Genomic DNA, 115,343 nt, shown 5'->3' with positions numbered 1-115,343 from the left:
GCGGGTGGTGGTGGAAAACACCCAGGGCGATATTTTCGACCCTGAATATCTGGCCGTGCTCAAGCAGGTCAACGACGACCTGTTCCTCACCGAAGGCGTCGATCGCGCCTGGATGAAGTCGTTGTGGAGCCCGTCGGTACGCTGGACTGAAGTCACCGAGCAGGGTTTTCAGGGTGGCCCGGTAATGCCCGATGACTACAAGGGCTCGCCGTCGGACATTGAAAAGCTGCGCCAGAATATCAACCGTGCAGGCCTCGTCGGGAGTCTGGTGGCCAGCGACTTCAAATCGAGCATGCTGGTGGTGCCATTACTGGACGTTGCCTCGGCCACCGGCCATGGCATCAACTACTACCTATTCGCCCAGACCCTCGAGCAGCAACTGCGCGACAAGGTTGAGTTCGCCGGTGACAGCGCCGCACGCAAGGCCGGAAAAGAAGGCACCGGCAAGTACAAGGTGCATGTGATCGGTTTCGCCAAGTTGATCGGTGATCTGATCGACGGCCTGATCCAGGTGATGATGTTTTTCGGCCTGGCCGTGATCACCTCGTTCGTCATCATTTATCTGTACACCCGTTGCATCCGCAGCACGCTGCTGGTGATCTTCTGTTCGCTGACCGCAGTGGTCTGGCAACTGGGGATCGTCGCCTGGCTGGGCTATGCCATCGATCCGTACTCAGTGCTGGTGCCGTTCCTGATTTTCGCCATCGGTGTCTCCCACGCGGCGCAGAAGATGAACGGCATCATGCAGGACATCGCCCGGGGCACCCATAAGCTGGTCGCGGCACGCTACACCTTCCGCCGTTTGTTCATTGCCGGGGTCACCGCGTTACTGGCCGACGCGGTGGGTTTCGCGGTGCTGATGCTGATCGACATTCCGGTGATTCAGGACCTGGCCATTACCGCCAGTATCGGGGTGGCGGTGTTGATCTTCACCTCGCTGCTACTGATGCCGGTGGCGCTGTCCTACATCGGTGTCGGGCGCAAGGCCGCGGAGCGAGCGCTGAAGATCGACACCCGTGCCGACGAGAGCCGCGGCTTCGGCAAGCTGTGGGATTTTCTCGACCGCTTCACCACGCGCAAGTGGGCCACGGGCATCGTGCTCGGCGCCGTGTCGCTGGGCATCGCCGGCTTCATGGTCAGTCAGCACCTGCAAATCGGCGACCTCGACAGCGGCGCCCCGGAGCTGCGCGCCGACTCGCGCTATAACCGCGATAACGCCTACATCACCAGCCACTATGCGCTGTCCAGCGATCTGTTCGCGGTGATGATCAAGACCCCGCCTGAAGGTTGCCTGAATTATCAGACGCTGATTCTGGCCGACCGCCTGGCCTGGGAGTTGCAGCAATACCCCGGCGTGCAAGCGACGTCTTCGCTGGTCAACGCGGTCCGGCAGATCACCGCCGGTTCGTTCGAGGGCAACCCCAAGCTCAACAGCATCCAGCGCAACCAGAACGTGCTGAACTACGCGGCGCAGCAGGCCTCGGTCAATGCTCCGGAACTGTTCAACACCGATTGCTCGGTGATGCCGGTGATCGCTTTCCTCAAGGACCACAAGGCCCAAACGCTGGACGCGGTGGTCGCGATCGCCGACAAGTTCGCCCGCGAAAACAGCACCCCGGACCGCCAGTTCCTGCTGGCCGCCGGCACCGCCGGTATCGAAGCGGCGACCAATATCGTCGTGCGTGAGGCCAATCACACGATGCTGCTGTACGTGTACGCAGCAGTGACGCTGTTCTGCCTGATCACCTTCCGTAGCTGGCGTGCCACGCTGGTGGCGCTGCTGCCGCTGGTACTGACCTCGATTCTCTGTGAGGCGCTGATGGTCATCATGGGGATTGGCGTCAAGGTCGCGACGCTGCCGGTGATCGCGTTGGGGGTCGGGATCGGTGTCGACTACGCGCTGTATCTGCTCAGCGTGCAGTTGCATTACCAGCGCCAGGGCATGCCGTTGGCACAGGCCTACCGTAACGCCGTGTCCTTCACCGGCCGGGTGGTGGGACTGGTCGGTATCACGCTGGCGGCGGGGGTGGTGTGCTGGGCCTGGTCGCCGATCAAGTTCCAGGCCGACATGGGCATCCTGCTGACCTTCATGTTCATCTGGAACATGCTCGGTGCGTTGATCCTGATCCCGGCACTGTCCAGTTTCCTGCTGCGCAACATCGCCACCGTACCCGCAAGCACCAAGGAGCAAGCGGCGGAGCTTGTTGACGCAAATCATTAACCTTTTTGCACTTCCATTGACCAGGGCAGGTTGAATGCCCTGACATTGCCTGAGTATTTCAAATATGGCTGACTACAAAGCACCCCTGCGCGATATCCGGTTCGTCCTCAACGAAGTTTTCAACGTCTCTCGCCTGTGGGCGGCGATGCCGGCCCTGGCCGAGGTGGTGGATGAAGAAACCGCCAACGCAGTCCTCGAAGAAGCCGGCAAGATCAGTGCGGAACTGATCGCGCCGCTCAATCGCAGTGGCGACGAGCAAGGTTGTTCCTGGCACAACGGCGAAGTGTCCACCCCTGATGGTTTTGCCCAGGCCTATCGCGCCTTTGCCGAGGGCGGCTGGGGCGGCGTCGGTGGTGACCCGGCCTACGGAGGCATGGGCATGCCCAAGGTGATCGGCGCGCAGGTCGAGGAAATGGTCAACGGCGCCAATCTGTCTTTCGGCCTCTACCCGATGTTGACCGCCGGCGCTTGCCTGGCGATCAAGGCCCATGCCAGCGAAGAACTGAAGTCCGCCTTCCTGCCGAACATGTACGCCGGCACCTGGACTGGCTCGATGTGCCTGACCGAACCCCACGCGGGCACCGACCTGGGGATTATCCGCACCAAGGCCGAACCTCAGGCCGACGGCTCCTACAAAATCAGCGGGACCAAGATCTTCATCACCGGCGGCGAACAAGACCTGACCGAGAACATCATTCACCTGGTGCTGGCCAAACTGCCGGATGCCCCGGCGGGGCCGAAGGGCATTTCGCTGTTCCTGGTGCCGAAGTTCATGGTCAATGCCGATGGCAGCCTGGGCCAGCGAAACGCGCTGTCCTGTGGTTCGATCGAACACAAGATGGGGATCAAGGCGTCCGCCACCTGCGTGATGAACTTTGACGGTGCCACGGGCTGGATCGTCGATGCGCCGAACAGGGGCCTGGCGGCGATGTTCACCATGATGAACTACGAGCGCCTGGGCGTTGGCATTCAAGGCCTGGCCACGGGCGAGCGTTCGTACCAGAACGCCGTTGAATACGCCCGTGACCGGCTGCAAAGCCGTTCGCCGAGCGGCGCGCAGAGCAAAGACAAAGTGGCCGACCCGATCATCGTGCACCCGGACGTGCGGCGCATGCTGCTGACCATGAAAGCCGCGAACGAGGGCGGTCGTGCCTTCTCGACTTACGTGGCCATGCAACTGGACACCGCCAAGTTCAGCGAAGACGCCTCGACCCGCAAGCGCGCGGAAGACCTGGTGGCGTTGCTGACGCCGGTGGCCAAGGCGTTCCTCACTGATATGGGGCTGGAGACCACGATTCACGGCCAGCAGATTTTCGGCGGCCACGGCTACATCCGCGAATGGGGTCAGGAGCAACTGGTGCGTGACGTGCGCATCACCCAGATCTACGAAGGCACCAATGGCATTCAGGCGCTGGACCTGGTCGGACGCAAAGTGGTGGGCACCGGAGGTGAGTTGTACAAGCTGTTTGCCGACGAGATTCGCCATTTCACTGCCACCGCTTGTGCCGACCTCGCGGAGTTCACCAAGCCGCTCAACAGCGCCCTGGACAACCTCGACGAACTCACGGCGTGGCTGCTCGACCGTTCGAAAAACAACCCGAATGAAATCGGCGCGGCGTCGGTCGAGTACTTGCACGCCTTCGGCTACACCGCTTATGCCTACATGTGGGCACTGATGGCCAAGGCAGCCGTGGGCAAGGAAGCGCAGGACGACTTCTACGCCAGCAAGCTGGGCACGGCGCGGTTCTACTTCGCCCGCCTGCTGCCACGCGTTCATTCGCTGGCCGCGTCGGTCAAGGCCGGCAGCGAGTCGCTGTACTTGCTCAACGCCGATCAGTTCTGACCCCGTGAACCGGAGATGATCTCCAATCAACAGCATCAGGAAGACTTCACCGTGGTGAAAACAAAAATACTCGCGCCTGCGCCAGGCGCTTACAGCTACCCCTTGTTGATCAAGAGCCTGTTGCTCTCGGGCGCACGCTATGCGCCCGATCAGGAAATTGTCTACGCGGACAAGCTGCGCTACAGCTACCGGACGCTGAATGAACGCATCAAACGATTGGCTAACGCGCTCACCCAGGCGGGCGTCAAAGCTGGCGATACCGTGGCCTTGCTGGATTGGGACAGCCATCGGTATCTGGAGTGTTTTTTCGCCGTGCCGATGCTGGGGGCGGTGTTGCACACGGTGAATATCCGCCTGTCCGCGGAGCAGGTTCTCTACACCATGAACCACGCCGAAGATGATCTGGTGCTGGTGCATGACGATTTTCTGCCGCTGATGGAGCAGGTCCACGATCAGTTGACCACCGTCAAAGGCTACATTCAGCTCTCCGATCAGGACGCGCCGTCGACCGCGTTACCGGTGCTGGGGGAATACGAAAGCCTGTTGGCGCAGGCTGAAACGCACTTCGATTTCCCTGATTTCGATGAGCACTCGGTCGCCACGCTGTTCTACACCACGGGCACGACGGGCGACCCCAAGGGCGTGTACTTCTCCCATCGCCAGTTGGTCTTGCACACGCTCAATGCTGTCGGCACCCTGGGCGTCTATCAGGGCCTGCCATTGTTGCGTTCCGACGATGTCTACATGCCGATCACGCCGATGTTCCATGTGCATGCCTGGGGCGTGCCCTACGTCGCGACATTGATGGGGATCAAGCAGGTGTATCCGGGGCGTTATGAGCCCAACAGCCTGGTCAGGCTGTACCGCGAAGAGAAGGTCAGTTTTTCCCATTGCGTACCGACGATCCTGCAAATGATCCTGGGTTGCGACGAAGGGCAACGGACTGATTTCGACGGTTGGAAAATGCTCCTGGGCGGCAGCGCCTTGACCCATGGGCTTGCCGCCCAGGCGACCGCACGGGGCATGCGTGTGCACAGCGGCTACGGCATGTCGGAGACCTGTCCGCTGCTGTGCCTGACGCACCTGAGTGAGGCCGAACTGGAACTGCCGGCGTCCGATCAGGTGACTGCGCGTATCAAGACCGGCGTGGCGGTGCCGATGGTGGACTTGCGCATCATTGATGCCAGCGGCAACGAAGTGGTGCAGGACGGTGAGGCGCTGGGCGAGATCGTGGTGCGTGCACCCTGGTTGACCCAGGGTTACCTGAACGCACCCGAGCAAGGCGCGCAACTGTGGGAAAACGGCTGGATGCATACCGGTGATATCGGCTCCATCGACCCCATGGGCGTCGTGGAGATCAAGGACCGGATCAAAGACGTGATCAAGACGGGCGGGGAGTGGATCAGTTCGCTCGAGCTGGAGAGCCTGATCAGCGAACACCCTGCCGTCAGCTCGGTGGCAGTGGTGGGCGTGCCTGACCCGCAGTGGGGGGAACGACCGGTGGCGCTGGTCGTGTCAGAAGGCATCACGGCTGAAATGCTGGTGACCCATCTGCTTCAGTATGTCGAGAGTGGTCGCATCAACAAATGGGCGATCCCCCGGCAGATCAGGCTGGTGGCCGACATACCCAAGACCAGTGTCGGGAAAATCAACAAGCGGCTGATCCGTGAACAGGCATTGAGCCAATAGGCGACGATGCGCGTTTGTAGGAGCGAGCCTGCTCCGGGCGGCTCGCTCCTGCAGGTGGGGGCGTGGGTCATCCCAGATGTTCGGGTTTGACCGGGTCCCCCGACTGCATGTTCAGTTGCTTGCGTACATCTTCGAACATTTTGTCGTAGTAAGCGTGGCTCGAGCCGATCTGGCTGTAGATCTTTGGAATACCGTGTTTCTCTACAACTGTCGTGAAGTTGCTGGCGAAATTGTAGGCCTGGTCCTTCGGCAGATAGAAACTCTCTTCGAACGGCTTGTCGAAAATGGTGCCGTGCATCTTGAACAGCATCCCCTTGCCTTCCTTGGGGTCCTGAGTGACTTCGTAGTCGATGTATATGTTGTAGCTGACGTCATCGTTGTTCAACGCATGACGCTCGATGTGCATGTGACCGGGCTCGAACTTAGCCATTGTCATCTCTCCTTCAAATAGGCCTTGAAGCGGGGCAGGCCGCCAGCCTGCCCGCAGTATCGCGACTATCGATAGCTGATACCGGGTGTCGCCGTGCTCACGCGAGTACCGGCCTTGCCTTGGACGATCGCTTCGATGTCCGAAAGCGAGCCAATCACCGCGACCTTTCCAGTATGGCGGGCAAACTCGCAGGCTGCCTGCACCTTCGGCCCCATGGAGCCGGCGGCGAAGCCCAGGCGCTCCAGTTCGTCGGGGTGCGCCTGGGCGATGCCTTTCTGGGTCGGCTTGCCGTAATCGATATACGCCGCATTGACGTCGGTGGCTATGACCAGCAAATCGCTTTCCAGCTGTTCGGCCAGCAGCGCCGAGCACAGGTCTTTATCGATCACCGCTTCCACGCCCTGAAGCCTGCGGTGTTCATCGTACATCGTGGGAATACCGCCACCGCCGGCACAGATCACGATGCTGCCTTTTTCCAGCAGCCACTTGATCGGGCGGATCTCGAAGATGCGCTTCGGTTTGGGGCTGGCGACCACGCGGCGGAATTTGTCGCCGTCCGGGGCAATGGCCCAGCCTTTTTCGGCGGCGAGTTTTTCCGCTTCGGCCTTGGAGTACACCGGGCCGATGGGTTTGCTCGGCTTCTGGAACGCCGGGTCATTGGCGTCGACTTCGACCTGGGTCAGCAGCGTGGCGAAGGGCACTTCGAAGTCCAGCAGGTTGCCCAGTTCCTGTTCGATGATGTAGCCGATCATGCCTTCGGTTTCAGCGCCCAGCACGTCCAGCGGATAAGGCGACACCGACGTGTAGGCTGCCGCTTGCAGCGACAGCAGGCCGACCTGAGGGCCATTGCCGTGAGCGATGACCAGTTGGTTGCCGGGGTGGATCTTGGCGATCTGTTCGGTGGCGATCCGGATGTTGGCGCGCTGATTGTCAGCGGTCATCGGTTCACCCCGGCGAAGCAGGGCGTTACCGCCCAGAGCAACGACGATACGCATGGTGTATGTCCTTCAAAAAGAGAAGTAAGCGGGCGACCCGGTCTCCTGTGGGAGCTGGCTTGCCAGCGATGGGATCACTGCGGTCTATCAGATACACCGAGGTGCGGCCATCGCTGGCAAGCCAGCTCCCACAAGGAGCCGAGTAAGCTGTTACAAGTCAGCCAGTGTCGACACCAGAATCGCCTTGATGGTATGCATGCGATTTTCCGCTTGCTCGAAAGCGATGCAGGCCGGTGATTCGAACACGTCATCGGTCACTTCGATGCCGTTGGCCAGGTGCGGATACTGTTCGGCAATCTGCTTGCCGACCTTGGTGTCACTGTTGTGGAAGGCCGGCAGGCAATGCATGAACTTGGTGCGCGGGTTGCCGGTGGCTTTCATCAGCTCGGCGTTGACCTGATACGGCAGCAATTGCTTGATGCGTTCAGCCCAGGCTTCGACCGGCTCGCCCATGGACACCCACACGTCGGTGTGAATGAAGTCCACGCCTTTGACAGCCGCTTTCGGGTCCTCGGTCAGGGTGATGCGGGCACCGCTTTCTTCACCGTATTTCTTGCAGCGGGCCACCAGGTCGTCCGCCGGCCACAGGGCTTTCGGCGCGCAGATGCGTACGTCCATGCCGAGCTTGGCGCCCACCAGCAGCAGCGAGTTGCCCATGTTGTTACGCGCGTCGCCGAGGTAGGCGTAGCTGATTTCGTGAATCGGCTTGTCGGCGTGTTCGCGCATGGTCAGCACGTCGGCGATCATTTGCGTCGGGTGGTATTCGTCGGTCAGGCCGTTGAACACCGGAACGCCGGCAAACTTGGCCAGTTCTTCGACGATTTCCTGCTTGAAGCCCCGGTATTCGATGGCGTCGTACATGCGCCCGAGCACCCGGGCGGTGTCCTTCATGCTTTCCTTGTGGCCGATCTGCGAGGAGTTCGGATCGATGTAGGTGACATTCGCGCCCTGGTCATAAGCGGCAACTTCGAAGGCACAACGGGTGCGGGTCGAGGTTTTTTCGAAGATCAGCGCGATGTTGTTGCCTTTGAGGTGTTGCTGTTCGGTGCCAGTGTATTTGGCCCGCTTGAGGTCACGGGAAAGATCGAGCAGGTAGCGCAATTCGCGAGGGGTGTGGTGTTCCAGGCTCAGCAGATTGCGGTTATGGATGTTGAACGCCATTTTGGATCTCCTAAGGTGTCGGTTATCCCCTGGGTCCGTGCGTTGTAAGCACGGACCCAGGTTAATAGGTTAGTAATCGATCGGGTCGCGGATGATCGGGCAGGTCATGCAGTGACCGCCGCCACGGCCGCGGCCGAGTTCGCCGGCGCTGATGGTGATGACCTCGACCCCGGCCTTGCGCAGCAGGGTGTTGGTGTAGGTGTTGCGGTCGTAGCCGACGACCACGCCGGGTTCCATGGCGACCACGTTGTTACCGTCGTCCCACTGTTCGCGTTCGGCGGCGAAGCTGTTGCCGCCGGTTTCCACGACGCGCAGTGCTTTCAGATTGAGGGCCTTGGCCACGGTGTCGAGGAAGTTGGTTTCTTCGCGACGGATGTCGATGCCGCCTTGCTTGCTTTCGTCCGGGCGCAGGGTGAAGGCCACGATCTGGCTCACCACTTCCGGGAAGATGGTCACCAGGTCGCGGTCGCAGAAGCTGAACACCGTGTCCAGGTGCATCGCTGCGCGGGATTTCGGCATGCCGGCAACAATCACCTTCTCGACGGCTTTGTTCTTGAACAGGTTGAGCGCCAGTTGGCCGATCGCCTGACGGGATGAGCGTTCGCCCATGCCGATCAAGACCACGCCGTTGCCGATGGGCATGACGTCGCCGCCTTCAAGGGTGGAGCTGCCGTGTTCCTGGTCAGGATCGCCGTACCAGATCTGGAAGTCGGCGTTGGTGAACTCGGGATGGAATTTGTAGATGGCGGTCGTCAGCAGTGTTTCCTGGCGGCGCGCCGGCCAGTACATCGGGTTGAGCGTCACGCCACCGTAGATCCAGCAGGTGGTGTCGCGGGTGAATTGGGTGTTGGGCAGTGGCGGCAGAATGAAGCTGGAGTGGCCGAGGAAGTCGCGGAACATCTGGATGGTCTTGCCACCGAAGCTGTCCGGCAGGTCATCGGCAGATACGCCGCCAATCAGGAACTCGGCGATCTTGCGAGGTTCCAGGCTGCGCAGCCACGAGCTTGTTTCATTGATCAGGCCCAGGCCGACCGAATTGGCGGTGACCTTGCGTTCCAGAATCCAGTCCAGGGCTTCAGGAATGGCAACGATGTCGGTCAACAGGTTGTGCATTTCCAGCACATCAACGTTGCGCTCACGCATTTTGGTGACGAAATCGAAATGGTCGCGCTTGGCTTGAGCGACCCACAACACGTCGTCGAAAAGCAGTTCGTCACAGTTGTTCGGGGTCAGCCGCTGATGGGCCAGGCCGGGGGAGCAAACCATGACTTTGCGCAGTTTGCCGGCTTCGGAATGGACGCCGAACTTAACTTTTTCCGTGGTCATTACAGTGATCCTCCAGATGACAATTAATCAGGGGGTTACAGAGTCAGGAAGCCGTCATACAGCCCATAGGCCGCCACCAGGGCGCCCACGACGACGGCCGCGAAAATCAGCTTCTCGACGTTGGTGAAAACAGGTTTGTCGATTTCCATCTTGGCCTTGGCGAACAAAATGACGCCGGGCGCATAGAGCAGGGCGGACAGCAGCAGGTACTTGACGCCGCCGGCATAGATCAGCCAGATCGCGTAGACCAGGGCGATAGCACCGATGAACAGGTCTTTCTGGCGTTCGGGCGCGGCGCTTTCATAAGTCTCACCGCGTACCGCCAGCAAAAACGCATAAGCTGCCGACCACAGGTAAGGCACCAGAATCATTGAGGTCGCCAGGTAGATCAGCGACAGGTAAGTACTGGCCGAGAACAGGGTGATGATCAGGAACAGCTGCACCATGGCGTTGGTCAGCCACAGGGCGTTGACCGGTACATTCTTGCTGTTTTCCTTGCGCAGGAATGCCGGCATGGTGTGGTCCTTGGCCGCGGCAAACATGATCTCCGCGCACAGCAGTACCCATGACAGCAATGCCCCGAGCAGCGAGATGACCAGACCGACGCTGATCAGGACCGCGCCCCAATGACCCACCACATGCTCCAGCACGGCGGCCATCGACGGGTTCTGCAGCTTGGCCAGTTCCGGTTGGGTCATGACGCCCAGCGACAGTACGTTGACCAACACCAGGAACAGCAGCACGGTAATGAACCCGATCACGGTGGCTTTACCCACGTCGGTGCGTTTTTCCGCCCGCGCCGAGAAGATGCTCGCGCCTTCGATGCCAATGAACACCCATACGGTGACCAGCATCATTTTGCGCACCTGGTTCATCACGCTGCCCAGGTCCGGGTTTTTCAGGCCCCAGATGTCAGCGGTAAAGATGTCCAGCTTGAAGGCGAACAAGGTGATCAACATGAACAGCAACAGTGGCACGACCTTGGCGATCGTGGTGACCAGGTTGATGAATGCCGCTTCCTTGATCCCCTGCAACACGAGGAAATGCACGCCCCACAGCAGCACTGACGCGCCAATCACGGCGGCCACCGTATTGCCTTCGCCGAAGATCGGGAAGAAATAACCGAGGGTGCTGAACAGCAGAACGAAATAACCGACGTTGCCCAGCCAGGCACTGATCCAGTATCCCCAGGCGGAAGAGAAACCCATGTAGTCGCCAAAACCGGCTTTGGCGTAAGCGTAAACACCACCGTCCAGGTCAGGCTTGCGGTTGGCCAGCGTCTGGAAGACGAAGGCCAGGGTCAACATGCCCACGGCGGTAATTGCCCAACCAATCAGAATGGCGCCGACGTCTGCACTGACAGCCATGTTTTGTGGCAGGGAAAATATTCCGCCGCCAATCATCGAACCGACGACCAAGGCCACCAGTGCGCCAAGTTTCAGTTTTCCGGGGGATTCAGACATTGCATGACTCCAATGCAGGAGAAGAGAGACAACAGATTAGTTCTGTTAGCAATTCAATCATCTGATTTAGATCAGTACATGGGCACATTCCATTGCGATTTGAACGACTTATATTCGATCCGGGAACATGGCTACTTCTCCGGAAATGCCTTATCCAGAGGCCTCGGAAAGAACAAACGGCAATACTGCGTATTGCTTCGAGTTTTTACGCTAGTTCGTTTCTGTGTTTCTGCAAATTTTTGACACCCGATTTCAGTAACGCTATGAATTAACGGTTTCGTTCAGCCCAAGTGTTCTTAGCACGGCACCGATATACTGATCGGCTATAACTAACAGGCGCCTTGTTCGGCGTTATTTAATAAACGTCATTGCGCTGAAGCCATTTAGTTAATGCCAGGCAAGTGACGGTTTCATGGCTGTGATAAAACCCGGCCGCATCGGGAAATAAATGGAGACCCAGGAATGTCGCAACCCACGCAAAAGCTTCGACTGAGTGCATTGATCGCCCTGGTGGTGGGCTCGATGATTGGTGGTGGCATCTTTTCACTGCCTCAGAACATGGCAGAGCGCGCCGATGCCGGTGCGGTGCTGATCGGCTGGGCGATTACCGCCGTGGGCATGCTGACCCTGGCCTTCGTGTTCCAGACCCTTGCCAATCGCAAACCGGAGCTCAATTCCGGGGTGTATGCCTACGCCAAGGCCGGGTTCGGCGACTACATGGGGTTTTCCTCGGCCTGGGGTTACTGGATCAGTGCCTGGCTGGGCAACGTCGGTTATTTCGTGTTGTTGTTCAGCACCCTCGGTTATTTCTTTCCGGTATTTGGCCAGGGTAATACACCGATCGCTATTGGCTGCGCCTCGGTATTGCTTTGGGCAGTGCACTTTCTGGTATTGCGCGGGATCAAGGAGGCCGCATTCATCAATCAGTTGACCACTGTGGCCAAGATCGTTCCGCTGATCATGTTTATCGTGATTGCCGCAGTGGCCTTCAAGGCCGAGATCTTCACCCGGGACATCTGGGGGCAGAGCAATCCGGACTTTGGCGGCGTGATGGACCAAGTGCGCAACATGATGCTGGTCACCGTGTTCGTGTTCATCGGCATTGAAGGCGCCAGCATCTATTCGGCCAGGGCGGAGAAGCGCACCGATGTCGGGCGCGCGACGGTCATTGGCTTCCTCGGCGTGCTGGCCTTGCTGGTGTTGGTGAACGTGCTGTCGCTCGGGATCATGAGCCAGCCGGAACTGGCGACGTTGCAGAACCCGTCGCTGGCGGCGGTGCTGGAGCGCATCGTCGGCCCCTGGGGAGCCTTGTTGATCAGCGTCGGCCTGGCGATTTCGTTGCTCGGGGCCTTGTTGTCGTGGGCGTTGCTGTGCGCCGAGATCCTTTTCGCCACCGCAAAGGACAAGACCATGCCGGCGTTCCTGACCCGGGAGAACGCCAACCACGTGCCGGTCAACGCGTTGTGGCTGACCAATTCAATGATCCAGATTTTCTTGCTGATCACGCTGTTTTCCGCAGGGACCTACACCAGCCTGATCTACCTCGCGTCGTCGATGATCCTGGTGCCGTACCTATGGTCGGCGGCCTATGCGGTGCTGTTGAGCGGGCGCGGCGAAACCTATGAACATGCCTCGGCGGAGCGGACCAAGGATCTGTTGATCGGCGGCATTGCGCTGAGTTATGCGGTGTGGCTGCTGTATGCCGGAGGTGTGAAATACCTGCTGCTGTCGGCGTTGCTGTATGCGCCTGGGGTGATCTTGTTCGCCAAGGCCAAGCACGAGCAGGGAGAGCCTTTGTTCAGCCATTTCGAGAAAGGCATTTTTGCCTGTGTCATCACCGCTGCCGGCCTGGCGGGATATGGGTTGTACAACGGCTTTTTGTCGCTGTGAGGCGCTGAATCTTCAAAGTTCCCCGTCTTCGGCGCCGGGATAAACCCCGTGTAGCAGGCGATAGCGGTCGTGCCGTACCTGGGCGATGCGGTCGAGGACCTGACGCTCGGGGAATCCCAACATGATCAGGGCATGCGACGCCAGCATCAGGCTGGACTCGAGTAACTCGGGCACCACTTCGCTGGCGCCGGCCGCCTTCAACTCGGGACACTGGCTGTCGTCCCGCGTACGCACCAGGATCGGCACGTCCGGATTGATGCGACGCGCCTCCTTCAGCACCTGCAGGGCAACCTCGGTTTTGTCCACGGCGATGACCACCAGGCTGGCGCGCTCCAGGCCAACGGCGACCAGCAGTTCGCCACGATGGGAATCGCCGTAATGCACGTCGCTTTCAGCGACGGCGGCTTCACGTACCCGGACCGGGTCATTGTCCAGTGCGATGTAGGGCTGTTGCGCCTTGCGCATTATTCGCCCGATCGATTGCCCCACACGACCGTAACCACAAATCACCACATGGCCCTGCACGCCGGCGTTGAGCGCGCTGATTTCCTCCAGCTTCGCTTCTTCATTGGGCTTGCGGTGCAGATGTGTGGCAATCCAGGGGGCGGCGCGCAGTAACGACGGGGTGGCCACCATTGAGCAGAAGGTCGCCGCCAGCAACAGGCTGCCGAGGTTGGCAGGCATCAGGTCGTTTCGCTGCATCTGCGCCATCAATGCAAAGCAGAACTCGCCGCCCTGGGCCAGGGCCAGGCCGCTGCGCCACGCGGTTTCCCCGTCGCTGCCGCGCCATTTGACCAATAGCGCGACCACGCTGCCCTTGATCAGCAACAGCGCCAGCGTCAGCCCGAGGATCAGCAGGCCGTGACTGGCGAACAGGCGCAAGTCGATCAGCATGCCGATGCTGATGAAAAACACGCCGAGCAGTATGTCGCGGAACGGCCGCAGATCGGCCTCGATCTGGTGCCGGTAGTGGCTTTCCCCCAGCAACATGCCGGCGAGAAATGCGCCCAGGGCAGGGGAGAGCCCGATCAGGTGGGTCAGCCCGGCCGTCAGCAGGACGATGACCAGGGCCAGCAAGACGAACAGCTCAGCCGAGCGAGCCGCCGCGACCTCATGGAACAGGCGCGGCAATACCCAGCGACTGGCCAGGGACAGCCCGATAAACAACAACACGGTTTTACCCAGGGTCAATGGCAGCGCCCAATACCAGGCTTGATCGCTGTTACCGGCGAAGACCGGCACCAGGGTCAGCAACAACACCGCGACCACGTCCTGGAACAACAGAACGCCGATGGCATTCTGGCCGTGGCTGCTGAAAATCTCGCCGAGGCTGGTCAACTCCTTGCTGACAATGGCGGTGGAAGACAGTGCCAGCCCGCCACCCAGTAACAACGCTGGCGTCGTCGCCACGCCTGCAAGCATCAGTAACGCGCCCAGTACCGCCCCCGACACCAGTACTTGCAGGCTGCCCAGGCCAAAGACAACCTGGCGCAGGGCAATCATTTTCGACAGGGAAAATTCCAGCCCGAGCGAAAACAGCAAAAACACCACGCCCAGTTCGGCGAGAAGCGGCAGCGCTTCACTTTCATCCACCCAGCCAAACGCCCTGGGGCCGACGATCAGGCCCACAAAGAGATAACCCAGCACCGGTGGCAATCGCAGGCGATAGAACAGGGAAATGACGACCAGGGAGGAGGTGAGGATGATGATCAGACTGACAAACATAGAGACTCCGTGATGGTGCAAGGTGCGGCCATGAATGCCGCGCCAGTGAGGCTCAAGGCGAATGGTGGATGTCAGGTTTGATCCTGATTCTTCAAGCCGGCCGTGGCGAATAACGTCAAGCCAGGGTGCTGTTACCGGGGGAGTGTAGCCCGAGCAAAAAAACCGACCGGGTTTGCTCGCACCAATGCGGCAGCAATATCGATTCAAACTACACTCACAGGGGGCTGGAATCGGACTGTCGCAAGACCGGCGCCAGCGCAGGCCCGCGAACCTGAGTCACAGGGCATCCAAAGGCGAGAAACCTGCCAAGGTTGGGAGCATGCAAAGCACCGCAGAACATAAGCCCTCGCGTGTGCTCGATCCCGTCGAGCGTGTCACGGAGGTGATCTTCGGCTTGCTCATGGCGATGACTTTCACTGGAACGATCAGTGTGGTCACCGCAGATCAGGAGGCCGAACGCGTGATGATGATCGCCGCGCTCGGCTGCAACCTGGCCTGGGGACTCGCGGACGCGGTGATGTATCTGCTGCGAACACTGATTGAACATACCCGCAGCCGCACGCTATTGAAAAAGGTGTGCAGCGGGGTGGATGCGGCCACCGGACAGTCGCTCATTGCCAATGCATTACCACCACGCCTGGCGACAGCGGCCGGTGCCGATGGCCTGGAATTGTTGCGTCAGCGCCTGGCCGAAACCGCCACCATGCCCGCGCCGCCGCGACTTGGCCTGAATGACTTCAAGGGGGCACTCGGTGTGTTCCTGCTGGTGGTGCTCTCGACATTTCCGCTGGTGATCCCGTTTCTGTTACTCGAACAGACAAGACTTGCGGTACGCGTGTCCAACCTCGTCGGACTGGCCGTGCTCTTCGCGGGGGGCTGGATTCTGGCGCGTTACGCAGGCGCCAGACCATGGCAGGGGGCGATTGCGCTGACAATCACCGGCGCCTTGCTGATCAGCGCAATCATTGCGCTCGGAGGATAAGCATCCAGGCATTTCCAATTCCCTCCAGCGCCACTGCCGGGGTGAACTTTTGTAAGTCAGTGACTGAAAATCGTGAGGTCTTGAACATGGCAAAGGATAAAAAAGGCAGCTCAAAAAGCGCTTCCGCTGAAGGCGCGAAGCTGACAAACAAAGCGTATCTGGCGCAATTGCGCCTGCTGCATGTCGAGCTGGTCAAGCTGCAGGAGTGGGTCAGGGTAAAGGGCATCAAGGTCTGTATTGTCTTCGAGGGGCGCGACGGTGCCGGCAAGGGCGGGACGATCAAGGCACTGACCGAGCGCGTCAACCCGCGGGTCTTTCGGGTGGTGGCCCTGCCAGCCCCGACCGACCGTGAAAAGAGCCAGATGTATGTGCAGCGCTACCTGCCGCACCTGCCGGCGGCTGGTGAAGTGGTGATCTTCGATCGCAGTTGGTACAACCGCGCGGGCGTTGAGCGGGTGATGGGATTCTGCAGTGAAGAACAGGCGGAAAAATTCCTGCTAACGGCCCCCCTTGTAGAACGCGCCATCGTCAACTCCGGGGTTATCCTGCTCAAGTACTGGCTGGAGGTCAGCCCGCAGGAGCAGACCCGTCGACTCGAGGCGCGGATCAAGGACGGGCGCAAAATCTGGAAACTGTCACCGATGGACCTCAAGTCCTATGGCCACTGGTACGACTATTCACGGGCACGAGATGCGATGTTCAAAGCCACCGACACCGAGCATGCGCCTTGGCTGGTCGCGAACTCGAACGACAAGCGCCGGGCCCGCCTTAACATCATCACCGACCTGCTCAGCCGGATACCGTACAAAGAGATCCCGCGCAAGAAGGTGACCTTGCCCAAACGGCAGAAGCCTGGCGGCTATCGCAAGCCGGATTATCCGTTCCGGCAGATCCCGGAAAAATTCTGACCGGTACGTCCACGCGAACCTGCGCCATCGCCAGAGGGCTGAAGTCCCATGAGTCAATCGGATACGACGCCACCCGGGCCGGGGCGGATCGCGCGCAGGGAAACAGGCGCCGACCAACCCGGCTGGAGCCGCTGGCTGCCGGGCCTGCGGATGCTGCGCAGCTACAAGGCTGCCTGGCTGCAGCACGATATCGTCGCCGGCCTGGTGCTCACCACCATGCTAGTGCCGGTCGGCATCGCTTATGCGGTGGCCTCAGGTGTCCCCGGTATCTACGGCCTCTATGCGACCATCGTGCCGCTACTCGCCTATGCGTTGTTCGGGCCCAGCCGGATTCTGGTACTGGGGCCTGATTCTTCGCTGGCGGCGGTGATACTTGCGGTGGTCCTGCCATTGTCCGGCGGCGACCCGCAGCGCGCGATCGCCCTGGCGGGCATGATGGCGATCGTCTCGGGGACGGTGTGTATCCTGGCCGGTATCGCGCGCCTGGGCTTCGTCACGGAACTGCTGTCCAAACCGATCCGCTATGGCTACATGAACGGGATCGCGTTGACGGTATTGATCAGCCAGTTACCGAAGTTTTTCGGTTTCTCGATCAACAGCGAAGGTCCCCTGAGAAATCTGTGGGCCATTGCAATGGCGGTGGTCGATGGCAAGACCAATTGGGTCACGTTCGCCATCGGCGCGGCGACCCTGTTGGTGATCCTGCTGCTCAAGGACAAAAAACGTGTGCCGGGGATTTTGATCGCGGTGGCAGGCGCCACGGTGGCCGTGGGAGTGCTGGACCTGGCGTCGCATAACGTAGCGATCCTTGGTTCACTGCCACAAGGCCTGCCTGCGTTCGCCATCCCGTGGATCACCACTGAGGATATCGTTCCGGTGATCATTGGCGGTTGTGCCGTCGCCCTCGTGTCGTTCGCCGACACCAGTGTGCTTTCCCGGGTGTATGCGGCGCGCACCCGTTCCTATGTCGATCCGAACCAGGAGATGGTAGGGCTCGGCGTCGCCAATCTGGCGGGTGGGTTGTTTCAAGGCTTCCCGATCAGCAGCAGTTCATCACGCACACCCGTGGCCGAAGCGGCGGGGGCCAGGACCCAACTGGCCGGCGTCGTCGGTGCACTGGCGGTCGCCGTGCTGCTGATGGTAGCGCCGGACCTGCTGCACAACCTGCCGACCAGTGCCTTGGCCGCTGTCGTGATCGCGTCGGCGATCGGCCTGATCGAAGTCACTGACCTGCTGCGAATCTATCGTATCCAGCGTTGGGAGTTCTGGCTCTCCATCGTCTGCACGATAGGCGTGGCCGTGTTTGGCGCGATCGAGGGTATCGGCCTGGCGATCGTCATTGCGGTCATTGAGTTTCTGTGGGATGCCTGGCGCCCGTACTCCGCCATTCTGGGGCGTGCCGATGGCGTGCACGGTTTTCACGACATCAAACGTTACCCCAACGCGCGCATGCTGCCCGGACTGGTGTTGTTCCGCTGGGACGCACCGTTGTTTTTCGCCAACGCCGAACTGTTCAGTGACCGGGTGCTGGACGCCGTGGCCGCGTCCCCCACGCCCGTGCGCTGGCTGGTCGTGGCAGCGGAGCCGGTGACCAGCGTCGACGTGACCTCCGCCGACATGCTCGCCGAGCTGCACGAAACCTTGCACGAGGCCGGTATCAAATTGTGCGTGGCGGAAATGAAGGACCCGGTCAAGGACAAGCTCAAGCGATTCGGGCTTATGCCGCGGTTCGGCGAATCGGCGTTCTATCCGACGGTGGGCTCTGCCGTGAGCGGCTACCTCAATAACCATCCGCAAGAACGAAAGCCGGGGCTGGACGAGGATTACGAATAAGCGGTGAAGGGGCAACCCGGCGACTACTGGCCAGGTTTGTCCTTGCCGACGACCGTCAGCTTGTCAGCCTCGCTTACCCAACCACCGCCAGTCGCTTTGTACAGATCGATCATGTTGGTGAACACCGAGCCACGGGTGCGGGTGTAATTCAATTCGGCGTCGAACAGGCTGCGCTCGGCGTCCAGCACCTCGATGTAGCTGGTGTAACCGTTGTCGTAGCGCAACCGTGCGTAATGGGCGTAAGTGCTCAGTGCCTCGACCTGCCTGGCCTGGTAATCCATCTGTTCTCTGGATTTACTCGACGCGACCAAGGCATTTTCCACGTCCCTGAACGCCGATTGAATCGCCTGCTGGTAAGTCAGCAGCGCTTGTTTCTGGAAGGCTTCGGCTTGTTGCACCTGCCCGGCGATACCGCCGGCCGTGAAGATCGGCATGCTCGCCGCCACACCATAGGACCAGGTGGAAGCGGGCCCGGTGAACAGGTTCGACAGTTGGGTGCTGGCGGAGCCCAACAGCCCGGTCAGGGAGATTGTCGGGAAGTACTGGGCCTTGGCGGCGCCGATCTGGGCATTGGCCGAGATCAGATTCAGCTCGGCCTGACGCAAATCAGGTCGACGCTCGAGCAGGTCCGACGGCAAGCCGGCTGGCACCGTTGGCAGATTCAGTTGGGCCAGGTCACGGCCGCGGATGATCGGCCCCGGGTTGCGCCCAAGCAGCACGGCCAGGGCGTTTTCCTGTTGCGCGACCAAGGGTTCGAATTGCGCAACCGACGCCTGGGTGCGCTCGAATTCGGATTGATTCTGCGCCAGTTCCATTTCGGATATGGTGCCGGCACCGTAGCGCAGTTTGAATATTTCATTGGATTCACCGCGCGCCTTGGCCGTCGTGCGGGCGATTTCCAGCTCCCGGTCGAGATCGCGCAGGGTCACGTAACTCGACGCTACCGAGGCGACCAGACTCAATATCACGCTTCGACGGCCTTCTTCCGAGGCCAGCAAATCGGCACGGGCGGATTCGTCCAGGCGGCGCAAACGGCCCCAGATATCCAGTTCCCAGTTCACGCTGAGAATGGCCTGGTAGTTGTTGAACACCGGATCCACCGATGGATCCAGCGGTACCGGACCGGTGTCTCGCTGCGAACGGGACCGCTGCCCCTGGGCACCCAGCCCGACTTGCGGGAACAACAGGGAGCGGGTCTGGCCGTAACGGCCCTGGAACTCTTCGACCCGCGCGGCGGCAATCTTGATGTCCTTGTTTTCGAGCAGCGCCGTGCGGATCAGGTCATTGAGGACAGGGTCCTGGAACTGCTCCCACCACAGCGTGTTCGACAGATTCTTTGCTTCTTTGTCCGCGTAACGGTAGGCCGCGGGGGTGTCGATATTCGGGTGCTGGTAGTCAGGCCCTACCATGCAACCCGCCAGGCCCAGGCACAACAACAGTGGGAAAGGAGGCTTACGCATCTCAATCCCCCTCATGTCGGTTTTGTGCCGCGCCGTCGGGAATCGTCGGAGCCTGCGTCAGTGCCGGCGGCTTGGCAGCCTTTTGGGCGTTGTCCTTTTCCCCGAACATTCGCTCTATCAGGTAATAGAACATGGGGATGAAGAAGATCGCGATCACCGTCGCCGCCAGCATGCCGCCAATCACCCCGGTACCAATGGAGTGGCGGCTGTTCTCCGAGGCACCGACGGCGATGGCCAGCGGAACGCAGCCGAGGATGAACGCCAGGGACGTCATCACGATAGGGCGCAGACGTTCTTTTGCGGCGGTCATCGCGGCGTCGTAGGCCGACATGCCGGTTTCCCGGTTCAGTACCGCAAACTCGAAAATCAGGATGGCGTTTTTGGCGGCCAGCGCCACCAGCATGGTCAAGCCGATCTGGAAGTAGACGTCGTTGCTCAAGCCCCTAAGCAGGACGGCGAGCAGGGCGCCGAACAAGGCAAAGGGTACGGCCAGCAGCACACCCACGGGCAGCGACCACTTTTCGTACTGCGCCGCGAGGATCAGGAACACCATCACCAGGCCGAAGATGAACACCTGGGAGGAGGCACCGCCGCTCTTTTTCTCCTCGAATGCCTCGCCGCTCAAGGCCAGCGCATAGTCATTGGTCATGATTTCCGCGCTGATTTCTTCCAGGGCCTTGAGTGCCTGGCCGGAGCTATAGCCCGGTGCGGGGTTCGCCGTGAGTTTGACCGCCGGGAAGTTGTTGAAACGGGTCAGCAGGTCGGGGCCGGTGACGTAGCGGGTGGTCAGCAAGGCCTTGAGCGGCACCATGTCGAGGTTTTTGCTGCGCACGAAGATCTCCTGCAGGTCCTCGGCCTTTAAGCGATACTCCGGTTCGGCCTGCAAAATCACCTGCCACAGGCGACTGAACTTGTTGAATTGCGAGATGTAGAGCGAGCCGAACATGGTCTGCATCGCGCTGTAGACATCTTCGACCGGCACGCCCAGGGATTCCGCTTTCTCCCGATCGACGTCGACCATCAATTGACGGGAAAACACATTGAAGGTGGAGGTGATGACACCCAGCTCAGGACGTGTCTTGGCCTTCGCCACCAGATTGGCGACCAGTTCCGCCAGTTGACCGACACTGCCGTCGCCCTTGCTTTGCACCCAGACCTCCATGCCGCCGGTGGTACCCAGGCCGGGAATGGACGGTGGGTTGACCGGCAAAATGATCCCGCCCTGAACCGTGGAAAACGCCCGCGCGGCTTTCTGAATCACCGCCGAGGCGCTTTGTGCCTTGATGGTTTCGGAGTCTTTGTAACGCCCCTCGAAATCCTTGAAGCCGACGAAAAATGCACCGGCATTGTTCTTGTTCTGGCCGTCGAGCAGGCTGTAGCCGTTCACAATCGCAACACCTTCGACGGCCTCGTCGTTCATGAAGAAATCACTGGCTACTTTGCCCACTTCTCCGGTGCGATCCAGGCTGGCGGCGTCGGGCATGATCACCGCGCCGAGCAAGTAGCCCTGGTCTTCCGGTGGCAGGAACGCGCTGGGGATACGCTGAGCCATCAACAGGATCAGCACGACCATGCCGGCAAAGAGCAGCAACGCCAGCACGAAGCGCTTGATCATGAAGGCCACCGAGCGTGAATAGCCCTCGGTCATGCGCTCGAAATTGCGTTCGAACCAGCGGAAAAAGGCGTTCTTGTCACCGTGCTGCGGCTTGAGCAGCAGGGCGGCCAGGGCAGGGGACAGGGTCAGGGCGACCAGGCCGGAAATCACCACGGAAATGGCGATGGTGATCGCGAACTGTTTATAGAGCTGACCGGTGATACCGCCCATGAACGCCACCGGAATGAACACCGCGCACAGCACCAGCACAATAGCCACCACCGGGCCTGCCACTTCATCCATCGCCCGTTTTGCCGCGTCCTTGGGCGTCATCTTGTGCACATGCATGTTGCGTTCGACGTTTTCGATCACCACGATCGCGTCGTCCACCACGATACCGATGGCCAGCACCATGCCGAACAATGTCAGCATGTTCACCGAAAATCCGAGGGCGGACATGCCGATGAAGGTGCCGACAATCGACACTGGCACCGCGATTACCGGAATCAGCGTCGCTCGCAGGCTCTGGAGGAAGATGTAGACCACGATGACCACCAGCACCAAGGCTTCGAAGAAGGTGTGGATCACCTCGGAAATCGAAGCACGGGTAAAGGCCGTGGTGTCCATCACGATCTTGTACTCGATGCCCTCGGGAAACGTGGCCTTCATGTCCGACAGGGTCTTGGTCACCGCCGCGGAAACGTCGAGGGCGTTCGCGCCGGGTTGCTGGTACACGGAGATCAATGTCGCTGGCCGGCCCTGATAGGTGCTGCGCAGGGAATAGTCCTTTTGCCCGAGTTCGGCGCGCCCGACGTCCTTGAGTCGAACGATGGCAGCGCCGTTGTTACTGGCGCGCAGGATGATGTTCTCGAACTCCGATGGCTCGGTCAGGCGTCCCTTGGTGGTCACGGCAAACGACTGCTCCACGGGTTGCCCCGTTGGCGACTGACCGACCCGGCCCACGGCGAACTGCTGGTTCTGATTGGCCACGGCTTTCTGCACATCGGCGGCGGTGATGCCCAACTGGGCCATGCGGTCGGGCTTGAGCCAGATCCGCATGGCGTAGTCCGGCGTACCGAAGATACTGGCCTGGTTCGCCCCCGGAATGCGCTTGATCGCATCGAGGATATAGAGGTTGGCGTAGTTGGCGACGTAGGTGCTGTCGTAGCGGTCGCCGGGGGAATACACCGCAAGCACCATCATGAACGCCGAGGATTTTTTCTGTACCTGGATGCCCTGGCTCTGCACGGCGGAGGGCAGTTGCGGCAAGGCCAGGTTGACCCGGTTCTGCACGTCGACCTGGGCCAGCGACGGATCGGTGCCGATTTCGAAGAACACGTTGAGGGTCATGTTGCCCGTCGCGGAGCTCGACGAGTTCATATAGATCATGTTGTCGGCGCCGTTGACCTGTTGCTCGATGGGCGCGGCGACGTTATTGGCCACGACCTGCGCATCGGCACCGGGGTAGGTCGCCGCCACCGTAATCTGTGGCGGCGTGATGTCCGGGTACTGCGCAACGGGCAGCTTGAGCATGGCCACTGCACCGGCCAGGGTGATGATGATGGAGATCACCGAGGCGAAGATGGGCCGATCGATGCAATAGTGGGAAATGCTCATTGGCTTTTCCCGCCATTGGCTTTTGCCGCTTGCCCATCGGCTGCGCCTGTTGACGCGGCACCAGGTGCATCGACTATGTTCAATGGTCCGCCCGGCGTGACCCTGATCGCGCCATCGACCACGATGCGCTCGCCAGCCCGCAGGCCCTTGTTGATGAACCAGTTGTCCCCTTGCCAATCGCCCACTTCAACCACCCGTTGCTCGGGTTTGCCTTCGGCATTGAGGACCCATACGAAGTGACTCTTGGCACCTTCGAGCACGGCCTTTTGCGGCACGAGAATGGCGTTGGGTCTTGAGGCGCCTTTGGCCAGGGCCCGCACAAACTGACCGGGACGGAGCAGGCCATTGGGGTTGGCGAACACGGCGCGAACCAGGAAGGTGCCGGTGCCCTGGCTGTAGGCAGGCGCCAGAAAATTCAACTTGCCCGTGTTGGGGAACAAGGTGCCGTCCGCCAGGACCACTTCAACGGTAAATTCACTGCGCGGCGGGAAAATGAGATGGCCGGCGGCGATTTCGTCGCGGTACTTCAGGGTTTCGTTTTCCGAGAGGCTGAAGTTGACGTACATCGGGTCCATCTGTGACACCGACGTCAGCAACCCCGACTCGCCTGGCGTCACATAACTGCCTTCCTGCTTCTTTGCATAGCTGGAAAGTCCGGTGAGGGGAGAGGTGATGGTGGTGTAGCTGAGGTTCAACTGCTCGGTGCGCACAGTACCCTCTGCGGCCAATACGGCGGCACGGGTCTCACGCTCGTTGCCGACGGCATTGTCCAGGTCCATCTTGCTGACCGCATTCTGCGCCGCCAGTGGCTTGACCCGGGCCAGGGTAGCCTTGGCCACTTCCCAGCGGGCCTGCTGCTGGGCCAGTTGACCCTGGGCCGACACCAGCGCGGCTTCAAAGGGTTTACGGTCCATCTGGAACAGCGTCTGCCCGGCTTTCACCAGATCGCCTTCGGTGTACAGTCGTTTGTCCAGAAAGCCGGCCACGCGGGCACGGATTTCCACCTCGCGGGAACTCTGGGTCTGGGCGACAAATTCAAAAGTCACCGGCGTGTCGCGAGCGGTGACCGTCATGACTGTCACTTCAGGCGGCTTGCGCGCCGGGGAATCCGGTTCTTTGCCGCAGCCGCCCAACAGGACGAAAATCCCCAGCAAACTGGCAACTGGCAGGCCGAAACCGCTGGAAAATTTCACGCCGCCCATGCCGATGCTCCCTCAAGGTCGATGAAGCAAGCGTAGCTAGCATTGCTTTGGATACCAGTGATCCAAAGCAATTCTGGTTCAAAAAAATACCGACCGTGCAGCGGTGACGATTGGCTTTGATCGGGAGGGGGGCGCAAAAGGTCGAGTCTGGCCATTTCCGGCGTCGAGCCAAGTGTTTCATTGTTAATGCAATTCGCTTGTGCCTGATAGTGATCGGGACGCATTGACACTCATGACCCCGGCTTGCCCTTGGCAGTGGCGAGCATTCAGGAGTCGAAATCTGACAAACCCAGCTCCCCTCGGGCACCGACAATCAGGTGCATTGCTGCCACCTTTGACGCGGCGTGGAGATCGACATGGTTATCAAAGCCCTTGGCCAACGGGAGCGTGGAACATGCTGCCATTGACCGAATCCGAGCGGCTCCGGACGCCAGTGCTGCAGATAGGTTTCTGGTTGGTGGAAGCCTTTGACTTTTATGCCCTGGCCAATGCACTGGAGCCACTGCGGCTGGCCAATCAGATAGCAGGGCGCCGTGTCTGCCAGTGGCAGATCCTTAGCCTGGAGGGTCAGCAGTTGCATGCCAGTAACGGCATCGCAACCGCCACTGCGCGACTGGATCAAGCGCTGCCGCTGGATGTGTTAATCCTCTGTGGCGGCGATGACTTGCCTCTTCGGACGGATCATCCGGCCCTGTGCACTCGGCTGCGCCACTGGGCAGCACAACCGATAGGCCTGGGAGCCTTGGGCAATGCCGGATGGCTGCTGGCGAAGATTGGCGCCCTTGATGGGTTCCGTTGCAGCCTGCCCGAGCCAGACCCTTCAATGAAGATGGCGGCCTATAGCGAGTTGACTCCGGTAGCCGCGCCGTTTTGTGTCGATCGCCAACGGTTGACCTGCGTCGGTCCGCAGGCCGTCCAGGGGTTGATGCACGAAGTGATCGGCCGGACCCACGGTCGTGGCCTGATCCTGCGAATGGAAAAATACGCAGCACGCCAGTCCCGGCCGCTGCTGCCCATGCATGAGGCCCCGGCAAAACTTCAGGCAACACTGGCATTGATGAACGAGCACTTGTGCCGAACGCTGGGGATCGATGAACTGGCCGAGACCATGGGCGTTTCCCGCAGACACCTTGAACGGCTGTTCAAAAGCAGCCTGGGCTGTTCGCCGTCCAGGCACTACCTGGATTTGCGCCTGCAACGGGCGCGACAGTTATTGCGCGACGGTGAACAGACCCTGGCGACTGTCGTTGGGGCGTGCGGATTCGTTTCGCTGCAACATTTCATTCGTTGCTATCGCCAGTACTTCGGCGCACACCCTCGCGAGCACATGGGCATGAACCTGCCTGCAAAGGCCCAGGGTGCTCCGGCCTCCTTGCGCATGGCACCGGTCCGGTCGCGAGCCCCTTCGTTGTCCCACTGACACACAAGCCTTTTGCCAATGCCTCCGCCAAGCGCCTGTATCGCGCTTGCCGGGGGCATTTTGCGTTCTGTCGCCGTGGTCTTCAGGTGTGCCGTCGCAAACAGCGGATATGGTCAATTACAGGTCGGATTCGCACAAAAAACCACACTTTGCATCTGTTCGAATGATCTTCAGCGGCCCGCCAGATTGGCGCCTTCTGTAGCTCAAACAATGACAAGGATAAATGACATGCAAATGCCGAAAACCATCCAGATCAAGAACGGCGAAAAAACCACCCCGACGTTCTCCGCTCAGGAATATGCCAACCGCCAGGCCAAATTGCGGGCTTATCTGGCGCAGAACAACATCGACGCAGCCGTCTTCACGTCCTACCACAACATCAACTACTACAGTGATTTCCTCTATTGCTCGTTCGGTCGCTCATACGCGCTGGTGGTGACCCAGGACAGCGCCGTGACCATCAGCGCCAACATCGACGGCGGTCAGCCATGGCGCCGCACCGTCGGCACGGAAAACATCGTCTACACCGACTGGCAGCGCGACAACTTCTTCGTCGCGATCCAGCAGGCCTTACCGAAGGCCGGACGCATCGGCATTGAGTTCGACCATCTGAACCTGCTCAATCGCGACAAACTCGCCAGCCGCTATCCGCAGGCCGAACTGGTGGACGTTGCCGCCCCCTGCATGCGCATGCGCATGATCAAGTCCGCCGAGGAACACGCGATCATCCGTCAGGGAGCCCGTGTAGCGGACATCGGTGGTGCTGCCATCGTCGAAGCCTTGCGTGATCAGGTTCCGGAATACGAAGTGGCCCTGCACGCCACTCAGGCCATGGTGCGCGAAATCGCCCGTACCTTCCCCGAGTCCGAACTGATGGACACCTGGACCTGGTTCCAGTCCGGCATCAACACCGACGGCGCGCATAACCCGGTCACCTCGCGCAAGGTCAACAAGGGCGACATTCTCAGCCTCAACTGTTTCCCGATGATCGCCGGTTACTACACGGCCCTGGAACGCACCTTGTTCCTGGACCACTGCTCTGACGAGCACTTGCGCCTGTGGGAAGTCAACGTCAAGGTGCACGAGGCCGGTCTCAAACTGATCAAGCCGGGCATGCGCTGCTGCGACATCGCGTTGCAGTTGAACGAGATCTTCCTGGAACACGATCTGCTGCAATACCGCACCTTCGGCTATGGTCACTCCTTCGGGACCCTGAGCCACTACTACGGTCGCGAAGCAGGGCTGGAATTGCGCGAAGACATCGACACCGTTCTGGAGCCGGGGATGGTGGTTTCGATCGAACCGATGATCATGCTGCCCGAAGGCCTTCCGGGTGCGGGCGGTTATCGTGAACACGACATACTGATCGTCAACGAGGAGGGCGGGGAAAACATCACCAAGTTCCCGTATGGCCCGGAACACAACATCATCAAAAAGTAAGACCTTGCGCCGCACAGTGATCCTGTGCGGCGTTTGATTTTGATGTGCGGCCAAACAGCTTTCCGGCGACCGAGTCAAACCGAAAAAAAACGCATGCGCACCCAGAGCGCGCAGCATCCACTGACCCTTAACCCTGCCAAGTACAACAATAGAGGGTATATGTCATGTTCTTAGTCCCGACTTCTCATTACGATCAACTCACCGCCAGCATTGGAGGTGGCCAATGAGTACCCAAAGCGCAAGCCTGACGCCGACCCTGGCCCAGAAATTAGAACAGACCGCCGAGCGCAAGGCCCTGCGCCGCGCTGCCAGTGCCAGTTTCATGGGTAATTTCGTCGAATGGTTCGACTACGCGGCCTACGGCTATCTCGCCACGGTCATCGCCCTGACGTTCTTTCCGCAAACCGACAAGGCCACCGCGTTGCTGGCGACGTTCGCGGTGTTCGCGCTGTCGTTTATCGTCCGCCCGCTGGGGGGACTGGTCTGGGGCCACTTCGGTGACAGGTACGGGCGGCGCAGTGCGTTGTCCTGGTCGATCCTGATCATGTCTGTCTCGACCTTCTGCATCGGCATTCTGCCGACCTACAACCATATCGGCCTGTGGGCACCGGCATTGTTGTTGCTGATTCGCTTGTTCCAGGGCTTCTCCGCGTCGGGTGAATACGCCGGAGCCTCGGCCTTTCTCGCCGAATATGCCCCTGAGGGCAAACGCGGTTTGTACACCAGCATCGTCCCGGCCAGTACGGCGGCCGGCTTGCTGTTCGGCGCGGTGTTTGTGGCCGGCTTGCATTCATGGATGAGTGTCGAGGACCTGCACAGCTGGGGCTGGCGCTTACCCTTCCTGCTGGCCGCGCCATTCGGCCTGGTGGGGCGCTATATCCGCATGAGCCTGCAGGACACGCCCAAGTTCCTTGAGATGGAGAAACGCCTGGAGGCGAAGGAGTGCGCAACCCCGGCGCCGATTCGCGAATTGCTGACGGTGCATCGACGCAGCGTGATCATCGGGATCGGCGTGACCTGCCTGAATGCTGTGGCGTTCTACCTGTTGCTCAGCTACATGCCGACCTACCTGTCCACCGAAATGGGCATGACCGAGAGTGATTCGTTCCTGGCGTCGACGGTGTCGCTGGCCACCTACATCGGCCTGATTTTCCTGATGGGCAAGCTGTCGGACCGGTTCGGGCGCAAGACCATGTTGCTGACGGCTTCGGTGTTGTTCCTGCTGCTGACATTTCCGCTGTTCGGGATGCTCGAGAATCAACCGCTGATCGTGATTCTGATGATCCAGATTGCGTTCGGCGCGATCCTGGCCATGAATGACGGTACCTTGCCGTGCTTCCTCGCCGAGATATTCCCCACCCGCGTACGCTTCAGCGGATTTGCCTTCAGCTTCAACATCGCCAACGCGGTGTTCGGTGGCACCGCGCCGTTTATCGCCACCTGGCTGATTCAACTGACCGGCAACAAAATGGCCCCGGCCTGGTACCTGCTGGCGGCAGCGGCGGTGGCCTTGATTGCCATGCTGGCGAGTCGGGAAACGGCGCATAAGGCGTTGCAGGACTGACCTGCACTCGGCGAACGCTTGGACGCCATCGCCAGCCAGCTCGCTCCCACAGGGGATCTTCAGTGGATGTCGAATCGATGTTCACAAAGATCAAATGCGGGAGCGAGCTTGCTCGCGAAGAGCCCAGTCCCACCCACATCACTCTTTAGCGTCCGCGCGGTTTCGCGAGCAATTGCATCGTTTGCCGCACTAATGTGCGGCAGCGACTTGTTTACGCTCACCAATGGGCGATACACCGAAGAAACGGCTGTAGCACTTGGAGAAGTGCGCCGGGGAAACGAAGCCGCAGGCGAGGGCAATGTCACGAACCTGCGATTCGCTGCGAAGCAGTAATTGGCGTGCCCGTGAAAGGCGCAGTTCCAGGTAGTACTGACTCGGTGTGCGTTGCAGATGCTTGTGGAACAGACGCTCCAGTTGGCGGACCGATACCTCGTTCAACCGCGCCAGTTCCTCCAGGCCTACCGGCTCCTCAAGGTTGGCCTCCATGATCGCCACCATCTGGCTGAGCTTGGGCTGCGAAGTGCCCAGCTTTTGCCGCAATGGAACACGCTGTTGCTCCTGAGCCCCTCGTACCCGATCGCACAACAGCAACTCGGCCGCATGGGCCGCGATTTCACGACCACCCGGTTCGCGGGCAATCAATTGCAGGGTCATGTCCATGGACGCCACGCCACCGGAACAGGTGTAGCGATCACGGTCGAGCTCGAACAGCTGGTTGGAAATAATGATCCCCGGGAAACGCTCCTTCAGGGCTTCGATGTCTTCCCAGTGAATCGTGCAGCGATAGCCCTTGAGTAAATCGGCGCGAGCCAGCAAGTGGCTGCCGGTGCAAATCCCGCCCAGCGGCACCTGATCGTGCGCCAGTTTGCGCAACCAGTTGATGAGCGGTCGGCTGCTGTGATTGGAGACGATCGGGTTTGATCCGACCACGAACAGCATGTCGAGCCTGGGCGCATCGGCGATGGTGTAGTCAGGCAGGATGCGCATGCCGTTGCTGGCCGTCACCGGGTCCAGACTGGCGGCGATGATGACCGTGCGGAACATCGTCTGACGCGCTGCCAGATTGGCCATGCGCAGGGTTTCCACGGCCGAGGCGAAGCCGATGGTGGTGAAGTTGGGGATGACCAGAAAGCCGACGGTTTTCACCGGCCGTTGTTCATTCGTCGAACGTCCTGCAGGGGGCCTGGCCGCCTGGAGTTTCGCCATCATTACCGCTCCTCAACTGCATCAATGGCGCGCCCTGCGACAGGGCCACGTCATCTCGTTTTTGTTTTTGTCAGCCCGGTGTACGGGGTACTGGATATTACACCGGGTGGCCGTTCAATAGGCCATCACAGGATGAACAGGCCGCATTCGTGTGGAGCGTTTAACAGTGTCGTTGCAAGCAGCCCATCGACCGCTCAAGGTCGCACACACTGATGGACCTTGAGCAAGCCGAGTGGATCAGGCGCGAACATTTGGCCGAGGCGCGGCGATATCGGCCGACAATGATCTAGCCGGTGTCACCCCTTGGTCAGATCAACCAGCGGCGTCTGCCGCACCTCAGTCTCGCGCCCCCCCTGAATCTCGCTCACCTGCTTCAAGGCCTTATCCACGGCCGCCTTATCCGCCAACAAGCTGTAGCTGATGCGGAACTGCTTGTGTTCCTTCGGCCCAATGGTCGGTACCAGGTTCAGTGGTCGCTGATAACGGCGGTTGTAGGAAAAACTTGTCCCCGGCTCCAGCCCCGTGACATAGCCCTGGCCCTGGGTATCGGTGTTTTTCCACAGAGAAAACACGGGCAGTGTCTGAGTGTTGAAACCGACCGAAACACCCAGGCTGCCGGCCTTGTTATGCAACACGGTCAACGTATCGCCCTTGGCATCGGCATACGGCACCACGTTGTAAACCGTTTCGTCGTAGTCCTTGGTCGGTGCGCGGTAGGTTTGCCAGTCGGGCAGATCGCCCTTGGCCTTGTCGTTGAACGGTGACACCTGTTTCACCGGCGCGGCGAAACGAGCGCCTTGCTCCAGGAACGGGGTGCTGAAGTTACTGTGATACAGCGCCTGGTATTCCTTCGGATAGTCACCGTTATTGGTCAGGGTGTCGTTGAGGGCGAACACTACGCTGCCGGGTTCGGTGACCAGTTCGGTCGCAACAGAGAAGTCGGCCTTCTTGAACGCCTGCTCTTTCAATTCGCCGCGCAGGGTGATGGCGTACGGTGGTTTTTCATCGATGTGCAGGGTGACGGTGTTCGCAGGAATGTTGGCGGCCCGACCGTGCAGGGTCAGCAGTTCGCCGTTGTCGACGCCGGGGTGGCCTACCCATTCGTATCCGCAGCGGGTGACCAGCTCATTGAAACCTTCCAGCCAGCCCAGACCGCCACGGCCATTGAGTTCGATAAAAGCCGGATTGACCACTTCCTTGACCGGCGAATCCCAGCCCATGCGCACATTGCCGACCGAGGCGTGCAAGACGTTCATTCCACGAGTCGGCACGACCGAGAGTTTCATCGTGCCGTTATCGATGTCGACGATGCTGACGCCTTCCTGCCGACCGCCGTGCAAGGTGCGCAGGGCGACACTGAAGGGTTTGTCGGTTTTTACGCCGAGTTGCTGGCTGGTGATCTGCCAGTCCTGGGCGGCTTTGTCGGTGTCTAGAAGGACGTAATCCCAGGCCATGGCGTGGGACGCAGCGGACAGTGCGCTGAGGGCAACAAAGAGTTTGAGCGGGGTCATGACAGCAGCCTTTCTTGGAGTTGTGCCATTTTTATAGACTTGATGAATCGTTTCAGCAAGCTGAAAAAGCGAAAAACCTCCCGCACATTCCAAGAAATATTCGGGACAAATCGGAAAATCGAGTCGACGGAATCGCGATCAGGCCGCTGAGGCGCCGGGTACTTTCACGCCACGGGTCGTGACAGGCTTACACCTGGCTTCTGCCAGGCATGTCGATCCCGTGCTGATGCACCCGCCGATACAGGGTTGCCCGTGAGATACCCAATGCCTTGGCAGCGGCGGTGGGTTTCCAGCGGTGGCGCACCAAGGCGTCGAGCAGGGCCTGACGTTCCGGGCTCGCACAGCCATCGATGGTTGGTCCATCAAGTCGGTGATCTTGCAACTGCTCGGGCAAATGGCTGACCTGAATCAGGTTTGAATCGCACACTGCGCAGGCATAACGCAGCACATGCCGTAACTGACGTACGTTACCTGGCCAGCGGTAGCCAAGCAGGCATTCCAGAGCCGCACCTCCCAGTTGCATCGGTTCCGCGCAAAGCGTCGATTCCTCATCGAGAATCCGGTTGATCAGCGCCAACCGGTCACTACGCTCGCGCAACGGCGGTAACTGGAAGCGCGCACCATTCAAACGAAAGTAGAGGTCTTCCCGAAACTCACCCGAGGCGACCAGTCCTTCCAGGTCGCGGTGGCTCGCGCAGACGACCTGAAGGTCGATCGCTCTGCTGCGTGAAGCTCCCAGAGGCGCCACTTCACCCTCTGCAAGAACCCGCAGCAGCCGTGTTTGCAAGGGCAGGGGCATGTCGCCGATTTCATCGAGAAACAGAGTGCCGCCATCGGCCTGTTCCAGCAGGCCTTGCATGCCCTTGCTCGAGGCACCTGTGAAGGCACCGGCGACATAGCCAAATAATTCGCTTTCGATCAGGTTCTCGGGGATCGCCGCGCAGTTCAACGCAACGAACGGCCGCTCGCGGCGCTGGCTGGCTTGGTGCAACTGACGGGCGAAGACTTCCTTGCCGGAGCCGGTCTCGCCCTGGATCAGCACCGGCAGGTTGCGGTCTTTAACCCGCACGGCAAGACGCAGGCTTTCTTCCAGTCGCGGGTCGAGTTCGGCGGGTGTCAGTGCCAGTCGTGAAGCGTTGCGCTTCACCCGCCGTGGCATGTTAAGACGACCGTGCACTTGCGTGTGGCCATCCTGGCTGTGCAACAGGCACAGCGACTCGTCTCTGATCCGATGCAGCAACTGCTGATCGAACACTTGGCCAATGTGTTCCGGCAGTTGACCAAAACTGTGCAACAGCCATTGCCGCGCAGCAGGGTTCAATGCCTGCAGGCAGCCGTCGTCGTCCCAGGCGAGCAAGTAATCGGGTTGGCTGTCGACGTAGCCTGGGCTGCTGTGGGCTCGCAGCACCCAGTAGCCCTGGGCGCTGCTCATGAAAAATGCCTGTTCGATTTCACGCGCGCTCTGCACCACCATCTGCCGGATCAGGTGTTGGGAGCGGCGGTCGTCGGGTGAGCGCACCGCCGACACATCGAGCACCCCGAGCAGTTCCCCCTTGGGGTCGAAGACCGGCGCGGCCGAGCAGGTGAGTCCGATGAAGGCGGCGCGAAAATGATCGCGTTTGTGGACGGTGACCGGCGTTCGCGCAGTCAGTACCGCCGCCACGCCACACGTACCTTCCTCACCCTCCGACCAGCACGTGCCGAGGTAAAGACCGGCCTTGCGGCAGTCATTGCGGATGGAGGATTCGACGCGGTAATCGATGGTCTGGCCCTGAGCGTCGGTGAGCAGGACGCAGTAGTCGGCATCGCGGACCCGACCGTGGAGGCGGGCGACTTCTTCACTGGCGATGCGCAAGAACAACTCGGAGCGCTCGCGGCATTCCTGCAGCACGTTCTGCGAGAGGATCCGTGGTCCTTGTAGCGAGCCGGGATCCAGGTGGTGTTGCTCCATGGAGCGGCGCCAGGAGTCGAGAATCAGGTCCGACACAGGCAGCTGCGGCAAATGTCCGGCATTTTTCAAAACACGGCTGACGCAATCCACATGCGCCTTTGAGTGTGCGGAAAGCATTAAGGCCTCCGGTTCCATCTTCTTTTAGTTGTGCGGCTATTAAGCGCCGTTCATGGGTCACAGACAAGTGTCGAGGCAACCGGGGCCGGCGGTGAGACGCGACGTCTCAGCGTCTCGCCGCCACCTCGTGCAGTCTGACATGACGCGTCTCATTCGGAATTGATTCGGGCCACTCATGGGTGACCACCGGAACGCTCTACGGCGGGCTTTTTCAGGCGTTTTTGCAGACCTGGCACCGGCCTTGCTCTAGCTCTGGCAACCAGCCCGACTGGCCACCCAATAATAAAAAGAGGTGCCCGATGTCCTGCCGAAACCCTTTCCTTGATCTGCCGATGGTGGCGTCATGAGTCGTGCGCCGCTGACCGTAGGCATCATTGCCAACCCGGCCTCCGGCCGCGACGTGCGGCGACTGACCGCCAACGCCGGGTTGTTTTCCAGCACCGACAAGGTCTCGGTGATCCAGCGCTTGCTGGCGGCCTTTGGCGCCACGGGTGTCGAACGGGTGCTGATGCCCACGGACATGACCGGGATTGCCGCCGCCGTGCTGAAAAACAGCCACGGCCGCCAGGCGCGCAGCAGCCACTGGCCGGCCCTGGAGTTCCTCGACCTGACCCTGCGCCAAAGCGTCGAGGACACCCGCCTCGCGGCACGCTGGATGGCTGAACGCGGTGTTGCGCTGATTGCAGTGCTGGGCGGTGACGGCACTCACAAGGCGGTGGCCGCTGAAGTGGGCGACATTCCGCTGCTGACGCTGTCCACCGGCACCAATAACGCCTTCCCGGAATTACGTGAAGCCACCAGCGCCGGGTTGGCCGGCGGGCTGTTTGTCAGTGGGCGGATCCCGCCCGAGATCGCCTTGCGCCGCAACAAACGCTTGCTTGTGCGCGAACCGAGTCGTGGCCTGTGCGAGATGGCCCTGGTGGACGTGGCGGTGTCCTCGCTGCCCTTTGTCGGCGCACGGGCCATCAGTCGCGGGGCCGATCTGGCCGAGGTCTTTGTGACCTTCGCCGAACCTCAGTCCATTGGCATCTCGGCCCTTTGCGGCTTGTGGTTTCCCGTGTCACGTCAGGCGCCTGGGGGAGCCTGGATGCGACTCGATGCACGATCGCCCGAAGCGCTGTTGGTGCCTCTGGCTCCAGGCCTGCTGCAAGGCTGCGGTGTACTCGCGGCCGGAAGCCTTGAACCCGGGGTCGCCCATCGTCTGTGCCTGGCCAGCGGAACCCTCGCTCTGGATGGCGAGCGCGAGATCGAATTCAACGCCCATGACCGGCCCACGGTCACTCTCGATGCCGGCGGTCCGCTGAGCATCGATGTCAATGCGACCCTGGCCCATGCCGCGCAACAGCGACTACTGGCCATCGGTAGCGAGCACCCGCAACACCCTCTGAACCTTGAATCACAAGACACCCTGGAGAATAAAAATGTCGACACAGCTGACCGCTGATCAATTGCTGCATGCCTATCAGGTGATGCGCACCATCCGCGTCTTTGAAGAGCGCCTGCACGTGGAATTTGCCACCGGTGAGATTCCCGGTTTTGTCCATCTGTATGCCGGCGAAGAGGCCTCGGCCGCCGGGGTCATGGCCCACTTGGGGGATGACGATTGCATTGCCTCCAACCACCGTGGTCACGGCCATTGCATCGCCAAAGGCGTCGATGTGTACGGGATGATGGCCGAGATCTACGGCAAGAAAACCGGGGTCTGCCAAGGCAAAGGCGGCTCCATGCACATCGCCGATTTCGAGAAGGGCATGCTCGGTGCCAATGGCATTGTGGGGGCCGGTGCGCCGCTGGTCGTGGGCGCGGCGCTGGCTGCGAAACTCAAGGGCACTGACAGTGTTGCGGTGGTGTTCTTTGGCGACGGTGGTTCCAACGAAGGGGCGGTGTTCGAAGCGATGAACATGGCCTCGGTGTGGAATCTGCCGTGCCTGTTCATTGCCGAGAACAACGGTTACGCCGAAGCCACGGCCTCCAACTGGTCGGTGGCCTGCGATCACATCGCCGACCGCGCAGCCGGTTTCGGCATGCCCGGCGTCACGGTGGACGGTTTCGACTTCTTCGCCGTTCACGAAGCCGCCGGTGCCGCCGTGGAACGGGCCAGGGCCGGGGAGGGGCCGTCGCTGATCGAGGTCAAACTGACTCGCTATTACGGTCACTTTGAGGGCGATGCCCAGACCTATCGGGCGCCGGACGAGGTCAAGCATTTCCGCGAGCACAACGATTGTTTGATGCAGTTCCGTGATCGCGTCATCCGCGCCGGGCGGGTGCAGGCCAGCCAGTTGGACCAGATCGACAGCGAGGTGGACCTGCTGATCGAGAACGCCGTGCGTAAGGCCAAGTCCGACCCCAAGCCGAGCGCGGCCGACCTGCTTTCCGACGTCTACGTTTCCTATCCCTGAACGCCCCCATAACAAGAATCGAGACCTTCATCATGGCGAGAAAAATCAGTTATCAGCAGGCAATCAACGAAGCGCTGGCCCAGGAAATGCGCCGCGATCCCAGCGTGTTCATCATGGGGGAGGACGTCGCCGGCGGTGCCGGTGCCCCCGGTGAAAACGACGCCTGGGGCGGGGTGCTGGGCGTGACCAAGGGCCTCTATCACCAATTCCCGGGACGGGTGCTGGACACGCCATTGTCGGAGTTGGGCTATGTCGGTGCTGCCGTGGGCGCCGCGACCTGCGGCGTGCGCCCGGTGTGTGAGTTGATGTTCGTCGACTTCGCCGGTTGCTGCCTGGACCAGATCCTCAATCAGGCGGCCAAGTTTCGCTACATGTTCGGCGGCAAGGCGTCCACGCCACTGGTAATCCGCACGATGGTCGGTGCCGGGTTGCGGGCCGCCGCCCAGCACTCGCAGATGCTGACCTCATTGTGGACTCACATTCCAGGGCTGAAAGTGGTCTGCCCGTCGTCACCTTATGACGCCAAAGGTTTGCTTATCCAGGCGATCCGCGACAACGACCCGGTGATCTTCTGTGAGCACAAATTGCTCTACAGCATGCAGGGTGAAGTACCGCAGGAGCTCTATACCATCCCCTTCGGCGAAGCCAACTTCCTGCGTGATGGCAAGGATGTGACGCTGGTCTCCTATGGCCGCACGGTCAACACCGCGATGGACGCTGCCCGCAATCTGGCCGCGCGTGGCATCGATTGCGAGGTGATCGACTTGCGCACCACCAGCCCGCTGGACGAAGACAGTATTTTGGAAAGTGTGGAGAAGACCGGACGCCTGGTGGTCATCGACGAAGCCAACCCGCGTTGCTCCATGGCGACTGATATTTCGGCTTTGGTGGCGCAAAAAGCATTCGCCTCGCTCAAGGCGCCGATCGAGATGGTGACTGCACCGCATACGCCGGTACCGTTCTCTGACGCCCTGGAAGACCTCTACATTCCCGACGCGGCGAAGATCGAGAACGCCGTGCTCAAACTGATCGAGTGGAGCAAGCGTTCATGAGCCAGATCCATACCTTGACCATGCCCAAGTGGGGCCTGTCCATGACGGAGGGCCGGGTCGATGTCTGGCTCAAGGAAGAAGGCGAGGCCATCGCAAAGGGCGACGAAGTGCTGGACGTCGAAACCGACAAAATCTCCAGCAGTGTCGAGGCGCCTTTTTCGGGGGTGCTTCGTCGGCAGATCGCCCGCCAGGACGAAACCCTCGCGGTGGGTGCGTTACTCGGCATCGTGGTCGATGGCGAGGCCAGCGAGGTCGAGATCGACGCGGTTATCGAGCAGTTTCAGGCCACGTTCGTGCCTGGGGGCAGCGCTGAGGAAGACCAGGGGCCGACGCCGCAGAAGGTCGAGCTGGACGGGCGGTTGATCCGTTACTTCGAGCGCGGCGAAGGCGGGGTGCCATTGGTGCTGGTGCACGGCTTTGGCGGTGACCTGAACAACTGGATGTTCAATCATGAAGCATTGGCTGCCGGGCGTCGGGTGGTTGCTCTGGACCTGCCAGGCCATGGCGAGTCGACCAAACAACTGGAGCGCGGAGACCTGGATGAGCTGAGCAGCGCAGTGCTGGCGCTGCTGGATCACCTGGACATTCCGGCAGCGCATCTGGTGGGTCATTCCATGGGCGGAGCGGTGTCGCTGAACATTGCGCGCCTGGAACCGCAGCGGGTACGGAGCTTGACCTTGATCGGCAGCGCAGGTCTGGGGGCGGGCATCAACGGCGATTACCTGGAAGGTTTTGTCGAGGCGGCCAACCGCAATGCCCTCAAGACACAGTTGGTGAAACTGTTCTCCAATCCCGATCTGGTCAACCGGCAGATGCTCGAAGACATGCTCAAGTACAAGCGCCTGGAGGGCGTGGGCGCGGCCCTGCGCCTGCTGGTCTCAGGCTTGTTCAAGGAAGGATCTCAGCAGCTCGATCTGCGGGGCGTGGTGCAGGACTGCGAGCAGCCGGTATTGCTGATCTGGGGCAGTGACGACGCGATTATTCCAGCGAACCATAGCGCCGGGCTGAAGGCCCAGGTCGAGGTCCTGCCAGGTCAGGCGCACATGGTGCAGATGGAAGCCGCCGAGCAAGTCAACCAATTGATTCTGAAGTTTGTGCAACAGCACTGACGCCCCTCCTGGCGGCCTCTCGCGGGCTGCCAGGAGTCACTATTTCAAGGAGATGTCGCTATGAGCCTTCCGAGCAATCCTCAACGCAGTATGCGTGCCGCTGTCTGGCACGGCCGCCACGATATTCGTGTCGAAGACGTTCCGCTGCCAATGGCGCCACCGGCCGGTTGGGTGCAGATCCGTGTGCAATGGTGCGGAATTTGTGGTTCCGATCTGCACGAGTACGTGGCCGGGCCGGTGTTCATACCGGTTGATGCGCCGCACCCACTGACCGGAATCAAGGGCCAGTGCATTCTCGGTCACGAGTTTTGTGGCGAAATCGTCGAGCTCGGTGCCGGTGTTCAGGGTTTCAGCATCGGCGAACCGGTGGCGGCCGATGCCTGCCAGCACTGCGGTACCTGCTACTACTGCACCCACGGGCTGTACAACATCTGCGAGAACCTGGCCTTTACCGGACTGATGAATAATGGTGCCTTCGCCGAACGGGTCAACGTGCCGGCGAATCTGTTGTACAAGTTGCCGGCGAACTTTCCTGCAGAAGCCGGGGCCTTGATCGAGCCTCTGGCGGTGGGCATGCACGCGGTGAAAAAAGCCGGGAGCCTGCTCGGGCAGAACGTTGTCGTCGTGGGTGCGGGCACCATTGGCTTATGCACCATCATGTGCGCCAAGGCTGCCGGCGCGGCTCAGGTGATCGCTCTGGAAATGTCTGGGGCGCGCAAGGCCAAGGCCCTGGAAGTGGGGGCAACCCATGTGCTTGATCCCAAGGAATGCGATGCCTTGGCTGAAGTGCGGCGCCTGACGGGTGGGCTCGGGGCGGATGTCAGCTTCGAATGCATCGGCAACAAACACACGGCCAAGCTCGCGATCGATCTGATCCGCAAAGCCGGCAAGTGCGTACTGGTGGGGATCTTCGAGGAGCCCAGCGAGTTCAACTTTTTCGAGCTGGTGGCGACCGAAAAACAGGTGCTGGGTGCGCTGGCCTACAACGGTGAGTTCGCCGATGTGATCGCTTTTATCGCGGATGGCCGCCTGGATATCACGCCGCTGGTGACGGGGCGCATTCAGTTGGAGCAGATCGTGGGGCAGGGCTTCGAGGAGCTGGTGAACAACAAGGAGCACAACGTCAAAATCATCGTGTCACCCGGTCGAGTCTGAAACGGCTCAATCGGGCGATGAACCAGGCTGGTCGCTGGCGGACAAGGGCTACGACGCTGAGCGCCTGCGACGCCATTGCGACCAGCGCAACATCATCGAACGCAGGTTAGGCTGGTTGGAAGAGAACCTGGTTCTGAGAACTATTAGCCAGAATCCGGGTTAGAGTGCTCATCGAATGTCAGTTCATAAGGTCCCTCCACTTGATTCGCAACGTCGCGCCAAGCGGTTACAGCGAACGAACCGGGCAAAAAAACGTATACCAATCGTTATTTGAAGAATGAATCCTCCGCTGTTTGTTTCACTCGATGGGCCCAAGGGAACCGGCAAAACCACGCTGTTGGAGGCCGTTACGAAAGTGCTGCGCGCCGACAACAAAATGGTGATCCGACTTTGCGAGAAAAAAAGCGATCCCTATAGGGGTGAAACAATGGCCCTCGTTAACAAGCTCGTCAGAAATCCCGCTCGGGATCTGGAGTGGGCGGTTTGTGAGCGCCTTGCTGATAGCCGCAACTGGATTTCCCGGCATGTGCTGACTAAACAGCCACCGGGCAGCATCATCCTGATCGATCGCTGGTACCCGTCAGATGCGGCGTTTCGCCGGATAATCCCGTTTGCAGAGATCCTGCAGTTAAACATTGATCGAAACGTGCAAGTGCCAGACCTGCATGTCGGGGTTGTCACCGACCCTGATATTTCATGGGCCAGGGCTGCGGCACGACAGCGTGGGTTGAGCAGTACGGTCATCCATAAGCTGGAGGAACAGGTCGCTTGTACCAACGCGTTCGAACGAGCGATTGCGGATCACGGCTGGGTTCTATGCCGTAATGAAGGCACGATCGAAGACGCAACGATGCAGGTGATTTCTGAGATCTATAAAGTCCTTGGGTGCTCGGTAGATGAAATCCGCTGCGCCGGTCTTGATGCGGTTGAGCTAGCCAAGGTTTAGATCGTTAGCAGGATCGAACGAAGGTTCGAGCGTCGATGGGCGTGCCACGAAAAAAAGCGGACGGTAGGGATACGGCCCGCACAAAAAACAAACGCCCCGAACAAGTCGGGGCGTTTGCTGGGCTGGCCTTCACTGCGTTTTCACACAGTCTGCTCCGGGCCTTTTTTCTCGGGCGCCGAATGTTCACACCCTGCCTCTGCATCCATGACCAAGACTTAATTCGACTTGACTCGGTGTCACCCCGCCATTCGTCAGCAAGGTGCCTTGCCGCTCCTTGACAGGCAAGTGATCTGGGGAAATACTCGCACCAATATTCATATATATGACTAGATAACAAGGTGAATAAAGTCGATGAATGCTCTCTCCAGTGATGTCCGCCTGCCGCTTTACCAACGCTTGCGTGATCAATTGGCTGAACAGATCGCCAATAATCGCTGGCGTCCAGGGGAAGCCATTCCCACCGAAGCCGCGCTTTCGGCCGAATACCAATTGTCCACGGGGACCGTGCGCAAAGCGGTCGATGCCTTGGTCAGTGAGGGCATTCTGGAGCGGCAACAGGGTCGAGGTACCTTCATTCGGCGACCGCAATTCCAGTCTTCGCTATTTCGGTTCTTCCGTTTTCAAACCGCTGCCGGCGAGCGCCAGGTACCGGAAAGTCGCATCCTGTCGATTGAACCTGTGCCTGCGCCCTCGGCGGTGGCACAGGCCTTGGGGCTGCCTCCCGAAGCGCCAGTCATTCGCATCGTCCGCGTGCGACTGCTTGATGTTAAGCCGGTGCTCGCCGAAGAAATCTGGCTGCCACGCGATCGCTTCCAACCACTGTTGGAGATCGACCTGAGTCTGAAAGGGCCGCTGCTGTATCCGATCTATGAAGAGGTCTGCGGTCAGGTTGTCGCCTCTGCTGAAGAAACCCTCACCGCCGAGTCGATCAATGACGTGCACGCGCGATTGCTGCAGGTCCCGGTCAACAGCCCGGTGGTGGTGATCGAGCGTCTGGCCCGGGATTACGCCGGTACGCCGCTGGAGTGGCGCCGTTCTCGCGGGCAGGCTGAGCACTTCCGTTACAGCGTGGAGATTCGTTAACCCGTGCCTGGGTAGCGGATCGTCAAGCGGCGAGACGCTCGCCGCTGGCTTCATTGTTTTGTGTTCATGACTGGCCCCGTAGCGGCGCGGTTCGCTCTCGGCTGCCTCACGTTCCACCTATAAGGATAAGAATCATGTTCAGCTGGTATCGCCAAGTCACTCCTCGGGAGCGCAAAACGTTTTGGGCCTGCTTCGGCGGATGGTCGCTCGACGCGCTGGAAGTACAAATGTTCGGCCTGGCCATTCCGGCGTTGATCGCCGCGTTTGCCTTGACCAAGGGTGATGCAGGGCTGATCAGCGGGGTCACGCTGGTCACTTCGGCCATCGGCGGCTGGGTAGGGGGGACATTGTCCGACCGCTATGGCCGGGTACGCACACTGCAATGGATGATTGTGTGGTTCTCGGTCTTCACCTTTCTGTCCGCGTTCGTCACGGGCTTTCATCAGCTGTTGATCGTCAAGGCACTGCAAGGCTTCGGCATCGGTGGTGAGTGGGCGGCCGGCGCGGTGCTGATGGCTGAAACCATCAACCCTCAATATCGCGGCAAAGTGATGGGCACCGTGCAGAGTGCCTGGGCCGTGGGTTGGGGGCTGGCCGTCGGCGTGTTTGCGCTGATTTATTCTTTCGTCCCGCAAGACATGGCCTGGCGTGTGATGTTTATCGTGGGCCTGCTGCCGTCGTTCCTGATCATCTGGGTACGGCGTAATGTCGAGGAACCTGACAGTTTCCAGCGCCTGCAAAAGCAAAACGCGATTCCGCAAAGCTTCTTCAAATCCCTGGCCGGTATTTTCCGCCCTGAACTGATCCGCGTGACGTTGTTCGGTGGTCTGTTGGGCCTGGGGGCGCACGGTGGTTACCACGCGGTGATGACCTGGCTGCCGACGTTTCTCAAGACCGAACGCAACCTGTCGGTACTCAACTCTGGCGGCTACCTGGCGGTGATCATCCTGGCCTTTTGGTGTGGATGCGTGGTCAGCGGGTTTTTGATCGACCGTATTGGCCGTCGTAAAAACATCGTCCTGTTCGCGCTGTGCTGTGTCGTCACTGTGCAGTGTTATGTGTTCATGCCCCTGACCAATACCCAGATGTTGTTCCTTGGTTTTCCGCTCGGCTTTTTCGCGGCCGGTATTCCCGCGAGCCTTGGGGCACTGTTCAACGAGCTGTACCCGGCGGATGTACGCGGTGCCGGTGTGGGCTTCTGCTACAACTTTGGCCGGGTGCTATCTGCAGTCTTCCCTTTCCTGGTCGGTCACATGAGCGACTCCATGTCCCTGGGGTCTGCGATTGGTATCGACGCCGGGATTGCCTATGGCGTGGCAGTGGTCGCGGCACTTTGCCTGCCGGAAACCCGTGGACGCAGCCTAGAAGCTTCGAGTGCATCGGTGCCAGCAACGGTCAATGGCAACGAGAGCGCCCGGGCCTGATGCCCTTTACCTTCTATAGATGAACGCTATGACTGACACCAGTTCTACGCCGATCACCGGCATCGACTCCCATGCTCATGTGTTTAGCCGTGATCTGAATCTGGTCGGTGCACGGCGCTATACCCCTGATTACGACGCCACGCTTGAGCAGTATCTGACGCACTTGCACGCTCATGGTCTGAGTCATTGCGTATTGGTTCAACCGAGCTTTCTCGGCACCGACAATAGCTACCTGCTGGCGGCGTTGAGGCAGGCGCCGGAGCAGTTGCGAGGCGTGGTTGTGCTGGAACCAGGCGTCAGTCGCGCCACGTTGAATGACATGGATCACTTGGGCGTGGTCGGCGTTCGCTTGAACCTGATGGGTAAGGCGTTACCTGATTTTCGTAACAGTGCCTGGAGAGAGTTTTTCAGCCACATTGCTGATCTTGACTGGCATGTCGAGTTGCATCGGGAGGTAAAGGATCTGCCGGGACTGATCCATCAATTGATGCCGTTCGGTTTGAAGTTGGTGGTTGATCACTTTGGTCGGCCGGATGCCAATTCGGGTGTCGATCAGCCCGGGTTTTGCGAGTTACTGGAGTTGGGATCGAAAGGTTCGATCTGGATGAAGGTATCGGGAATCTATCGTTTGGGAGGTACGCCGCAACAGAACATCAATTTCGCTCGAAAGGCATTACCGCTGTTGGAACAAAGTTTCGGCCTCGGCCAGTTGGTGTGGGGCAGCGACTGGCCGCATACGCAGCATGAGCAAAGTGTCGGTTTCGGCACCGTAGTCGATCAGTTGCAAGCCCTGGAGTGTTCGACGCAGGTTAGCTATTCGTTGCTGGTGCAAGCGCCTCGAAGGTTATTCGGTTTTGCAAAAGGCGAAAGCTGAAACTTGCGCCTGCATTTGCAGATGACCATTCAACTCACCCAATTAAACGAATACATACAGAACGTTAGAAGTGCGACGTTGCAGTAAAACCTATCGTGCCGCATCGAGAAATTCTGTGTAACAGCAGCATATTCCAATGACAAGAGTAGATTCCATGAACACGTCATCCAATGCCGAAGTTGAAAGCACCCAAACGCTGTTTGGTTTATCGCGTGCGCCGACAGGCGTTACGGTTTCAAACTTCTCTTTCAACACTGAGTGCAGTTTGAACGCCAGCCCAACCGAGATCCTTTCATGACTCCCTTAGATATAGACCTCTTGCTGACCGCATTGGTGAGCGTCCTCGTGCTGGTGGCGCTCATCGTGTCGCGTCTCAAAATGCACCCGCTCCTGGCCTTGCTAGTCGTTTCCGTTGGCGTTGGCTTTGCAACCAGTATGGAGCCAGACACCATCGTCTCCCACTTGATCACCGGCGCCGGAAAGACACTGGGGGCAGTAGGGATCGTCATCGCGCTTGGAGCGATGCTAGGCAAAATTCTTGCTGACGCAGGCGTCACAGAGCAGATCGCCGAGGTCATCCTCAAGCGAACATCGGATCGGATGATTCCTTGGGCCATGATGATGGTTGCATTTGTAATAGGCATTCCCATGTTTTTCGAGGTGGGCCTGGTGATCATGCTGCCGCTGATATTCAGCGTGGCTCGCAAGCTGGAAAGCCAGGCTCGCTTCAAAGGTTCAGCGTATGTGTATGTGGGGGTTCCGGTGATTGCGGCACTTGCAGCCATGCACGGGATGGTACCGCCGCACCCTGGCCCCTTGACGGCCATCGCCGCGCTCAAAACCTCGGTCGGGCCCACCATGCTCTATGGCTTCCTTGCGGCTATTCCAGCAATGATTTTAGGCGGCCCGCTTTATGGCGCGTTCATTTCTCCGCGCATGAGCACTCGGCCCGATCAGGTTTTGCTGGATCAGTTCACCCTGGCTGAAAAAGCCGACGATCAACCAAGCACCAGCGTATGGCTTGGCGTGCTGGCAGCCTTGCTACCGGCGATCCTGATGCTGATTCATGCCGTCGCTGAGATGGTATTACCCAAGGGCAATGCGATCCTGAAAATGGCTGGTTTCTTGGGCAATCCCCTGATAGCCATGCTCCTGGGCGTGCTGTTCGCCGGAGCAAGTCTGGTACTCGCGCGGGGCGGCGATGCGGGGCAATTGCGCGAATCCCTGGGCAAGAGCCTCAAGCCAATCGCCTCAATCATCATGATCATCGCCGGCGGTGGTGCCTTTCAGGAGCTGCTGACCAGCGCCAAGGTGGGCGATGCCATTGTGCACCTGATCCAGCAGTCTGCGTTCCCTCCGCTGATCTTGGGTTGGTTGATCGCGATGCTGCTCTCGGTATCTACCGGTTCTGCCACTGTAGGTATCGTTGGTGCTGCTGGCTTGCTGGCGCCGCTTGCAGGTGCAGATCCCGGCCTCAACCTGCCTCTGCTTGCCTTGTCCATAGGCTGTGGCTCGCTGTTCTTCAACTATGCGAACCATGCGGGCTTCTGGATGGTGAAGGAATCCTTCGGCATGACTATGGGCGAAGCCACCAAGACCATTTCGGTGGTTCAATCCATCGTAGCCGTGGTCGGTTTGATTGTGGTGTTGATGTTGAATGCGGCTGTCACGGTGAATTGAGTCAGGATCCGTTCGCAGGTAGTAACCCTGCCCGAGCGAGTTAGCCGAGGGTGGGAGATTCTATGGTTGAGGAAATGCCCTCAACCCGCTTTTGATTGGTATTCGCTCTGTCCTTTTAGCAGGGCGAACACGCCCAATCGCGCAGCCACCTCTGAAACAGGAAGCTGTTTTTCGGTCACACACGCCGCTGAGCAAAAATTGCATTAAAGGAGAGCGCCTCGTGGGAGGGGACGCCCTATGAGTCCTACCCTGAAGGATGCGCCGCAAGGCATGTTGTACACCTTGCGGCAATTTCGCCCTTTAATCGGCAACATGCCGCGTGTTGGCCTAGAAGATCTTGATCGGTACGTTGACGATCAACCTGAACTCTTCAAGATTGCCTTCAAGTTGATATTCACTGGCGCGGTGCCAGGAGTAATTAGCGATCAGGCTAATGTTCTTGAAGGTGCCCGATTGCACGGTGTAGCTGGCATAAGTACCCACTTCGTAGTGGCTTTCACCCTGCTGTTTGAGTACCGAGGTGTAGATGCCGTTCGGGCCACCGTTGTAGTGACTGCCGTCGATGCCCATGCCCTTGATGTACCAGAGCGAAGTCGTCAGTCCAGGTAGGCCATAAGCGACGAAATCAGTGCTGTAGTTCACCCCGATCGAGCGCTCATTGGGGCCGTTGTAAAAGGACAGCATGGTATTGGGCAGGCTGATGGCGTTGGATTCGGCCGGGTAATCGAAATATTCGTCACCCTTGATTTGCTGCAAGCCGAACTTCAGCGTGTGGTTGCGCCAACGGGGCGTAATCGTCAGGCCGTAGGCCTGCTGATTGATGTTGCCGGCGATTTCACGACCACTCGACTGGGTGTTATAGGCATCCAGTTGCACATCGACATTAACCGGTCCCCAAGCGGACTTTTTGCCCAGGCCCAGGTACTCACGATCCCAGATATCATCGAATCGAGAGACATAGGCGCTGCTGCGCCAGCCACCGACAGTCAGGTAGTCGGCCCCGGCGTAAGCGTTGAAGGCACTGGTGATCAGGCGTGAACCGTAAGTGGGGCTCAAGTCCTCGCTTCCGGCCCCGGTACGCGGCGAGCCCCTGTCGAAATAGCCAGACTTGATCGTCAATCCTTCGATGTCATGACTTTCCAGGGAGATCCCATTGAATGTTGAAGGCAAGGTGCGGGTGTCGGTGTAGGACATCATCGGTGTCCTGACTTGCTGCCGGCCCACCTTGAGCAGCGTCTCGGCAACCTTGAACTTCAGCGCTGCAATACCGAGTTTGCTCCAGTCATCGACCACATCGCCGTCCTTGTCCACCAGCATTCGATTACTGCCACCTGCCGCCGCTGTCCGGCTGCGCTCCAGCGCCACTGCCGAGAAGGTCGAAAGATCCAGCCCGAACTTTACCGGTCCGTCGGTGAAACCTGAGACGAAGTCGAGTCTGAAGCCTTGCAGCCAAGCGGTACGATCACGCAACTTGCGTACCCCGTCCGGTGTTTGCAGTTTGAAGTAAGTGGCTTTGTGGCCCACCTCATGTGAGTACCAATGACGGGTATTAAGGGTCAGTGAACTGTCTTCCAGAAAACCTTGTTCCTGGGCATTGACCTGGGAAGTAGAAATTGCGGCCGCCAGCGAGCCGGCGGTGAATAGCGCCAAATTACCGTTGCGATACATAGACTTTGCCTGTTGTTGTTTTTAGGGCAGATATGAAAAAAGTCGCCGAGTCATCGTTATGTATGGTTATTGCGCGGGCAGGGCGTAGCCCGACTTGCCCATCAGGCCGCAGGCGGCCTGATGGTGGTCGTTCAGATATTGGATTGCCGGTTTAGTGGCTCGGGTACCTGGAAGTCATCAAACAGCGATGAAGTTGTGAACCCGAGCCTGTGGCATCAGTTGAGATAATCCTTCACCAGTTTCAGCCAGCAGTCGGAGCCGATGCGAATCAGCTCGTCGTTGAAGTCGTAGTGAGGGTTATGCACGGAGCAGCCATGAAATTCGCCTTCGCCGTTGCCCAGGAAGAAGTAACAACCGGGAACTTCGGTCAGCATCCAGGCAAAATCTTCAGTCGCCATGATCTTCGCCGCGTGGGGCAACAGGTGGCCGGGCTTGAATAACGGCTCCAGGCTTTGGCGAAGCATCTGCGTCTGCGCCGCGGTATTGACGAGCGCCGGTGCCAGTTGTGTGGTCTGAAGTTCGATTTCGACGCCGAACATCTGTTCATGGCCTTGGGCAATCTGCGCCAGGCGCTGATTGATTTTACGTTCGGTCTGCTCGGTGTCGGTACGCACGCTAAGCAACATCGAGGCCGTGTCGGGAATGATGTTGTAGACGGTGCCAGCCTCGACCACGCCAATGCTGATCACGGCGTGTTCATCGACGCAGAGATTGCGCGATTTCACGGTCTGGATTGCGTTGATCAGGCTGGCCAGCACCGGTACCGGATCTATGGCGCGCTCGGGCATTGCGCCGTGACCTCCACGACCTTTGATCAACAGGCTCACTCGTTCCGAAGAGGCCATGGTGGGGCCGGCCTGGACCACAGCGGTCCCCACGGGAATGCCCGGCAGGTTGTGCAAGGCAAAGATCGCATCACAAGGGAAACGTCTGAAAAGGCCGTCATCCATCATGGCCTTGGCCCCCCCCAGACCTTCCTCATCAGGCTGGAAAATCAGGTTGAGCGTGCCGTCAAAGTCAGGCGACTGAGCGATTCGCCATGCGGCAGCCAGCAGGATGGCGGTGTGGCCGTCGTGGCCGCAGCCGTGCATGCGGCCTTCGATCCGGCTGGCATGTGCGAAGCAGTTTTTCTCCTGCATCGGCAGGGCATCCATGTCGGCACGCAGGCCCAGTCGGCGAGTGCCACCGCCTCGGCGCAGCACGCCGACCACGCCATGGCCACCGATGCCGCGATGAACTTCGTAGCCCCAGTCTTCGAGCTTGCTGGCCACCAACTCGGCGGTCAGCGGGGTGTGAGCGCCCAATTCAGGGTTCTGGTGGATTTCTCTGCGCAGCTGGATAAACGTGTCCAGGTCCGGTTCGGCAAGGGGCCGGGCTTGGGTTTGGTTCAATGCATTCATCAGGTCACTCCCGACCAGGGTTTTCGGGGAATACAGCCAGGCACGCCAGACTGATGGCGCCGCCTGCGAGCAGGTACAGCGCCGGCGCCTGTGGGTTATTCAAGGCGCCTGTGAGCCATGTCGCGATCAACGGGGAGAAACCGCCGAACAAGGTGACGCCGAAGCTGTAGCTGACAGCGGTGCCCAGTGCGCGGCGATTTTTCGGAAAGGCTTCCATGATCAGGGCGAAGAAGGCGCCCGAACCGATGCAACCAGGCAGTACCAGCATCGCGATGACGAACATCGCCACAAACAAGTTGGTGCTCAAGCTGAGCAAGTAGAAGGCTGGCCAGGCCATCAGCACGGGCAGGGTGATCGTCCAGGCCAGCAGTTTTTTGCGCAGGCCATGGCGATCGGCAAAGCGCCCGGCCAGCGGCGTGATGATCGCCAGGCAGGCACTTGCCACGCAGGTGATGGCCAAGGCACTACGTTGCGGGTAACCCAGGGTGACGGTCAGGTAGGCCGGCATATAGAAAATGAACAGGTAGATGCCGATGGTGGCGCTGGCCATCAGGCCGATCGCCAGCAAGGTGTGACGCATATCGATGTGGTCGCGCAACCGACCGTCGCGCTTGGTCGGTTCGGCTTCGTGAGTTTCCGGCAGGCAGCGACGGATGTACCAGCCCAGCGGTCCGATGAGCAGCCCCAGGACAAAGGGGATGCGCCAGCCCCAGCTTTCAAGGTCCTCGACACTCAACGCATTGGTGAGCAATAACCCGAGACCGGCCCCGACCATGGCCGCGTAGCCCTGGCTGGCGGCCTGCCAACTGACATTGCGGCAGCGATTGGCCGTAGCACTGGACTCCATCAGATACACCGACGCAGTGCCTATTTCCCCACCCGCCGAAAAGCCCTGGGTAAGGCGGCCAGCGACCAGCAGGAACGTGCCGAACAAGCCTGTTGCCTGATAGGACGGCGCGAAGGCAATCATCGCGGTACCGAATGTCATCAAGCTGATCGTGAGGCTCAAAGCGGCCTTGCGACCATGGCGGTCGGCAAAGCGACCAATCACCAGAGCCCCCACCGGGCGCATGAGGAAACCAACGCCAAAGGTGGCCAGCGACATCAGTAGCGAGGCCATTGCCGACTGAGCGGGGAAGAAGTTCCTGGCAATCACCACGGCGAAGAAGCTGTAAATCGTGAAGTCATACATTTCCAGGGCATTGCCTAGGGCGCAGGCGACGGTGGCTTTCCTGGAACCGATCACGGATGGAGTAGCGATGCCGGGGAGGGGGGGCGCGTGCAGGGTAGTCATCAATTTTTCCTGTGACAGTTTTTGTTGTGGCCTGAATATCCGGCAAACACTGTCACTGCGCACTTGCGCTTTTCTTCGATGATTAACCGCTGGTTAAGATGCCTGGCAGCACCGACGAAAGACGGCGCCAGTTCGGTGCGATATTGCCCGATTACCGATCACACGCACCGTTTGACGACAGCGACGCATTCGTCGAGGCAAGCCGCACAGGAGGCGGCTGGAGGGTTTAGCTCAATGCCCTGGAGGTTATGGCGGTCGGCCCCAGGCAACCGGGACAGACTTAACCGTTGGGCATATCGTTGCATTTTTCTTATGTTGCTCGATTCCGACTGCGCGCTAGCGCGAAGCATCCATTGCCTGTGTCTTCGAGAGCACGCTTCTGATGGCGTAATAAAGGTCTGCGGCCGTTGTTGTCAGAGCGTGGCGATCAATGCAGACCAGGTAGATGGGGTACTCGGGGATGCTTTCTTCGATCTTGACCTGCATCAGGTCTTCATTGAGCCCTCTGGGCAGTGAGTTTTCCATTCCGGCTTCGCTGAGCGTCATGAACGCATCGGCGTGGTGCAACAGATCAAGCGCCAACAATACCGATGAACACTCGGTGATCCGCTGCGGTGGAGGAATCTCGTTGTCTTCGAACATTTGATAGAACTGCGACGAGTGATCGTCGATGGCATCCAGGCTGATCCAGTTTGCAAACTGCAACTGACGCAGCGAATGGGAGTGGCGGAGAGGATTGTTCTTTCGACAGACCACCAGACCCCGCATGCGGCTCAACGCTTCCCAATCCAGGTTCAGTCTTTGCGTATGCTGCTGCGAGGTAATGGCGAAATCCAGCGTGCCGTCCCGAAGACGCTGCAGCATCTGGTTGGGTCGCAGGTCCACCAGGTGGATTCGGACACGCGGATTCTTCGCCTGGAACGCAGCAACGCATTCTCCCAGCCCCTTGAGCACGGCGGTCAGGGAAGTGACGCCGATGGTGACCTCACCGACCTGCATATCCTTGATGTTTTCAGCCTCCAGTTGCAGTCGTCGCATGCTCTCGACCGTCAACTGTGCATGGCGAATGATGCGGCGGCCTTCGTCGGTGAGCGACATGCCCCTGTGGGAACGCTGCAGCAGAGCCAGGCCCAATTCGCTTTCCAGATCCTTGATTGAGCGGCTGATGGCGGGCTGGGTGACATGCAGTATCTGCGAGGCCTCACTGATGCTTCCGGTTTGGTGGATGGCGACCAGCGCTTTGATCTGATGGAGTTTCACGTACGGACAGGTCCTTGCGGTGCGACGAAGATTCAATCGCTTTCATAGTGTCACGCCTACCACCGCTGCAACACTCCGACATCTCTCTCTGCACAAAACGGATAGCGATCTGCGCAGAGCGGATATTGCCCCGCTGCCGGTCTCAATACCCTTCATTTGCATCCTGCGTAACAGTCCTGTGCATGGCACGTAACAATGCGGCCGCCATCGGTGGCGCGTTGCGTGCGTTGCCTGCAGCAGGCGGCTGAGCGCCCAAACGAACAATAAAAAATAACAACAAGAGACCGATGTCATGCGAAAAATCGATGTACACGAGGTGATCGACAACGCACGCTTCAACCGCTTTCACTGGATGGTGTTGTTCTGGTGCGCGCTGATCATCATCTTCGACGGCTACGACCTGGTGATCTACGGGGTGGTCTTGCCGACGTTGATGAAAGAGTGGGGACTGAGCCCGCTGGAGGCCGGGGCGCTGGGCAGTTATGCGCTGTTTGGCATGATGTTCGGTGCGCTGTTTTTCGGCCCGCTGTCGGACAAGATCGGGCGCAAGAAAACCATCACCCTTTGCGTGATGCTCTTCAGCGGTTTTACCGTGCTCAACGGCTTTGCCACGAGCCCCACGACCTTTGGCATCTGCCGGTTCATTGCCGGCCTTGGCATCGGCGGCGTCATGCCCAATGTGGTGGCGCTGATGAACGAGTACGCGCCAAAGAAAATTCGCAGCACCCTGGTCGCCATCATGTTCAGCGGTTATTCGGTGGGTGGCATGCTCTCGGCGGGCCTGGGGATCGTGCTTATTCCCAGCTTCGGTTGGCAGGCGGTGTTCTACATCGCGGGGCTGCCGCTGTTGCTGCTGCCATTGATCATGTATTTCCTGCCGGAATCGGTGGGTTTCATGCTGCGCCAAGGCCGCAACGAGCAAGCGCGCGCTGTCTTGCTACGCGTTGACCCGGCCTATGTCGCCCAGGCCAGCGACACCCTGCACATGGCGGAAGTGAAGGGCACCGGCACGCCGGTACTGCAGCTGTTCCGCGAAGGCCGCGCCATGCGCACGCTGATGCTTTGGCTGGCGTTTTTCTGCTGCCTGTTGATGGTCTACGCCTTGAGTTCCTGGCTGCCGAAACTCATGGCCAACGCCGGTTACAGCCTGGGCTCAAGTTTGTCCTTCCTGCTGGCGTTGAACTTCGGCGCGATTTTCGGTGCGGTGGGTGGGGGCGTATTGGGCGACAAGCTCAACCTGCCAAGGGTGCTGGCGGTGTTCTTCGCGATTGCCGCGGTGTCGATCACCTTGCTTGGCTTCAAGAGCCCGACCCCGGTGTTGTACCTGCTGATCGCCATCGCCGGCGCCACCACCATCGGTTCGCAAATCCTGCTGTATGCCTGTGCCGCGCAGTTCTATTCCATGGCCATTCGTTCCACCGGGCTTGGCTGGGCGTCGGGGATCGGCCGTAACGGTGCCATTGTCGGCCCGCTGTTAGGCGGCGCATTGCTGGGAATCAATTTGCCGCTGCAACTCAATTTCATGGCGTTCGCCTTGCCGGGTGCGGTGGCCGCCCTCGCCATGACCCTATATGCCATCAGCAGCCAGCGAAACGCCTCCAACGTGACCGCGCCGCTGTCGGCGGCCAAGGCTTGAGTGCGCAAGGAGCTGTTTGATGAAAGGCTTGATGCGTGACTTTTCGCTGTCCGCTGCGGTTGCGGGCTTTATTGCCACGGTGATCTCGTATGCGGGCCCACTGGTGATCATTTTCCAGGCGGCGGACGCCGCGCACCTGTCTCGCGAGCTGTTGTCGTCCTGGGTCTGGGCGATCTCCATTGGCAGTGCGCTGCTGGGCATCGGCCTGAGCCTGCGTTACCGCGTGCCGATCATCATTGCCTGGTCGGCACCGGGCTCGGCGTTGCTGGTGGCGTTGCTGCCGGGCATCTCGATGAACGAGGCCGTCGGTGCCTACTTGCTGAGCAGTCTGATGATCTTTCTGGTCGGCATTTCGGGCGCCTTCGACCGCGTTATCGGCAAGCTGCCCGGAGCCATCGCAGCGGCGATGCTGGCGGGGATTCTGTTGCGTTTCGGCACTGGCTTGTTCGTGTCATTGCAAGGCCAGCCCGGGTTGGTGCTGGCGATGTTCGCCACCTACCTGGTGTGCAAACGACTGCTGCCGCGTTACGCGGTGATGGCGGTACTGGTGGTGGGCTGTGCCATCGCCATGCTCACCGGCCAATTGCACCGCGAAGCCCTGGTGATCGGCCTGGCGACGCCGGTTTGGGTCACCCCGCAGTTCAGCCTGGGAGCAACCTTGAACGTTGGCTTGCCACTGGTGATGGTGGCGCTGACCGGGCAGTTCGTGCCGGGCATGGCGGTGTTGCGCGCCTCGGGTTACGCCACGCCGGCCAGACCGATCATTGCCTGTAGTGCGCTGGGCACGGTGTTGTTGGCGCCGTTTGGCTGCCACGGCCTCAACCTGGCGGCGATCACTGCCGCCATCTGCACGGGCCGCGAGGCCCATGAAGATCCGGGCAAACGCTATGTCGCCGGTGTGGTCGGCGGTTTCTGCTACCTGGTACTAGGCATCTTCGGGGCGACCCTGGTGTCGTTGTTCGCCGCCTTCCCAAAAGAGCTGATCGCCGCCCTGGCGGGACTGGCCCTGTTCGCTGCCATTGCCGGCGCCCTGGCCAACGCGATGGCTGTGCCCAATGACCGCGAAGCGGCGCTGGTGACGTTCCTCACCACCGCCTCGGGCATGTCGCTGTTCGGGCTGTCCGCCGCGTTCTGGGGACTGATTTTCGGCATGACCGCGCACCTGCTGTCGGGTGCGCGGCGGCCGCCCCATGCCACTTCCAGCAGCGCCCGGGAGGTGGCGCGCTGACCTGTATCCGCCACGCCTTACCTTTTCATAACAACAATAAGAGCACACCGATGAAGTCAACCATTCATGCAACTCGTACGCTATTGTCCATGGCTGTCGCCTTGGGGTGTTCCAGCCAATTGATGGCCGCGCAGGGCGGTTTTATCGAGGATGCCACCGCCACCTTGCAGGCTCGCAATTACTACTTCAGTCGGGACTACTCAGACATTGTCGGCGCTAACCGGCAGTCGAAGGCCGAGGAGTGGGCCCAGGGCTTTATCCTCAACGCCAAGTCCGGTTACACCCAAGGGCCTATCGGCGTTGGCGTCGATGTCATCGGCCTGCTCGGGCTCAAGCTCGACAGCAGCCCGGACCGGGTCAACACCGGCCTGTTGCCGGTACAGAGCGATGGCCGCGCGGCCGATGAGTACAGCCGCCTGGAAGGCACGCTAAAGCTGCGCTACTCGAAGACCGAACTGCGCGTCGGCGAGCTACAACCAAACGTGCCAGTGCTGGTTTTCAGTGACATCCGCCTGCTGCCGCCCAGTTACCAAGGGGCGAGCTTCACTTCCGCCGAGATCAATGGCCTGACGTTGCAAGGTGGCCATCTGAGTTCCACTCACCTGCGCAACGAGGCCGGCGACGAGAAGATGCAGGCGATGCTCAGCTACGTGCCCCAGCGCCAGGCCAGCAGTGACGCGTTCAACTACGGTGGCGGCGATTACGTCTTTAACGACAAACACACCAGCGTCAGTGCCTGGTACGGGCAACTGGAAGACATCTACCAGCAAGGCTTCCTGGGGCTGAAACACAGCCAGCCCCTGGGCAGTTGGACCCTGGGCGCCAACCTTGGCTATTTCGACGCGAAGGAGGATGGCAAGAAGCTGTTGGGCAATATCGACAACCAGGCGTTCTTCTCCCTGCTGTCGGCCAAGTACGGCGGCCATACCTTCTACGTCGGCTACCAGGGCATGTACGGTGAAAGCGCGTTCCCTCGGGTATTTGCCAACATCTCGCCGCTGGGCAACGAAGTGCCGACCTATGAATTCGCCTCCACCGACGAGCGATCCTGGCAGGCGCGCTACGACTACGACTTCGCCGCCCTCGGCGTGCCGGGGCTGACCAGCACCGTGCGCTACATCACCGGCAACAACGTCGACACCGGCAAGGGCTTCGAAGGCAAGGACCGCGAGCGCGACCTGGACCTCGGTTACGTCGTGCAGAGCGGCACCTTCGCGGGGCTTGGCATCCGGGTGCGCAATGCCATGGCGCGCTCCAATTACCGCACCGATATCGATGAGAACCGGCTGATCCTGAGCTACACCTGGACGTTGCTGTGAGTGAGGCGAGTATGAGCAATAGAGTCTGGGCACGATTGGCCCTGGTTACAGCGGGCGGCGCAGTTGTGCTGCTCGCTTTCGGCAACGGCATGCACCTGATGTATGCCGGCATCATCAACCTGTTGCTGCTGGCAGCGGCGGTGCTTTTTCAGCGTCAGCCAATACGGGTAGTCGAAGTGCTCGTGCAACGGGAGCCGGATCCCGTGGTGTCCAGTGCGCCGGTCCCGCTACCGTCGTTGCCGGTGGTCGAGCCCGCTTGGCCGGGCGCCGAGGTAAAGGTGGCACTTGAACACTTGACGAGAGTGGTGCAACAAACCGAAGACGACATGCGTTTTGCCAACCAGCTGGCGCGTGGCGCGGGCGAACGGGTACAGGCCAGTGCCGTGAGCATGCAGTCTTCGGCTGCCGTGCTGGGGGATCTGGATCAGTATCTGCAGCGCCTGGATCAGGTGTTCGATGAGCTGGGCAGCCAGTCGATTCGCATCGGTGCGATTGTCGGCAGCATCCAGGACATCGCTCGGCAGACCAACCTGCTGGCGCTCAATGCCGCGATCGAGGCCGCACGGGCCGGTGATCATGGCCGGGGTTTTGCTGTGGTGGCAGACGAGGTGCGCAATCTGTCGCGCCAGGCAGCGGACTCCAGTGCGCAGATCCGGCAGATCGCCACAGGCCTGGAAAAATCGGCACAGGATGCCCGTCAGGGCCTTGAACAGCTTACCGATTCGACGCGTTTGGGCCTGGATAAGGCGGAGGTCGCGTTGCAGTCGATGGGGGAGTTACGCAGTGGCGCGGTGGCCAGGCTGGAAGTGGTCGAGCGCGTCATGCAACGGTTGGCCAGTTTGCATGAGTTGGCACTGCAGGCAACCCGGATAGCGGTCTGAACAACCTGCCGTTTCGACCTCTCAAACGCCCGAGCAACTGCCCATCACCCGGTAGGTCAACGTGTGACTTTCACCCTGATGGTCGATGTAAACCATGGTCGCCGGTACGACATCGCACGCAGTTGAGGTATCGGTTACCGAGATGACTTTCGCGATATCCAGGGATGGAGGAGTTGCGGTCGGGTTGCTTTCGGCGGCCATAACGGCGGTGGTGGTCAGGGCCAACAGTACGCTCAACAAGGTCTTCATGGTTTTTGCTCCGTGGTGTTTCGATGAGTCAATTCTATTCTTCTGCTGATAGGGATAAAGAGGTCTGTACATGATGCAGCGTTACATAAGATGCAACAGTCGTTACCACTGGAGGGTTCATGGACCTGCTTAACAGCCTGCGGGTATTTGTGCGTGTGGCCGACGCAGGCAGCTTTACCACGGCTGCACAGGCGCTGGACTTTTCCACGGCGCAGGTGTCTCGACTGGTGGCGGATCTTGAGCAGCATGTGCAGGCACGTCTGCTGCAGCGCACCACCCGCCGTTTGAGCCTCACCGAAGCCGGCGAACGCTTCCTGTTGCGGGCGCGGCAAATACTGGACGACATGGCCGAGGCCACCGCAGAAGCGCGTGGCGCTCACCTGGAACCCAATGGCCGGTTACGTCTGCATTGTTTGACCGGGTTGGGCGTGCTGATGACGCCACTCATTGCCCGCTACTGCGAGCTCTACCCGGACGTGGTGGTTGAGTTGACCTTGTCACAACGCAATCCCGACCCTCTTGAAGACGGGCACGACGTGGTGATCTCCATCGCCCAGGAACTGGCGGATTCACAATTCGTTGCCCAAGCAGTAGGGCGCATCTTCAGCATCCCTTGCGCATCGCCCGGGTACATTGCGCGTCGGGGCCTGCCCGGTCACCCCGAACAACTGAATGAACATAGCTGCCTGCGCATGATCGATCCGTTGTACAGCGATGAGTGGGTCTTCCGTGACGAGCAGGGTGAGGTTTCAGTGGTGCCCGGCAAAACCTTCCAGAGCAACGTTCCCGAGGCGATGGTCAATGCGTCGGAGGCCGGGATGGGCATCAGCCTGCTGCCGTTCTACACCGCCACCCGTTCGCTGCGCGAGGGCACCTTGTTGCGCGTACTGGGCGATCACCGGCTCAGGGAGCGCAACGTCTATGCACTCTATCCTTCCAAGCGGTTTCTGGATGCCAAGGTGAGGACCTGGGTGGACTTTCTCAAGGCTGAGTTGCCCGGGCTTTTTGCCGGGCATGAGGTCATTGCCAATGATGCTCGGTATTGGGGAGTGGGTTAGCTAAAAAGATCAACGGCGCTGCGCCTGCTGGATATACCAGTGGTGGGCCGTGGCGAATCGGCGATGCTGACCGCGTGCATGCTCGGGCGCACGTTCGGGGTTCTGGTGTTCATTGACGAGTTGGCTGAGCAGGTTAAGCGTCCGATTTTCCAGTCCGTTCCCTGATATTTGACGTGAACGTGGATTTATACATTCACAAAGAAACCGAACGTGGTTAAGAAGCGTACGGGTCAAATCCGATTTTTCGATAGCAAGATGAACTGCAAAATGATGGGGCGGCGCTAAGCAAGGGGATAGCTAAGTGGGGCGAATTTTGCAGCCCATTGCTGCTCGTTGGTTTTTTGATTGGAGGAGGGCGTCACGACAAACGCATCGCTAGAGCCAGGCTCCACATGAAGCGAGCTGAGCATCATCAAAAAAGGACAAAGCCCAAGAACTCTTTATTTGAACAATGACAAGCTAGCGAACTGAGGCGGATTGATGCCGAGTCAACTTCCAAAGTTTTTTATACTTTCAGTTAAGCAAGGTACGAGACATTGCTTCGAAAATAATAAAAGAAGAAAAGCGCTGACACGATGTCAGCGCTGAGGCAACGCAACCAGGGCATCCTCGAAACGCGCGTTAGCGTGGTATTGATGTCAGAGCAAAGGGATGCTGTAACTCACGATCAACCGATTCTGATCCTGATTGCGCGATGCCTCGCTGTTCGACTTGCCATTGCGCCACCCAAAGCCCACCCCTTTCAGCGCTCCGGACTGCAGCACGTAGTCGAGGCTGATATCCCGCTCCCATTCCTTCTGGTTATCACCGGACGTGGTCTTGATGTTGTCGCCACTGAGGTACATGACCGACGCCTTCAGGCCTGGCACACCCAGGCCTGCGAAGTCATACGCATACTGGCCGAAAGCGGTGCGTTCGCCAGCGCGAGTGAAAGTCTGGATCAGGCGATCGGTGTACAGGTACAGACTGACCCCGCCCGCACCTTTGTCCGCGAGGCCGCCCTGGTTGAGTTGGGTGAAACCGCTACCGCTGGAAACGCTTTGATAACCCGCTGTGACTGCATGGGCACCCAGGGAGTAGATCAGCGCCGCGCTCCAGGTTTTGTTGTCAATTTCGCCATCGCCATCCCGGGTGTAGCCGCTGATCTTGTAGCCCGAGGTACCGGAGCTGTTGGCGCCGGACGAGTTGGTCTTGAAGTAGCGCAGGTCGGTTTTCAGGGATTGGTTGTCCGAGATCGTCAGGGTGTGTATCAGGCCGAAAAACTGCTGAGTGTAGTAGTCGTCGAGGTTGGCGTAGTAATACTGCGCCGTCAGGTCTTTGGTGACTTTCCAGTCGCCACCGGCGAAGTCGAACGCGTTGCTTTCACGGGTGCCGCCGACGGCGGCCAATCCGGTCTGGTCGCTGGAGCCTCGGCCCGTCGCATGTTCGATCCGGCCACCGGTAAAGGTCAGGTCCTTGAACTCGCCCGACGTGATCTGCCCACCTTCGAAAGTCTGGGGCAGCAGGCGGCCGTCGTTGGACACCAGGATCGGCAGCTTCGGCATCAGTGTGCCGAGGCGCAGTTCGGTCTTCGAGACCTTGACCTTGCCGGTCAACCCCAACCGGCTCCACGAATCGACCGCGCTGCCGTCACTGTCCGACGGAATCATCGAACCGCCGACATGCCGGCCTTTGCCGCTGTCCAGGGTGATCCCCGTCAGGCCCAGGGCATCGATGCCAAAACCCACCACGCCGTTGGTGTAGCCCGACTTGAAGTCGAGCATAAAGCCCTGGGCCCATTCTTCGGTTTTCGACGGCGTGGCAGTGCCGTCGCGGTTGTCGTTGTTGAAGTAGAAATTACGCAGGCCCAACGTGGCCTTGCTGTCGCTCAGAAAGTCAGCCTGCGCCTGGGTGCTCAGTGCAAGGGCGCCCAGCGCTAGGGTAACCACCGTGTTCTTGTTGCTCATCTCAATCGCCCCTATTTTTTTGTAATTCGAATTCAGGAGGGTGGCTCCCGCTATCGGCGGGAGCCTGAAACTCGTATCAGATACCCAACACGTTGGCGCCGATGCACGGATCGATCCCGCGCTCCAGACGACGCTGGTGGACGACAACGGTGATTTCCATGGAACCGGTGGTCACGTCGAAGTCGAGGATATGGCCGCCATAGGCCTGGAACGTGGCATCACCCGCGACGCCGTGCATGTGGATCGACGGCTGGTCGTTCTTCCAGGCCATCGAGCCGGTGATGCTCGCCATCTCGACATTGCTGAAAACTTTGGCGTCGAAGTCCTTCTTGTCCTTGTTCCAGAAGCCGAACTTCACGTTGCCGAAGCCGATGCCGCTGATGGATGCGCTTGGGATCTTCTCGGCGATGGCCAGTTTGGTCAGCTCCTTGAAGGCGTTGTCGCCCATGCGCAGCACCATCAGGTAACCGGTGGGGGTCTTGGTGTAGCGCGGGGTGGTTTCAGTGGCACATTGCATGGGCGGCGGCGTCGCAGTGGTTGAAGTCTCGGCAACGGCCAATTGCGTGGCCGCAGTGTTAAGCAGAAGGGCGGCAGTAACAGCCAACATTAATTTGCACAGGCGTTGTTTCGGGTGAAGTTGAACGTGCATGGGACTTCCTCTGTTTTTGTTGTTGTGGGGTACAGCGGTTTTCTGGACGAGCGAATCCGACGCCTGTTGTTCACAGGCGTGGGAGTTATGGCTAACAGCGGGTGGTAACGCTGAGGCTTACAGCCCGTTGCGGCTGCTGACCCCGTCAATCAACCGGGCGATGCCCAGCGGATTGAAGTTTTTCAGGGCGTCCGGCAACAGACTGTCGGGGCAGTTCTGGAAGCACACCGGCCGCAGGAAACGATCAATCGCCAGCGTTCCCACCGAGGTGCCGCGCGCATCCGACGTCGCGGGGTAAGGCCCGCCATGCACCATGGCATCGCTTACTTCAACGCCAGTCGGATAACCGTTGAACAGCACGCGCCCGACTTTCTGTTCCAGCAGGGCCAACACTTCGTTGAGGGTGGTGAGTTCCGAATCCTCGACAATCAGGGTGGCGGTCAACTGACCCCGCAGGCCGTGCAGGGCCTGGAGCAACTCGGCGTGATCGGCGACTTCGACCACGATGGTGGTAGGCCCGAAAACTTCCTCTTGCAGTAACTCGTCACCGTCAATCAACAGGCTGACATCCGCCTTGAACAACTGCGGCCGCGCCTGATTGCCCTGTTGTGCGTTGCCGGCCAGGTGCGTGATGCCCGAGTGGGCGCGCAGGTTGTCGAGGCCGTGGCAATAGCTTTTCAACGCGCCGCTATTGAGCATGGTTTGCGCAGATTGCTCGCCCATCAGCCCGGCAAAACGTTCAAGAAACGCGGTGAATTCCGGCGAGCGAATGCCCAACACCAAACCGGGATTGGTGCAGAACTGACCTGCACCGAGGACCACGGACGCGGCCAGTTCGGTGGCGATCTTTTCACCCCGTGCTTTTAGCGCTTCAGGCATCAGCAACACCGGGTTGATGCTGCTCATCTCGGCGAACACCGGGATCGGCTGCGGACGTGCCGCCGCCATGTCACACAAGGCCCGCCCACCGCGCAACGACCCGGTAAACCCGACAGCTTGAATTGCCGGGTGCTTGACCAGCGCTTCACCGACGCTGCCGTAGACCATGCTGAACACACCGTCGGGCATGCCGGTCTGGCGGGCGGCGCGGGTGATGGCGTCAGCGACGTAATCGGCGGTCGCCATGTGGCCACTGTGGGCTTTGAACACCACCGGGCAACCAGCGGCGAGGGCGGACGCGGTGTCACCACCCGCCGTGGAAAACGCCAGCGGAAAGTTGCTGGCACCGAAGACGGCAACCGGGCCGAGGCCGGTGCGGAATTGGCGCAGGTCTGGACGGGGCAGCGGCTTGCGCTCCGGCAGGGCGCGGTCGATGCGCGCCCCGTAGAAATCGCCCCGACGCAGCGCCGTGGCGAACAAACGCATCTGGCCGCTGGTGCGGGCGCGCTCACCCTGAATGCGCCCGGCGGGAAGGGCGGTTTCGCGGCAGACGAGGGCGATAAATGACTCGTCCAACGCGTCGAGTTCTGTGGCGATGGCGTCAAGGAAATCGGCACGGCGGGCGGCCGACAGGTTACGGAAAACCGGGTAAGCCGTGGCCGCCGCTTCTGCGGCCGCATTCACTTCCTCCACAGTTGCCTGATGGAACCGGAACGGCAGCGCTTCGCCGGTGCTGGCGTCGTGGCTTTGCAGGGTGTTCGAACCTTTGGCCGAACGGGCACCGGCAATGTAGTTGTGGCCTGAAACTTCAAACATGGGAGCTCCTCAAGGGCTGTTCAAATAGGGATCAAGTGAGCTGATAAATACGTCGGGCGTTGTCATGAAACAGCGCCAGTCGATCAACGCGGGAACGGTCGCGGACGATGGTTTTGAAACCGTCGAACACTTCGCTGAGGCTGTTCACCACACCATCGACCGGGTAGTTGCTGGCAAAGGCGCAGCGACTGACGTCGAAAATCGATATCGCGTCGTTCACCACCTCGCGGTTGGCTTCCACGGGCCAGGCCTGGCCTGGGATGCAAATGCCGGAAATCTTTAGCGCGACGTTGGGCTCGCGAGCCAGCAGCGCCAGGTTGTCGCGCCAGCCGGCCAGACCTTGCGGCGAGCGATCCGCCGGCAGCGCGGTGTGATTGACCACGAGGGTCACGTCGGGAAAGTCCCGGGCCAGTTCGGCGGCCTCCGGCAGATGCCACCACGGTGCTTGCAACTCGAAATGCAGACCGTTTTGCGCCAGTCGGGCGTAGCCGTCGCGCCAGCGCGGATCGCGCATGGAGCCGGGCGCGGAAAAGTCTTCGCGCCATTCTTCACGGCGCGTGACCGTTGGTTTGTGGCGCACGCCGCGGACCAGCGGATGTTCGCGGTACAGGCGCAGCAGCTCAGGTGCGTCCTCGCGATCCAGCCAGGCCTGGCCGACCATGGCCGCCAAGGTCGGTTCGTGCTCCGTCAGGGACTCGATAAAACGCACTTCGTCGGCCGGTGTCGCCGGGTCCCATTCACCCTCGATCACCACGGTCTGCACGATGCGATGCCGGCCCGTCAGCCGCTTATAGTCCTCGGGCAAAAAGGTGCGGCAGATCGACGAGTAATCGCCGTAACGGAATGGGCGCAATGGCCGGTCGTTCAGCCACGGGTAGTAATGGGCCTCGATATCGAAGTAATGCTGGTGGGCGTCGACGATGGGTAAATCCGCGTCGTCGCCGCTGGCCAGAAAGCGTTCGCGCCAGTTATCCATGCTGTGGCTCCAGGTGATAGAAGCGCTGCGCATTGCCGGCGAAAACCGCTTCCTGCACCGCACGCCCCAGCGGCGCGAGCATCCCGGCCATGCCATCGGCAATCGTGTCGTAGGACGCGCGCAACCCGGCGACCGGAAAGTTGCTGGCGAACATGCAACGCTCGGAGCCGAAGATCTCCAGGGCGGCCAGCACCACCACTCGGTTGTCGTCGTAATTCCAGTGCGAATCCTTGAGGCCGAATTCCGACAGCTTGATATGCACGTTGGGTTGCAAGGCCAGTGCCTCCAGGCCTTTGCGCCAGCGCGCCATACCCGACGGGCTGCGATCCCAGGCGAAACCCGTGTGGTTCAAGGCGATCTGAATCCGGGGAAACATCGCCGCCACTTCCGCAGCCTCGGCCAGGTGCCACGGCGGCACACGCAAATCCCAGGACAAACCGTGTTCGGCCAGGCGCGAAAAGCCTTCCAGCCATTTTGGGTCTTGCATGGTGCCCTTGGCCCCGGCCACTGACTCCAGCGGTGAAACCGACGTCACCGGTTTCGAGCGAATCCCCCGAACCAATGGCCGGGTCGCCTGGGCCGCAAGTATCTCGGCGCTGTCGTCGCGATCAAACCAGGCATGGGCGACGATGGCGTTCGGGAAACCGAAGCGTGCGTTCACCTGTTCCAGCCAAAGGGTTTCGGCGACTTGCTCATCCCGAGCCCGTTCGGCCTCGACGTGTACCGTGCCGACCAAGCGCTGGTTTTGCGTCAGGGCCAGGAAGTGTTCCGGCAAAAAATCCCGGCACAGGCTGTGATAGTCACCGAGAAAAAATTCCTCGTGATACTCGTCCTGCAACCACGGATAGCGCCCGTTGCCGAGGTCCCACAGGTGATGGTGGGCATCAACAATCGGCAAGGCGTCCTCGAGTGCCAGGTTGGGCAGGCCATTGCGTTCATGCAGCGTGATCATGACGGCAGCCCTTGCTCAGCGCGACGCGGCGAATTGGGAACGGTTGAGCAGGCCGTCTTCGACTTCGCCAGCGGCGGCAGCCTCGGCCTTGGATTGCACACGGCTGCGCAGCTTCGCGACGTTCACCACCACGCGGGTATGCGCTGCCGTGGCCACCAGTTCGACCTCGTCACGTACCTCGACGTTGAAGGTCACACTGCGCCCTTCGATGCGGGTGACCGTGGCGACGATGCTGACCGACATACCCTGCAGCGTGGCCCCGACATGACGGATATCGACCGCCGCACCGACGGTGTTTTCACCTTCATTGAGGAAGGTCAGCAAGTAATCGAGGCAGGTCTGTTCGATGTCGTCGACCAATCGTGGTGTGGCGTAGATGCGCAGATCCTCACCCAAAAACGAAATGGTGCGTTGCTGATCGACGGTCAGGCGGCGCTCGGTGGTGGTACCTGCTTCCAGCGTTGAGAAATTCATAAGCAACCTCGGGCTATCAAAGGAGTGATCAGATGTTGGGCAGGAAACCGATGGAAATCCACGGCACGGCAATCAGTACGCCGAGGGCCACGACCAGTGCGCCGAGGTACGGCCAGACCCGGCGCATGGCGCCACTGGGGTCGACCTTGGCGATGGCGCACGCCGCGTAGAAACCGACGCCAAACGGCGGCGCGAACAAGCCCAGGCCCATGGCAAAGATCGCGACCATCGCGTAATGCACGTCGTTGATGCCCATGGTCTTGGAGATGGGAAACAGCAACGGCCCGAACAACACAATGGCCGGAATGCCTTCGAGGAAGCTGCCCAGCAGAATGAAGGCCACCGCCGAGATGATCAGGAAGCCCATCGCACCCCCGGGCACCGTCGACATCACTTGCGCCAGTTGATGGGAAAAGCCCGATTGGGTCAGCGCCCAGGCCATGGCGGTGGCGCTGCCGATAATGATCAGAATCGCGCCGGACAAGGAGGCGGTGCTGACCAGGATCGGATAGAGGCGGCGCCAGTCAAAGCAGCGATAGCACAGCAACCCGACGATAAAGGTGTAGGCCACGCCAATCGCCGCCACTTCGGTGGCCGTGGCCACGCCTTCGACCACCGCGGTGCGAATCACGAAGGGCAGGGCCAGGGCCGGTAAAGCCACCAGCAGTGAATGCCCGATTTCCTTGGCTGAGGCGCGTTTGCCGGTGGAGGCTTCGCCCTTGCGGTTTTTCCACCAGATCACCGCCGCCATCGCGATGGCGCCCACCACTGCCGGCATGAACCCTCCGGTGAACAGGGCCGAAATCGACACCCCGGTCACCGAGCCGATGGTGATCAGTACCAGGCTTGGGGGAATGGTTTCCGACATCGCACCGGAGGCATTGAGCATCGCTACCAGTTCGTTTTCGTCCTCGCCGCGTTTCTTCATTTCCGGAAACAACGCCGGGGCGATGGCGGCCATGTCGGCGGCCTTGGACCCGGAAATGCCGGAAATCAGGTAGATGGCACCAATCAGCACATACGACAAGCCGCCGCGCACATGGCCGATCAGCGAGCACAGGAAACGGATCATCGCCCGGGCCATGCCCATGGCTTCGATCAACGCGCCCAAAAACACGAACAGCGGAATCGCCAGCAGAATCAGGCTCGCCATGCCTTCGTCCATGCGCCCAACTACCAGGGTCAGCGGCGTGGCGGTCATGGTCGACAGGTACGCCACGGTGGCCAGGCCGAACGCGACCATAATCGGCACGCCGATGATGATCATCGCCATCACCCCGATCATGAAGAACACGATCAGGTTCCAGTTGCCCATCAGCAACAGCAGGCCTTCGCTGCCCCATAACAACGCCGCCATGGAGGCCAGCATCGCCACCGACACCGTGAAGTCGATCAGCCGGGCGCTGGTCAGCAGGCGCGCGACGCAGGTCATCAACATCAGGCTCAGGCCGACCGCAATGGCAGACACGCGGAAGGCGTTGGGGATTTCCAGGGCGGCGGTGGTGATGATCCACTCGTCGCTGACGTACTCCCAGGCCGGGGTGAACAGCAGCCCGATAAACGCGATAACGATCACCGCGCCCAAAGTGTCGATAAAGGCGCGTTTCTCCGCAGGCAAACGCCCGATAAACGAGGTGAGGCGCATGTGTTCGCCGCGCCGCATCGCCACCACCGAACCGAGCATCGCCAGCCACAGGAACAGCAGCGAGGCCAGTTCATCGCCCCAGACAATCGGCTGATTCAGCACATATCGGGAGAACACGTTGCAGAACAGCAGGGTGACTTCGACCACCACCAGCAACGCCGCGCTGCCCTCGGTCAGCCAGCGCAGGCCGGTGTCCAGGGCGCGGCCGAGGCGCAAAGTGGTTTGCCGTGGGCTGCGTCCGTCAGCAGGGGAAACGTCCGTCATTCGTAGTTCGTTTTTCATGACCCGGTCTCCGGCTTAGGACAATTGACCCGCGTACTGCTCGAGCAAGCTCCAGGCTTCGGTGCCGTACTTTTCTTTCCATTGGGTGTAGAAGCCTTTCGATTGCAGGTCGGTCCTGAACAATGAACGGTCGACTTTGTTGAAGGTGATGCCATGGGCGGTCAGGGACGGTTCCAGGCTGGAGTTGAGGTCGATGACTTGCTGACGCTGCACCAGCGCGGCGGCGTTGATCTGCCGAGACACGATTTCCTGCACGTCCGCCGGCAGTTTGGGGAAGGTCTTGCCCGAGGCGACGATCCAGAAACCGCCCCAGATGTGGTCGGTCATCGAGCAGTACTTCTGCACTTCATAGAAGCGTGCGGACTCGACCACCACCAACGGGTTTTCCTGGCCGTCGACCACTTTGGTCTGCAGCGCCGAATAGGTTTCGTTGATGCTGATGCCGGTAGGGGAGGCGCCCAGGGCGCTGAACATGGAAGTCCACAACGGGCTGACCAGCACCCGCAACTTGAAGCCGGCGAGGTCTTGCGGCGTGTTGATCGGGCGGGTCGAACTGGTGATCTGGCGGAATCCGTTGTTCCAGACTTTTTCCATCGGGATCAGGCCGACCTTCTCGGTCTTGGCCCGCACGTACTCGCCGAGTTTGCCGTCCAGCGCAGCCCAGACACTGTCGTAGTCCTTGAACGCGAACGGCATGCTTTCGATGGACATGGCCGGCACCAGGGTCGAGAGAATCGCCCCGGGCAATGGAATGAAATCGATGGCCCCGGCGCGCACCTGGGACAGCATGTCGGTGTCGCCGCCCATGGCGCCGTTGGCGTACACCTGCAAGTCCACAGCACCGTTGGTTTCAGCCTTGATCGCTTCGGACGCGGCCTTCATCTGTTTGTTCAGCGGATGGGTGTCGGGCAAGCTGCTGGTGTAGCGCAACACGATGGGTTTGGTCGCGGCGAAAACGCTGGAAGGCAGCAGGTTGGCGGCGAAGGCGCCACCGACGGTGATGCCGGCAGATTGCAGAAATGATCGGCGGCTAACGGCCTCGGTCAAGATACGGCTCATGATGTTCACCTTATTGTTTTTGTAGTTGTTCTGAAAAACCGCGCTCACAGGGGCGTTGTGTCAGGCCAGTGCCACCACGGCTTTGCTTTTGATCAGCTCATCGATTTCAGCGTCCGCATAACCGCTTTCCTTCAGCACCTCGCGGGTGTGCTCACCCAGCAGCGGCGCATGGCGGCTAGTCGGTGGCGCGGCGTTGTCCATGTCGGAGAAGTGAATCGGCAGGCCCATGCCGCGCACCCGGCCTTCGGTGGGGTGTTCGGTTTCCACCACCATGCCGCGCGCGATGGTTTGCGGGTGGGCGAGGGCGGCGGCGATGTCCAGCACCGGTCCGGCGGGCAGGCCGAGGCTGTCGAACAACACCATCCATTCATCGGTAGTGCGCGCCACCAGCACTTCGTTGAGGATGTCCACCAGGGCCAGGCGATGTTCCATGCGCAAGGCGTTGCTGGCGAAGCGCGGGTCGGCTTTGAGTTGCGGCACGGCCAGGGCTTCGACCAGACGCTCGTAGTTGGCCTGGTTGGCGGCGCCGATGTTGATCCAGCCATCGGCGGTGCGGAACACCTGGTACGGCGCGCTGGTGGAGTTGGCCGAACCCATTTTCGGCAGGATGGTGCCGTCGGCGAAAAACGCCGCTGCCGGCCAGTACATCTGTTGCAGGCCAGCCTCGAACAGCGAGGTGTCGACCATTTGTCCAAGACCGGTTTTCTGCTTCGCGGCGTAGGCGGCGCAGATGCCTAGAGCAGCGAGGATGCCGGAGTTGATGTCCGCCACCGGCGAGCCGGCCTTGACTGGTTCACGCCCGGCTTCACCGGTCATGCTCATCATGCCGCTCATGCCTTGGGCGATCAGGTCGAAGCCACCTTTCTCGCCAAACGGGCCGCTGCGGCCGTAGCCGGAGATGGCGCAGTAGATCAGGCCCGGGTTGATGGTTTTCAGGGTGTCATAACCCAGGCCGAATTTTTCCATGGTGCCGGCGCGGTAGTTTTCCGTGACCACATCGGCATCCAGCAACAGCCGGCGCAACACATCGCGGCCGCCGTCGGTCTTCAGGTTCAAGCCAATGCCGCGTTTGTTGCGGTTGACCACCATGAACGAGGCGGACTCGCCGCTGGCCATGATCGGCGAGAAGCGCCGCGAGTCGTCACCGTCGGGCACTTTCTCAACCTTCACCACGTCGGCACCCATGTCGGCCAGCATCATCCCGCACACCGGCCCGGACATGATGTGAGCCAGTTCTACCACGCGCATACCTGTCAGCGGTCCCATATCATTTACCCTCGAAGTGTGGTTTGGCTTTGGCGATGAATGCGTTCAGGCCAGTCTGAAAATCTGCGGTGTCGTAGCAGGAATAACTCGCGTCGATCTGCTCGGCGGTGGGTGCCACGCCGGCCTCAAGCTGCAACGCAGCATGGCGATGCCAGCGGGCGACCAGGGGCGCGCCCTGGGTGATGCGTTTGGCGGTGGCGAGGGTTTCGGATTCGACTTCGGCATCCGGCACGACCCGGGTCACGAGGTTTTTCACGTAGGCGTCGTTGGCGTCGAGAATGCGACCCTCCAGCAGAATCTCCAGGGTCGTCGAGCGCCCGGCCAGCGCCACCAGACCGGCCATTTCGTCGTATGACATGACCAGGCCCAGCTTGCCCACGGGTGCGCCAAAACGGCTGGAGCTGCCGCAGATGCGCAGGTCGCACAACGCGGCGATTTCCAGGCCGCCACCGACGCACACGCCGTGAATCATGGCGATCACCGGGTGCGGGCATTCGACGACGGCGCGCATGGCCGCCGAAGTGATTTCGGCATAGTGGCGAGCTTGGGCCTGATTGGCGCGCACGCTGGGGAACTCGCTGACATCGGCGCCAGCGGCAAAGGCTTGCTCGCCGGCGCCACGCAATATCACGCAACGCACGCTGGTGTCAGCGGACAGTTCGGTCATGACGTCCCCCAGGTCCTGCCACATGGACAGGGTCAGGGCGTTCATTTTCCCCGGGTGGCTTAGGGTGACGATGGCAATGGCGGCTTGCCGTTCGATAAGGACGGTGGGCTTCATGATTGTTCCGCTGTCCTCAGCTGGGCCGAGAACGCGGTTGCCTCCTGATTTATTGTTGTTGGATAGCGCTTGCTTACAGCGATTGTTCGAGCATCGACCGGTAGTCCGCCGGCGAGGCTTCCCGAGGGTTGGTCTTGTGGCTGTGATCGTGCAGGGCGCCCTCGATGATCCCGGCAAACAAGCTCTCATCGACCCCGATCTCGCTCAGGCGGGTTGGCAGGCCGAGGCGACGGGTCATGTCTTCGATGGCGACGCCGATATCGGCCCCGGCTCCAAGGCCCATTGCGTGGCGCAGTCGTTCGAGTTTGCGCTCGTTGCGCACAGTCGGGGCGTTGGCGTTAAAGTCGACGACGGCCGGCAAGAAGATCGCGTTCAAGGTGCCATGATGTAGCTTCGGATTGATCCCGCCCAAGGCGTGGGACAGGCTGTGCACGCAGCCCAGTCCTTTCTGGAACGCGAGGGCGCCTTGCATCGACGCGCTCATCATGTTCATCCGTGCTTCACGATCACCGGGCTCGGAGGTGGCGCGTTCGATGTGTTCCCAGGCGCGCCACAGGCCATCGAGGGCAATGCCGTCGGCGGCGGGGTTGAAGGCCGGGGCCATAAAGGTTTCGATGCAATGGGCGATGGCGTCCATGCCGGTGGCGGCGGTGAGCATCGGTGGCAGGCCGAGGGTCAGTTCCGGGTCGCAGATCGCCACGCGGGGCACCACATACGGCGAGATCACGCCGACTTTGCGGCCATCGTCGAGAATCAAAATCGCGCCGCGGCCGACTTCGCTGCCGGTGCCGGCAGTGGTCGGAATCGCGATCAGCGGCGCGGTGGCGGCGGTGATGCGATCCAGTCCACCTTCAATCACCGCAAAGCTTTGCAGCGGACCATCGTGGGTGGCGCAGACCGCCACACCCTTGGCCAGATCGATGGACGAACCACCGCCCACGGCGATGATGCCGTTGCACTCGCCGAGGCGATATTGCGCGACGGCTTCACGCACCGCATGTTCGTTGGGATTGGGCGGGGTGGCGTCGAAAATCGTCGGCGTCAGGCTGCCGCCCAGGGCCGCGATGACCTTGTCGACGATGCCGGCATTGCGCACGCCAATGTCAGTGACGATCAGCGGCCGGGTGATGCCGGCGCGCTCGGCTTCGGCGGCCAGATGCTCCAGGCTGTCGTAGCCGAACTGGATCTTGGTGACGTAATTGATGAGGGACATGATTCACCACAAGTTATACAGGATTGTTATTGTTGCAATCGGTCCGGGGCAGGAGGGCTCTCGCTCTCGGGTCAAACCCATTGCATTGCCTGGTTGTGGGGTGGACTATAGGGCCGTCGCGGCGCGCCCCGATACTGACAACTTTCGATACCTCTATAACTTTTAGTTAACCCTGATGACGCCCTCACTCAACTCAATCATGTCCCGCCTGCACATCAAGCAACTGCGCTTGTTGATCGCCCTGGATGACCACGGCTCCTTGCTGGGCGCGGCCAAACAGGTTGCGCTGACCCAACCCGGGGCCAGCAAAGCCCTGCAGGAAATCGAAACCACCTTCGGCACTTCGTTGTTCACCCGCACTAACCGCGGGTTGGAACCCACCGATGCCGGACGCTCGGTGATTCGCTACGCCCGGTTGATCCAGACCGACCTCGCACACCTGCGCGAAGAGATCATCGGCATCATGAGCGGCGAGGGCGGCCGCGTGTGCGTTGGCACCATCATGGGCGCCGTGCCGCTGCTGACCACCGCGATCAGCCGGGTCATCGCCGACCACCCGAAGCTGTCCATCGAGATCGTCGAAGACACCAGCGCCGCGTTGCTCAGCCAACTCGACGCCGGACGCCTGGACCTGGCGATCTGTCGCACCACCGTCAGCACCACGCCTTACTTGTATGAGAGCTCGACCTTCGTCGAAGAAACCCTGGCGGTGATCGCCAGCACCCAGCATCCATTCGCCTACGCCCGGCAACTCTCGCTCAAGGACCTGGTGGATTATCGCTGGGTGGTCTATCGCGCCAACATGCCCATGCGCTTGCTGCTGGAGCGCGAGTTCCACGAGGCCGACCTGCGTTTCCCGGTGCACTTGCTGGAAACCACGTCGGCCTTCGCCACCCTGTCTCTGTTGCAGGAAAACCCGACCCTGGTCGCGCTGGTGTCCACCGACGTGGCCAAGTTCTGCTCCGGCTACGGCTTTACCACCACGCTCCCGCTGCCCATCACCTCCCGCAGCGAACCCTATGAGCTGGTGTCGCGCAAAAACGTCCCGGATTCGCCCGCCGCGCGGCTGTTACGGGAGGCGTTGCTGAACCCTGTGTGAGGCTGTTGGAATACTGACGGGGTTTGCAATCGCGCATTCGTGCAATTACGGCAAATGTGATTTGAGCCAGACGCGGTGTTTGTCAGGGATCAGCGCCGCGATACTCCGCCGGGATTTTGTCTGTCTTATAACGGGCCCATGGATGGCCACCGCGAGGTTAGAACAATGAATGTGTCCAACCGACTTGCGCTCCTGATCACCGCCGCCGCACTGCTCAGCGCCTGTGGCGAGTCTTCCAAATTGCCGCCCCAGGCCAGTGTCGGCCCGGCGCCGCAGTTGCCGGAACCTGCCACCTCGCTGATCCCCACGTTGAAAGTGTCCAAGGCCATCGGCTGGCCGGGCAATGCCATGCCCACGGCGCCCGCCGGTTTCAAGGTGACCGCACTGGCGGAGAATCTGGATCACCCGCGCTGGGTCTACACCCTGCCCAATGGCGACCTGCTGGTCGCTGAGAGCAACCACCCACCGATGCCGGTAGGCGCCACCGACGGCGGCAGCGGACCGATTGCCTGGGCCAAGCGCACGGTCATGGGCTTCGTGATGGGCCGGGTCGGGGCAGATGTGCCGAGTGCCAATCGCATCACCCTGCTGCGTGATGCCGATGGCGATGGCCGCGCCGAAGTGCGTACAGTGTTCATGAGTAACCTGACGTCACCGTTTGGCATGGCGTTGGTGGGCAATGAGCTGTTTATTGCCAACGCCGATGCCCTGGTCAAAGTGCCGTACAACACGGGGCAGACCGAGGTCAGCGCCACACCGGTGAAAGTCACCGACCTGCCCGCCGGCATCAATCACCACTGGACCAAAAACGTCATCGCCAACCCCGAGGGCACCAAGCTCTACGTCACGGTGGGCTCCAACAGCAACGTCGGCGAGAACGGCCTGGAGGCGGAAGAAGGGCGCGCGGCAATTTGGGAAGTGGACGTCAAAAGTGGCAATAAGCGCCTGTTCGCCAGTGGCCTGCGCAACCCCAATGGCCTGGCCTGGAAGCCCGGTTCGAGCCAATTGTGGACCGTGGTTAATGAGCGGGACGAAATCGGCAGCGACCTGGTGCCGGATTACCTGACCTCGGTGAAGGACGGCGCGTTCTACGGCTGGCCGTGGAGTTACTACGGCGCCCACGTCGATGTTCGCGTGGACCCGCCGCGCCCGGACAAAGTGGCCGAGGCTATCGCGCCGGACTACGCGTTGGGCACCCACGTCGCGCCGCTGGGCCTGACGTTCTCCGATGCCCGAGGCATGCCCGCCAGCTTCGCTAATGGCGTGTTCGTCGGCGAGCATGGCTCGTGGAACCGCAATCCCCAGGCCGGCTATAAGGTGGTGTTCATTCCTTTCAACGACGGCAAACCTTCGGGGCTGCCGGTGGACTTTCTGACTGGTTTCCTAACTGCCGGCGGCGAAGCACAAGGGCGTCCAGTAGGCGTAGCGCTTGACCAGCGTGGGGCATTGTTGGTTGCCGATGACGTGGGCAACAAGGTTTGGCGCATCACAGCCATGAAACCTGTTCAGTAAAATGTGCCTTTGCCCCCTGCAATGAAGGCAACCTGAGACACCAGTGCGCCAGGCCTTGGAACACCGGCCAGCAAAGTCAGAAAACGCCCCACACAACGAGCTTGTGGTGGGGCAGTTTCCTGATTTCACCGGACGGCTCATTCTTGATGAGCTCGAATGGCAGGAGTCGGGGCCGGCCTCGGTGGCAATTTGCGCTCATGTTGAACCAGAGTGCGAGTGGCGCCAGATGTAAGCGAATTCGGGCAGTGGCAGCCCGGGGGGGTGAAATTCGGATCGCTGCGCCGAAGTTTTCTTGCAGACGTGCGGATTCTTAAACCAGTAGGCGGCTGAGCGAGCGATCGCGGATCGCCCAGCAGCATGATGCGCGACTTGTGATCGTCAGGGCAGCTTGCGATCTGTGCATCGTCGAACAGGGCGGTGGTCGAGGTTAGGCCTTGGAGGGCCCGGCCTGACACATTATTTAACGTATGGGCGATGCTTTTTGTTCATGAGCGATCGAAACCCCAATCACTAGCGGGTTTTCTCCGGGTGTATGGAGCCAAATGTTCACAGATTTATATTCATGAGGAGCCTCTGGTTTATCTGCAGAGGACTCCTTGGGATTGCCAAATCCTGGAACGACATTAGGTGTGAGCTTCGGTACCCATGAGCTTCGTGACGGGGGAGCAACGTATTGAAACTGAGCCGCTTGGCCGGTTGATGACTTTAGGTTTAAAGTGAACTTTAAGGTCATTAGGTTTTTTGGGGCGCGATATGAGAATTGGTGAACTGGCGAAAATCAGCGGCTTAGCACCGTCGCGCATCCGCTTCTATGAGGCGATCGGCTTGATCAAGTCGGTCGAACGCAAAGCCAATGGTTATCGCGATTACGCCCCCGACACTGAGTGGGTGCTGGAGATCATCACCGGTGCGCAGGCGGCGGGTTTCTCTTTGGAGGAAATCCGCCAATTGATGCCGATGAATGCGAGTGGCTGGCAGCACGACCAGTTGCTCAGTGGCCTCAAGCAAAAAGTTGAGGAAATCGAAGTGCTGCAGCAACGGCTGGCCCAGAACAAGGAGCAATTGCTGCTGGTCATCAAGGGCATCGAGGGTAAGCCCGAGGGCATGGCGTGTGCGGACAATGCGCAACTGCTGATCAATCGTCTGCGCGAAGAAGGCGTGACTCCCGCTTCAGGCAAGCGTGCGGCAGCATCGTCCAAGAAAAGAACCGCCCGTGAGGCTTCCGGGGCCTGATGGGCGGAACAGCTTTCAGCGCTCGCCAACCAGAGTGACAAGCGGTTTTGGCGCATAGAGCGCACTCTGGAATTCAGGCACATATTCGTACTTCATCATCTTCCCCAGCTTCAGGGAGCGGAGGTAGTTCGACAGGCTACCGTCGCTCAGCGTGAGCGTGGCCGCATCTGCGTCCCGGCTGGAGCCGTGGCTGAGCTGGCGGGATACCGCGTAGCCGTAGGCCAGTTGGCCCTGATGATCGAGGTTGGTGAAACTGCTGGTGACGATATCCTCGTCGCGGGACAATTTGTCGAGCTTCTTCGCAGTGAAGGACACGTCCAGTTTGCCAGTCTGACTGTCGGTGATGTCATAGATCACCGATTGCGCATCCTCTTTGCGATCTATGCCGGTCAGCCATTTCGGCAGGTTGTAACCGACGACGCCGCGCACCCGCGCCAGCTCAGTATTGACCGGCAACTTGAGCACATAACCCCAGAAGTCTCCAGACATCGACTGGCCAATCAACGTGATCGGCCCCAGATTGGTTTTGCCCGGTTTGTTGGTGATGATCGACACGGCCACTTCGTTATAGGCATCGTTATCGCAATGTTCGTAGGTGTATGCGGTGAACGCGATCAAGCCACGGCCCGGCCAGACTTGCAGCGGCTGCACGGCTGCCAGTACTTCAGGCGGCATCAGCGCCCGGAGCCGATCCAGATCGGCCGTATAGACCGCCGTGACACGACTGTTCTGATAGTAGAAGTTGGGCGAAAACGACTCAAAGCCAATGTCGACCTTGTTCTTCGCCAAGCTCTTGAACCAGCTTAAATCAACGTCCGGTATTTCGGTGGCAATCACTGACAACGGCGGGTTGGAGCGAAAACGGTCGTAGAGGCCGCCCTTGACGACGGGCACTTGGTGACCTGCGATATCGATTGTGGTGGTGACGGTCGGGCTGGGCCTTTCAGGTGTCTCCGCCAACACAGCGTTGGCAAACGTGTTGAACAGCAATCCTGTTAAAACGGCGCTTGCGCGTTTCAATTGGTCTTTCTCCGGGGTGGTGGGATCTACTAGAGGGGGCTGCGAGCTGCGTTGTCGGCGGAGCGCACGGCCATCACGGCTTCAGCCACGGCCTTGGGCGATTGAGGGTTTTGGCCGGTCACCAGCCTTCCATCGGTAACGGCAAATGAAGTGAACGGTAGCCAGCCCTTGTGGTAGTGCGCGCCTTGGCTCACCAACCTGTCCTCAAGGTAGAACGGCACCTGCTTTTTCATGCCCGAAAACAGCTCTTCCTGGTTGGAGAATCCGGTGATTTTTCGGCCCTTGATGATCAACTGACCTTGGTCATCTTTCAGATCCAGAAGACCCGCTACGCCATGGCACACGGCAGAGACGATGCCGCCCTGGTTGTAGATGGTTTCGGCGACACGCCGCAGGTCAGGGTTATCGGGGAAGTCCCACATAACCCCATGGCCCCCGGTGAAGTAGATGACGCTGAACCGGGACGGATCGACATCGGCGATCGGTATCGTATTTTGCAGGCGAGCGCGGAAAGCAGGGGACTGCAAATGTTCACGGGCGGCCTTGTCCATGTACAACCAGCCCAGACTGCGTTCGTCCAGAGGCACCGCGCCACCTTTGGGGCTGGCAAACACGGTGGTGTACCCGGCCGCTTCAACCACATCGGTGAAGTGGGTCAACTCGGTCAGCCACAGTCCCGTGGTATCGGTTCGTGTGGGATAGCTGGCGTGATTGGTCATGATCACCAGTATCTGGCGATCCCTGGTAGCAGCCGACTCAGCATTTGCAAACGTCATGAAAGCACCACCTATCAATATCAGGGCATAGGAAACTAGGGTCTTCAGCATCATCCGGGTTCCATCATTCAAGCAGGTCAGCGCATGCTCACCTTAAACCTCGCTTTAAGGTCAACCCTGTTGCTGCAAATAATTTTCGCCGGTGCTTCCGGACTTTTGCTTGACCCTCAACCTGACTTTAACGCTAGCGTCTGAAGTTGATTGGGCAGGGCAATAACGCTCGTCATCAATCCATTTAGGAGCAGCGCATGAGTCAGCAAGACAATCCGGATACCCAGATGAAATGGATGATTTATGGCGCCAACGGGTACACGGGCGAGTTGATCGCTCGTGAAGCTGCAAAGCGTGGACTCAAGCCTGTGCTGGCCGGGCGCAGTCGTGACAAGGTCGAGACTTTGGCCCGGGAACTGGGCCTTGAAGCCCGGGTGTTCGGACTTGATGATGACGCGCGGTTGCTTGCGCAGATCAAGGGCCACGGATTGGTGCTGCATTGCGCAGGGCCGTTTTCAGCTTCCGCCGCGCCGATGATCGAAGCCTACCTGCGGGCCAATGCACACTACCTGGACATCACCGGTGAGATTGCCGTATTCGAACATGCCCAGTCCCTGAATGACCGGGCGCGGGCAGCGGGCGTAGTCATTTGCCCCGGCGTCGGCTTCGATGTAGTCCCGACCGACTGCGTCGCCGCCGCACTGAAAAACGCGCTGCCGGATGCGACGCATCTGGCGCTGGGCTTCGATTCGCACTCGAGCTTTTCGCCTGGCACTGCCAAGACTTCTATCGAAGGCCTGGCGCAGGGCGGCAAAGTCAGGCGTGACGGCAAGATCGTTTCGGTGCCGCTGGCCTATCGTGTACGTCGTATCGATTTCGGTGCTGGGGAGAAGCTAGCGATGACCATTCCCTGGGGCGATGTGTCCACCGCTTGGCACACCACCGGCATTGCCAATATCGAGGTGTTCATACCCGGCTCGGCGGGGATGATTCGCGGCGCCAGGCTGGCCAACTTGATTCGGCCGTTGCTGGGTTTGTCGTTTGTACAGCGGCTGCTCAAAGCGCGCATCGGCAAGACGGTTATCGGCCCGGATCGGGCAAAACGTGCCGATCAAGGCACCTATGTGTGGGGCGAGGCTCGTAACGCTCGCGGTGAATGCAAAGTCGCCCGCGTGCACACGGCGAACGTCTACAGCCTGACGATCGACGCTGCGTTGGCGGTGGTCGAGTATCTGTTGCAGACGCGTCTGCCCGGCGGTGCCTACACGCCTGCGCGTTTGTTGGGTGCCGATCTGGTGACTCACTTGCCTGGGTCAGATGCAATCAACATTGAATGACCTTGAAAAAAGCCATTGACCTTAAAGTTGACTTCAATCTTATGGTGGCCTCATCTCCACTTGAGGACTGCCCCGTGAATGTGTTCGACGCCCTGATGCTACCCAATGGTTCGACCATTAAGAACCGAATCGCCAAAGCTGCCATGGAAGAAAATATGGCGGACGCCGACCAGGCACCCTCCGCAGAACTGATGCGTCTGTATCAGGCGTGGGCCGATGGGGGAGCCGGACTGATCATCACTGGCAACGTGATGGTCGACGGTCGCGCCATGACCGGGCCGGGCGGCGTGGTGTTGCAGGATGATCGGCAGCTGGACAAGTTCAAGCGCTGGGCGCGGATTGGTCGATCCGGCGGTGCCCAGTTCTGGTTGCAGATCAATCACCCGGGGCGTCAGATGCAGGCCAACCTCGGGCAAAAGACCTGGGCGCCGTCAGCCGTGCCGCTGGAGCTGGGCAAAATGTCCAAGCGTTTCGCTATGCCTCATGCGATGACTCAAAACGTGATCGAGGATGTCATTCAGCGCTTCGCGCACACCGCGCGTCTCGGCGAACAAGCCGGATTCACCGGCGTGGAAATCCATGCCGCCCACGGCTATCTGTTGAGCCAGTTTCTTTCTCCGCTGACCAACCAAAGGATGGACGAGTGGGGCGGTTCCCTGGAAAACCGCGCGCGGTTGCTGCTCGAAATCGTCAAGGCAGTCAGGGCTGTGGTTTCTGCGGAGTTTGCCGTAGCGGTGAAACTCAACTCCGCCGATTTCCAGCGCGGAGGATTCACGGCCGACGACGCGAAAAAGGTCGTTGAACTGCTCAACGATCTGGGCGTGGATCTGGTGGAATTGTCCGGAGGCAGTTACGAAGTCCCGGCCATGCAGGGGGAGGCGCGCGATGGTCGCACGCTGGCTCGCGAGGCTTATTTTGTCGAGTTTGCCCGGGACATCCAGACCGTCGCCAATATGCCGGTGATGGTCACTGGCGGAATACGTCGCCTTCCGATTGCCGAAAGCGTCGTGCAGAGTGGTGTGGATATGGTGGGCATCGGAACGGCGTTGGCCATCGATCCGCATCTGCCGCGTGACTGGCTGCTGGGCAAGGACAATTCCCCGCAATTGCCGCCTATCAAATGGAAAAACAAGGCCATCGCAGCCTTGGCCAACATGGCAGTGGTGAAGTTTCAACTGCGCAAACTGAGTCGGGTGAAAAAGCCTGATCCGAACGTGTCACCGTTGCGCGCGCTGATTTTGCAGCAGATCGCCGTGGCATTTCGCACTCGGCAATACCGGCGTTGGATAGAGAAGCGTTCGATGTGAGTCAATAATGACGAGGCATAGACCATTAAGGGCGAGCCCTCGGTGAAAGATGTCAGCCTAGCGGTACGGGTTCGGATTGAACGGATGGTCACTATTGAGTCCTGACTGACCAAGTGATTTTTTGTTTGAGTACAAAAGGGCTCTTCGAGGGCCGCTTTGTGATAAGCCGTTGATGCATAGGGATACCGGTGAACGCCGAAATTCAATCCGGTGAATGGTGGAATTGGCTTGCGATTCCCTAATAGTGCAACCAAGTAATTTTGAAACTTCTTGAAAAGCTACACTTAAGGAGAATTTTATAGGTTTTATAATTCTTTTCATCGTCGAAAGCGATAAAAAACTATTTTAGTTATTTCTAAGCAGTCTAGCATCATTGGCTAGGGCAGCCATAATTCCTAAGAATTTGAAACTTTAGCGATCATGCTGCAATTTTGACACTTTGTAACTGTTTGATATTTCTTGGCATTTCTTGCATTTCAAAGGCGAGGCTAGGGAGATGACGGCTTTCATTACTGAAGAGTCGAAAGGCAGACCTGGGGGAGCCCCCGAATTTTTGGTTTACAGCCCAAAAAATGCCAGTCAAATACGTTTGTACTGCCGCCCGAGTTTCTGGCGCTGGGCTGTAATTGAGTTTAATCCCTTCGCTACCGATGTGTTTGCAAATCAGATCGTGCTAAATCTGACCGCCAGAAAAATTTCAGTGGCGCTCAAATACGAAGTCGCTAGTTCTACACAATTCGTGTTTTCCAAGCGAGAACTGAGTGGGAACGCCGAAAATGAAATTTTAGAGTACGCTGAAAAAAATGATATTCAGTGTGATTTCCTGACTGCACAATGCCGTCTGGAAGATCAGACGCATGCCGAAAACCTACTGTGCATGTTGTCCTATATTAATAAGTTTAAAGAGTCTTTGAGTGAGAGGAATCTGGATTCTGCGCTACGCTTTGTTGAAAGAGGCCAGGACACAATACAAGGCGCAGTTTTGAGCTTGCAAGAGCGATTTCCAGAGAATGCGGGAGGCCTACTATTTGAGCTTGTGAGACGTGGAAGAATAGCGATAACTGACGTGCAGAGTAAAAGGATTCGCGGATTAACCCAGATAAAAGTGGTTCGGGTGGGGCATGAGTGATTCAAGTCGCTTTTGTCGTAAAGAATACCTGGCTAGCGGAAATGACTGCGACGCCTGGAAAAGCATTGACGTTGACCTTCTTTCTGAAGATATTCGAGAAAGGACGGAGAAACGAATCAAGGCAATCCGTGCATTTCTAAAAGAAGGCGCAACGCTTGGCGAAATTGAGGAAAAATATGGACTCAATCGTAGTGGCTTGTACCGGACTATCAATAGATGCCTTGAGCTAGATCGCGATGGAGTACCCGTGGGCTTTAGAGGTGCCATTCCCTACCGGCGTACCTCACTGCAAAAGTATAGCCGAGAAAAGACTCTGGAAAGTACGAGTTGCTCAGGAGGTCTAGGCGATGCAGGGGCATTCAGTAAACTCATAAATGATTACCCTGAGTTAGCGCCTTGGCTGGAAAAAACCGCTCGCTCATACAAGCCTCGAAAAGAAGGGGGCGATTACTTTGATATTATACATAACAGTTTCCTTGAGCAGTGCGCATCAGTGGGAGTAAGTAGTGAACAGTATCCCTATAATCGCAAAACGTATGCGCGTTCTGGCTTGAGGGCATATTTGAAAAAAAAGAACAAAGAACTGATGGCGCTACTGGAGAAAGAGAGACATGATTCGGATACAAGAGATATTGTGCCACCAACTGACATTCTGCAGCAGGTAGAAGCGGATGGACACATGATTGATATCCGGCTAGCTATCGAGGAAATTGACAGCTATGGACAACCAATCAGATATGAAATTTTACGGGTCTGGCTTGTCCTATTAATTGATGTGTATTCGCGTTGCGTATTGGGTTATTCGATTGCGCTTGGCCAAACGTATGATCAGATCGATGTCCTCAAAGCAATATTCTACAGCTTAGCACCACACCAGAGACCGCCCCACGCATTAGAAAAAATCAAATACGCGAGTTCCGGCGGATTTCCAAGTGAGCATGGTAGTGCCTGGGAAACCTGGGCAACCTTAAAGCTTGACAACGCTTGGGCCCACAAAGCCAAACATGTGGTTCGAGTTCTTCATGATCGTGTTGGCTGTGCTGCCGAATTTGGTCGAACTTATACACCGAACGATAGACCAATCATTGAGCGTTTTTTCTTGTTCATTGTGCAGCATTACTCCCATCGCATAATCGGGACCACTGGCAGCGACAGCCGCGATAAAATTATATCGCGATTATCTCCGAAATCGAAAAACCCACTGCAAATGCTGCTCACTCTGGAGGAACTGAAAAGCTCTATCGATATCGTCATCTCTGACTACAATGGGCGATCTCACTCTTCTTTGCAGGCGCATTCGCCACTCGAGGTATTCTGTCTGCGGCGAGATGAATCGATGCTCCCGTCGAACAAACTACCAGAAAGTTATAGAGACGCCTTGTTGTTTACAATGGTCAGAGAGTCAGTGGTGGTGAAAACCTCTTCAAAATACGGAGGGGCTTATATCAATTTCGCGTATTTGAAGTACAAAAACCTTGATATTTTAAGAAGCGATTCTGTGGGCAGGAAAATGTTCATTGAATACTCTCGAGAAGATGTTTCATTCATCAGGCTTTTGGATGAGGATGGCGTTTTCGTGGGAGTTCTAAGTGCGCCGCATCCTTGGTGTCTTCAACCGCATAGCCTGAAAGTACGTTCTGAGTTATGGAAGGCGACCAGGGAACGTCAATTTCATTTCGCGCGCGGCGAGATGCCATGCGATGCACTTCGGCGTCATAAATCACCGACTGGGAATGCATCAAGAAGCGTTGCGACCACTTTATATAAGCAGACTGGTCGTGTCATGGATGAAGCGCCTCCCGTCCAGGCGGCGGAGATGGATTCAATCACAAACACTCCAGAGCGCGTCAAATTAACGAAAGTTTTCACCTTCTGAACCAAGAGGTATTATGGACATCCAGAATATGCGGCCAATTGCGCTGGACCAGCATCCTGTATGCAATAGGACCTATTTGATTCCCACGCACTCTATTGGTGAAACCTATGCCATGGTGCTAAAGGTCATCAAGCGGAAAGATTCAGGCCTGGTTATTTGGGGGAGAATTCGCTACGGAAAAACCAGCGCGATGATGTACTGTCGGCAATGTTTAGATATTGATTTTCCGCACGTGCCTGTGGCGATATACAATGCAAAGCGCGATATATCACCACGCAAAGGGAATTTTTATACTGATTTGCTGGCACTGGTAGGGCATAAACGCTGGGAGGACGTATGCAGTATAAGCGTCAAACATACCCGCCTCATACACTTCATGGTTGATGCGGCATCCAATGATCCTCGGCGACTTTTCATATTATTCCTGGATGAGGCTTCGCGACTGCTGCCATCGCATTATGACTGGATCAAGGACATATATAACGATTTGATGCTGCACGGTGTCACGTTGATACCTATATTGGTGGGGCAACGACTGGTGCTTGACCAAAAAATTTCCCTACTGAAAACAGGAGAAGAAGGCGAAGCTATTGTGAATCGCTTTATGCTCTACGAACACCCCTTTCGGGGCATTAAGGAGAAAGAAGATTTTGTACAGTGCCTTAGTTACTACGATAGTGCAATTTATCCGGAGGGAACTAATTGGACTTATACCCGGTTTTTCCTGCCTGAGGCATTCGCTGCAGGTTTTCGGTTGGAGAGTTTTGGGGATTTACTCTGGCAATCGTTCAACGACTCCTATCGTGAACTTAATATTAAAGTCGCCATGGAAGTACCAATGAAATATTTCACGAAAACGATAGAAATGTTGCTCACTGAAAATACCGACAACGACAGCGCCGATTTCAACTTGACCAGGGAAACGTGTATGAAATTGATTCAGGAGTCCTGGTTTCAAGCCGCCACGGCCAACTCAGTAGTCGCCCATGGGCTGCCTTAACTATGATCATTACCCTGAGGGAGGAGCTATTCAAACCTCGGTTGAAGTACTGCGGCCTTAGGCCTAGGCACATTCCTTATGAATCTGTTTATTCGATTATTTGTCGTTTCTCACACGTCAATGTCATCACAGGCGGGGCACTGATTAAGATCATCCAGCCATACAGCGGTACTGCTCCCGCATGGCGGCATCATTCCAAAAATCTTGCCCATATCGGAGCAGTGCGGAACGACGCATTACAAGAATTGCTCGGCCTGAGCGCCTGGGAAGTCGAATCTTTATTCCTGACGCCAACTTTTATTAAATCTGACAGGCATGCGGCTTTGGTATTGCGGTTTTGCCCGGCTTGCCTCGCGCAGGGCCGACACTACACGCTGTTCCAATACCAATTGGTGGATACCTGTCCGGTTCATGGGATTGGTTTACTCGGCCAATGCCCTCAATGCGGGGCATCAACAAGTTACGAGATGCACGCAAACTTGTTCAAATATCCTTATGGCTGTTGGCGTTGCGGTCAGCATCTGGCCCCCCCCCGAGATCGGCAGTCGCAACATTTTATCAGTCCATTGGGAGCAGAGCGCTTGCGCCGGGCTCACGAGTTGCTCAGTCTTGGAAGGAATGGAAACGTCGATTTTGATATCGCAGGTGCCGCAGATTTTCAATGCGATAACGTATTGCAGTTGTCGGAGTCCATTCGGCAATTTGCGCACGTGGAAGCGGATTTATTTCGGGATCTGCAGACGCTGATCGGTGACGCTTCGTCAGCTTCCGTTCTTGCTCGATACCCAACTTTTCGCCCAGCCATTCTATCGGAGAGCGTAGCGCCAGTGGTAACCGATGAGGCACTGGCGCAAGAGTTGGCCAGTATCGCGAAGTCCATTTTCAGGAATTTCAAGAAGCGGCATTTTCCTGGCTTACGTCTGACGCGCGGCCTGATATCGATGCTGTGGCGCGGTATGGAAGGAGTTTCGCTGCCCACGCAGTCCTATAGCATTGTTGCCTATCTGGACTGGTTGAGTTTTTGGCGCAATGCCAAGGCACCATCTCAGCTAAGCTATTCTGCAGCGGGTTGTGAGAAGAAAATGTTCGCGTGGATAGCGGAGAAGAAAATGCACAGCGTGTTCCAGAGGGCTAGTACTCCCTCAGTTGAACGCTGGTTACTTCGCCAGATATTGGCGTGCGACATTACCACGCTTTTGCAACGCCAGTTGCAGCATGGGTTGCTAGCGGGACAGATGGAGGCGTGCTATCGCCGCCTGATTCATCCTGTGTGTTGGGCCGTATACTTTTCCGAAGGCCGTAGCGGCAAGTCGAACTTAACGTTTATTTCGGCGTTATCTTGGCAAAAAAGCTGCGGAGGTGAAGTGGGTGAGTCAACGTCAGGCCAGTACAAATCCTCCCGCAACCGGGATTGGGCAGCGACGCTCCGATCGTTGAGTATTTGAGCCTCGAAGGCTATTGAGTTTTCATGGAGGCGGCACTCTTACCTACCTGCTCGTGCACGTCGGCGTCCACTCGTGTTCAGTTGCTCCGTGAAATCACGCGTTAGATCGCCTGTTAAAAACGACCGCACGTCACTGCATATGGGTAGAGCGTAACGTGGCAGAGAAAAAGCCCGTGCAAATATAGGCAGGGAAGCGGATATGGTATTTCAGTTGTCATCACAAAGGCTTCTCGAAACCCAACGTCTAACTTTTCGAAGTCGCTCGCTGGATTAGCTTTGGCAACGGACTGCTGGTGCGCATTCCGGAGGGGCTGACGGAATTAATCCTCGTTTCGCATGCATAACGCGCCCGACGTTTCTAGCTGAATTAGCTCATGAATTGGTTCTTCGCTTGCGGCGTGTGTATGCAGTAGTTCCATCAACTGGTGGAAGTGAGCCAGGTGTCGAGGAAATATAACTAATGCGGGAATAATCGTTTAGCTCGGAAAGTTTCACCTGCGTTTTGAGAGGCGAAGTTTATGGGTTGTCTTTGTTACTGTGTTTTGAGTTTTTCCTGCTTCCTCCATGGCTTCATCGATTGCTGTTTTGAGAGGAGTCTGTTTTAGCGCGTGTTGCGCGGAGAATCAATTAATCTTGTCGGAAGCGACTACTTTGACGTGATTCAGGAGTCTTTTCTTTTGATGACAGCGCTGTCCCAATCGGCCTGATCGTCGCTGTCATCTCTCGGCGTATCTCCAGCATCCGGTTGACTTTTTTCCCGCTGCCCCTTCCGCGTGCGTTGTACGGCCACATCCCAGTCAATATCGTCATCTACATCGAGTGAAAGTGAGTGCGGCTGTCCGGGATTTTTTATCATGGCATCGTAGAATAACGTCAGCATGTCGGACATCATGTCCTCTTCAGATGGCGAATAGTCAAGCTCCAGGTCATCGGCGTCGATGCTGATATAGGGGTCAAAACCGTAAAGGGCTTCGGCGAAGCGGTAGTGTCGCTCGAGGATTATCTCGATTTCATTTTCGCTAAATGGCCTGGCACTATCGTCGTCGAAACAGTAGAGGAGTTTTTCACCAGAAGGGATACCAGGCTGTGTACCTACAAGTTCAAGAATAGCAATCACCGTATAAGGGTCTAACTTCACTGGTTCAATCCCTTGCTTATCTGGGCGGTGGTATGCCCAATCAAGTGCGCCCCGCAGTTCAAGATTTTGAAATGAAAAATTGACTATCTCGGTTGGTGTGCAGCCTGCGTTCCAAGTCAGCATGAGAATTACAAGGTCTCGAATAGAATGAGGTCCTGGCACTTCGCGGCGTTTGAAAACCTTGAATACTGTCTCGGGCTGAGTCGCTTTTTTATAGGTAAGCTCCCCGTTTTTGACAAGCTCTCTGAGCTTGCGATAAAAGGGTATCAGCTCGTTCATAAGAGAGTATGTGTCGATTTTTGGTCGGTAATACTGCAGTTCGTAGTTCTGCAAGTGATATTGCTGCCAGCGAATGGCTGTCATGATCCGAGAAGCTGCTTGGCTGCAACTGAGTGAGCCAGAATCAGTTAGACCTTGTTGCTGAAGTTCAAGGCTAAATTCGGGGGGTATGAAATTTTCCTGTACCTTGGAGGTCGGATAAAGAGCAACATTGTAGAGGAAGAATATTTTGTATAATGATGCATGGAATACTGCGTCATCGAACGACGTTTCTATATTTGCAACGGCTTTCAACCATTCTTCGAAATGCTTAAGATCGCGACGTATTCTGACTGATTTTTGCTTGGGAAATTTTAATGAGTATAACTCTGCAGAATCCGGGTTCAGAAAGGATTTTGAGGTGCTCATGGCTAGCTACCAGTCGCCAGAAGGGGATCCACGTCGTCTACCTGTTGCGAGTTGACGTTGTTCTTGTAAGGCGCCTAAGTTTAGCTGTCATTCTCCGTTGTCGCTGGCATTAGCGTGCTGACGCGGCTACCCAACAAGGATCCGGCCTGGAAGTAACCCATCACCGTGCTGATGCTGCGGTGCTCGGTCATGGCCATCACTTCGCCAAGCGGCACCGCCTGACGCCCGGCCTCGGTGACAAACCCCGATCGCAAACTGTGCGCCGCCCAGTCGCCCTCCAACCCCGCGAGCTTGGCGCGCCGTTGGACAATGCGCGCAACCTGATCGGCGGACAAGCTTGCTGTCCCGACCTTACCACCTTTGTATAGTCGGCGAAACAGCGGGCCAGTTTCCGCAGGGGCGGCGGCCAACCAAGCGGCCAGCGCCTGTGCAGCCGGCCCGCGCAGCGGCTTCTCGCGACGCACGCCACCAGTGTCGGTCTTGGTCGCGCCTAGGGCGTACAGCCAGGTGTCGGCATCCAGTTGGCGCACATCGCCCACTTGCAGGCCCACCACTTCCGAGCGGCGCCGCCCGCCACCGCTCCAGGCCAACAGGAGCAGGGCGTGGTCGCGAATACCGCGCACGCCATCGGTGCAGGTGGCGAGCAGGGCCTGCAACGGTTCCAGCACGATCGCGCTTTTCTTGCGCACCGACACGCCCTGGCGTGACTGGGCCTTGCGCGCTTCGCGCAACAGGGTCTTCAACGCCGATGCTTCGGTGGGGCTGTCCCAGCCCTTGATCCGGTGCCATTTGCCCAGCACGGCCAGGCGGTGAATGACCGTGTTGTACGCCAGGGCGCCGGGTTTGCTTTTGACGCGCGCCTTGACCAGCGCTTCGTCGATGCCGGGCGGTAGCAGGTGCGTCCAGCCGCCATCGGCCAGGGGGCGGGCCAGATGGTCAACGACAAACTGAATCGCCACCGCGGTCGGTAGCGGCGCGTCACCCAATGCCTGGCCGTAACGCAACTGCAGCCAGGCCGACCAGTAGGTCAGGGCGCTGCGATAGCTGCGTACGGTGTTGGCCGCGGTGCCGGCAGCGAGAAAGGCCGCCGCCGCTTCCTGGGCGTTGATCGCCAGGGAATGCGGGTTTAGCGGGGTATCGTCCACCAGCGATAATTGATCTGTAATAAATAATACGTTCAACGTATGATAAATCCATTATTTAAAAAATAAGGTCGGATAACATTCTATTATCAGATCTAATATAGCGGAGGGTAGGGCATGGCGGTAGGGGTGCCGGAAAACGACGTGTTTGCCGCAGCGGACGCAGTACTGGCGCGCGGCGAACGGCCAACGGTGGAACGCGTCCGCTTGGAGTTGGGGCGCGGCAGCCCGGCGCGGGTGGGTGGGTTACTCGATCAATGGTGGACGCGCCTGTCCGAGCGGCTGAGCGGCGAGACGCGCCTGCCGACACTGCCGGGCGAGGTGTCGCAGGCTTTTGTTGCGGTGTGGCAGCAGGCGATTCACTTGGCACAGGGCGTGGCCGAACAAGCGCTGAACGAACAACGGCAGGTGATAGCTGCCGAACGCGAACGTGTCGCCTCCGTAGAGGAGCAGGCGCGGCAGGATGCGGCGCGGTTTCGTCAGCAGACGTCGGAGGCCTTGGCGGGACGCCAGGCCGTCGAGACACGACTGACGGACCTCGAGATGCTGCTGGCGCAGCGTCAGACGCAGATCGAGGACTTGCAACAACAGCGCGAAGTGCTGCTGCGTGAGCGCGGTGATGCTCAGCAACACAACCAGGCATTGCAGCAGGATCTGCAGGTGTTGCGGCTCAAGGCCGAGCAGGAGCGGATTGCGCAGGAGAGCTACGTACGCAATGTGGAGGATCGTGCGCACCGCGAGGTTGACCGCGCCCGGGAGGAGGGCAAAACGCTGACGGCCAACTTCAAGGAGGCCGGGCGACAGGTCGAGCAGTTGCAACGGCGACTGGAGTCGATCCAGATCGAGCTAAGTCAAACCCAACAACGGGCCGCGGCGCAGCAGGCCCGTGCTGAAACGCTCGAGCAACAAATGACGCAATCGCGTCAGGTTCCCGCCGTGAAGCGTAAGCCGCGGAGTCGAAAACCCACAGCATCAAAAAGCGAACCCTTAAAATGATGTCGGGGTTCGCAGTTCATGTGACGCGAAGTGCTTTTCACCAAGGAACTCGCCGGCATGTGCTCCGCTAGCGAGTCCCAGCCTGCTGTCCCGATCCGGGAGTGAGGAGGGCGCTCGGATTATCCATCACTGACTTTTCAATGTTTGACATCGTCTAGAAGTATCATTTGTTTCATCTCATACGCGATTCCGCTTTCCTTTTTAGAAAGGCTCCTGGTAAGCCCGGGCCAATCAATAAACATGCATATCCAGTTAGCACTTTTTAGCTCTGTGCTGCCATCCGTTCCGCTTGTTGGATATCTGGTCTAGACAATGCCATGCGCAGGCTTCCGCAGTACTGTTCCGCCGCAGCTTCGTGGGTAACTTCGACGAAAGCATCGTAATTTTCTCGAATGACCGCTTCGATCTCAGAACTCTTTACGGCTGTTGACCTTCTTGAGGCGACCTACGGCAAAATGCTCGTGCAGTTTTGCTTCCAATGCAGGAGTGTTATTCGAGAAGACCATCGCATGCATGTCAAACCAAAACGGCACTGACGCGTCACCTAACTCATCCAACCGATCTATAGACTCCAAGCAGCCGGTCATACCGATTATATAAAATCCTTCTGCCCATATCGTTTTCCAGATAAATCATGCCGCCTACTTCCACGTCCTGAACAGGGCATCGGCGCACATAGGCTGTGCGACCAGCATCATTGGCCATTTCAATCAGCACGGGTTCGCCGCCTGCGCTTTCCGCCTCTGCCACTAAAACCACGTCACCCTTGTCATCGAGGAGATAGCGATTCCACTAATCAAATGCTGCTCCGAGAGCAATGACGAATATGGACATTAAGGTAAAGGCCAGACTGGCGACTTAACACGGAAGCCGCCTGAGCGGCATGGGAAGAACGAAGAACGGATATTCAGAGGGAATAAACTTTCCGAAGAATTTCGTGTAGGGATTTTGGCTTACGCCCCAAAAGCCTTTCAAGCGCGTGACTGCTCTGGTCGAAAGCGCCTTTATCGATAGCATTACCCCAACCGCTAAGGAATTTCGCGACGGCGGTTGGCCAGCCTTCAGCTTCGCGAGCGGCGACAAATGCTTCAACGGAAATCGGTTGGTAACTAATCGGCTTGCCCGTCAGTAAGGCCAAGCCGTCAGCGATCTCCTGGAATGACCAGGTCTGTCCCGCATTCAGCAGGCAAGTGCGATTTTCATAACCTGTTTGGGTTAACAGTGCAGCACCGGCCTCTGCCAGTTCGGCATAAGTGGCGAAGCTGGCTCGACCTTGACCTACTGGGGCGCTGAAGCCTTCTTTTGCCGCATTGTCACCGATGAGGAAGGGCAAATCATCGGCGTACAGCGGATGTTGAATTATTGTGTACGTGAGGCCCGACTTCACCAGCAATCGCTCGGTAGCGATATCGCTCTCTGTCACACCCTCAATAGGTGCCAGCTCATCGTTGATCCGTTGAATGCTCATGTAAACCACATGACGAACACCTGCCCGGCTGGCGGCAATGATCGCGTTTTTATGCTGGCCAATACGATCACTGAACGCTACGGCGGACACCAGGTAGATTTTTTCTACTCCCTTGAAAGCGGCCACCAGCGAATCGTAGTCGGTGTAATCCCCGTAGCGTACCTCAATCCCTAATTCGGTCAGAGGCTTGGTCTTTTCAGTATCACGCGCCATTGCTACGACATCTGATGCTGGGATTTTTTGTACCAGTGAACGCAGGACGGCATTGCCCAATCTGCCTGTCGCGCCAGTAACGAGAATTTTTGCCATGGTGCTTTGCTTTCCAATCTTGATAACCAGGTGGGAAGCCATCATGACCAAAGCATCAAGGATAAATTAGTCTTCAAAAGGTAGAATTAGCTTTAACCAAAAGTTGGAGATGATTATGGAAACCCTAGGTAATCTCGAATCCTTCGTCCGTGCCGCGGAAGCCAGCAGCTTTTCCGAAGCCGCACGGCGGATGGGGGTCTCCTCTGCTGCCGTGAGTAAAAACGTGGCGCGGCTTGAAGCCAACCTGGGGACTCGCTTGTTCCAACGCAGCACCCGAAGCCTCACCCTTACCGAGGCGGGAGAGTTGTTCTATCAACAGGTCTCCGAAGGCCTTGAGACTATCCAAGATGCCATCGCTCAAATAGGTGATGCCCGAGAAGTCCCCGCAGGGCGATTGCGGGTCAATTTGGCCCCATCACTCGCTTACGATTATGTATTGCCATTGCTCAAGACCTTCAAGCAGCGTTACCCCGCTGTGATACCGGATTGGCACTTGGAAATCCGACGCGTAGATTTGATCGGCGAAGGTTTTGACGTCGCTATCGGTGGTGGAATGGAACTGTCACCTGGCGTCATCGCGCGCGAGTTGTCCAAACTTCATCTCGTGGCTGTCGCTGCGCCCTCTTGGCTGGAGGGTAAAGCGCTACCCTCTACGCCCAGCGATTTGCAGGGGGTAGATGGCATCGTGATGCGTTCGACAAACTCAGGGCGTTTGCTGAGCTGGACGCTTCGTGATTCTGGGGAAGGGCGGTTCGACGTTAATCTGAAGCCAGCGGCGATCATGAACGACCCAGAAGCGATGTGTAGCTGTGCTGTGATGGGGCTAGGTGTCGCGTTGCTCCCTTTGGATTGCGCATGGCCTAGGTTGCAACGCGGTGAGCTGATTCGATTATTGCCAGATTGGTATGTAGATCTAGGCGTGGTCTCGGTTTACTACTCGTCGAAAAAATCTTTGCCGGCCAAAACACGGGTGTTCGTCGATTTTCTGTTGGAGCATTTTCAGCAATCACTCTACCAACACTTCCGTGCCGATTGACGCCTACGGCAATTGAGCCAGCATCATGTCCGCTACACGCCGCAGTTCAGCTTTGCTTACCCCAGCTTTAGCTTGTACAGCCATACCCTGAGTCACCGTCATAACGAAACGTGCCAGGTCTTTCGGCATTACGTTCGACGGCAAATCTCCGTCATCTTTGGCCTGTTGCAATCGGACTGCCAAAGCCTTTTCGGAAAGTATGCGACGCCGTATTAGCTCTTGGCGGACAGGCTCCGAGGGCTCGGTACATGCGATAGCTCCGTTGATACCAAGGCAGCCCTTTGCAGTTTCTTGGGTGGTTTGCAGATTGATCGAGCCCACCAGAATCGCCTCAATCACAGCTTTTGCCTTTGGCAACGTCAGCGCATGAGTCATGAATCCCATGTAGAGCGTTTCATAGCGGTCAAGTGCTTTGAAGAACAGCTCCTCTTTGTTGCCAAATACGGAATACAGGCCGGGGCGGGCGACGCCGGTCGCTGCGCTGAGATCGGCGTAGGAAGTACCTTCATAGCCCTTGCTCCAAAATTCGGTTAGCGCCGCGTCGAGCGCTTCCTCCGGGCTAAATTCTCGCTGCCGTCCCATATCGATTCCTGAGTGAAAGACGCCTTATTATCAGCCATAGGTTGAGCGAATGCCTAGTTAAAATACAGATCGTTACTGAATATGTTGACTCAGGCCCTGAATTTAAATACCGTTCGTTACCGTAACGGTCGGTATTAAATAGAGTCGATTCATGCCTTCATCCAGTGAAAACGTAGAAAGTCCCGCGTCAACCTGGCAGGCGTGGCTAGCCGTTCTTTCTGTCGCCGCCGGCACGTTCCTGCTGGTCACCAGTGAGTTTTTACCCATTGGCTTGCTGACGCCGCTGGCAGCCAGCCTCGGCATTACCAAAGGATTTGCCGGCCTGAGCGTGACCACGCCAGGCCTTGTCGCCGCGTTCTCGGCGCCTGTTTTGACATTGCTGGCGGGCAAGCTTGATCGGCGCGTGATGTTGTTGTGCATGACCGTCTTGATTTGCGCCTCGAACCTGATCGTTGCGTTTGCAAGCGATGTGACCATGCTCCTGGTAGGCCGCGTATTTCTGGGAGTGGCCGTTGGCGGCTTCTGGACGTTTGCCGTCTCCGCAGGCCGCAGACTGGTCGCAGAAGCGTCAGGTGCTCGTGCGACGGCGCTGATTTCAGCGGGCATTTCAATCGGCATGATCCTTGGAGTTCCTGCCGGAGCCCAACTGGGCGAGTGGCTGGGATGGCGCCATGCGTTTTTGGCGAACGCCGCGTTGGGCATGGCGGTGTTGATTGGCCAGGTCGGGTTGGTGCCATCGCTGCCGATCCATCAGTCCGTTGGTTTTCACCACATGCGCGCGTTGTTTTCCGTCAACAAGGCACGGCTTGGTCTGCTGACCACGGTGTTTCTGTTTGCCGGGCAATTCGCCGGATACACCTACTTTGAGCCTTTCCTGAGAACCTTTTCCGATGTCGATCAGCAAACCCTGACCTGGTTGCTATTCACCTATGGCCTGTTCGGCGTCGCCGGTAATTTCTTTGCCGAAGTGGCGGCTGCCAAAGGCATTCGCCGAGCCTTCATCGCAATGTCGACCTTATTGGGCGCAACCATTTCGCTCGGTGGGCTGTTCGTCGAGGGGCCGGTGTCTGCTTACTGGCTTGCGGCGGCCTGGGGTTTCGCTTTTGGCACGATCCCGGTGTGCATGCAGATCTGGATGTACCAGTCTGCTCCCGACAACTATGAAAGCGGCGCCGCACTGTTTGTGAGTGTGGCGCAAATCGCGCTTGCCCTGGGTGCATTCAGCGGTGGGTTGATGATCGATTCGATGGGCGCGAGCGACACGATGATCGTCGCTGGCGTGCTCTGTTTGATCGCTGCCTTGTTACTCAAAGGACTTAGCAAAGATTCGAAAAGCGAAATACCCACACTGTATATACCGAAATAGAGAAATCATTTATGAGCAAGATATTCAGCGGCAAGGTTGTTCTGATCACTGGCGGTTCACGCGGCCTGGGTGCTGCGACTGCACGGGCTTTCGCTGATGAGGGCGCCGATGTTGCGATCACTTACGTCGAGTCCGAAGGCAAGGCCCTGGCGGTGGTAGCGGACCTGGAATCCCGTGGCGTGAAAGCCCGTGCGATCAAGGCGGATCAAGGCGCGCCAGAAACGGCCGACGCGTTGATGGCTGAGGTGGTCAAGCATTTCGGCCGCCTCGATGTGTTGGTGAACAACGCAGCCGTGGCTTGGCAAGGCAAGACGCTGGATGACCCGAGCATCGACAACGATGCAATGGATCGCCAGTGGAAAATCAACGTGGCAGGTGTTGTCGCCAACATCCGCGCCGCTGTGAAACATCTGCCGGAGGGTGGTCGCATCGTTTCCGTTGGTTCCGGGCTCGGTACTCGTGCCGGTTTCCCGGGCACTGCTGACTACGCCGCCACCAAAGCTGCCCTCATTGGTTATTCGAAGGGTGCTGCCCGTGATCTGGGTGCACGCAACATTACGGTCAACGTTGTCCAGGCAGGCCTGATGGCCACCGATATGGCCGCTGCCTCCAAAGACGGTTTGCCACCAAGCCTGATGGATGTACACGCCATCCGCCGCATGGCAACCGTCGAAGAAGTTGCAGCAGGCATCTTGTTCCTTGCGGGGCCGACGGCGAGCTACATAACCGGCTCCGTGTTGGATGTGAACGGTGGTTACCTTGCTTAATTAGCAGGTCGAGCAGTCGTAGACAAATACCGAGGCGATGCGCTGCTCAACGACCAATTAGGCGGCGCATATATTTTGCGGGAAGTGAATTTTGGAGTGCTGGCTGTGACTGAGCCAGCTCTCAAATAGGTTAAATAGAGTAGAGAGGGCGTGATCAAATAATTAGAGGGGTTGACGACCCTTGATGCTCGGAAGCTTTTAGATGAAGTGGCCGCTTTTTGGCGGCAGTCAGTCCGGCGTCATCATCACAGCCAAAGTCATTTTGATAAATTCTTCGTTTCGGTCTATCGCAACCAGAGCACCACGAATGTTGTCTGCGGCTTCAGTTGCGCCTTGATTCTCTGCCCAATTTGAAAGCTCCAATATGGCAGCCTCCAAGGCAAGCTGATTTTCGTTGAGCTTAAACAGCAGGGAAGGCAGCAGGTCTGAGTTCGTCATTGTGTTTCCTCCGTGGAGAGGAAAGCGTAGCAGTCGCTTGGGGTAGGGGCGACCAGCAAAGTCAGTTCGATGCAGCCAAAAAACTCTTGCGAGACCATAGCCATGCTCTTGAACTCATCACATCGCTCCGCGCCGTAAGCGTCGATCGCCGGCATCGGCCTTTTCATCCTGATGACCACTTGGAAACGGGGGCGGAAAATCATCGTTGAGCGGCTCAAACGTCGACCGGCCGAACTGATCGGCCTGGCGTGCGGCATTGGAGACAAATCTTGAAGTTGGCTTTCGTCCGGCCACGCAATTCAAGTCTGCTGAGTAAATGAACAGATTTCTATGCCCCTCGACCAGATTGAGATTTCCGCGCTCTCTAACCTGTTTGCTGATGAAGAAATAGGTTCCGCTTCTGCAAAGAGTGATAACCCAATGTTTCGAGTGATTACGCGCGAGAAAACCAACGCGGGCTTTTACTCGATCATTCCGGGTTCGCTAGAAAGGCGATGGACTGATGAGGTCAGGAGCGTTGCTGGACATTCGATCGTACTTCGCTGAGCCTACGGGGCGTTTTTGTCTGCTGGTAGGCAAATGACCTTCTATAAAGAATTCCTAGCACGATAAAGCGACGATGGGCAACAGATGCCGAAGGATACCCGGCCTGAGCGTAAAGCTTAGCCTTTTCTTTTACTGATCGAATTCTGCGACACAATCTCACGGACGACGTTGACGAAAGCCCTGAGTCCCGCTGGCATATGGCGATTCGCAGGATAGTAAAGGCGCAGCCCCGGGTATGAAGGAGTCCAGTCCTCCAATACGCGAATGAGGCTTCCCGACGCAATATGGGAAGAAGCGGCGAAATCATTAGTCCAGGCGATGCCGGCGCCTTGCAAAGCGGCCTCTAACATCAGGTGGTGGCTGTCGAGCGTCAACGATCCGCTGACGTCTACTGATTGCTCTTCACCACGCTTCTCGAATTCCCATTTGTAGATCGTGCCGCTGGGGAAGCGTACGCGTATGCAGTTATGTGCGAGGAGATCTGCCGGAACCTTTGGTTTTTTGCATTTCGCGAAGTACTGCGGGGAACCCACCACCGCAAAACGGAGTGGGGGAGTGATTGCAATGGCAATCATGTCCTGCGGAACGCTTTCCGCCAACCGTATACCGGCGTCGAACCCTCCAGCAACGATGTCAACAAGACTTCTATCGGTGACGATGTCTACCCGCATGTCTGGATAACGCCTCAAGTACTCCAGTACCACTGGGGTCAGCACCATTTGTGCAGCACCTTCGGAGGTGTTCAAGCGTAGGGTGCCCGCCGGTGTATCGCGGAATTCGCTTACCGCCTCCATGGCCGCGGATATATCACGCAGAGCGGGCTGCACACGAACCAGAAATTGCTCCCCGGCTTCAGACAGAGAAACGCTTCGCGTGGTTCTGTGGAACAACCTCACGCCAAGGCGCTTCTCCAATGCAGCGATGGCATGACTGAGTGCTGATGGCGACATTCCCAATTCCACGGCCGCACGACGAAAGCTGCGATGAGTGGAAACGGCGACCACGGCGTTAAGTTCAAGGAGACCGGATTTCTGCATTGTGCCAATTCCTGCATGAGTTCATCCGATATTAGCCCGATTGTTTGCGACAGTGCTGAGGCTTATCTTGGATCGCAGCAACTCTACGCGGATCGGGACTTCATAGTGGGAATAGTGGCGTTCCGAGCATTCCGGGATTCGGGTTTAGCACGATCCGTTTGGGAGTCGGAGAAGTCGCCGCTTGGCTTCATCCGCCGGTCATCCGGTGATCCCGCAAGTCAGTTCGACCCAGCGGCCATAAACATGCGAGGAAAAATTCATGACGCGTATCACTACACCGTTCGGGTTTCATTCAACCGCACAAGAGGTTATTGAAGGGGTTGACCTCACTGGTAAACGGGCGATCGTAACGGGTGGGGCCTCCGGTATTGGTATTGAGACAGCGCGCGCATTGGTCAATGCCGGCGCAAGCGTGACGCTTGCAGTACGGCGTCCGGAAGCGGCGGAATCGGTTGCCACCGAACTGCGCTCTGGGGGCCGGGGTACCGTTGATATACGCGCAATCGATTTGGCGGATCTGTCCTCTGTGAAATCGTTCGCGGAGTCTTGGTCAGATCCACTTGATATCCTGGTCAATAACGCAGGGATCATGGCCGTTCCTGAGCGAGAGCTGACATCGCAGGGCTTGGAAATGCAATTTGCAACCAACTTTCTCGGCCATTTTGCACTCGTGCTTGGATTGCAGGACGCCCTTATCAGAGCCGAAGGTGCACGAATTGTGTCGCTGAGTTCAAACGCTAATCTGTTGGGGCCAGTTGTTTTCGATGACATCAATTTCGACTTCCGCACCTACGATGCTTTTGCGTCATATGCCCAAGCCAAATCGGCATGTGCGCTCATCGCTGTAGAAATATCCCGTCGCTGGGCGGAGCGGGGCATTTTCGCTAACGCTTTGAATCCTGGGGCAATTGCAACCAACCTTCAGAAGCACACCGGTGGTCTTAAGACGCCAATTGAACGTCAGAAGAACGTGCAACAAGGCGCAGCGACATCGGTATTGCTTGCGGCGTCTCCTCTGTTAGAAGGCATTGGTGGCCGTTATTTCGAGGACTGTAATGAAGCGCTGGTGGTCACCAAACGGCCTGCCGATTACACGGGCGTTGCACCTTATGCTGTTGACCCTGATAACGCGCAGCGGTTGTGGGATGTTGCCACGCGGATGATTGGGTGAAGTCATGTCCAAAATAACAACCCTGAAAGTAGGCTTCATCGGGCTAGGTGATCAAGGTGGTCCGATGGCTCAAGCAATCGCCGAGTCTGGATTTGAGCTGCACATTTGGGCTCGCCGTCCCCAATCATTGGAAGCCATAGCAGGGGCGCCTTGCATTGTTGAAAAAACGGCACTGACGCTTGCCGAGAGTTGCGATGTTGTCTGTCTCTGCCTCACTGACGACAAGGATATCGTAAGTCTTCTCGATAGCGGGCTACGGGATGGGCTGAAGGCCGGCGCCGTTCTTGTAAACCATGGCACCGGCGATCCGAGAGAAAGTCGCCGTCTAGCTGCTGAACTTCAACAGCAGGGAATCACGTACCTTGATGCTCCTGTAAGCGGAGGAAGACCAGGCGCGCAGGCTCGTACGTTGACCACTATGGTGGGTGGCGAGATGCAGGCCTTCTCTCAAATGCGTGCAGTTTTCGAGACTTTCTCCCGGAAAGTCTCTCTGCTAGGACCTTCAGGCGCCGGCCAGATGGCGAAGCTTCTGAACAACGCCTTGACCATGTCCAATCTGAAAAACGCAGTAGACGTCTTTAGCTTGGGTGAATCCGTAGGTATGGACTTGGTACAGCTGCATGAGGTCATTGCTGTGAGCAGCGGTTCGAGCACAATTTTGCGAGCGATCAACAACGAGATCACCGCAGATATTGCACCGCATCTTCAGGGACTTATGCGCAAAGACATAGAGCATTTTGCCGACGCTATTCTTGATGCTGGTTTGAATCCCCAAGACATACGTGACCGCTGCCTTGCAGGTGCTGATGGACTAGTGGAACTGGTGGGACAGCTCGCCGTCTGAAGCCTCCCAATCAGAAACTCATATCGATGTCAGCTGGCGTAGACAAGGTGGGGGCTGTCCGGCTGCGCGGGTCCCCGCTTCTGGCCGATTAGTGCCTATGAGGGAGCAATCGGCTGAGCGGCCTTTAAAGTATGCTGGCCTTCGCGATTTCAAGTTCGCACAGCAACGACTCGCGCAAAGCTTGCAATGCTTGCAGTGGCTGCGAATGCAGCGGCTCCCCATAACGCGAACGATGCTCCATGCTCGCTCGATAACATGAAGCAATAAGCAACCAACGCAGCACCAATTGCCTGTCCAACCAACCTTGACGTAGCAACCATTCCGCTTGCACTGCCGGCACGTGTCGGTGGCGCGCTGCCCATAAAACCTTTGAGGTTAGGAGCTTGGAAAAAACCAAACCCAATGCCTGACATAGCCATGCGCCAGCTAATATTCAAAGTCGACGGGTCATCAGGCATAAGTACTAGAGCTATCAACCCAACCGCCAGTATTGAAAGGCCGATTCCGCCTAGTGCGCCGGGAGAATAGTGATCACTCAAGCGGCCGGCAATTGGGGCCATTATCGCTACCATGACAGCCCATGGCGTCATTAGAAAACCAGCCTCTACTGGGGATTTTCCAAGCGCCGTAAAGAAATAAAACGGCAGGGCTACGAACGCCAGTCCTTGTGCTGCGAAGGTGCATACGGACGTCACGACAGAAAGCGCAAACATGGGCCGACGCAGCAGATCAATCGGCAGCATCGGCGCCTTATGGTCTGCCTGCCGATTCAAGAGTAGTGCGAAGAACAAGGCAGTTGCGGCCAATTCCAATGCTAGGGTAGTGAGTTTTTCTTGGTGGGCAGCATCCCCGAATAACAAAATCAAAAAGCTGAACGCGACTATGTTGTAGAGGGCAGTCAGACCATCAAATTTGTGGGTTGCCCGGCGGGTATCAGGCAATACTTTGCGCCCCAGGAAAAGTGCGACCAAGCCAAGCGGAACGTTGATTGCGAATAACCATGGCCAACTGGCGACTGACAAAATAAGGGATGACATGGTCGGCCCGATTGCAAAAGCAACCGCAACAACCAAGGCATTGGTTCCGTAGCCACGTCCTAGCATGCGCGTCGGATAAATAGCTTTAAGCATGGCTGTATTCACACCCATAACGGCGCTAGCCCCTATTCCTTGAAATAACCGAGCTACGACCAGTGAAGGCAACGACCAGGCTAGAGCACAGGCAAGCGATGCCAAGGTGAATAAAAACAGTCCGAAGAGTAGAACCCGCCGGTAGGAGATGATTTCACCCAGCGCAGCGAATGGAAGGAGCGTTGCAACCATCGCTAACTGATAGACGTTGATGATCCAAACCGATGATGCAGGTGTTGTCTGCAATTGAGTGGCTATTGCAGGTAAAGCTACATTGGCTATTGCGGTGTCGAGTGACGCCATGGCGACACCGATCGCCAAAGAAAATATAGCGAGGCGACGGGCGTTTTCAGGCAACCCATCTGGCTGAGAACTGATGGTCTCCGCATCCATTGTTGTTAGTCTGGACATGCTGACTCCTAGATGTAGAAGAGCTGGTTTCTTCTATCAAGTTTGCTTCGTTGGAATTGCTCAATGGGTGGTGCTTAGGTGTGAAGCAATCTTCTGTCGCTTGCTTGATAGCGTCCAAGACCGATATGCAATCCTTTAGATAAGTGCAGCCTATAGATATATTTCGTGTCTTCTTGGTCGCAGCGAGATACCCATTGGCTAAATGCCGTCTTAAGTGAAAGTCAGCTTTGTGGCGGTTAGCAGCCTCTATGCACTGCGACTGATCCACCTTGTTCTCCCCGACGAGGAGGACAAGGCATGAGCACAAACATGAGAAGAAATCATCTGTCCAGGACCAACGTAAAGCTTGGAGGGCAGAAGTCCTCGATACGAGTCGGAGATATCGTGTCCCTGGTTAAGCCTTCAGCGTGCTGAAGATAGGAGATTTGCCGATCTCTACCTGGCCATCGGTACCAAGCTGAGTACCTGCGACGGTCAGTTATTCGGAGTACTTTGTGAAAATCAGATCTGTCGCCGGGGGCAATTTTGTATGGCAGGCGAAGCAGCCGTTGATGATCTGTTCACTGGGATTGGGCTTGCCTTTTTCAAACTGCCCGTAACCCCATCCACCCGTACTGGCGTAACGCTTAGAGTCTTTGACTTCGATCTGGACGTTGGTGGGGTCCCCAGCGATGAAGGACTGGTTCCGACCAAAAACAGCGTTGTTTTGCGCGGAAGACTCATACTTGTAGGCGAGTCGAGCGATGATGGTGCCATCTGGAAATGGGAGAGTCCCCTCCCTGAACGCTTTCATGGCGATGTCATTTCCCAGAATGACGCGGATGTCGGGCTTGTCACCTTCTTCATGAGCAATGCTGACAAATTGCCAGTTTCGATAGCCCGGCGGGAGTGTCACGCCAAACACTGGCGATCCTTCTGCGGCGGGGGCGGGGGTTGAATCAGCGGATGCAGCCATCGAAAAAAACACCCCGCTGAAAAAACCGATGGTCGCGGTCAGAACGAGAAATTTTGAAGTCATCACAAATTCTCCAACGATGAATGTACGCAGTTTTGTCGACTACGTTGTCGAGGGTCTGCAAGTGCATCCGGCCTTGCGGCCAGATGCGGTAGATCGAATGCCGCGACCGCTCCATTGACGGTTGCGAGCAGTCGTCATTTGGCGGTGGCAGCCGTTTCAATCAGGCTGGCAACAACCTTCGGATTGGAAACCATCACAACATGGGACGCGCCTTTGACCACAACGGTCTTTTTGGCATGCGCACGTTCAGCCATGAACACTTGGGCTTGCGCCGGGATGTTCTTGTCCTTGTCGCCATAAACGAACCACGAAGGGATGGTTTTCCACGCGGGCTCGCTCGACTTTTCATTGAGCGCGGCTACGGTCACAGGGCGTTGGGTCGCAGCCATCACTTTGGCGTCGGTGTTCGACACGTCCGCAGCGAACTGGTCGTGAAACTTGTCCTGTTGGATGTAAAGGTCCTTGCCGCCGTCGGCCAATTCAACCGGCGGTGCTAGGGTTGGACCCAGGGTGTTACCTGGGAAGCGGCCAGCCAGGTCGGCAGTGGATTCACCTGCATCGGGTGCAATACCGGCGACGTACACCAGGGCTTTGACGTTGGCATTTCCGTAAGCAGCTTCGCTAATGACTGGACCGCCATAAGAGTGACCAACCAAGACGATGGGGGTCTTGATGCTTGCCAGTACATCAGCGACCGACTGTGCGTCGCCCTTGAGCGAGCGAAGCGGGTTGGAAGCTGAAATCACCGGATAGCCGTCCTTTTCCAGAATCTTGACCACACCGTTCCAGCTGCTGGAATCGGCAAAGGCACCGTGCACCAACACCACGGTCGGTTTGACCGGAGCAGCGAGCGCAGCGGTCGAGCTGACCATTGCCGTCGCCAGGGCCAGACCTGCGAATAACTTGTTCATCGAGTGTTCCTGTATGTGAAGAGGTTTGACGCAGTGAGGTCGATTTGAAATTGACGTGGAGACGCCTACGCCCCCTGGTGGAAGGGAGTGCCATAGCGTCCGAGCATTTAGGACACACGTCTCAACGACGGACAGCAAATCGGATAACTGCGAGGGTCATGGTCTGCTTGAATCAAGGGGGTGAGAACGACCAGAAAAAACAATCTTCTGTTTCACTGCGTGAAATGGTCGTGGACGCGTTAGCGTCCTAATGCGGTTTGATGCTGCTTCGCAGGGCGGCAGGAAAGGCTCCAGGTCCCAGAAGGGATTTACAGCGAATAGCTGTAGTTGAAGATAATACGTGTTTGATCTTGGTCCGGTACTACGGGGCTATCACCACGATAGGTGCCATGGCGCACTGTTGTGCCAAAACCTTTCAAAGGCCCATCTTGAAAAACGTAGTCAACCCTCATATCACGTTCCCATTCTTTGTGATCACTGCCACCTGCAACATCCTTGATGTCGTCACCTCTGAGGTAGGAGATCGAAGTTTTCAGACCGGGCACACCCAGCTTTGAAAAATCATAGGAATACTGACCAAAGTTCGTCTGTTCGCCGGCCCGGGAAAAATTCCCCACAATGGCATCCGTAAATAGGTAGAACGCTGTACCGCCGTTACCCTCCGGACGATTTCGGCTATCTACGACGTTGCCTTGGTTGAGCCAAACGAACCCCCCATCGTCGCTGACGCTTTCGTGACCGAGCAGGAACGCATGTCCTCCAAGGCTGTAGGTGAACATTGCACTCCAGGTCTTGTTATCAACCTCTCCAGGTGTTTTCGCAAAGCCTCCGTTGTTGTTGAAGCGGTACCCGACGTCGCCGTTTTTCCCATCAGAGTTGCTGTCGAAGTAACGCAGATCTGTTTTGAATGATTGCTCATTGCCTAGGGGAAATACGTGCACCAATCCCAGGTAACTCTGTGTGTAATAGTTTTCCAGTCTGGCGAAGTAGTACTGGAGTAGCAGATCCTTGGTTACCTTCCAATCCGCCCCCGCAAAGCGGAAATCGTTTGAGTCCTTGGTGCCACCTGCAACAGACAGTCCAGTCGGGTTGCTGGTAGCCCTACCCGAAGACTGGTCAATTTTTCCGGCAGTAATCGTAAGGCTGTCGATTTCCTTGGAAGTGATGATGCCGCCTCCAAAGTTTTGTATGACTAAGCGTGAGTCTGTGGCTACGAGTATTGGCAGGTTAGGCGTGAAAATATTGCCGACGGCTAATTCCGTTTTAGAGAAACGCGCTTTGACGTTCGCACCTGCTCTGCTCCATGAATGGACTGCTGAGCCATCCGTGTCACTGGGGAAGAAAGTGTTAGCGTCGGGGTGATGCCCCTTGCCCCCGTCCAAATGAATAGCTACTAGGGATGCCACGTCGAGGCCGAAACCTACTGTGCCTTGAGTGAATCCTGAAACGAACCCGAACTTGAGTGCTGTAGCCGTTTCGCGTTGATCGGCCCCACCATCGTGGTTATCGTTTGAGTAATACATGGTGCGATTGCTGATGGTCGTCTGGCTGTCCTCGATGAACCCGTGCCCGTTAGCATCTGCGGCATTGGCCCCAATCGAGAACCCGGCGAGAAAAATCGCGGCTGGCAGGGTTGTTCTTTGCATAGAAGCTCCCGAGAAGCCGGCGCTAATTAAAACGGACCCATCCCTGCCGTTTGAAAATTCACCAAATGCGGACTGCCGTTTGTGACCGCAATTGAGTGAGCTTAGCAGCAGACCCTCGGTTGAAAAGGAAGGAGGCCAACTTTCACTTTGAGCATTTGAGGTATTACAAACCCTACAGTGCCTGCAAGCGCCAATCCTTAGGGGGCTCTGCTGCAAGTCGGCTATGCCGGAAACCGCCATGGGGCCGCGCGTTGGCGCTCTCTGCTCACCTAAAGGAGCCGCTTCCAAGCCGACGGATCAGGTCAGAAAATCAATTCCAACCCCCACCAACATCAGAGCGAATAGCAGTTTCAGTGTCCTGGGTGAAAGCTTGTGTGCCAGCTTCGCTCCAATTGGTGCGAAGAACATACTGGTGAGAGCAATACCGATCACCGCAGGCAGATAAATAAAACCAAGGCTATGCGCTGGAAGCACTGGGTCGTGCCATCCAAGAATCATGAAACTAATCGTACCCACAACCGCAGTAGGAAATCCGCAAGCGGCGGATGTCGCTACCGCCTGCTGCATAGTGAGGCTGCGCCAAGTCAGGAACGGCACAGTCATAGAGCCGCCGCCAATTCCGAAAATGGCGGAAGCCCAACCGATAAACACGCCGGCTAGGGCCAGACCTGGTTTACTCGGTAATCCGCGGCTGACTTTTGGTTTAAAGTCCAGGGCCATCTTGATCGCCACTACGATCGCGAAGACACCAATGATCTTCTGCAAATCTGGACCGGCGATGAAGCTGGCAGTAACTGAACCCAGCCCGGCGCCGATCAGAATGCCGACCGTCATCCAGGCGAATACCCTCCAATACACTGCGCCGGCGCGATGATGGGCTCGTACGGACAGGATTGTTGTAAAGATAATGGTGGCCAGTGAGGTGCCAACTGCCAGATGCGTCAGTACCGAGCTGTCAAAGCCCTGTAGGGTGAAACTGAACACAAGCACTGGGACGATGATGAGTCCGCCGCCAACACCAAACAGGCCAGCCAATACTCCAGCGCAAGCGCCAAGAGCTAAATAGAGCAGAAATTCCACGGGTCTCTCCGGAGGTCACGCATGTTGCCTATGCGGCGAACCGCTGTGACAAGGTGCGATGTCAGATGGATATGGGCATTCGACTCGTTAATCGCGCCGACGGGCCATCCTCCACTCCTGTTTAAAACTCCGGAATGACCAGCTTTTACAATCCAGCGTTTCATCCGCTGAAATGGTCAGCGGTTCGGTCTAAAAACAACGACGTTCGACTGAGCGTTAGCTGGCCTCATGACGTGGGTGCCAATGCTGTCGATTACCGGTATTAGGAGGCACTGCCTGCAAATCGAGACTTGGATCTAACGGATCCGTTGGCGGACTTAAGCGCAGATTCTAATGGGGAGATCCTTCCTTTCGAGCGCATTGTTCTCCGACAAATGGAAAGGTCGGAGAAAATTAAATTCCGCGCCGCACCCGACCTGGTGCCTCACCATAAATCTCCTTGAATTTCTTGCTAAACGCCGCCTGCGATTGATACCCAACCTGGGCCGCAATATCGTTCAATCCTAAGTGGGAATGACTCAGTAGGCTGAAGGCCAATTCCATCCGGACCTGCGTAAGCAACACCCACGGTGAAACTCCGGCCACCTTTACAAAAGCCCGCATAAAGGTTGCACGAGACATGCTCGCAGTCTCGGCCAAGCCTTCTATTGTCCATTCGTAAGCAGGGTCAGCCAACATCGACTGCCAGGCGCGACCCAAACGTTTATCACTGAGTAATGCAAGCGTGCCGCTGTCTTGACCGTGACTTGCCAGATGCGCGCGAAGAATCAAAGTGAACAACGCTTGAGACAACGCATCGAGCAAAAATCGAGCGCCTACCTGATCGCCATCTGCTTCACTACGCAATATCTCGACCAAGGCGGCTAATGCACCATTGTCCGCTAAGGCTCCACTGGGAATCACCAGGTACTCAGGTAGAGCTGCAAACAACATCGAAGCTCGATTGTAGTGAAAGCCACCACACAGCATGTCCAGATCTGTGCTGACATTCCCAATGCGGTATGTCGGCAAAATCCCACCTGAGACGAGCGTCGGTGATGTTGGTTGTACAGTTTTCCCGAGGCTATGCATGACATGTGGTGCGCCCCTAGGCAGCAGCAAAATGTCACCGGCGCGCATGGGGAGGCGCTGACCATCCGGAAACTCAACTCGGCACGCTCCCTTCAACACAATGTGATAGGGCGCTTTTCCCAAAGCTTCCTGTTCGTGATCTCGAGCCCAATCCCCCTGAAACTGACAACGCAGATCCAGACTGCCCCGAACGTTGGCCAAGCTGATGAGTTTGTCGATTGAATTCATTTGAGAGCTTCGCAGAAAAAACTGAGCGGATTGAACAAACCTGTATCTCACCACAGGGGAAAACTGAGCGTGTTGAAACAGTACACCAACCCGTTCAGGAGTTTATGCAATGTTCAGTAATTGGTCTGAATTGTTACCCACTATCCAGAAAGCCTTCGGCGCACTGGGCAAGAGCAATCCAAAAATGGTCAAGGCTTACATGGCCCTTGGTGAAGCCGCTGCCGAAAACGATGTGCTGGATGTCAAAACACGCGAGCTGATCTCGATTGCCGTCGCTGTCACTACTCGGTGCGACGGGTGTATCGCTGCTCATACGAACACTGCGATTAAAGCTGGCGCGAGTCGAGAAGAAGTGGCCGCTACTTTGGCCACCGCCATCTCGATGAACGCAGGTGCTGCATACATCTATTCGCTGCGCACACTTGAAGCGTATGACACGCTGAAGAACTAGCCTGCCATGGGTTCATCTAGAGCCTCGGCACTGCAAAGTGCCGAGGTTTTTTTACGCCATCAGAACGCCAAGGACACCTTGAGACGATCAAGCAACAACTTGAGCGTGACGAACAAAAACACCCTTCGCTGACACCGCAGACTACCTCCACATTCAATCTTCTGGAGAAGTCTCATGCTCACCTCATTTACTGCTTGGTTAAGATTCATCAGCAAGCTGGACACCTTTGGCGCACCGCTCATGCGACTGGCAATCGGCGTTGTTTTTCTTTGGATTGGGGCGCTCAAATTCGTGCCCTACGAGGCGGATAGCATTACCCCATTTGTCGCCAATAGCCCTTTCATGTCGTTCTTCTACGAACACCCGCAAGAGTACAAGTCACACCTGACCCATGAAGGTGAGCTGAACGTCGAGAAGCGCGCTTGGCAGGCAGCCAACAACACGTACGGATTCTCGACCGGTCTGGGCATCGTTGAACTACTGATTGGCTTGTTGGTGCTGTCCAACCCAATTTCACGACGCACCGGGTTGCTCGGTGGTGCCTTGGCCTTCGGCACGCCACTGGTGACGTTGAGCTTTCTGATCACTACACCCGAAGCTTGGGTGGGTGCTCTCGGTGATGCTCAACACGGTTTCCCTTACCTGTCCGGTGGCGGTCGTCTGGTGCTCAAGGACGTGTTGATGCTTGCGGGTTCTCTGCCCGTGATGGCCGACTCGGCTCGCCAACTCCTGCGGGAAAGTCGCGCATGAACCGCTTATCGGAAAACATTTGGAAACCCTTGATGGCTCTGATGTTTGCCATCGTTTCCAGCAGCACCTTGGCAGCACCGGCTGAGGAGGTTGCTCAGACTGGGGGTGCCCCTCGATATCGCTAAAACCATCAGTGTTACCGACGTCAGTAATGCCTGCGGACTCGTCCCCGTGGTGCTGACGTATGACGATTCGCAGGGCCATCGTCACACTGTAACGTATCAAGTCTGGGGAACGGCGTGTAGCGGGGGCTAAGTGCCCTTGGCCGCAGGCAATCTTCCCCATGTCCAACAGCGACCTCTCTATGGGATGGTCGCTGGAAGGACGGGACCTAGCGTTTGACGCCCAGATCGATCTGGGTCATGCGGCTGCGAACGGTGAACACACCATCGCCCGACAGAATCGCGCTGCGCGCAAACAGGCGCCCGCTCTCCCAGTTCGACAGGCCCAGTTCCGGCTTGTTGAGTGCGTACTGGCCATCGACCCAACGGGTAATGCCATTGCCGACAAAAGGCGCGTTGACCGCGTTGTAGAAACGCTCCTGAACCGCCGAGTCTTCGCTGATCAGCGACGCCGTGAACTGCGGGCTGTAGCGATTGAACAAGGCGATGGCGCTGTCCAGGTCGTCAACGATTTTCAGGCTGACTTCCGGGGTTTCTTCCCATTCCCACTCGCGACCCAACTGATCCTCGGGCAGCGGCTCGGCCAGGGCTTCAGTCCGATAACCTTCGGCGCGGTACACCTCGACCGTTGCGCTTTGCCAATCGGCGGGCAAGAAAGCTTCGCTGCCTTCGACGATGTGCAGTTTGCAGCCCTGGCCCCGCGCCTTGCCGGCCTGTTGCAGTGCATCGAGAAACAGCGGCACCAGTTCAGCGGCGCGATCGCGCTGGATCAGGCAGACGTTCAGGGTGTTGCAGACTTTGCGGTCCAGGGAGTTGCGCACCACGCTGGCGAAGCGCGTGGCATCGGCGTCAGTGTCGGCGATCAGCCAGGCACCACCGGTGCCGTGCAGGCTGACGGCGGTGCCGGACTGTTGCGCGATGCTGCCCAACTGGCTGACGGCACGACCCGAACCACGGGCCACGGCCAGCGACAGGCGACGGTCGGCAAACATAGCCCAACCGGCGGCATGATTGACGCTTTCCACCAGCGACACCGCGCCTTTGGGCAGCCCGGCCTCGGCCAGTGCCGGGTTCAGCGCATGGCTGACGATGGCCTGAGCGGTGCCCAACGCATCGCTGCCAATGCGCAATACCGCGGTGTTGCCGGTACGCAGCACACCGGCGGCATCGGCGAAAACATTCGGCCGGCCTTCGAAAACAAAGGCGACGATGCCCAGCGGCGACACCACTTGCTCTACTTTCCAGCCGTCATGCTCGACGCAACTGATCACCTTGCCCCGCGAGGCCGACGCATCGCGCCAGGCGCGCAGGCCGGCGATCATGTCGCGGCGCATGCGTTCATCGGCCAGCAAACGCGTGGTGGAACGGCCACGGGTCTTGGCCCGCTCGATGTCAGCCTGGTTGGCCGCCTCGATCAAGGCCCAGCACTCCGGGGCTTCCAGGCGTTGTGCAAACAGATCGAAGAAGTTGCTGATGGCCTGATCGGACACCGCCGACATCGCGGCAAACGCCGCTTGCGCGCGCTCGATCGCCACCGCTGCCGCCTGTTGGTCAGCCACCGGAATCAGCAACAACTCACCGCTGGTCTGTTCCACCAATAGGTGGTCCCCGGGCTGGAAGCGAGCTGCCAGTTCGGGGCTGACCACAGTGACACGATTACCGGCGAAAGGGATCGGCGTGCCAGCTACTAGACGTTCGAGCGCAAGAGACATGAAGCGGTATCACCATGATGTGGGCGGACGGAAAGAGGACGTATCCGTAGCTCGCCAGAGGACTGACTTTTCAATGACGTTTTGGCTGTGTTTCACCAAGGCAGTCCAGTTTAGCTTCCTGCTTCTCAAAGGACACCAGATACATTTCCAGAGCGATGCATCATCGGATTGTTTCACTCAGCACAATTAAGTCATGACATCCGTGCTTGTTCTCTAATCGCCTTTAGATGGCGAGACTGACTCCCAGAAGCAATTACTCATTTCGGGTTAATTCGTTGTCCATCCTGGGAGTCCCACATGATTGAAGTTACTCATTCCTGCGACGGTAACCTTTGGTTGGACGCTCCAACCATGAATACTACCGAATTCGAAGGCGGCTTCTTGTTGCCACAACTGATGGGTGCCTTGGCTAGCGAATCCAGAGCGGTTCCTGTCACGCACAGACTCAATACGCATCAGAACAAAACTTCGGTCTTGAAACTGTGTGCGTCATTTTTTCGTGCATTGAAACTCCGTTTTTCTCCCCTTTAACGACATTCGACAGCACGTGTGTAGTGCTGCCTTGCAGAGAATTGAGATGACCTACGACTTTGATTTATTTGTGATCGGTGCAGGCTCCGGCGGTGTGCGTGCAGCGCGTTTTGCCGCAGGATTCGGAGCGAAAGTAGCGGTAGCCGAAAGTCGCTACCTCGGTGGCACCTGCGTTAACGTCGGTTGCGTACCGAAAAAGCTGCTGGTCTACGGGTCGCATTTTGCAGACGACTTTGAACAGGCCGAGGGCTTTGGCTGGACTGCCGGCAAGGCCCAATTCGACTGGGTAAAATTGATCTCCAACAAGAACCGTGAGATCGAACGGCTCAATGGTATTTACCGCAAACTGCTGGTCAACAGCGGCGTAACGCTGCTTGAAGGTCATGCACGACTGGCCGATGCGCATCATGTGGACATCAATGGACAGCGTTTCAGCGCCGAAAGAATTTTGATCGCCACAGGCGGCTGGCCACAAATTCCGGATATCCCAGGCCGCGAGCATGCCATCACCTCGAACGAGGCGTTCTTTCTCAAGCAACTGCCCAAACGCGTTCTGGTAGTCGGTGGCGGTTATATCGCCGTGGAGTTCGCGGGGATCTTCAACGGCCTGGGTGCCGACACGGCTCTGCTGTATCGCGGCGATCTGTTTCTGCGTGGATTCGATAAATCGGTTCGCACGCATTTGGTTGAAGAGCTGACCAAGCGTGGACTGCAACTGCAATTCAACACCGATATCGTGCGGATCGACAAACAGTCAGATGGCAGCCTGCTGGCGACGCTCAACGACGGTCGTCAACTCGAAACCGACAGCATTTTCTACGCCACGGGTCGGCGGCCGATGCTCGACAACCTGGGCCTGGAAAATACTCGCGTCGAACTCAACGAGAAGGGCTACATCGACGTTAACGACAATTTCGAAACTCGCGAGCCATCGATTCTTGCATTGGGCGATGTGATTGGCCGAGTGCAACTGACTCCGGTTGCGACAGCGGAAGGTATGGCAGTTGCCCGCCGGCTGTTCAAACCCGACCAATATCGTCCAGTGGATTACCGCCACATTCCCACCGCGGTATTCAGCCAGCCCAACATCGGCACTGTTGGCCTGACGGAGGAGCAGGCGCTCGAAAACGGTCACAAAATCGTGGTGTTCGAGAGTCGATTCAAACCGATGAAACTGACCCTCACGCAGTCGTCCGATCAGACCCTGATGAAGTTGGTGGTGGATGCTGTTACTGATCGGGTCTTGGGCGCGCACATGGTGGGGCCTGATGCCGGAGACATCATCCAGGGATTGGCCATCGCGCTGAAAGCGGGGGCCACCAAGCGACTCTTCGATGAAACCATAGGAGTGCATCCGACGTCGGCAGAAGAGTTTGTAACTCTCCGCACACCTGTCTCCAGCAAATAACGGTTGACGACCAATCGAATACATTTTCAAGAGTGTTGCTATGAAACTTCAATTACCTCGCTACGAAGGCTGGTCGCTGTTCGGTCTGCTGTGTGTGCTGATACTGGTGATGGCGGCGTCGATCGTCGTGCTGAATCCAGAATTGGTTGAAGGCTTGCGGAGCGCGATCCGTGCCACCGCACGTACATCCTTCGTGTTGTTCCTCGCGGCATTCACTGCCTCCGCTTTCGCGGTTCTGGTGCCGTCACCGTTATCTAAAGCACTGGTGCGCGAACGTCGTTTCATTGGTCTGGCGTTCGCGTTCTCTCACCTGCTACATGCGGTTCTGATCTACAAATACGGTCAACTGAACACTGAGTTTTGGCCCGGTCGAAGCACCATCACCAACATCCCTGGCACTCTCGGTTATCTGTTCATCCTGTTTATGACGTTGACATCCTTCAAGACGACCACACGTCTGATTGGCCGCAAAGCTTGGAAGGCTTTGCACGTCAGCGGCATGTGGGTGCTCGCAGCTGTATTCACTTATTCCAACTTCAAACGTATTCCGTTGAGCACCTGGTATGTGTTGCCGTTTGGCATCATGTTTTCGGCCGTTGCGATCCGCTTGGTAGGCAAGCTCGCATTGAAGAACAGGCGGAATCAACCTCGCGCTTTTGCTTGAAGTTGGGCTGGATTTTAACGGAGCAGTGGAGGTAAGCCTCGATGAAACTCGTCGTCAATGCTCCGTTCACTTATCATCGGATGGTCTACATTGAATGGGCTTGCCCGGGTGTACGCCAACTCCAACATCGGTTACAGCAGCGTCAAACTGACGTTGACCTCCTTAGCGGCCTTCACGCCGCCGTTGCTCCCGTATGCCGACAAGCTCGTTTTTGATGTGTTGCAGACTCGGTTCTTCTGGCACCGCAACAAGGAGTGCAGGTCAGGGTCTCGATAATGTCCATCCAAGTTGGAGCATTTGTCATGAGCCTCACTCTCTACGGTTTTGATGGCAGCCCATACGTACGCACGGTAAAGATGCTGTTAAAGGAGAAAGGTGCGGAGTTTAATCAGCTACAAGTAAACGTGATGAAGGGTGAGCCGCATTCACCGGAACACCTTGCACGTAATGCATTCGGCAAGGTGCCGGTGATCGATCACGATGACTTTAGGGTGATCGAAACGGCGGCGATCATGAGTTACCTGGACGAGGTCTTGCCTGGGACTTCGCTTACCCCAAAAACGCCTCGGGATCGAGCCAGGAGTCATATGGCTCAGGCCATTTACGACTCCTATGGCTATGGCTCGATGGTTCCAGTCTTCGGTTATTACCTGTTCCCCGACTTCATCGGAGGACAGAACGATGCCTCCCGCCTCCAAGGCATCGAAAAATCCAAACTGGTGCTAACCGAGTTGATGAAGATCAAAGGCAGTGATCCCTTTCTTGCCGGCCCGGCGTTGAGCATTGGCGATTTGTACCTAGCACCGGCGTGCGCTTATCTGGCGATGACTCCCGACGCAGAGCAAGTGTTTGCCATCAGTGGCTTCGCTGATTGGTGGAATAGAATTCAAGCACTACCCAGCTTCAAGGGCACACCACCGCAGTAGGTATGTGGTTGGTCACCCTTGCGAAAGCCAAGCATGCGAACACCCTAGAATTAGTACTGAAAAGTCCCCTTTGACGTTTTTACACATCCTCAGTTGAGGTTGTGTAAAAACGTTTTTTTATAGCCCGCATCCAGCTCAAATCCTCTACCAGCGAGCATTTCGGCTGTCCGATGGATCCAGTAGTCATCCCTATCTTGGTGCGAAGACCCAGTTTGGTGCTTTGCACTTCATTACACCGTTTCACATCTCTTTACTCGTTGGCACGCCTTTGGCCGCTCATAGTTTCACCGTCTCCCGCTCATAACATGATCAGGTGTCACTGATCTCGTTGCCGGCACTCGGAGTAGAAAAATGACAGACAAATCTCCGCTCTCCCACGATGAAGCGACTCGCCGTAGCTTGGTTCTGATCGGCCTCGGCGCAGCAATTACCACAGTGTTGCCAAAATCTGCGCGTGCACAGGCTGCTGAGCCAGCAAAGTCTCATAACGTCACGGCTAATACGATCACAACCAGCGAGGGCGTGGTGCTCTACTACAAGGACTGGGGCCCAAAATCTGGTCCAGTCGTAACCCTGAGCCACGGCTGGCCTCTCGACTCCGACAGTTGGGATGGTCAGGCATTTTTTCTCGCTAACCAGGGATTTCGGGTGATCGCTCACGATCGCCGAGGACATGGTCGCTCCAGCCAACCGTGGGACGGTAATGACATGGATCATTACGCAGACGACCTGGCCACGGTTATCAATACGTTGGATCTGAAAAACGCAACGATCATGGGCTTCTCCACTGGCGGAGGAGAAGTCGCTCGCTACGTAGGCCGCCACGGAACATCGCGGGTATCGAAGATTTGTCTGATATCCGCCGTACCTCCACTGATGTTGAAAACAGCAGCGAATCCAGGTGGTTTGCCTATCGATGTATTTGATGGCATCCGAGCAGGGATGGTCGCCGATAGGTCGCAGTTGTTCAGAGACATTCCGGCAGGGCCGTTCTATGGATTTAACCGGCCAGGGGCCAAAACCTCCCAAGGGATGATCGATTCCTGGTGGAGGCAAGGAATGGTGGGCGGGTTCAAGAATACGTTTGATTCGATAAAGGCGTTTTCGGAAACCGACTTTACTCAGGACCTAAAAAAATTCGATAAACCGACGCTCATCGTTCACGGTGACGACGATCAAATCGTGCCTATTGATGCCGCTGGCCGAGCTTCGAAAAAGCTTATTCCTAATGCAACCCTGATGGTTTATTCGGGGGCTCCCCACGGTTTGACGGAGACTCACAGAGAGCAACTCAACAAGGATCTATTGGCATTTCTACGCAGTTGACGGTCATAACTGACTGGAGAGAAATCATGTCTGAGAAATTCCGTCCCATCGGCAGGCGCTCATTTGTAATGGGTGCTGTGGCAACCATGGCAGCAGGCGCAATGCCCGCTTTCGGTGCTGAAAAAGCTACCCCCGCAGGACTCGAGAAGTACGCTGCCCCTAAAAATCCGGCGTTGCCGAAATCTACGATGAAGTTGGACCCCTCACGTGCAGCGCTTGTAGTCATAGACCCACAGATCGACTTCATGAGTTCCAAGGGGCTCGCATGGGGAATGACAGGCGAATCTGTGACAGAACAGAACCTTGTTCCTAACCTCCTGAGCCTGTTCAAGGCGGCCAAAGCGGCAGGCATTACGGTGGCGATTTCACCCCACTATTACTGGGCCACTGATCACAACTGGAAGATCCAGGCGCCCGTAGAAGTGATGCAGCACTCAATAAAGCTCTTTGACCGCAAGAGTGCTATCGATCTGGACGGCTTTGCCAACTCGGGTAGTGATTTCATGCCGGAGTTCAAACCGTACATCGAGGACGGTAAAACATTCGTCTGCTCACCACACAAGCTGTACGGCCCTCAGGTAAACGACTTGACTCTCCAGTTGCGTAAGCAGCTCGTTGATCAGGTCATTCTGACGGGGATGCTAGCCAACCTCTGTGTCGAATCACACATGCGAGAGCTTCTGGAGCAGGGATTTGAGGTTGCGGTGGTGCGCGATGCAGTGGCGGGACCAAAACTACCCGAAGGTGATGGTTATCTGGCAGCGATAATCAACTACCGGTTCATGGCAAATGCCGTATGGACCACCGAAGAAGTACTCGGAATGTTGGGTGGGAAGGTCTGATTGAGCCGCCTGTCACGGGGCTTAATGTGGCCTCGTGACAGGATGACCTACTGGTGTGATTTTCGATGCTCCTTGCTTGTTCAGCGAGTTGAGCAGTCTTTTTGCCGCACGCAGATCAGCTGAGTCGAAGCCCTCGGAAAATCGGTTGTATACGCTTTGAAGACGTTGGCCTGCCTCGGTGTGTCGGCCTTGCAAAAGATGCAGTCGGGTAAGAGAGATCGCGGTGCGCAGTTCCCAAGCCAAGGCCGATAAGCGTTTGGAGCAGGCCAGTGAGCGATTCATGTATTGCTCGGCTAAGGCCAGGTCCGGGATCGGTCGATACGCATACAAGTCTGCGGTCACCCGCAAAATTTCTGGGGTATCGAAAGCTTCTCCGACGTTCTCGACCATTTCGAGTGCACCGCTGGCGATCTCGATGGCTTTGTCATATCGGCCTTTAGCCGCAATCCCCTTTGCAAGGCATCTCACAAACATAGTGGTGAGCACCTGATGGTTCTCAATGCTGAGCACGTTTAAGCATTCATGCAAGAGTTGTATGCCGGCATCCACTCTATCCTGGCTGATCAATAGAATGCCTTTTAAGCCTTTTCCCGCAGCATGATCATGCCCAAAAGCATTCTCTTCGGCCGTAGACATCAATTTATCGATGGTCTGTGCGGCATTGTTCCAGTCACCCATCCATAAAAAAACCGTCGCTACATATATGAGCGAAAGGCAGATGGTCGCGGGATGGCGCGAGTCGTAGGCATCGCCCAAAGCTTGCCGTCCAATTCGGGCAGCTTGATCGGGGTATCCGCGTAGCCATAAAACCCTAGCCAAAGATGCCAATGCCCGGATGCGATAGTCATAACTAAAGGAGAACTCGTCCTCATTCATGAGCGGCGGCTTCAGGTCTAGATTCACTTTGCATGTCCGGAACGAGAACCCCGGCGAACCGGAAGGATTGCTACCGCCTTCCAGCGTCCACTGCATCATTGCGATAATTTTGGGCTCTGTAATTCGCGTGCTGATATTTGAATTTTGCCATTGGATATCAAGCGGACTCCGTTTCCCTTCAGAGCTAGGCAAAACAAAGGGCTGCGATTGAAGACGTTGGATATCGTCTGGATTCGCGATGGATTCAACTCCCTTGCGATGGCTGACACGCAAGATATCCGGGGTTCCAGACATCTTCATCGGAGGAACTGAACATGGCCAATGCTGCACGATGGGGGGTGGTGTTCCTTTGGCCACTTCGACTCGTGCCGCGAGGGCCCGCTCACTCCACCGGCGGCACTCATCAAGCATCGACAATCCGAGAAAAAGTGGTGCGGCTGCGGCGGCGAGACGGATACCGAGCAACAGGTTGCGATGATTGGAAAACGCCCATTCCAATGCCGAGCAAATGTCTCCCAGGTGTTCAATGTACAGTTGAATTCGCTCGTATTCAGGAAGCGTCTCACTTGGCACGTTCAGTCGTTCAAGCATCGATAGTAGGTATATGGTATGGCGTTCAATCGTGAAATCCACCTCACCACTGGCACGCAGCTTTTCCAGGGCATACGCTCGCATTGTGTGCGGCAGTTTGTAACGCATTGACCGACCCGAACGCTCAACCAAAACCAATGATTTTGTGACAAGGCGCCCAATCGCGTCGATTACCAATGACTCATCGATTTGTGATT

General features: G+C 57.9%; 95 protein-coding genes and 2 pseudogenes (2 of these 97 cut by a window edge). 50 read left to right on the top strand and 47 right to left on the bottom strand.

Annotation, left to right across the window (positions count from 1 at the left end; all coding sequences use genetic code 11):
• From ACGJAX_RS22055 to ACGJAX_RS22045, 3 genes are all read left to right on the top strand, one after another.
• Nucleotides 1-2,221, top strand: partial view of an MMPL family transporter gene (locus tag ACGJAX_RS22055; RefSeq protein ID WP_390956160.1) — the 3' portion only. Its footprint begins 269 nt before the window's first position; only the last 2,221 of its 2,490 coding nucleotides appear in the window; its start codon lies off the left edge, out of view; it ends in the stop codon at nt 2,219-2,221.
• Nucleotides 2,222-2,285: 64 nt separating this feature from the next.
• Nucleotides 2,286-4,064: an acyl-CoA dehydrogenase C-terminal domain-containing protein gene (locus ACGJAX_RS22050; protein ID WP_390956159.1), complete on the top strand. Its 1,779-nt coding sequence runs from the start codon at nt 2,286-2,288 to the stop codon at nt 4,062-4,064.
• 51 nt (nt 4,065-4,115) lie between these two features.
• Complete coding sequence (locus tag ACGJAX_RS22045) at nt 4,116-5,753, top strand: long-chain-fatty-acid--CoA ligase (RefSeq protein ID WP_390959969.1); 1,638 nt, start codon at nt 4,116-4,118, stop codon at nt 5,751-5,753.
• A gap of 67 nt (nt 5,754-5,820) precedes the next feature.
• Here ACGJAX_RS22045 and ACGJAX_RS22040 read toward each other — a convergent pair whose 3' ends face one another.
• The 5 genes from ACGJAX_RS22040 to arcD (ACGJAX_RS22020) all read right to left on the bottom strand — a co-directional run bounded on the left by ACGJAX_RS22040 (nt 5,821) and on the right by arcD (ACGJAX_RS22020) (nt 11,128).
• Nucleotides 5,821-6,183: a DUF5064 family protein gene (locus ACGJAX_RS22040; RefSeq protein WP_390956158.1), complete on the bottom strand. Its 363-nt coding sequence runs from the start codon at nt 6,181-6,183 to the stop codon at nt 5,821-5,823.
• Nucleotides 6,184-6,248: 65 nt separating this feature from the next.
• A complete protein-coding gene (gene arcC, locus ACGJAX_RS22035) occupies nt 6,249-7,178 on the bottom strand; it encodes a carbamate kinase (protein WP_090321619.1) in 930 nt (309 codons plus the stop codon).
• Nucleotides 7,179-7,328: 150 nt separating this feature from the next.
• Entirely contained in the window at nt 7,329-8,339 is a 1,011-nt protein-coding gene (locus ACGJAX_RS22030) for an ornithine carbamoyltransferase (protein ID WP_090321622.1), read from the bottom strand.
• Nucleotides 8,340-8,408: 69 nt separating this feature from the next.
• On the bottom strand, nt 8,409-9,665 hold the full coding sequence (gene arcA / locus ACGJAX_RS22025) for an arginine deiminase (protein WP_247257069.1): 1,257 nt from the start codon (nt 9,663-9,665) through the stop codon (nt 8,409-8,411).
• 35 nt (nt 9,666-9,700) lie between these two features.
• A complete protein-coding gene (arcD, locus tag ACGJAX_RS22020) occupies nt 9,701-11,128 on the bottom strand; it encodes an arginine-ornithine antiporter (protein ID WP_247257068.1) in 1,428 nt (475 codons plus the stop codon).
• 462 nt (nt 11,129-11,590) lie between these two features.
• Here arcD (ACGJAX_RS22020) and arcD (ACGJAX_RS22015) point away from each other — a divergent pair, with 462 nt between their 5' ends.
• Entirely contained in the window at nt 11,591-13,018 is a 1,428-nt protein-coding gene (arcD, locus tag ACGJAX_RS22015) for an arginine-ornithine antiporter (protein WP_390956157.1), read from the top strand.
• A gap of 12 nt (nt 13,019-13,030) precedes the next feature.
• Here the strand turns inward: arcD (ACGJAX_RS22015) and ACGJAX_RS22010 are convergent, their stop codons facing one another.
• Nucleotides 13,031-14,743 (bottom strand): monovalent cation:proton antiporter-2 (CPA2) family protein, encoded by a 1,713-nt coding sequence (locus ACGJAX_RS22010; protein WP_390956156.1) that lies wholly within the window; start codon nt 14,741-14,743, stop codon nt 13,031-13,033.
• Nucleotides 14,744-15,062: 319 nt separating this feature from the next.
• Between ACGJAX_RS22010 and ACGJAX_RS22005 the strand changes: the two genes are divergently transcribed.
• From ACGJAX_RS22005 to ACGJAX_RS21995, 3 genes are all read left to right on the top strand, one after another.
• Nucleotides 15,063-15,725 carry a hypothetical protein gene (locus ACGJAX_RS22005; protein WP_390956155.1) on the top strand — a complete coding sequence of 221 codons (663 nt, stop codon included), beginning with the start codon at nt 15,063-15,065 and terminating at the stop codon, nt 15,723-15,725.
• An 86-nt stretch (nt 15,726-15,811) separates the two neighbouring features.
• Nucleotides 15,812-16,633, top strand: a complete 822-nt coding sequence (gene ppk2 / locus ACGJAX_RS22000; protein ID WP_090321639.1) for a polyphosphate kinase 2 — start codon at nt 15,812-15,814, stop codon at nt 16,631-16,633.
• 48 nt (nt 16,634-16,681) lie between these two features.
• Entirely contained in the window at nt 16,682-18,466 is a 1,785-nt protein-coding gene (locus ACGJAX_RS21995) for a sulfate permease (protein WP_390956154.1), read from the top strand.
• 23 nt (nt 18,467-18,489) lie between these two features.
• Here the strand turns inward: ACGJAX_RS21995 and ACGJAX_RS21990 are convergent, their stop codons facing one another.
• The 4 genes from ACGJAX_RS21990 to ACGJAX_RS21975 are packed head-to-tail and all read right to left on the bottom strand — an operon-like array spanning nt 18,490 to nt 24,563.
• Entirely contained in the window at nt 18,490-19,926 is a 1,437-nt protein-coding gene (locus tag ACGJAX_RS21990; protein ID WP_390956152.1) for an efflux transporter outer membrane subunit, read from the bottom strand.
• A 1-nt stretch (nt 19,927) separates the two neighbouring features.
• Complete coding sequence (locus tag ACGJAX_RS21985) at nt 19,928-23,137, bottom strand: efflux RND transporter permease subunit (RefSeq protein WP_090321647.1); 3,210 nt, start codon at nt 23,135-23,137, stop codon at nt 19,928-19,930.
• Entirely contained in the window at nt 23,134-24,339 is a 1,206-nt protein-coding gene (locus tag ACGJAX_RS21980; protein ID WP_390956151.1) for an efflux RND transporter periplasmic adaptor subunit, read from the bottom strand. The genes ACGJAX_RS21985 and ACGJAX_RS21980 overlap by 4 nt, the downstream gene beginning before the upstream one ends.
• Nucleotides 24,327-24,563, bottom strand: a complete 237-nt coding sequence (locus ACGJAX_RS21975) for a hypothetical protein (RefSeq protein WP_247257060.1) — start codon at nt 24,561-24,563, stop codon at nt 24,327-24,329. The genes ACGJAX_RS21980 and ACGJAX_RS21975 overlap by 13 nt, the downstream gene beginning before the upstream one ends.
• 170 nt (nt 24,564-24,733) lie before the next feature.
• On the opposite strand from ACGJAX_RS21975, the gene ACGJAX_RS21970 reads away from it, so the two are divergent.
• From ACGJAX_RS21970 to ACGJAX_RS21960, 3 genes are all read left to right on the top strand, one after another.
• Nucleotides 24,734-25,759 (top strand): helix-turn-helix domain-containing protein, encoded by a 1,026-nt coding sequence (locus ACGJAX_RS21970; protein WP_390956150.1) that lies wholly within the window; start codon nt 24,734-24,736, stop codon nt 25,757-25,759.
• Nucleotides 25,760-25,987: 228 nt separating this feature from the next.
• On the top strand, nt 25,988-27,199 hold the full coding sequence (locus ACGJAX_RS21965) for a M24 family metallopeptidase (protein WP_390956149.1): 1,212 nt from the start codon (nt 25,988-25,990) through the stop codon (nt 27,197-27,199).
• Between the two features lie 223 nt (nt 27,200-27,422).
• On the top strand, nt 27,423-28,763 hold the full coding sequence (locus ACGJAX_RS21960; protein ID WP_248914921.1) for an MFS transporter: 1,341 nt from the start codon (nt 27,423-27,425) through the stop codon (nt 28,761-28,763).
• 189 nt (nt 28,764-28,952) lie between these two features.
• Here ACGJAX_RS21960 and ACGJAX_RS21955 read toward each other — a convergent pair whose 3' ends face one another.
• Complete coding sequence (locus ACGJAX_RS21955) at nt 28,953-29,969, bottom strand: GlxA family transcriptional regulator (RefSeq protein ID WP_090327303.1); 1,017 nt, start codon at nt 29,967-29,969, stop codon at nt 28,953-28,955.
• A gap of 154 nt (nt 29,970-30,123) precedes the next feature.
• Between ACGJAX_RS21955 and ACGJAX_RS30520 the strand changes: the two are divergent.
• Nucleotides 30,124-30,259, top strand: a pseudogene (locus ACGJAX_RS30520) (Mg chelatase-like protein); the annotation flags it as partial.
• A 6-nt stretch (nt 30,260-30,265) separates the two neighbouring features.
• Here ACGJAX_RS30520 and ACGJAX_RS21950 read toward each other — a convergent pair.
• Together ACGJAX_RS21950 and ACGJAX_RS21945 are read right to left on the bottom strand one after the other, a co-directional pair.
• Nucleotides 30,266-31,480: a DUF4432 family protein gene (locus tag ACGJAX_RS21950; RefSeq protein ID WP_390956148.1), complete on the bottom strand. Its 1,215-nt coding sequence runs from the start codon at nt 31,478-31,480 to the stop codon at nt 30,266-30,268.
• Nucleotides 31,481-31,667: 187 nt separating this feature from the next.
• Nucleotides 31,668-33,548, bottom strand: a complete 1,881-nt coding sequence (locus ACGJAX_RS21945; RefSeq protein WP_390956147.1) for a sigma 54-interacting transcriptional regulator — start codon at nt 33,546-33,548, stop codon at nt 31,668-31,670.
• A gap of 343 nt (nt 33,549-33,891) precedes the next feature.
• On the opposite strand from ACGJAX_RS21945, the gene ACGJAX_RS21940 reads away from it, so the two are divergent.
• The 11 genes from ACGJAX_RS21940 to ACGJAX_RS21890 all read left to right on the top strand — a co-directional run bounded on the left by ACGJAX_RS21940 (nt 33,892) and on the right by ACGJAX_RS21890 (nt 45,270).
• Complete coding sequence (locus ACGJAX_RS21940) at nt 33,892-34,992, top strand: NAD(+)/NADH kinase (RefSeq protein ID WP_390956146.1); 1,101 nt, start codon at nt 33,892-33,894, stop codon at nt 34,990-34,992.
• A complete protein-coding gene (locus ACGJAX_RS21935) occupies nt 34,970-35,947 on the top strand; it encodes a thiamine pyrophosphate-dependent dehydrogenase E1 component subunit alpha (RefSeq protein ID WP_247257054.1) in 978 nt (325 codons plus the stop codon). The genes ACGJAX_RS21940 and ACGJAX_RS21935 overlap by 23 nt, the downstream gene beginning before the upstream one ends.
• Nucleotides 35,948-35,979: 32 nt before the next feature.
• The gene (locus ACGJAX_RS21930) at nt 35,980-36,999 is read left to right on the top strand and encodes an alpha-ketoacid dehydrogenase subunit beta (RefSeq protein ID WP_090321669.1); all 1,020 of its coding nucleotides are present in this window, start codon (nt 35,980-35,982) and stop codon (nt 36,997-36,999) included.
• Nucleotides 36,996-38,108, top strand: coding sequence for an acetoin dehydrogenase dihydrolipoyllysine-residue acetyltransferase subunit (locus tag ACGJAX_RS21925; protein WP_390956145.1), 1,113 nt, complete (start codon nt 36,996-36,998; stop codon nt 38,106-38,108). The genes ACGJAX_RS21930 and ACGJAX_RS21925 overlap by 4 nt, the downstream gene beginning before the upstream one ends.
• A gap of 90 nt (nt 38,109-38,198) precedes the next feature.
• A complete protein-coding gene (locus ACGJAX_RS21920) occupies nt 38,199-39,263 on the top strand; it encodes a 2,3-butanediol dehydrogenase (protein WP_247257131.1) in 1,065 nt (354 codons plus the stop codon).
• 277 nt (nt 39,264-39,540) lie between these two features.
• Nucleotides 39,541-40,209: an AAA family ATPase gene (locus ACGJAX_RS21915; RefSeq protein ID WP_390956144.1), complete on the top strand. Its 669-nt coding sequence runs from the start codon at nt 39,541-39,543 to the stop codon at nt 40,207-40,209.
• 351 nt (nt 40,210-40,560) lie between these two features.
• Complete coding sequence (locus tag ACGJAX_RS21910; RefSeq protein WP_390956143.1) at nt 40,561-41,292, top strand: UTRA domain-containing protein; 732 nt, start codon at nt 40,561-40,563, stop codon at nt 41,290-41,292.
• Nucleotides 41,293-41,426: 134 nt separating this feature from the next.
• Nucleotides 41,427-42,716, top strand: a complete 1,290-nt coding sequence (locus ACGJAX_RS21905; RefSeq protein WP_390956142.1) for an MFS transporter — start codon at nt 41,427-41,429, stop codon at nt 42,714-42,716.
• 28 nt (nt 42,717-42,744) lie between these two features.
• Nucleotides 42,745-43,590, top strand: coding sequence for an amidohydrolase family protein (locus ACGJAX_RS21900; RefSeq protein WP_390956141.1), 846 nt, complete (start codon nt 42,745-42,747; stop codon nt 43,588-43,590).
• A 154-nt stretch (nt 43,591-43,744) separates the two neighbouring features.
• The gene (locus tag ACGJAX_RS21895) at nt 43,745-43,888 is read left to right on the top strand and encodes a hypothetical protein (protein ID WP_390956140.1); all 144 of its coding nucleotides are present in this window, start codon (nt 43,745-43,747) and stop codon (nt 43,886-43,888) included.
• Nucleotides 43,885-45,270 (top strand): gluconate:H+ symporter, encoded by a 1,386-nt coding sequence (locus tag ACGJAX_RS21890; protein ID WP_390956139.1) that lies wholly within the window; start codon nt 43,885-43,887, stop codon nt 45,268-45,270. The genes ACGJAX_RS21895 and ACGJAX_RS21890 overlap by 4 nt, the downstream gene beginning before the upstream one ends.
• Nucleotides 45,271-45,597: 327 nt before the next feature.
• On the opposite strand, the gene ACGJAX_RS21885 is transcribed toward ACGJAX_RS21890, so the two are convergent.
• The 4 genes from ACGJAX_RS21885 to ACGJAX_RS21870 form a co-directional block, all read right to left on the bottom strand.
• Nucleotides 45,598-46,938, bottom strand: a complete 1,341-nt coding sequence (locus ACGJAX_RS21885) for an OprD family outer membrane porin (protein WP_390956138.1) — start codon at nt 46,936-46,938, stop codon at nt 45,598-45,600.
• A gap of 215 nt (nt 46,939-47,153) precedes the next feature.
• Nucleotides 47,154-48,338 carry an amidohydrolase gene (locus ACGJAX_RS21880; RefSeq protein WP_390956137.1) on the bottom strand — a complete coding sequence of 395 codons (1,185 nt, stop codon included), beginning with the start codon at nt 48,336-48,338 and terminating at the stop codon, nt 47,154-47,156.
• Between the two features lie 4 nt (nt 48,339-48,342).
• Nucleotides 48,343-49,632, bottom strand: coding sequence for an MFS transporter (locus tag ACGJAX_RS21875; protein ID WP_390956136.1), 1,290 nt, complete (start codon nt 49,630-49,632; stop codon nt 48,343-48,345).
• Between the two features lie 336 nt (nt 49,633-49,968).
• Nucleotides 49,969-50,892, bottom strand: coding sequence for a LysR family transcriptional regulator (locus tag ACGJAX_RS21870; protein ID WP_390959967.1), 924 nt, complete (start codon nt 50,890-50,892; stop codon nt 49,969-49,971).
• A gap of 292 nt (nt 50,893-51,184) precedes the next feature.
• Here ACGJAX_RS21870 and ACGJAX_RS21865 point away from each other — a divergent pair, with 292 nt between their 5' ends.
• The 4 genes and pseudogenes from ACGJAX_RS21865 to ACGJAX_RS21850 all read left to right on the top strand — a co-directional run.
• Nucleotides 51,185-52,528, top strand: a complete 1,344-nt coding sequence (locus ACGJAX_RS21865) for an MFS transporter (protein WP_390956135.1) — start codon at nt 51,185-51,187, stop codon at nt 52,526-52,528.
• A 19-nt stretch (nt 52,529-52,547) separates the two neighbouring features.
• A complete protein-coding gene (locus tag ACGJAX_RS21860) occupies nt 52,548-53,756 on the top strand; it encodes a benzoate/H(+) symporter BenE family transporter (protein ID WP_390956134.1) in 1,209 nt (402 codons plus the stop codon).
• A gap of 50 nt (nt 53,757-53,806) precedes the next feature.
• Nucleotides 53,807-55,075, top strand: coding sequence for an OprD family outer membrane porin (locus tag ACGJAX_RS21855; protein ID WP_390956132.1), 1,269 nt, complete (start codon nt 53,807-53,809; stop codon nt 55,073-55,075).
• A gap of 479 nt (nt 55,076-55,554) precedes the next feature.
• Nucleotides 55,555-55,956 (top strand): annotated as a pseudogene (locus ACGJAX_RS21850) (methyl-accepting chemotaxis protein); the annotation flags it as partial.
• A gap of 21 nt (nt 55,957-55,977) precedes the next feature.
• Here ACGJAX_RS21850 and ACGJAX_RS21845 read toward each other — a convergent pair.
• Complete coding sequence (locus ACGJAX_RS21845; protein ID WP_090321697.1) at nt 55,978-56,205, bottom strand: DUF2790 domain-containing protein; 228 nt, start codon at nt 56,203-56,205, stop codon at nt 55,978-55,980.
• 119 nt (nt 56,206-56,324) lie between these two features.
• Here ACGJAX_RS21845 and ACGJAX_RS21840 point away from each other — a divergent pair, with 119 nt between their 5' ends.
• Nucleotides 56,325-57,263, top strand: coding sequence for a LysR substrate-binding domain-containing protein (locus tag ACGJAX_RS21840; protein WP_390956131.1), 939 nt, complete (start codon nt 56,325-56,327; stop codon nt 57,261-57,263).
• A 638-nt stretch (nt 57,264-57,901) separates the two neighbouring features.
• Here ACGJAX_RS21840 and ACGJAX_RS21835 read toward each other — a convergent pair.
• From ACGJAX_RS21835 to ACGJAX_RS21785, 11 genes are all read right to left on the bottom strand, one after another.
• Nucleotides 57,902-59,209, bottom strand: coding sequence for an OprD family outer membrane porin (locus ACGJAX_RS21835; RefSeq protein ID WP_390956130.1), 1,308 nt, complete (start codon nt 59,207-59,209; stop codon nt 57,902-57,904).
• A gap of 76 nt (nt 59,210-59,285) precedes the next feature.
• Complete coding sequence (locus tag ACGJAX_RS21830; protein ID WP_090321707.1) at nt 59,286-59,858, bottom strand: PPC domain-containing DNA-binding protein; 573 nt, start codon at nt 59,856-59,858, stop codon at nt 59,286-59,288.
• 117 nt (nt 59,859-59,975) lie between these two features.
• Nucleotides 59,976-61,553: an aldehyde dehydrogenase family protein gene (locus tag ACGJAX_RS21825; protein ID WP_390956129.1), complete on the bottom strand. Its 1,578-nt coding sequence runs from the start codon at nt 61,551-61,553 to the stop codon at nt 59,976-59,978.
• Nucleotides 61,554-61,584: 31 nt separating this feature from the next.
• Nucleotides 61,585-62,529, bottom strand: coding sequence for an amidohydrolase family protein (locus ACGJAX_RS21820; protein ID WP_390956128.1), 945 nt, complete (start codon nt 62,527-62,529; stop codon nt 61,585-61,587).
• Nucleotides 62,522-63,481 carry an amidohydrolase family protein gene (locus tag ACGJAX_RS21815; RefSeq protein ID WP_390956127.1) on the bottom strand — a complete coding sequence of 320 codons (960 nt, stop codon included), beginning with the start codon at nt 63,479-63,481 and terminating at the stop codon, nt 62,522-62,524. Before ACGJAX_RS21815 ends, ACGJAX_RS21820 begins: the two co-directional genes overlap by 8 nt.
• Nucleotides 63,482-63,496: 15 nt before the next feature.
• Nucleotides 63,497-63,955 carry a thioesterase family protein gene (locus ACGJAX_RS21810; protein ID WP_090321719.1) on the bottom strand — a complete coding sequence of 153 codons (459 nt, stop codon included), beginning with the start codon at nt 63,953-63,955 and terminating at the stop codon, nt 63,497-63,499.
• A gap of 28 nt (nt 63,956-63,983) precedes the next feature.
• Entirely contained in the window at nt 63,984-65,882 is a 1,899-nt protein-coding gene (locus tag ACGJAX_RS21805; RefSeq protein WP_390956126.1) for a TRAP transporter large permease subunit, read from the bottom strand.
• A gap of 15 nt (nt 65,883-65,897) precedes the next feature.
• Nucleotides 65,898-66,941, bottom strand: coding sequence for a DctP family TRAP transporter solute-binding subunit (locus ACGJAX_RS21800; RefSeq protein WP_390956125.1), 1,044 nt, complete (start codon nt 66,939-66,941; stop codon nt 65,898-65,900).
• Between the two features lie 60 nt (nt 66,942-67,001).
• Complete coding sequence (locus ACGJAX_RS21795; RefSeq protein WP_090321724.1) at nt 67,002-68,207, bottom strand: CaiB/BaiF CoA-transferase family protein; 1,206 nt, start codon at nt 68,205-68,207, stop codon at nt 67,002-67,004.
• A 1-nt stretch (nt 68,208) separates the two neighbouring features.
• Complete coding sequence (locus ACGJAX_RS21790) at nt 68,209-68,988, bottom strand: enoyl-CoA hydratase-related protein (protein ID WP_390956124.1); 780 nt, start codon at nt 68,986-68,988, stop codon at nt 68,209-68,211.
• Nucleotides 68,989-69,061: 73 nt separating this feature from the next.
• Nucleotides 69,062-70,201 (bottom strand): iron-containing alcohol dehydrogenase, encoded by a 1,140-nt coding sequence (locus ACGJAX_RS21785; RefSeq protein WP_390956122.1) that lies wholly within the window; start codon nt 70,199-70,201, stop codon nt 69,062-69,064.
• 175 nt (nt 70,202-70,376) lie between these two features.
• Between ACGJAX_RS21785 and ACGJAX_RS21780 the strand changes: the two genes are divergently transcribed.
• The 3 genes from ACGJAX_RS21780 to ACGJAX_RS21770 all read left to right on the top strand — a co-directional run bounded on the left by ACGJAX_RS21780 (nt 70,377) and on the right by ACGJAX_RS21770 (nt 74,045).
• On the top strand, nt 70,377-71,300 hold the full coding sequence (locus tag ACGJAX_RS21780; protein ID WP_390956121.1) for a LysR substrate-binding domain-containing protein: 924 nt from the start codon (nt 70,377-70,379) through the stop codon (nt 71,298-71,300).
• 165 nt (nt 71,301-71,465) lie between these two features.
• Complete coding sequence (locus tag ACGJAX_RS21775) at nt 71,466-72,812, top strand: PQQ-dependent sugar dehydrogenase (RefSeq protein ID WP_390956120.1); 1,347 nt, start codon at nt 71,466-71,468, stop codon at nt 72,810-72,812.
• Nucleotides 72,813-73,565: 753 nt separating this feature from the next.
• A complete protein-coding gene (locus ACGJAX_RS21770) occupies nt 73,566-74,045 on the top strand; it encodes a MerR family transcriptional regulator (RefSeq protein ID WP_390956119.1) in 480 nt (159 codons plus the stop codon).
• Nucleotides 74,046-74,060: 15 nt separating this feature from the next.
• On the opposite strand, the gene ACGJAX_RS21765 is transcribed toward ACGJAX_RS21770, so the two are convergent.
• Nucleotides 74,061-75,065, bottom strand: a complete 1,005-nt coding sequence (locus tag ACGJAX_RS21765; RefSeq protein ID WP_390956118.1) for an acetoacetate decarboxylase (ADC) — start codon at nt 75,063-75,065, stop codon at nt 74,061-74,063.
• 29 nt (nt 75,066-75,094) lie between these two features.
• The gene (locus ACGJAX_RS21760) at nt 75,095-75,895 is read right to left on the bottom strand and encodes a DJ-1/PfpI family protein (protein WP_390956117.1); all 801 of its coding nucleotides are present in this window, start codon (nt 75,893-75,895) and stop codon (nt 75,095-75,097) included.
• Nucleotides 75,896-76,089: 194 nt separating this feature from the next.
• Here ACGJAX_RS21760 and ACGJAX_RS21755 point away from each other — a divergent pair, with 194 nt between their 5' ends.
• From ACGJAX_RS21755 to ACGJAX_RS21730, 6 genes are all read left to right on the top strand, one after another.
• A complete protein-coding gene (locus ACGJAX_RS21755; protein ID WP_390956116.1) occupies nt 76,090-77,169 on the top strand; it encodes a saccharopine dehydrogenase NADP-binding domain-containing protein in 1,080 nt (359 codons plus the stop codon).
• Nucleotides 77,170-77,243: 74 nt separating this feature from the next.
• Complete coding sequence (locus ACGJAX_RS21750; RefSeq protein WP_390956115.1) at nt 77,244-78,476, top strand: NADH:flavin oxidoreductase/NADH oxidase family protein; 1,233 nt, start codon at nt 77,244-77,246, stop codon at nt 78,474-78,476.
• Between the two features lie 496 nt (nt 78,477-78,972).
• A complete protein-coding gene (locus ACGJAX_RS21745) occupies nt 78,973-79,605 on the top strand; it encodes a hypothetical protein (protein WP_390956113.1) in 633 nt (210 codons plus the stop codon).
• On the top strand, nt 79,598-81,481 hold the full coding sequence (locus ACGJAX_RS21740) for an integrase (protein ID WP_390956112.1): 1,884 nt from the start codon (nt 79,598-79,600) through the stop codon (nt 81,479-81,481). The genes ACGJAX_RS21745 and ACGJAX_RS21740 overlap by 8 nt, the downstream gene beginning before the upstream one ends.
• Nucleotides 81,482-81,494: 13 nt before the next feature.
• Nucleotides 81,495-82,481 (top strand): ATP-binding protein, encoded by a 987-nt coding sequence (locus ACGJAX_RS21735; RefSeq protein WP_390956111.1) that lies wholly within the window; start codon nt 81,495-81,497, stop codon nt 82,479-82,481.
• A 2-nt stretch (nt 82,482-82,483) separates the two neighbouring features.
• Nucleotides 82,484-83,926 (top strand): TniQ family protein, encoded by a 1,443-nt coding sequence (locus ACGJAX_RS21730; protein ID WP_390956110.1) that lies wholly within the window; start codon nt 82,484-82,486, stop codon nt 83,924-83,926.
• A gap of 660 nt (nt 83,927-84,586) precedes the next feature.
• Here ACGJAX_RS21730 and ACGJAX_RS21725 read toward each other — a convergent pair.
• A complete protein-coding gene (locus ACGJAX_RS21725) occupies nt 84,587-85,750 on the bottom strand; it encodes a hypothetical protein (protein WP_390956109.1) in 1,164 nt (387 codons plus the stop codon).
• Between the two features lie 80 nt (nt 85,751-85,830).
• Nucleotides 85,831-86,931, bottom strand: coding sequence for a tyrosine-type recombinase/integrase (locus ACGJAX_RS21720; RefSeq protein WP_390956108.1), 1,101 nt, complete (start codon nt 86,929-86,931; stop codon nt 85,831-85,833).
• A 78-nt stretch (nt 86,932-87,009) separates the two neighbouring features.
• Here ACGJAX_RS21720 and ACGJAX_RS21715 point away from each other — a divergent pair, with 78 nt between their 5' ends.
• Nucleotides 87,010-87,888 (top strand): DNA-binding protein, encoded by an 879-nt coding sequence (locus ACGJAX_RS21715; RefSeq protein WP_390956107.1) that lies wholly within the window; start codon nt 87,010-87,012, stop codon nt 87,886-87,888.
• A gap of 407 nt (nt 87,889-88,295) precedes the next feature.
• Here ACGJAX_RS21715 and ACGJAX_RS21710 read toward each other — a convergent pair whose 3' ends face one another.
• Both ACGJAX_RS21710 and ACGJAX_RS21705 read right to left on the bottom strand, forming a co-directional pair.
• Nucleotides 88,296-88,475 (bottom strand): GIY-YIG nuclease family protein, encoded by a 180-nt coding sequence (locus ACGJAX_RS21710; protein WP_390956106.1) that lies wholly within the window; start codon nt 88,473-88,475, stop codon nt 88,296-88,298.
• A gap of 320 nt (nt 88,476-88,795) precedes the next feature.
• Complete coding sequence (locus ACGJAX_RS21705) at nt 88,796-89,710, bottom strand: NmrA family NAD(P)-binding protein (protein WP_390956105.1); 915 nt, start codon at nt 89,708-89,710, stop codon at nt 88,796-88,798.
• Between the two features lie 70 nt (nt 89,711-89,780).
• On the opposite strand from ACGJAX_RS21705, the gene ACGJAX_RS21700 reads away from it, so the two are divergent.
• Entirely contained in the window at nt 89,781-90,701 is a 921-nt protein-coding gene (locus ACGJAX_RS21700; protein ID WP_390956104.1) for a LysR substrate-binding domain-containing protein, read from the top strand.
• 3 nt (nt 90,702-90,704) lie between these two features.
• On the opposite strand, the gene ACGJAX_RS21695 is transcribed toward ACGJAX_RS21700, so the two are convergent.
• Entirely contained in the window at nt 90,705-91,283 is a 579-nt protein-coding gene (locus ACGJAX_RS21695; protein ID WP_390956103.1) for a TetR family transcriptional regulator, read from the bottom strand.
• Between the two features lie 151 nt (nt 91,284-91,434).
• Here ACGJAX_RS21695 and ACGJAX_RS21690 point away from each other — a divergent pair, with 151 nt between their 5' ends.
• Together ACGJAX_RS21690 and ACGJAX_RS21685 are read left to right on the top strand one after the other, a co-directional pair.
• Entirely contained in the window at nt 91,435-92,649 is a 1,215-nt protein-coding gene (locus ACGJAX_RS21690) for an MFS transporter (protein ID WP_390956102.1), read from the top strand.
• Nucleotides 92,650-92,660: 11 nt separating this feature from the next.
• On the top strand, nt 92,661-93,416 hold the full coding sequence (locus ACGJAX_RS21685; protein WP_390956101.1) for an SDR family oxidoreductase: 756 nt from the start codon (nt 92,661-92,663) through the stop codon (nt 93,414-93,416).
• A 228-nt stretch (nt 93,417-93,644) separates the two neighbouring features.
• Here ACGJAX_RS21685 and ACGJAX_RS21680 read toward each other — a convergent pair whose 3' ends face one another.
• The 3 genes from ACGJAX_RS21680 to ACGJAX_RS21670 form a co-directional block, all read right to left on the bottom strand.
• The gene (locus ACGJAX_RS21680; RefSeq protein WP_390956100.1) at nt 93,645-93,854 is read right to left on the bottom strand and encodes a hypothetical protein; all 210 of its coding nucleotides are present in this window, start codon (nt 93,852-93,854) and stop codon (nt 93,645-93,647) included.
• The gene (locus tag ACGJAX_RS21675) at nt 93,851-94,009 is read right to left on the bottom strand and encodes a hypothetical protein (protein WP_390956099.1); all 159 of its coding nucleotides are present in this window, start codon (nt 94,007-94,009) and stop codon (nt 93,851-93,853) included. The genes ACGJAX_RS21680 and ACGJAX_RS21675 overlap by 4 nt, the downstream gene beginning before the upstream one ends.
• 507 nt (nt 94,010-94,516) lie before the next feature.
• A complete protein-coding gene (locus ACGJAX_RS21670; RefSeq protein ID WP_390956098.1) occupies nt 94,517-95,437 on the bottom strand; it encodes a LysR substrate-binding domain-containing protein in 921 nt (306 codons plus the stop codon).
• A 259-nt stretch (nt 95,438-95,696) separates the two neighbouring features.
• On the opposite strand from ACGJAX_RS21670, the gene ACGJAX_RS21665 reads away from it, so the two are divergent.
• Both ACGJAX_RS21665 and ACGJAX_RS21660 read left to right on the top strand, forming a co-directional pair.
• The gene (locus tag ACGJAX_RS21665) at nt 95,697-96,608 is read left to right on the top strand and encodes an SDR family NAD(P)-dependent oxidoreductase (protein ID WP_390956096.1); all 912 of its coding nucleotides are present in this window, start codon (nt 95,697-95,699) and stop codon (nt 96,606-96,608) included.
• A gap of 4 nt (nt 96,609-96,612) precedes the next feature.
• The gene (locus tag ACGJAX_RS21660) at nt 96,613-97,452 is read left to right on the top strand and encodes an NAD(P)-binding domain-containing protein (RefSeq protein ID WP_390956094.1); all 840 of its coding nucleotides are present in this window, start codon (nt 96,613-96,615) and stop codon (nt 97,450-97,452) included.
• 149 nt (nt 97,453-97,601) lie between these two features.
• Here the strand turns inward: ACGJAX_RS21660 and ACGJAX_RS21655 are convergent, their stop codons facing one another.
• From ACGJAX_RS21655 to ACGJAX_RS21630, 6 genes are all read right to left on the bottom strand, one after another.
• A complete protein-coding gene (locus ACGJAX_RS21655; protein ID WP_407075264.1) occupies nt 97,602-98,993 on the bottom strand; it encodes an MFS transporter in 1,392 nt (463 codons plus the stop codon).
• A gap of 478 nt (nt 98,994-99,471) precedes the next feature.
• A complete protein-coding gene (locus tag ACGJAX_RS21650) occupies nt 99,472-100,011 on the bottom strand; it encodes a cytochrome P460 family protein (RefSeq protein WP_390956093.1) in 540 nt (179 codons plus the stop codon).
• Between the two features lie 134 nt (nt 100,012-100,145).
• Nucleotides 100,146-100,922: an alpha/beta fold hydrolase gene (locus tag ACGJAX_RS21645; RefSeq protein ID WP_390956092.1), complete on the bottom strand. Its 777-nt coding sequence runs from the start codon at nt 100,920-100,922 to the stop codon at nt 100,146-100,148.
• Nucleotides 100,923-101,230: 308 nt separating this feature from the next.
• Complete coding sequence (locus tag ACGJAX_RS21640; protein WP_390956091.1) at nt 101,231-102,568, bottom strand: OprD family outer membrane porin; 1,338 nt, start codon at nt 102,566-102,568, stop codon at nt 101,231-101,233.
• A gap of 297 nt (nt 102,569-102,865) precedes the next feature.
• Nucleotides 102,866-103,648, bottom strand: a complete 783-nt coding sequence (locus ACGJAX_RS21635; RefSeq protein ID WP_390956090.1) for a TSUP family transporter — start codon at nt 103,646-103,648, stop codon at nt 102,866-102,868.
• A gap of 393 nt (nt 103,649-104,041) precedes the next feature.
• On the bottom strand, nt 104,042-104,947 hold the full coding sequence (locus ACGJAX_RS21630; RefSeq protein ID WP_390956089.1) for a cupin domain-containing protein: 906 nt from the start codon (nt 104,945-104,947) through the stop codon (nt 104,042-104,044).
• A 109-nt stretch (nt 104,948-105,056) separates the two neighbouring features.
• Here ACGJAX_RS21630 and ACGJAX_RS21625 point away from each other — a divergent pair, with 109 nt between their 5' ends.
• The 3 genes from ACGJAX_RS21625 to ACGJAX_RS21615 all read left to right on the top strand — a co-directional run bounded on the left by ACGJAX_RS21625 (nt 105,057) and on the right by ACGJAX_RS21615 (nt 106,403).
• Nucleotides 105,057-105,398 (top strand): carboxymuconolactone decarboxylase family protein, encoded by a 342-nt coding sequence (locus tag ACGJAX_RS21625; protein WP_348131302.1) that lies wholly within the window; start codon nt 105,057-105,059, stop codon nt 105,396-105,398.
• A 174-nt stretch (nt 105,399-105,572) separates the two neighbouring features.
• Complete coding sequence (gene rclC / locus ACGJAX_RS21620; protein WP_390956088.1) at nt 105,573-106,148, top strand: reactive chlorine resistance membrane protein RclC; 576 nt, start codon at nt 105,573-105,575, stop codon at nt 106,146-106,148.
• Between the two features lie 105 nt (nt 106,149-106,253).
• Nucleotides 106,254-106,403, top strand: coding sequence for a DUF2790 domain-containing protein (locus ACGJAX_RS21615; protein WP_390956087.1), 150 nt, complete (start codon nt 106,254-106,256; stop codon nt 106,401-106,403).
• A gap of 76 nt (nt 106,404-106,479) precedes the next feature.
• On the opposite strand, the gene ACGJAX_RS21610 is transcribed toward ACGJAX_RS21615, so the two are convergent.
• Nucleotides 106,480-107,982 carry an aldehyde dehydrogenase family protein gene (locus tag ACGJAX_RS21610; protein WP_390956086.1) on the bottom strand — a complete coding sequence of 501 codons (1,503 nt, stop codon included), beginning with the start codon at nt 107,980-107,982 and terminating at the stop codon, nt 106,480-106,482.
• Nucleotides 107,983-108,559: 577 nt separating this feature from the next.
• Between ACGJAX_RS21610 and gorA the strand changes: the two genes are divergently transcribed.
• The 5 genes from gorA (at nt 108,560) to ACGJAX_RS21585 (ending at nt 113,679) form a co-directional block, all read left to right on the top strand.
• Entirely contained in the window at nt 108,560-109,921 is a 1,362-nt protein-coding gene (gorA, locus tag ACGJAX_RS21605; RefSeq protein WP_390956085.1) for a glutathione-disulfide reductase, read from the top strand.
• A gap of 40 nt (nt 109,922-109,961) precedes the next feature.
• Entirely contained in the window at nt 109,962-110,585 is a 624-nt protein-coding gene (locus ACGJAX_RS21600) for a hypothetical protein (protein ID WP_390956083.1), read from the top strand.
• A gap of 302 nt (nt 110,586-110,887) precedes the next feature.
• The gene (locus ACGJAX_RS21595) at nt 110,888-111,511 is read left to right on the top strand and encodes a glutathione S-transferase N-terminal domain-containing protein (RefSeq protein WP_390956082.1); all 624 of its coding nucleotides are present in this window, start codon (nt 110,888-110,890) and stop codon (nt 111,509-111,511) included.
• Between the two features lie 351 nt (nt 111,512-111,862).
• The gene (locus ACGJAX_RS21590) at nt 111,863-112,837 is read left to right on the top strand and encodes an alpha/beta fold hydrolase (protein ID WP_390956081.1); all 975 of its coding nucleotides are present in this window, start codon (nt 111,863-111,865) and stop codon (nt 112,835-112,837) included.
• Between the two features lie 101 nt (nt 112,838-112,938).
• A complete protein-coding gene (locus ACGJAX_RS21585; RefSeq protein ID WP_390959963.1) occupies nt 112,939-113,679 on the top strand; it encodes an isochorismatase family protein in 741 nt (246 codons plus the stop codon).
• A gap of 21 nt (nt 113,680-113,700) precedes the next feature.
• On the opposite strand, the gene ACGJAX_RS21580 is transcribed toward ACGJAX_RS21585, so the two are convergent.
• A protein-coding gene (locus tag ACGJAX_RS21580) for a winged helix-turn-helix domain-containing protein (protein WP_390956080.1) crosses the window boundary here: on the bottom strand, nt 113,701-115,343 show its 3' portion. The gene runs 1,261 nt beyond the window's last position; the window shows 1,643 of its 2,904 coding nt (coding positions 1,262-2,904); the start codon falls outside the window, past its right edge; the stop codon is at nt 113,701-113,703.

The sequence above is a fragment of the Pseudomonas moorei genome, from assembly GCF_042846945.1.
GTDB lineage: Bacteria > Pseudomonadota > Gammaproteobacteria > Pseudomonadales > Pseudomonadaceae > Aquipseudomonas > Aquipseudomonas moorei.
The sequence above is the reverse complement of the archived record's forward strand: the minus strand, read 5'-3'. Positions and strand labels throughout refer to the sequence as shown.

What these genes read in the sequence shown, in the direction of transcription:
- ACGJAX_RS22050 (WP_390956159.1), top strand. Translation starts at nt 2,286, where the DNA reads ATGGCTGACTACAAAGCACCCCTGCGCGATATCCGGTTCGTCCTCAAC.
- ACGJAX_RS22040 (WP_390956158.1), bottom strand. Translation starts at nt 6,183, where the DNA reads ATGGCTAAGTTCGAGCCCGGTCACATGCACATCGAGCGTCATGCGTTG.
- arcC (WP_090321619.1), bottom strand. Translation starts at nt 7,178, where the DNA reads ATGCGTATCGTCGTTGCTCTGGGCGGTAACGCCCTGCTTCGCCGGGGT.
- ACGJAX_RS22030 (WP_090321622.1), bottom strand. Translation starts at nt 8,339, where the DNA reads ATGGCGTTCAACATCCATAACCGCAATCTGCTGAGCCTGGAACACCAC.
- arcA (WP_247257069.1), bottom strand. Translation starts at nt 9,665, where the DNA reads ATGACCACGGAAAAAGTTAAGTTCGGCGTCCATTCCGAAGCCGGCAAA.
- arcD (WP_247257068.1), bottom strand. Translation starts at nt 11,128, where the DNA reads ATGTCTGAATCCCCCGGAAAACTGAAACTTGGCGCACTGGTGGCCTTG.
- arcD (WP_390956157.1), top strand. Translation starts at nt 11,591, where the DNA reads ATGTCGCAACCCACGCAAAAGCTTCGACTGAGTGCATTGATCGCCCTG.
- ACGJAX_RS22010 (WP_390956156.1), bottom strand. Translation starts at nt 14,743, where the DNA reads ATGTTTGTCAGTCTGATCATCATCCTCACCTCCTCCCTGGTCGTCATT.
- ACGJAX_RS22005 (WP_390956155.1), top strand. Translation starts at nt 15,063, where the DNA reads ATGCAAAGCACCGCAGAACATAAGCCCTCGCGTGTGCTCGATCCCGTC.
- ppk2 (WP_090321639.1), top strand. Translation starts at nt 15,812, where the DNA reads ATGGCAAAGGATAAAAAAGGCAGCTCAAAAAGCGCTTCCGCTGAAGGC.
- ACGJAX_RS21995 (WP_390956154.1), top strand. Translation starts at nt 16,682, where the DNA reads ATGAGTCAATCGGATACGACGCCACCCGGGCCGGGGCGGATCGCGCGC.
- ACGJAX_RS21990 (WP_390956152.1), bottom strand. Translation starts at nt 19,926, where the DNA reads ATGCGTAAGCCTCCTTTCCCACTGTTGTTGTGCCTGGGCCTGGCGGGT.
- ACGJAX_RS21985 (WP_090321647.1), bottom strand. Translation starts at nt 23,137, where the DNA reads ATGAGCATTTCCCACTATTGCATCGATCGGCCCATCTTCGCCTCGGTG.
- ACGJAX_RS21980 (WP_390956151.1), bottom strand. Translation starts at nt 24,339, where the DNA reads ATGGGCGGCGTGAAATTTTCCAGCGGTTTCGGCCTGCCAGTTGCCAGT.
- ACGJAX_RS21975 (WP_247257060.1), bottom strand. Translation starts at nt 24,563, where the DNA reads ATGCGTCCCGATCACTATCAGGCACAAGCGAATTGCATTAACAATGAA.
- ACGJAX_RS21970 (WP_390956150.1), top strand. Translation starts at nt 24,734, where the DNA reads ATGCTGCCATTGACCGAATCCGAGCGGCTCCGGACGCCAGTGCTGCAG.
- ACGJAX_RS21965 (WP_390956149.1), top strand. Translation starts at nt 25,988, where the DNA reads ATGCAAATGCCGAAAACCATCCAGATCAAGAACGGCGAAAAAACCACC.
- ACGJAX_RS21960 (WP_248914921.1), top strand. Translation starts at nt 27,423, where the DNA reads ATGAGTACCCAAAGCGCAAGCCTGACGCCGACCCTGGCCCAGAAATTA.
- ACGJAX_RS21955 (WP_090327303.1), bottom strand. Translation starts at nt 29,969, where the DNA reads ATGGCGAAACTCCAGGCGGCCAGGCCCCCTGCAGGACGTTCGACGAAT.
- ACGJAX_RS21950 (WP_390956148.1), bottom strand. Translation starts at nt 31,480, where the DNA reads ATGACCCCGCTCAAACTCTTTGTTGCCCTCAGCGCACTGTCCGCTGCG.
- ACGJAX_RS21945 (WP_390956147.1), bottom strand. Translation starts at nt 33,548, where the DNA reads ATGCTTTCCGCACACTCAAAGGCGCATGTGGATTGCGTCAGCCGTGTT.
- ACGJAX_RS21940 (WP_390956146.1), top strand. Translation starts at nt 33,892, where the DNA reads ATGAGTCGTGCGCCGCTGACCGTAGGCATCATTGCCAACCCGGCCTCC.
- ACGJAX_RS21935 (WP_247257054.1), top strand. Translation starts at nt 34,970, where the DNA reads ATGTCGACACAGCTGACCGCTGATCAATTGCTGCATGCCTATCAGGTG.
- ACGJAX_RS21930 (WP_090321669.1), top strand. Translation starts at nt 35,980, where the DNA reads ATGGCGAGAAAAATCAGTTATCAGCAGGCAATCAACGAAGCGCTGGCC.
- ACGJAX_RS21925 (WP_390956145.1), top strand. Translation starts at nt 36,996, where the DNA reads ATGAGCCAGATCCATACCTTGACCATGCCCAAGTGGGGCCTGTCCATG.
- ACGJAX_RS21920 (WP_247257131.1), top strand. Translation starts at nt 38,199, where the DNA reads ATGCGTGCCGCTGTCTGGCACGGCCGCCACGATATTCGTGTCGAAGAC.
- ACGJAX_RS21915 (WP_390956144.1), top strand. Translation starts at nt 39,541, where the DNA reads ATGAATCCTCCGCTGTTTGTTTCACTCGATGGGCCCAAGGGAACCGGC.
- ACGJAX_RS21910 (WP_390956143.1), top strand. Translation starts at nt 40,561, where the DNA reads ATGAATGCTCTCTCCAGTGATGTCCGCCTGCCGCTTTACCAACGCTTG.
- ACGJAX_RS21905 (WP_390956142.1), top strand. Translation starts at nt 41,427, where the DNA reads ATGTTCAGCTGGTATCGCCAAGTCACTCCTCGGGAGCGCAAAACGTTT.
- ACGJAX_RS21900 (WP_390956141.1), top strand. Translation starts at nt 42,745, where the DNA reads ATGACTGACACCAGTTCTACGCCGATCACCGGCATCGACTCCCATGCT.
- ACGJAX_RS21895 (WP_390956140.1), top strand. Translation starts at nt 43,745, where the DNA reads ATGAACACGTCATCCAATGCCGAAGTTGAAAGCACCCAAACGCTGTTT.
- ACGJAX_RS21890 (WP_390956139.1), top strand. Translation starts at nt 43,885, where the DNA reads ATGACTCCCTTAGATATAGACCTCTTGCTGACCGCATTGGTGAGCGTC.
- ACGJAX_RS21885 (WP_390956138.1), bottom strand. Translation starts at nt 46,938, where the DNA reads ATGTATCGCAACGGTAATTTGGCGCTATTCACCGCCGGCTCGCTGGCG.
- ACGJAX_RS21880 (WP_390956137.1), bottom strand. Translation starts at nt 48,338, where the DNA reads ATGAATGCATTGAACCAAACCCAAGCCCGGCCCCTTGCCGAACCGGAC.
- ACGJAX_RS21875 (WP_390956136.1), bottom strand. Translation starts at nt 49,632, where the DNA reads ATGACTACCCTGCACGCGCCCCCCCTCCCCGGCATCGCTACTCCATCC.
- ACGJAX_RS21865 (WP_390956135.1), top strand. Translation starts at nt 51,185, where the DNA reads ATGCGAAAAATCGATGTACACGAGGTGATCGACAACGCACGCTTCAAC.
- ACGJAX_RS21860 (WP_390956134.1), top strand. Translation starts at nt 52,548, where the DNA reads ATGAAAGGCTTGATGCGTGACTTTTCGCTGTCCGCTGCGGTTGCGGGC.
- ACGJAX_RS21855 (WP_390956132.1), top strand. Translation starts at nt 53,807, where the DNA reads ATGAAGTCAACCATTCATGCAACTCGTACGCTATTGTCCATGGCTGTC.
- ACGJAX_RS21845 (WP_090321697.1), bottom strand. Translation starts at nt 56,205, where the DNA reads ATGAAGACCTTGTTGAGCGTACTGTTGGCCCTGACCACCACCGCCGTT.
- ACGJAX_RS21840 (WP_390956131.1), top strand. Translation starts at nt 56,325, where the DNA reads ATGGACCTGCTTAACAGCCTGCGGGTATTTGTGCGTGTGGCCGACGCA.
- ACGJAX_RS21835 (WP_390956130.1), bottom strand. Translation starts at nt 59,209, where the DNA reads ATGAGCAACAAGAACACGGTGGTTACCCTAGCGCTGGGCGCCCTTGCA.
- ACGJAX_RS21830 (WP_090321707.1), bottom strand. Translation starts at nt 59,858, where the DNA reads ATGCACGTTCAACTTCACCCGAAACAACGCCTGTGCAAATTAATGTTG.
- ACGJAX_RS21825 (WP_390956129.1), bottom strand. Translation starts at nt 61,553, where the DNA reads ATGTTTGAAGTTTCAGGCCACAACTACATTGCCGGTGCCCGTTCGGCC.
- ACGJAX_RS21820 (WP_390956128.1), bottom strand. Translation starts at nt 62,529, where the DNA reads ATGGATAACTGGCGCGAACGCTTTCTGGCCAGCGGCGACGACGCGGAT.
- ACGJAX_RS21815 (WP_390956127.1), bottom strand. Translation starts at nt 63,481, where the DNA reads ATGATCACGCTGCATGAACGCAATGGCCTGCCCAACCTGGCACTCGAG.
- ACGJAX_RS21810 (WP_090321719.1), bottom strand. Translation starts at nt 63,955, where the DNA reads ATGAATTTCTCAACGCTGGAAGCAGGTACCACCACCGAGCGCCGCCTG.
- ACGJAX_RS21805 (WP_390956126.1), bottom strand. Translation starts at nt 65,882, where the DNA reads ATGAAAAACGAACTACGAATGACGGACGTTTCCCCTGCTGACGGACGC.
- ACGJAX_RS21800 (WP_390956125.1), bottom strand. Translation starts at nt 66,941, where the DNA reads ATGAGCCGTATCTTGACCGAGGCCGTTAGCCGCCGATCATTTCTGCAA.
- ACGJAX_RS21795 (WP_090321724.1), bottom strand. Translation starts at nt 68,207, where the DNA reads ATGGGACCGCTGACAGGTATGCGCGTGGTAGAACTGGCTCACATCATG.
- ACGJAX_RS21790 (WP_390956124.1), bottom strand. Translation starts at nt 68,988, where the DNA reads ATGAAGCCCACCGTCCTTATCGAACGGCAAGCCGCCATTGCCATCGTC.
- ACGJAX_RS21785 (WP_390956122.1), bottom strand. Translation starts at nt 70,201, where the DNA reads ATGTCCCTCATCAATTACGTCACCAAGATCCAGTTCGGCTACGACAGC.
- ACGJAX_RS21780 (WP_390956121.1), top strand. Translation starts at nt 70,377, where the DNA reads ATGACGCCCTCACTCAACTCAATCATGTCCCGCCTGCACATCAAGCAA.
- ACGJAX_RS21775 (WP_390956120.1), top strand. Translation starts at nt 71,466, where the DNA reads ATGAATGTGTCCAACCGACTTGCGCTCCTGATCACCGCCGCCGCACTG.
- ACGJAX_RS21770 (WP_390956119.1), top strand. Translation starts at nt 73,566, where the DNA reads ATGAGAATTGGTGAACTGGCGAAAATCAGCGGCTTAGCACCGTCGCGC.
- ACGJAX_RS21760 (WP_390956117.1), bottom strand. Translation starts at nt 75,895, where the DNA reads ATGATGCTGAAGACCCTAGTTTCCTATGCCCTGATATTGATAGGTGGT.
- ACGJAX_RS21755 (WP_390956116.1), top strand. Translation starts at nt 76,090, where the DNA reads ATGAGTCAGCAAGACAATCCGGATACCCAGATGAAATGGATGATTTAT.
- ACGJAX_RS21745 (WP_390956113.1), top strand. Translation starts at nt 78,973, where the DNA reads ATGACGGCTTTCATTACTGAAGAGTCGAAAGGCAGACCTGGGGGAGCC.
- ACGJAX_RS21740 (WP_390956112.1), top strand. Translation starts at nt 79,598, where the DNA reads ATGAGTGATTCAAGTCGCTTTTGTCGTAAAGAATACCTGGCTAGCGGA.
- ACGJAX_RS21735 (WP_390956111.1), top strand. Translation starts at nt 81,495, where the DNA reads ATGGACATCCAGAATATGCGGCCAATTGCGCTGGACCAGCATCCTGTA.
- ACGJAX_RS21730 (WP_390956110.1), top strand. Translation starts at nt 82,484, where the DNA reads ATGATCATTACCCTGAGGGAGGAGCTATTCAAACCTCGGTTGAAGTAC.
- ACGJAX_RS21725 (WP_390956109.1), bottom strand. Translation starts at nt 85,750, where the DNA reads ATGAGCACCTCAAAATCCTTTCTGAACCCGGATTCTGCAGAGTTATAC.
- ACGJAX_RS21715 (WP_390956107.1), top strand. Translation starts at nt 87,010, where the DNA reads ATGGCGGTAGGGGTGCCGGAAAACGACGTGTTTGCCGCAGCGGACGCA.
- ACGJAX_RS21710 (WP_390956106.1), bottom strand. Translation starts at nt 88,475, where the DNA reads ATGACCGGCTGCTTGGAGTCTATAGATCGGTTGGATGAGTTAGGTGAC.
- ACGJAX_RS21705 (WP_390956105.1), bottom strand. Translation starts at nt 89,710, where the DNA reads ATGATGGCTTCCCACCTGGTTATCAAGATTGGAAAGCAAAGCACCATG.
- ACGJAX_RS21700 (WP_390956104.1), top strand. Translation starts at nt 89,781, where the DNA reads ATGGAAACCCTAGGTAATCTCGAATCCTTCGTCCGTGCCGCGGAAGCC.
- ACGJAX_RS21695 (WP_390956103.1), bottom strand. Translation starts at nt 91,283, where the DNA reads ATGGGACGGCAGCGAGAATTTAGCCCGGAGGAAGCGCTCGACGCGGCG.
- ACGJAX_RS21690 (WP_390956102.1), top strand. Translation starts at nt 91,435, where the DNA reads ATGCCTTCATCCAGTGAAAACGTAGAAAGTCCCGCGTCAACCTGGCAG.
- ACGJAX_RS21685 (WP_390956101.1), top strand. Translation starts at nt 92,661, where the DNA reads ATGAGCAAGATATTCAGCGGCAAGGTTGTTCTGATCACTGGCGGTTCA.
- ACGJAX_RS21680 (WP_390956100.1), bottom strand. Translation starts at nt 93,854, where the DNA reads ATGACGAACTCAGACCTGCTGCCTTCCCTGCTGTTTAAGCTCAACGAA.
- ACGJAX_RS21675 (WP_390956099.1), bottom strand. Translation starts at nt 94,009, where the DNA reads ATGCCGGCGATCGACGCTTACGGCGCGGAGCGATGTGATGAGTTCAAG.
- ACGJAX_RS21670 (WP_390956098.1), bottom strand. Translation starts at nt 95,437, where the DNA reads ATGCAGAAATCCGGTCTCCTTGAACTTAACGCCGTGGTCGCCGTTTCC.
- ACGJAX_RS21665 (WP_390956096.1), top strand. Translation starts at nt 95,697, where the DNA reads ATGACGCGTATCACTACACCGTTCGGGTTTCATTCAACCGCACAAGAG.
- ACGJAX_RS21660 (WP_390956094.1), top strand. Translation starts at nt 96,613, where the DNA reads ATGTCCAAAATAACAACCCTGAAAGTAGGCTTCATCGGGCTAGGTGAT.
- ACGJAX_RS21655 (WP_407075264.1), bottom strand. Translation starts at nt 98,993, where the DNA reads ATGTCCAGACTAACAACAATGGATGCGGAGACCATCAGTTCTCAGCCA.
- ACGJAX_RS21650 (WP_390956093.1), bottom strand. Translation starts at nt 100,011, where the DNA reads ATGACTTCAAAATTTCTCGTTCTGACCGCGACCATCGGTTTTTTCAGC.
- ACGJAX_RS21645 (WP_390956092.1), bottom strand. Translation starts at nt 100,922, where the DNA reads ATGAACAAGTTATTCGCAGGTCTGGCCCTGGCGACGGCAATGGTCAGC.
- ACGJAX_RS21640 (WP_390956091.1), bottom strand. Translation starts at nt 102,568, where the DNA reads ATGCAAAGAACAACCCTGCCAGCCGCGATTTTTCTCGCCGGGTTCTCG.
- ACGJAX_RS21630 (WP_390956089.1), bottom strand. Translation starts at nt 104,947, where the DNA reads ATGAATTCAATCGACAAACTCATCAGCTTGGCCAACGTTCGGGGCAGT.
- ACGJAX_RS21625 (WP_348131302.1), top strand. Translation starts at nt 105,057, where the DNA reads ATGTTCAGTAATTGGTCTGAATTGTTACCCACTATCCAGAAAGCCTTC.
- rclC (WP_390956088.1), top strand. Translation starts at nt 105,573, where the DNA reads ATGCTCACCTCATTTACTGCTTGGTTAAGATTCATCAGCAAGCTGGAC.
- ACGJAX_RS21610 (WP_390956086.1), bottom strand. Translation starts at nt 107,982, where the DNA reads ATGTCTCTTGCGCTCGAACGTCTAGTAGCTGGCACGCCGATCCCTTTC.
- gorA (WP_390956085.1), top strand. Translation starts at nt 108,560, where the DNA reads ATGACCTACGACTTTGATTTATTTGTGATCGGTGCAGGCTCCGGCGGT.
- ACGJAX_RS21600 (WP_390956083.1), top strand. Translation starts at nt 109,962, where the DNA reads ATGAAACTTCAATTACCTCGCTACGAAGGCTGGTCGCTGTTCGGTCTG.
- ACGJAX_RS21595 (WP_390956082.1), top strand. Translation starts at nt 110,888, where the DNA reads ATGAGCCTCACTCTCTACGGTTTTGATGGCAGCCCATACGTACGCACG.
- ACGJAX_RS21590 (WP_390956081.1), top strand. Translation starts at nt 111,863, where the DNA reads ATGACAGACAAATCTCCGCTCTCCCACGATGAAGCGACTCGCCGTAGC.
- ACGJAX_RS21585 (WP_390959963.1), top strand. Translation starts at nt 112,939, where the DNA reads ATGCCCGCTTTCGGTGCTGAAAAAGCTACCCCCGCAGGACTCGAGAAG.